This is a genomic window from Serratia sp. HNCC26DJ206 (assembly GCF_057180605.1).
Map to the genome: position 1 here is coordinate 1 of NZ_JBXUGP010000008.1, position 114,562 is coordinate 114,562.

108 protein-coding genes, 4 tRNA genes and 1 other RNA gene (1 of these 113 cut by a window edge) are annotated in these 114,562 nt (G+C 55.1%); 30 read left to right on the forward strand and 83 right to left on the reverse strand.

The window, feature by feature from the left end:
- Window positions 1-331: 331 nt before the first annotated feature.
- The 4 genes from hemG to pepQ are packed head-to-tail and all read right to left on the reverse strand — an operon-like array spanning window position 332 to window position 4,318.
- Entirely contained in the window at window positions 332-865 is a 534-nt protein-coding gene (gene hemG / locus AC2A1E_RS06860; protein WP_484383132.1) for a menaquinone-dependent protoporphyrinogen IX dehydrogenase, read from the reverse strand.
- 21 nt (window positions 866-886) lie between these two features.
- A complete protein-coding gene (gene trkH / locus AC2A1E_RS06865) occupies window positions 887-2,338 on the reverse strand; it encodes a Trk system potassium transporter TrkH (protein ID WP_459400916.1) in 1,452 nt (483 codons plus the stop codon).
- 37 nt (window positions 2,339-2,375) lie between these two features.
- Window positions 2,376-2,987 (reverse strand): IMPACT family protein, encoded by a 612-nt coding sequence (locus AC2A1E_RS06870; protein WP_484383133.1) that lies wholly within the window; start codon window positions 2,985-2,987, stop codon window positions 2,376-2,378.
- Window positions 2,987-4,318, reverse strand: coding sequence for a Xaa-Pro dipeptidase (gene pepQ / locus AC2A1E_RS06875; RefSeq protein ID WP_484383134.1), 1,332 nt, complete (start codon window positions 4,316-4,318; stop codon window positions 2,987-2,989). The genes AC2A1E_RS06870 and pepQ overlap by 1 nt, the downstream gene beginning before the upstream one ends.
- Before the next feature lie 331 nt (window positions 4,319-4,649).
- On the opposite strand from pepQ, the gene fadB reads away from it, so the two are divergent.
- Together fadB and fadA are read left to right on the forward strand one after the other, a co-directional pair.
- Complete coding sequence (fadB, locus tag AC2A1E_RS06880) at window positions 4,650-6,842, forward strand: fatty acid oxidation complex subunit alpha FadB (RefSeq protein ID WP_484383135.1); 2,193 nt, start codon at window positions 4,650-4,652, stop codon at window positions 6,840-6,842.
- Between the two features lie 10 nt (window positions 6,843-6,852).
- Window positions 6,853-8,016 (forward strand): acetyl-CoA C-acyltransferase FadA, encoded by a 1,164-nt coding sequence (fadA, locus tag AC2A1E_RS06885; RefSeq protein ID WP_484383136.1) that lies wholly within the window; start codon window positions 6,853-6,855, stop codon window positions 8,014-8,016.
- 159 nt (window positions 8,017-8,175) lie between these two features.
- Here the strand turns inward: fadA and fre are convergent, their stop codons facing one another.
- The 3 genes from fre to pepE are packed head-to-tail and all read right to left on the reverse strand — an operon-like array spanning window position 8,176 to window position 11,228.
- Complete coding sequence (gene fre / locus AC2A1E_RS06890; RefSeq protein ID WP_484383137.1) at window positions 8,176-8,877, reverse strand: NAD(P)H-flavin reductase; 702 nt, start codon at window positions 8,875-8,877, stop codon at window positions 8,176-8,178.
- 50 nt (window positions 8,878-8,927) lie between these two features.
- A complete protein-coding gene (gene ubiD, locus AC2A1E_RS06895; RefSeq protein WP_459400910.1) occupies window positions 8,928-10,448 on the reverse strand; it encodes a 4-hydroxy-3-polyprenylbenzoate decarboxylase in 1,521 nt (506 codons plus the stop codon).
- 54 nt (window positions 10,449-10,502) lie between these two features.
- Entirely contained in the window at window positions 10,503-11,228 is a 726-nt protein-coding gene (gene pepE, locus AC2A1E_RS06900) for a dipeptidase PepE (protein ID WP_484383138.1), read from the reverse strand.
- Window positions 11,229-11,473: 245 nt separating this feature from the next.
- Between pepE and rfaH the strand changes: the two genes are divergently transcribed.
- Window positions 11,474-11,962, forward strand: coding sequence for a transcription/translation regulatory transformer protein RfaH (gene rfaH, locus AC2A1E_RS06905; protein WP_484383139.1), 489 nt, complete (start codon window positions 11,474-11,476; stop codon window positions 11,960-11,962).
- Between the two features lie 41 nt (window positions 11,963-12,003).
- Here the strand turns inward: rfaH and hemB are convergent, their stop codons facing one another.
- The 14 genes from hemB to udp all read right to left on the reverse strand — a co-directional run bounded on the left by hemB (window position 12,004) and on the right by udp (window position 25,281).
- A complete protein-coding gene (gene hemB, locus AC2A1E_RS06910) occupies window positions 12,004-13,026 on the reverse strand; it encodes a porphobilinogen synthase (RefSeq protein ID WP_484383140.1) in 1,023 nt (340 codons plus the stop codon).
- 14 nt (window positions 13,027-13,040) lie between these two features.
- Window positions 13,041-13,823, reverse strand: a complete 783-nt coding sequence (tatD, locus tag AC2A1E_RS06915) for a 3'-5' ssDNA/RNA exonuclease TatD (RefSeq protein WP_484383141.1) — start codon at window positions 13,821-13,823, stop codon at window positions 13,041-13,043.
- 53 nt (window positions 13,824-13,876) lie between these two features.
- Entirely contained in the window at window positions 13,877-14,647 is a 771-nt protein-coding gene (tatC, locus tag AC2A1E_RS06920) for a Sec-independent protein translocase subunit TatC (protein WP_459400905.1), read from the reverse strand.
- Window positions 14,648-14,650: 3 nt separating this feature from the next.
- On the reverse strand, window positions 14,651-15,202 hold the full coding sequence (tatB, locus tag AC2A1E_RS06925) for a Sec-independent protein translocase protein TatB (RefSeq protein WP_484383142.1): 552 nt from the start codon (window positions 15,200-15,202) through the stop codon (window positions 14,651-14,653).
- A 3-nt stretch (window positions 15,203-15,205) separates the two neighbouring features.
- Window positions 15,206-15,472 (reverse strand): Sec-independent protein translocase subunit TatA, encoded by a 267-nt coding sequence (gene tatA, locus AC2A1E_RS06930; protein WP_484383143.1) that lies wholly within the window; start codon window positions 15,470-15,472, stop codon window positions 15,206-15,208.
- Window positions 15,473-15,575: 103 nt separating this feature from the next.
- The gene (gene ubiB / locus AC2A1E_RS06935) at window positions 15,576-17,207 is read right to left on the reverse strand and encodes a ubiquinone biosynthesis regulatory protein kinase UbiB (RefSeq protein WP_484383144.1); all 1,632 of its coding nucleotides are present in this window, start codon (window positions 17,205-17,207) and stop codon (window positions 15,576-15,578) included.
- Window positions 17,204-17,812, reverse strand: a complete 609-nt coding sequence (ubiJ, locus tag AC2A1E_RS06940; protein ID WP_484383145.1) for a ubiquinone biosynthesis protein UbiJ — start codon at window positions 17,810-17,812, stop codon at window positions 17,204-17,206. Before ubiJ ends, ubiB begins: the two co-directional genes overlap by 4 nt.
- 13 nt (window positions 17,813-17,825) lie before the next feature.
- A complete protein-coding gene (ubiE, locus tag AC2A1E_RS06945; protein WP_484383146.1) occupies window positions 17,826-18,581 on the reverse strand; it encodes a bifunctional demethylmenaquinone methyltransferase/2-methoxy-6-polyprenyl-1,4-benzoquinol methylase UbiE in 756 nt (251 codons plus the stop codon).
- 80 nt (window positions 18,582-18,661) lie between these two features.
- Window positions 18,662-20,197 carry a DNA recombination protein RmuC gene (gene rmuC, locus AC2A1E_RS06950; protein WP_484383147.1) on the reverse strand — a complete coding sequence of 512 codons (1,536 nt, stop codon included), beginning with the start codon at window positions 20,195-20,197 and terminating at the stop codon, window positions 18,662-18,664.
- Between the two features lie 127 nt (window positions 20,198-20,324).
- Window positions 20,325-21,638, reverse strand: coding sequence for an OprD family outer membrane porin (locus AC2A1E_RS06955; protein WP_484383148.1), 1,314 nt, complete (start codon window positions 21,636-21,638; stop codon window positions 20,325-20,327).
- 92 nt (window positions 21,639-21,730) lie between these two features.
- A complete protein-coding gene (locus AC2A1E_RS06960) occupies window positions 21,731-22,519 on the reverse strand; it encodes a histidine phosphatase family protein (protein ID WP_484383149.1) in 789 nt (262 codons plus the stop codon).
- Between the two features lie 446 nt (window positions 22,520-22,965).
- On the reverse strand, window positions 22,966-23,496 hold the full coding sequence (locus tag AC2A1E_RS06965; protein WP_484383150.1) for a DedA family protein: 531 nt from the start codon (window positions 23,494-23,496) through the stop codon (window positions 22,966-22,968).
- Window positions 23,497-23,586: 90 nt separating this feature from the next.
- On the reverse strand, window positions 23,587-24,369 hold the full coding sequence (locus AC2A1E_RS06970; RefSeq protein ID WP_484383151.1) for a tyrosine-protein phosphatase: 783 nt from the start codon (window positions 24,367-24,369) through the stop codon (window positions 23,587-23,589).
- Window positions 24,370-24,519: 150 nt separating this feature from the next.
- A complete protein-coding gene (gene udp / locus AC2A1E_RS06975; RefSeq protein ID WP_484383152.1) occupies window positions 24,520-25,281 on the reverse strand; it encodes a uridine phosphorylase in 762 nt (253 codons plus the stop codon).
- 444 nt (window positions 25,282-25,725) lie between these two features.
- Here udp and AC2A1E_RS06980 point away from each other — a divergent pair, with 444 nt between their 5' ends.
- The 3 genes from AC2A1E_RS06980 to AC2A1E_RS06990 all read left to right on the forward strand — a co-directional run bounded on the left by AC2A1E_RS06980 (window position 25,726) and on the right by AC2A1E_RS06990 (window position 28,169).
- A complete protein-coding gene (locus AC2A1E_RS06980; protein ID WP_484383153.1) occupies window positions 25,726-26,562 on the forward strand; it encodes a dienelactone hydrolase family protein in 837 nt (278 codons plus the stop codon).
- A 64-nt stretch (window positions 26,563-26,626) separates the two neighbouring features.
- The gene (locus tag AC2A1E_RS06985; RefSeq protein WP_484383154.1) at window positions 26,627-27,424 is read left to right on the forward strand and encodes an AraC family transcriptional regulator; all 798 of its coding nucleotides are present in this window, start codon (window positions 26,627-26,629) and stop codon (window positions 27,422-27,424) included.
- Window positions 27,425-27,506: 82 nt separating this feature from the next.
- Complete coding sequence (locus AC2A1E_RS06990; RefSeq protein WP_484383155.1) at window positions 27,507-28,169, forward strand: B3/B4 domain-containing protein; 663 nt, start codon at window positions 27,507-27,509, stop codon at window positions 28,167-28,169.
- A 57-nt stretch (window positions 28,170-28,226) separates the two neighbouring features.
- On the opposite strand, the gene metE is transcribed toward AC2A1E_RS06990, so the two are convergent.
- Entirely contained in the window at window positions 28,227-30,503 is a 2,277-nt protein-coding gene (gene metE / locus AC2A1E_RS06995; protein WP_484383245.1) for a 5-methyltetrahydropteroyltriglutamate--homocysteine S-methyltransferase, read from the reverse strand.
- Window positions 30,504-30,608: 105 nt separating this feature from the next.
- On the opposite strand from metE, the gene metR reads away from it, so the two are divergent.
- Complete coding sequence (gene metR / locus AC2A1E_RS07000) at window positions 30,609-31,559, forward strand: HTH-type transcriptional regulator MetR (protein WP_484383156.1); 951 nt, start codon at window positions 30,609-30,611, stop codon at window positions 31,557-31,559.
- A 4-nt stretch (window positions 31,560-31,563) separates the two neighbouring features.
- Here metR and AC2A1E_RS07005 read toward each other — a convergent pair whose 3' ends face one another.
- The 9 genes from AC2A1E_RS07005 to AC2A1E_RS07045 all read right to left on the reverse strand — a co-directional run bounded on the left by AC2A1E_RS07005 (window position 31,564) and on the right by AC2A1E_RS07045 (window position 40,981).
- Window positions 31,564-32,424: a carboxylate/amino acid/amine transporter gene (locus AC2A1E_RS07005; RefSeq protein WP_484383157.1), complete on the reverse strand. Its 861-nt coding sequence runs from the start codon at window positions 32,422-32,424 to the stop codon at window positions 31,564-31,566.
- 142 nt (window positions 32,425-32,566) lie between these two features.
- A complete protein-coding gene (locus AC2A1E_RS07010; protein ID WP_459400888.1) occupies window positions 32,567-33,523 on the reverse strand; it encodes an AEC family transporter in 957 nt (318 codons plus the stop codon).
- Window positions 33,524-33,626: 103 nt separating this feature from the next.
- Window positions 33,627-34,364 (reverse strand): glycerophosphodiester phosphodiesterase, encoded by a 738-nt coding sequence (ugpQ, locus tag AC2A1E_RS07015; protein ID WP_484383246.1) that lies wholly within the window; start codon window positions 34,362-34,364, stop codon window positions 33,627-33,629.
- A gap of 182 nt (window positions 34,365-34,546) precedes the next feature.
- A complete protein-coding gene (locus tag AC2A1E_RS07020; protein ID WP_484383158.1) occupies window positions 34,547-35,734 on the reverse strand; it encodes an aminotransferase-like domain-containing protein in 1,188 nt (395 codons plus the stop codon).
- Between the two features lie 216 nt (window positions 35,735-35,950).
- Window positions 35,951-36,652 carry a high-affinity branched-chain amino acid ABC transporter ATP-binding protein LivF gene (gene livF, locus AC2A1E_RS07025; protein WP_459400886.1) on the reverse strand — a complete coding sequence of 234 codons (702 nt, stop codon included), beginning with the start codon at window positions 36,650-36,652 and terminating at the stop codon, window positions 35,951-35,953.
- 4 nt (window positions 36,653-36,656) lie between these two features.
- Window positions 36,657-37,424 (reverse strand): high-affinity branched-chain amino acid ABC transporter ATP-binding protein LivG, encoded by a 768-nt coding sequence (livG, locus tag AC2A1E_RS07030; RefSeq protein WP_484383159.1) that lies wholly within the window; start codon window positions 37,422-37,424, stop codon window positions 36,657-36,659.
- Window positions 37,421-38,704, reverse strand: a complete 1,284-nt coding sequence (locus AC2A1E_RS07035) for a high-affinity branched-chain amino acid ABC transporter permease LivM (protein WP_459400884.1) — start codon at window positions 38,702-38,704, stop codon at window positions 37,421-37,423. Before AC2A1E_RS07035 ends, livG begins: the two co-directional genes overlap by 4 nt.
- On the reverse strand, window positions 38,701-39,627 hold the full coding sequence (livH, locus tag AC2A1E_RS07040; protein WP_459402695.1) for a high-affinity branched-chain amino acid ABC transporter permease LivH: 927 nt from the start codon (window positions 39,625-39,627) through the stop codon (window positions 38,701-38,703). Before livH ends, AC2A1E_RS07035 begins: the two co-directional genes overlap by 4 nt.
- Before the next feature lie 238 nt (window positions 39,628-39,865).
- Entirely contained in the window at window positions 39,866-40,981 is a 1,116-nt protein-coding gene (locus AC2A1E_RS07045; RefSeq protein ID WP_459400883.1) for a branched-chain amino acid ABC transporter substrate-binding protein, read from the reverse strand.
- Window positions 40,982-41,581: 600 nt separating this feature from the next.
- Here AC2A1E_RS07045 and panM point away from each other — a divergent pair.
- Genes panM through AC2A1E_RS07060 form a run of 3 tightly spaced genes read left to right on the forward strand, consistent with a single transcriptional unit; the run spans window position 41,582 to window position 45,208 of the window.
- A complete protein-coding gene (gene panM, locus AC2A1E_RS07050) occupies window positions 41,582-41,974 on the forward strand; it encodes an aspartate 1-decarboxylase autocleavage activator PanM (RefSeq protein ID WP_484383160.1) in 393 nt (130 codons plus the stop codon).
- The gene (locus AC2A1E_RS07055; protein ID WP_484383161.1) at window positions 41,971-43,182 is read left to right on the forward strand and encodes a DUF3142 domain-containing protein; all 1,212 of its coding nucleotides are present in this window, start codon (window positions 41,971-41,973) and stop codon (window positions 43,180-43,182) included. Before panM ends, AC2A1E_RS07055 begins: the two co-directional genes overlap by 4 nt.
- Complete coding sequence (locus AC2A1E_RS07060) at window positions 43,169-45,208, forward strand: hypothetical protein (RefSeq protein ID WP_484383162.1); 2,040 nt, start codon at window positions 43,169-43,171, stop codon at window positions 45,206-45,208. The genes AC2A1E_RS07055 and AC2A1E_RS07060 overlap by 14 nt, the downstream gene beginning before the upstream one ends.
- Window positions 45,209-45,436: 228 nt before the next feature.
- Here the strand turns inward: AC2A1E_RS07060 and rpoH are convergent, their stop codons facing one another.
- The 4 genes from rpoH to ftsY form a co-directional block, all read right to left on the reverse strand.
- Window positions 45,437-46,294 (reverse strand): RNA polymerase sigma factor RpoH, encoded by an 858-nt coding sequence (rpoH, locus tag AC2A1E_RS07065; protein ID WP_459400879.1) that lies wholly within the window; start codon window positions 46,292-46,294, stop codon window positions 45,437-45,439.
- A gap of 314 nt (window positions 46,295-46,608) precedes the next feature.
- Window positions 46,609-47,562, reverse strand: a complete 954-nt coding sequence (gene ftsX / locus AC2A1E_RS07070; RefSeq protein WP_459400878.1) for a permease-like cell division protein FtsX — start codon at window positions 47,560-47,562, stop codon at window positions 46,609-46,611.
- The gene (ftsE, locus tag AC2A1E_RS07075; protein WP_484383163.1) at window positions 47,552-48,223 is read right to left on the reverse strand and encodes a cell division ATP-binding protein FtsE; all 672 of its coding nucleotides are present in this window, start codon (window positions 48,221-48,223) and stop codon (window positions 47,552-47,554) included. Before ftsE ends, ftsX begins: the two co-directional genes overlap by 11 nt.
- Window positions 48,224-48,228: 5 nt before the next feature.
- Complete coding sequence (ftsY, locus tag AC2A1E_RS07080; protein ID WP_484383164.1) at window positions 48,229-49,581, reverse strand: signal recognition particle-docking protein FtsY; 1,353 nt, start codon at window positions 49,579-49,581, stop codon at window positions 48,229-48,231.
- Between the two features lie 182 nt (window positions 49,582-49,763).
- Here ftsY and rsmD point away from each other — a divergent pair, with 182 nt between their 5' ends.
- From rsmD to AC2A1E_RS07095, 3 genes are all read left to right on the forward strand, one after another.
- Window positions 49,764-50,387: a 16S rRNA (guanine(966)-N(2))-methyltransferase gene (gene rsmD / locus AC2A1E_RS07085; protein ID WP_459400875.1), complete on the forward strand. Its 624-nt coding sequence runs from the start codon at window positions 49,764-49,766 to the stop codon at window positions 50,385-50,387.
- Window positions 50,377-50,649 (forward strand): DUF1145 family protein, encoded by a 273-nt coding sequence (locus AC2A1E_RS07090; RefSeq protein ID WP_484383165.1) that lies wholly within the window; start codon window positions 50,377-50,379, stop codon window positions 50,647-50,649. The genes rsmD and AC2A1E_RS07090 overlap by 11 nt, the downstream gene beginning before the upstream one ends.
- A gap of 124 nt (window positions 50,650-50,773) precedes the next feature.
- Window positions 50,774-51,400 carry a lysoplasmalogenase gene (locus AC2A1E_RS07095; RefSeq protein ID WP_484383166.1) on the forward strand — a complete coding sequence of 209 codons (627 nt, stop codon included), beginning with the start codon at window positions 50,774-50,776 and terminating at the stop codon, window positions 51,398-51,400.
- Window positions 51,401-51,440: 40 nt separating this feature from the next.
- On the opposite strand, the gene AC2A1E_RS07100 is transcribed toward AC2A1E_RS07095, so the two are convergent.
- A complete protein-coding gene (locus tag AC2A1E_RS07100) occupies window positions 51,441-51,800 on the reverse strand; it encodes an AprI/Inh family metalloprotease inhibitor (RefSeq protein ID WP_484383167.1) in 360 nt (119 codons plus the stop codon).
- A 51-nt stretch (window positions 51,801-51,851) separates the two neighbouring features.
- Window positions 51,852-53,420, reverse strand: coding sequence for a serralysin family metalloprotease (locus tag AC2A1E_RS07105; protein WP_484383168.1), 1,569 nt, complete (start codon window positions 53,418-53,420; stop codon window positions 51,852-51,854).
- 575 nt (window positions 53,421-53,995) lie between these two features.
- Between AC2A1E_RS07105 and AC2A1E_RS07110 the strand changes: the two genes are divergently transcribed.
- A complete protein-coding gene (locus tag AC2A1E_RS07110; protein ID WP_484383169.1) occupies window positions 53,996-56,311 on the forward strand; it encodes a zinc/cadmium/mercury/lead-transporting ATPase in 2,316 nt (771 codons plus the stop codon).
- Window positions 56,312-56,344: 33 nt separating this feature from the next.
- On the opposite strand, the gene tusA is transcribed toward AC2A1E_RS07110, so the two are convergent.
- Window positions 56,345-56,596, reverse strand: coding sequence for a sulfurtransferase TusA (gene tusA / locus AC2A1E_RS07115; protein WP_459400869.1), 252 nt, complete (start codon window positions 56,594-56,596; stop codon window positions 56,345-56,347).
- Between the two features lie 345 nt (window positions 56,597-56,941).
- Between tusA and AC2A1E_RS07120 the strand changes: the two genes are divergently transcribed.
- A complete protein-coding gene (locus AC2A1E_RS07120; protein WP_484383170.1) occupies window positions 56,942-57,607 on the forward strand; it encodes a 7-cyano-7-deazaguanine/7-aminomethyl-7-deazaguanine transporter in 666 nt (221 codons plus the stop codon).
- Window positions 57,608-57,742: 135 nt separating this feature from the next.
- Complete coding sequence (locus AC2A1E_RS07125; protein WP_484383171.1) at window positions 57,743-58,300, forward strand: DcrB family lipoprotein; 558 nt, start codon at window positions 57,743-57,745, stop codon at window positions 58,298-58,300.
- Between the two features lie 39 nt (window positions 58,301-58,339).
- Here the strand turns inward: AC2A1E_RS07125 and mazF are convergent, their stop codons facing one another.
- The 5 genes from mazF to glpA all read right to left on the reverse strand — a co-directional run bounded on the left by mazF (window position 58,340) and on the right by glpA (window position 63,133).
- A complete protein-coding gene (gene mazF / locus AC2A1E_RS07130; RefSeq protein WP_484383172.1) occupies window positions 58,340-58,672 on the reverse strand; it encodes an endoribonuclease MazF in 333 nt (110 codons plus the stop codon).
- Complete coding sequence (locus tag AC2A1E_RS07135; RefSeq protein ID WP_484383173.1) at window positions 58,672-58,917, reverse strand: AbrB/MazE/SpoVT family DNA-binding domain-containing protein; 246 nt, start codon at window positions 58,915-58,917, stop codon at window positions 58,672-58,674. Before AC2A1E_RS07135 ends, mazF begins: the two co-directional genes overlap by 1 nt.
- Window positions 58,918-59,026: 109 nt before the next feature.
- Window positions 59,027-60,226 (reverse strand): anaerobic glycerol-3-phosphate dehydrogenase subunit GlpC, encoded by a 1,200-nt coding sequence (gene glpC, locus AC2A1E_RS07140; protein ID WP_484383174.1) that lies wholly within the window; start codon window positions 60,224-60,226, stop codon window positions 59,027-59,029.
- Window positions 60,223-61,494: a glycerol-3-phosphate dehydrogenase subunit GlpB gene (gene glpB / locus AC2A1E_RS07145; protein WP_484383247.1), complete on the reverse strand. Its 1,272-nt coding sequence runs from the start codon at window positions 61,492-61,494 to the stop codon at window positions 60,223-60,225. The genes glpC and glpB overlap by 4 nt, the downstream gene beginning before the upstream one ends.
- Window positions 61,484-63,133: an anaerobic glycerol-3-phosphate dehydrogenase subunit A gene (gene glpA, locus AC2A1E_RS07150; RefSeq protein ID WP_484383175.1), complete on the reverse strand. Its 1,650-nt coding sequence runs from the start codon at window positions 63,131-63,133 to the stop codon at window positions 61,484-61,486. The genes glpB and glpA overlap by 11 nt, the downstream gene beginning before the upstream one ends.
- Before the next feature lie 365 nt (window positions 63,134-63,498).
- On the opposite strand from glpA, the gene glpT reads away from it, so the two are divergent.
- The 3 genes from glpT to AC2A1E_RS07165 all read left to right on the forward strand — a co-directional run bounded on the left by glpT (window position 63,499) and on the right by AC2A1E_RS07165 (window position 66,861).
- Window positions 63,499-64,851 (forward strand): glycerol-3-phosphate transporter, encoded by a 1,353-nt coding sequence (gene glpT, locus AC2A1E_RS07155; RefSeq protein ID WP_484383176.1) that lies wholly within the window; start codon window positions 63,499-63,501, stop codon window positions 64,849-64,851.
- Window positions 64,852-64,940: 89 nt separating this feature from the next.
- On the forward strand, window positions 64,941-66,032 hold the full coding sequence (glpQ, locus tag AC2A1E_RS07160) for a glycerophosphodiester phosphodiesterase (RefSeq protein ID WP_484383248.1): 1,092 nt from the start codon (window positions 64,941-64,943) through the stop codon (window positions 66,030-66,032).
- A gap of 118 nt (window positions 66,033-66,150) precedes the next feature.
- Window positions 66,151-66,861, forward strand: a complete 711-nt coding sequence (locus tag AC2A1E_RS07165) for a hypothetical protein (RefSeq protein ID WP_484383177.1) — start codon at window positions 66,151-66,153, stop codon at window positions 66,859-66,861.
- Window positions 66,862-66,868: 7 nt separating this feature from the next.
- On the opposite strand, the gene AC2A1E_RS07170 is transcribed toward AC2A1E_RS07165, so the two are convergent.
- The 10 genes from AC2A1E_RS07170 to pldB form a co-directional block, all read right to left on the reverse strand.
- A complete protein-coding gene (locus AC2A1E_RS07170; protein ID WP_484383178.1) occupies window positions 66,869-67,777 on the reverse strand; it encodes a LysR substrate-binding domain-containing protein in 909 nt (302 codons plus the stop codon).
- A gap of 84 nt (window positions 67,778-67,861) precedes the next feature.
- Entirely contained in the window at window positions 67,862-69,085 is a 1,224-nt protein-coding gene (locus AC2A1E_RS07175; RefSeq protein WP_484383179.1) for a cytosine permease, read from the reverse strand.
- A gap of 87 nt (window positions 69,086-69,172) precedes the next feature.
- On the reverse strand, window positions 69,173-69,565 hold the full coding sequence (locus AC2A1E_RS07180) for an allophanate hydrolase-related protein (protein ID WP_484383180.1): 393 nt from the start codon (window positions 69,563-69,565) through the stop codon (window positions 69,173-69,175).
- 19 nt (window positions 69,566-69,584) lie between these two features.
- Entirely contained in the window at window positions 69,585-70,544 is a 960-nt protein-coding gene (gene arcC, locus AC2A1E_RS07185) for a carbamate kinase (RefSeq protein WP_484383181.1), read from the reverse strand.
- Window positions 70,541-71,962, reverse strand: a complete 1,422-nt coding sequence (locus AC2A1E_RS07190; protein ID WP_484383182.1) for a YlbE family protein — start codon at window positions 71,960-71,962, stop codon at window positions 70,541-70,543. The genes arcC and AC2A1E_RS07190 overlap by 4 nt, the downstream gene beginning before the upstream one ends.
- Window positions 71,959-73,518 carry an acyl-CoA synthetase FdrA gene (fdrA, locus tag AC2A1E_RS07195; RefSeq protein WP_484383183.1) on the reverse strand — a complete coding sequence of 520 codons (1,560 nt, stop codon included), beginning with the start codon at window positions 73,516-73,518 and terminating at the stop codon, window positions 71,959-71,961. The genes AC2A1E_RS07190 and fdrA overlap by 4 nt, the downstream gene beginning before the upstream one ends.
- Before the next feature lie 108 nt (window positions 73,519-73,626).
- Window positions 73,627-74,493, reverse strand: coding sequence for an oxamate carbamoyltransferase subunit AllH family protein (locus AC2A1E_RS07200; RefSeq protein ID WP_484383184.1), 867 nt, complete (start codon window positions 74,491-74,493; stop codon window positions 73,627-73,629).
- Window positions 74,494-74,510: 17 nt separating this feature from the next.
- A complete protein-coding gene (locus AC2A1E_RS07205) occupies window positions 74,511-75,179 on the reverse strand; it encodes a cysteine hydrolase family protein (protein ID WP_459400854.1) in 669 nt (222 codons plus the stop codon).
- A gap of 292 nt (window positions 75,180-75,471) precedes the next feature.
- Window positions 75,472-76,272, reverse strand: a complete 801-nt coding sequence (gene yigL / locus AC2A1E_RS07210) for a sugar/pyridoxal phosphate phosphatase YigL (RefSeq protein ID WP_484383185.1) — start codon at window positions 76,270-76,272, stop codon at window positions 75,472-75,474.
- A gap of 11 nt (window positions 76,273-76,283) precedes the next feature.
- Window positions 76,284-77,321 carry a lysophospholipase L2 gene (pldB, locus tag AC2A1E_RS07215; RefSeq protein ID WP_484383186.1) on the reverse strand — a complete coding sequence of 346 codons (1,038 nt, stop codon included), beginning with the start codon at window positions 77,319-77,321 and terminating at the stop codon, window positions 76,284-76,286.
- A gap of 220 nt (window positions 77,322-77,541) precedes the next feature.
- Between pldB and rhtB the strand changes: the two genes are divergently transcribed.
- Window positions 77,542-78,162, forward strand: a complete 621-nt coding sequence (gene rhtB / locus AC2A1E_RS07220; protein ID WP_484383187.1) for a homoserine/homoserine lactone efflux protein — start codon at window positions 77,542-77,544, stop codon at window positions 78,160-78,162.
- Between the two features lie 76 nt (window positions 78,163-78,238).
- Here rhtB and rhtC read toward each other — a convergent pair whose 3' ends face one another.
- From rhtC to pldA, 5 genes are all read right to left on the reverse strand, one after another.
- Window positions 78,239-78,865: a threonine export protein RhtC gene (gene rhtC, locus AC2A1E_RS07225; RefSeq protein ID WP_484383188.1), complete on the reverse strand. Its 627-nt coding sequence runs from the start codon at window positions 78,863-78,865 to the stop codon at window positions 78,239-78,241.
- Window positions 78,866-78,925: 60 nt separating this feature from the next.
- A complete protein-coding gene (locus tag AC2A1E_RS07230; RefSeq protein WP_484383189.1) occupies window positions 78,926-79,579 on the reverse strand; it encodes a DUF4276 family protein in 654 nt (217 codons plus the stop codon).
- On the reverse strand, window positions 79,576-80,706 hold the full coding sequence (locus AC2A1E_RS07235) for an AAA family ATPase (RefSeq protein WP_473189077.1): 1,131 nt from the start codon (window positions 80,704-80,706) through the stop codon (window positions 79,576-79,578). Before AC2A1E_RS07235 ends, AC2A1E_RS07230 begins: the two co-directional genes overlap by 4 nt.
- Before the next feature lie 72 nt (window positions 80,707-80,778).
- The gene (gene recQ / locus AC2A1E_RS07240; protein ID WP_484383190.1) at window positions 80,779-82,611 is read right to left on the reverse strand and encodes an ATP-dependent DNA helicase RecQ; all 1,833 of its coding nucleotides are present in this window, start codon (window positions 82,609-82,611) and stop codon (window positions 80,779-80,781) included.
- A 60-nt stretch (window positions 82,612-82,671) separates the two neighbouring features.
- Window positions 82,672-83,538, reverse strand: coding sequence for a phospholipase A (gene pldA / locus AC2A1E_RS07245; RefSeq protein ID WP_484383191.1), 867 nt, complete (start codon window positions 83,536-83,538; stop codon window positions 82,672-82,674).
- Window positions 83,539-83,737: 199 nt separating this feature from the next.
- On the opposite strand from pldA, the gene AC2A1E_RS07250 reads away from it, so the two are divergent.
- The gene (locus AC2A1E_RS07250) at window positions 83,738-84,208 is read left to right on the forward strand and encodes a thioesterase family protein (protein WP_459400845.1); all 471 of its coding nucleotides are present in this window, start codon (window positions 83,738-83,740) and stop codon (window positions 84,206-84,208) included.
- A 235-nt stretch (window positions 84,209-84,443) separates the two neighbouring features.
- Window positions 84,444-85,331 (forward strand): EamA family transporter RarD, encoded by an 888-nt coding sequence (gene rarD, locus AC2A1E_RS07255; protein ID WP_484383192.1) that lies wholly within the window; start codon window positions 84,444-84,446, stop codon window positions 85,329-85,331.
- A 1-nt stretch (window position 85,332) separates the two neighbouring features.
- Here the strand turns inward: rarD and AC2A1E_RS07260 are convergent, their stop codons facing one another.
- The gene (locus tag AC2A1E_RS07260; protein ID WP_484383193.1) at window positions 85,333-86,424 is read right to left on the reverse strand and encodes an AbrB family transcriptional regulator; all 1,092 of its coding nucleotides are present in this window, start codon (window positions 86,422-86,424) and stop codon (window positions 85,333-85,335) included.
- A gap of 174 nt (window positions 86,425-86,598) precedes the next feature.
- Between AC2A1E_RS07260 and AC2A1E_RS07265 the strand changes: the two genes are divergently transcribed.
- Both AC2A1E_RS07265 and AC2A1E_RS07270 read left to right on the forward strand, forming a co-directional pair.
- On the forward strand, window positions 86,599-87,348 hold the full coding sequence (locus tag AC2A1E_RS07265) for a zeta toxin family protein (protein WP_484383194.1): 750 nt from the start codon (window positions 86,599-86,601) through the stop codon (window positions 87,346-87,348).
- A gap of 22 nt (window positions 87,349-87,370) precedes the next feature.
- On the forward strand, window positions 87,371-87,796 hold the full coding sequence (locus AC2A1E_RS07270) for a hypothetical protein (RefSeq protein WP_484383195.1): 426 nt from the start codon (window positions 87,371-87,373) through the stop codon (window positions 87,794-87,796).
- A gap of 70 nt (window positions 87,797-87,866) precedes the next feature.
- Here the strand turns inward: AC2A1E_RS07270 and corA are convergent, their stop codons facing one another.
- Window positions 87,867-88,817: a magnesium/cobalt transporter CorA gene (corA, locus tag AC2A1E_RS07275; RefSeq protein WP_484383196.1), complete on the reverse strand. Its 951-nt coding sequence runs from the start codon at window positions 88,815-88,817 to the stop codon at window positions 87,867-87,869.
- Window positions 88,818-89,387: 570 nt separating this feature from the next.
- Between corA and AC2A1E_RS07280 the strand changes: the two genes are divergently transcribed.
- A complete protein-coding gene (locus AC2A1E_RS07280) occupies window positions 89,388-89,876 on the forward strand; it encodes a WbuC family cupin fold metalloprotein (RefSeq protein WP_484383197.1) in 489 nt (162 codons plus the stop codon).
- Between the two features lie 93 nt (window positions 89,877-89,969).
- On the opposite strand, the gene uvrD is transcribed toward AC2A1E_RS07280, so the two are convergent.
- The 6 genes from uvrD to lptM all read right to left on the reverse strand — a co-directional run bounded on the left by uvrD (window position 89,970) and on the right by lptM (window position 95,751).
- Complete coding sequence (gene uvrD / locus AC2A1E_RS07285) at window positions 89,970-92,132, reverse strand: DNA helicase II (protein ID WP_484383198.1); 2,163 nt, start codon at window positions 92,130-92,132, stop codon at window positions 89,970-89,972.
- Window positions 92,133-92,320: 188 nt separating this feature from the next.
- Complete coding sequence (gene yigB, locus AC2A1E_RS07290; protein WP_484383199.1) at window positions 92,321-93,052, reverse strand: 5-amino-6-(5-phospho-D-ribitylamino)uracil phosphatase YigB; 732 nt, start codon at window positions 93,050-93,052, stop codon at window positions 92,321-92,323.
- Window positions 93,052-93,963: a tyrosine recombinase XerC gene (xerC, locus tag AC2A1E_RS07295; protein WP_484383200.1), complete on the reverse strand. Its 912-nt coding sequence runs from the start codon at window positions 93,961-93,963 to the stop codon at window positions 93,052-93,054. Before xerC ends, yigB begins: the two co-directional genes overlap by 1 nt.
- Window positions 93,960-94,664 carry a DUF484 domain-containing protein gene (locus AC2A1E_RS07300; protein WP_484383201.1) on the reverse strand — a complete coding sequence of 235 codons (705 nt, stop codon included), beginning with the start codon at window positions 94,662-94,664 and terminating at the stop codon, window positions 93,960-93,962. The genes xerC and AC2A1E_RS07300 overlap by 4 nt, the downstream gene beginning before the upstream one ends.
- The gene (gene dapF, locus AC2A1E_RS07305) at window positions 94,661-95,485 is read right to left on the reverse strand and encodes a diaminopimelate epimerase (RefSeq protein ID WP_037400951.1); all 825 of its coding nucleotides are present in this window, start codon (window positions 95,483-95,485) and stop codon (window positions 94,661-94,663) included. The genes AC2A1E_RS07300 and dapF overlap by 4 nt, the downstream gene beginning before the upstream one ends.
- Before the next feature lie 92 nt (window positions 95,486-95,577).
- Window positions 95,578-95,751 carry an LPS translocon maturation chaperone LptM gene (gene lptM, locus AC2A1E_RS07310; protein ID WP_459400835.1) on the reverse strand — a complete coding sequence of 58 codons (174 nt, stop codon included), beginning with the start codon at window positions 95,749-95,751 and terminating at the stop codon, window positions 95,578-95,580.
- A 78-nt stretch (window positions 95,752-95,829) separates the two neighbouring features.
- On the opposite strand from lptM, the gene cyaY reads away from it, so the two are divergent.
- Window positions 95,830-96,150, forward strand: coding sequence for an iron donor protein CyaY (gene cyaY / locus AC2A1E_RS07315; protein ID WP_484383202.1), 321 nt, complete (start codon window positions 95,830-95,832; stop codon window positions 96,148-96,150).
- 21 nt (window positions 96,151-96,171) lie between these two features.
- Here cyaY and AC2A1E_RS07320 read toward each other — a convergent pair whose 3' ends face one another.
- Together AC2A1E_RS07320 and AC2A1E_RS07325 are read right to left on the reverse strand one after the other, a co-directional pair.
- A complete protein-coding gene (locus tag AC2A1E_RS07320; protein WP_484383203.1) occupies window positions 96,172-96,363 on the reverse strand; it encodes a hypothetical protein in 192 nt (63 codons plus the stop codon).
- 37 nt (window positions 96,364-96,400) lie between these two features.
- On the reverse strand, window positions 96,401-98,956 hold the full coding sequence (locus AC2A1E_RS07325; RefSeq protein ID WP_484383204.1) for a class I adenylate cyclase: 2,556 nt from the start codon (window positions 98,954-98,956) through the stop codon (window positions 96,401-96,403).
- A 302-nt stretch (window positions 98,957-99,258) separates the two neighbouring features.
- On the opposite strand from AC2A1E_RS07325, the gene hemC reads away from it, so the two are divergent.
- Genes hemC through hemY form a run of 4 tightly spaced genes read left to right on the forward strand, consistent with a single transcriptional unit; the run spans window position 99,259 to window position 103,281 of the window.
- Window positions 99,259-100,200, forward strand: coding sequence for a hydroxymethylbilane synthase (gene hemC, locus AC2A1E_RS07330; RefSeq protein WP_484383205.1), 942 nt, complete (start codon window positions 99,259-99,261; stop codon window positions 100,198-100,200).
- Entirely contained in the window at window positions 100,197-100,937 is a 741-nt protein-coding gene (gene hemD / locus AC2A1E_RS07335) for a uroporphyrinogen-III synthase (RefSeq protein ID WP_484383206.1), read from the forward strand. Before hemC ends, hemD begins: the two co-directional genes overlap by 4 nt.
- Before the next feature lie 22 nt (window positions 100,938-100,959).
- Entirely contained in the window at window positions 100,960-102,084 is a 1,125-nt protein-coding gene (hemX, locus tag AC2A1E_RS07340) for a uroporphyrinogen-III C-methyltransferase (protein WP_484383207.1), read from the forward strand.
- Window positions 102,085-102,087: 3 nt separating this feature from the next.
- Window positions 102,088-103,281: a protoheme IX biogenesis protein HemY gene (hemY, locus tag AC2A1E_RS07345; RefSeq protein WP_484383208.1), complete on the forward strand. Its 1,194-nt coding sequence runs from the start codon at window positions 102,088-102,090 to the stop codon at window positions 103,279-103,281.
- Window positions 103,282-104,097: 816 nt separating this feature from the next.
- Here hemY and AC2A1E_RS07350 read toward each other — a convergent pair.
- The 15 genes from AC2A1E_RS07350 to wecB form a co-directional block, all read right to left on the reverse strand.
- Window positions 104,098-104,227, reverse strand: a non-coding RNA gene (locus AC2A1E_RS07350) — RtT sRNA.
- Window positions 104,228-104,260: 33 nt separating this feature from the next.
- Window positions 104,261-104,337: transfer RNA gene (locus AC2A1E_RS07355), tRNA-Pro, on the reverse strand.
- 75 nt (window positions 104,338-104,412) lie between these two features.
- Window positions 104,413-104,499: transfer RNA gene (locus AC2A1E_RS07360), tRNA-Leu, on the reverse strand.
- Between the two features lie 46 nt (window positions 104,500-104,545).
- Window positions 104,546-104,621 (reverse strand) — tRNA-His (locus AC2A1E_RS07365).
- A gap of 65 nt (window positions 104,622-104,686) precedes the next feature.
- Window positions 104,687-104,763: transfer RNA gene (locus AC2A1E_RS07370), tRNA-Arg, on the reverse strand.
- Window positions 104,764-104,967: 204 nt separating this feature from the next.
- A complete protein-coding gene (gene wecG, locus AC2A1E_RS07375) occupies window positions 104,968-105,708 on the reverse strand; it encodes a lipopolysaccharide N-acetylmannosaminouronosyltransferase (RefSeq protein ID WP_484383209.1) in 741 nt (246 codons plus the stop codon).
- A gap of 11 nt (window positions 105,709-105,719) precedes the next feature.
- Entirely contained in the window at window positions 105,720-107,081 is a 1,362-nt protein-coding gene (gene wzyE / locus AC2A1E_RS07380; RefSeq protein WP_484383210.1) for an ECA oligosaccharide polymerase, read from the reverse strand.
- Complete coding sequence (locus AC2A1E_RS07385) at window positions 107,078-108,163, reverse strand: TDP-N-acetylfucosamine:lipid II N-acetylfucosaminyltransferase (protein WP_484383211.1); 1,086 nt, start codon at window positions 108,161-108,163, stop codon at window positions 107,078-107,080. The genes wzyE and AC2A1E_RS07385 overlap by 4 nt, the downstream gene beginning before the upstream one ends.
- Window positions 108,160-109,410: a lipid III flippase WzxE gene (wzxE, locus tag AC2A1E_RS07390; RefSeq protein WP_484383212.1), complete on the reverse strand. Its 1,251-nt coding sequence runs from the start codon at window positions 109,408-109,410 to the stop codon at window positions 108,160-108,162. Before wzxE ends, AC2A1E_RS07385 begins: the two co-directional genes overlap by 4 nt.
- 1 nt (window position 109,411) lies before the next feature.
- Window positions 109,412-110,542 (reverse strand): dTDP-4-amino-4,6-dideoxygalactose transaminase, encoded by a 1,131-nt coding sequence (rffA, locus tag AC2A1E_RS07395; RefSeq protein WP_484383213.1) that lies wholly within the window; start codon window positions 110,540-110,542, stop codon window positions 109,412-109,414.
- Window positions 110,529-111,245 carry a dTDP-4-amino-4,6-dideoxy-D-galactose acyltransferase gene (gene rffC, locus AC2A1E_RS07400; RefSeq protein WP_484383214.1) on the reverse strand — a complete coding sequence of 239 codons (717 nt, stop codon included), beginning with the start codon at window positions 111,243-111,245 and terminating at the stop codon, window positions 110,529-110,531. The genes rffA and rffC overlap by 14 nt, the downstream gene beginning before the upstream one ends.
- A complete protein-coding gene (gene rfbA / locus AC2A1E_RS07405; protein ID WP_459400822.1) occupies window positions 111,223-112,104 on the reverse strand; it encodes a glucose-1-phosphate thymidylyltransferase RfbA in 882 nt (293 codons plus the stop codon). Before rfbA ends, rffC begins: the two co-directional genes overlap by 23 nt.
- 66 nt (window positions 112,105-112,170) lie before the next feature.
- Window positions 112,171-113,235, reverse strand: coding sequence for a dTDP-glucose 4,6-dehydratase (gene rffG / locus AC2A1E_RS07410; protein WP_484383215.1), 1,065 nt, complete (start codon window positions 113,233-113,235; stop codon window positions 112,171-112,173).
- The gene (gene wecC / locus AC2A1E_RS07415; protein ID WP_484383216.1) at window positions 113,232-114,494 is read right to left on the reverse strand and encodes a UDP-N-acetyl-D-mannosamine dehydrogenase; all 1,263 of its coding nucleotides are present in this window, start codon (window positions 114,492-114,494) and stop codon (window positions 113,232-113,234) included. Before wecC ends, rffG begins: the two co-directional genes overlap by 4 nt.
- Window positions 114,491-114,562, reverse strand: the 3' portion of a protein-coding gene (gene wecB / locus AC2A1E_RS07420; RefSeq protein WP_484383217.1) for a non-hydrolyzing UDP-N-acetylglucosamine 2-epimerase. 1,059 nt of this gene lie beyond the right edge of the window; only the last 72 of its 1,131 coding nucleotides appear in the window; the start codon falls outside the window, past its right edge; it ends in the stop codon at window positions 114,491-114,493. The genes wecC and wecB overlap by 4 nt, the downstream gene beginning before the upstream one ends.

A 114,562-nucleotide genomic window follows, 5' to 3' on the forward strand; every position in this document is an offset into this window, starting at 1 on the left:
TGAAGTGGCTGGATATCGTCTTGTGAGTGCTCACACAGATTGTCTGATAAATTGTTAAAGAGCGTGGTTACCGGCATGTTTCTCGGTAACGCGGGAGGTGCATATTACGCTTTCCCGCTGAAGAGTCAACCTTTTTTCTCTATCGAGATGCGGTGTTTTCACCGGGTTGAAACTTCCTGGCTGGGCGACATTCTTTGCTATAAAGAGTTCGTTGTTCCCGGTCAGTGGAGGCGCATTATAGGGAGTTCTCCGAGCGCCGCAACCCCTAAATTCAAAAAACGTTTCAAGCGCGGATATTTTCAACAAAACGCTGCGCAAGGCAGCGTTTTTGTCACTTTTCGTACGGGATACGGCGGAATTCCTGGGTAAAACGCTCTACCTGCTGCCAATCTGTATACTCCACTTCTTTACTGGTATCCGTTTCTCCCCCTGTCATCTTCATGATTAAACGGATCATAACGCGATCGAACCAGCGATAACGCGGATAACGCAATGCACCGGCAAACACAGCACACTGTTTTGGCTGCCAAGGCGATGACAACAAGAACTTACGAGTATAGGCATTGGTTTGCGGTGCACGCTTCTCCGGTTTACGTGCAGTCAGATTCACCGCAAAGAAGGCACTTGGCATTTGGTTCAACTGCTCAGCATGGCGCTTAACAAACCTTTCCAGCACCGGATGGAAATGGCCGTAACGCACAGAGGCACCAATTAGTACCTGTTGGTACTGCTCCAACTCAATAGCATCCGCCTGCAGCAGGTCGATAACGTCACAGCTCAGGGTATCCTGCAATTTGCTTGCTATATAAGAAGCAATAGCGCGTGTTTGCCCATCGCGGCTCGAATAAAGAATCAGTGCCTTCATGGCATTACTCCTTTTATAGGATCACTCACGCCAGAAGGTCGGCGTGAAAAGAACCAACAGCGTAAAGACTTCCAAACGACCAAATAGCATGGTCAGCACCAATATCCATTTTGCCGGTGGTGGCATAGTAGTGAAGTTATCGGCAACCACACCGAGGCCTGGCCCCAAATTGTTCAGTGTGGCAGTTACCGCAGCAAAAGCAGAGAAATCATCCACGCCAGTCGCGATAATTGCCAGCATACTGATGATAAACACCAATGCATAGGCCGAGAAGAAACCCCATACCGCTTCGAGGATGCGTTCTGGCAACGCACGGTTACCCAATTTGATGGTATAAACCGCATTCGGGTGCACTAAACGTTTCAACTCTCGTGAACCCTGCAAATACAGCAACAGAATGCGGATCACCTTGAGCCCACCGCCCGTTGAACCGGCACAACCACCAATGAATGCCGAACAAAGTAACAACATCGGCAGGAACAGCGGCCATTTAGAAAAGCTGTCGGTAGTAAAACCCGCCGTTGTCGCCATCGAAACGACCTGGAAGAAAGCCTGGTTGATGGTTTCCATACCGCTTTTATAGATGCCGTGCCACCACAGTATCAGAGTACATACTGCCACTAGGGTAAACTGCACGGCGATGAACATGCGGAATTCTGGATCTCGCCAGTACACTTTCAAACTACGCCCACTCAACACGGCAAAATGCAGACCGAAATTACAGCCAGATATCAGCAGGAAAACAGCGACAATCGTGTTGATTGTCGGGCTGGCATAGTAACCGATACTGGCGTCATGGGTGGAAAACCCACCGATGGCGATGGTTGCGAAGCTGTGACCAATAGCATCAAACGCCGACATGCCAGCCCCCCACAACGCAAGCGCACAGGCAATCGTCAGTAACACATAAATCAGCCACAAGGTTTTGGCGGTTTCAGCAATACGCGGGCGCATCTTGTTGTCTTTCAACGGGCCCGGCATTTCTGCACGATACAACTGCATCCCCCCAACGCCAAGAATAGGCAGTATGGCTACCGCAAGAACAATGATCCCCATCCCACCCATCCATTGCAGCATTTGGCGGTAGAACAAGATCGCCTTCGGTAAAGAATCCAACCCCACCAGCGTAGTGGCACCGGTTGTGGTTAAGCCGGAAAAGGATTCGAAGAAGGCGTCGGTGAGAGAGAGATTTGGCCGTTCCGCAAACAGGAAAGGTAATGCCCCGACGCTACCCAATACTGTCCAGAACAACACCACAATCAGGAAACCTTCGCGGGGTTTTAATTCATTCTTCTGTTTACGGTTCGGCCACCACAGCATCAAGCCGATCGTCACCGCAACAAAGAAGGTCTGACTGAATGCCCGTCCTGCTCCATCGCGGTATATCAATGCCACCAGGCCGGGAATAAACATCGTCCCGGAAAATAGGATGACTAGCAGGCCCACGATGCGGGTTATGGCGCGAAAATGCATTTCAGCACGATCCTTAGCGATTCAGTTGGGGGAATTATTACGAAATAGGGGTTAATTGCAAATTACCGCGACTCAGATCACGTAATTTATTCCCAAATACCTCAACACCTGTTGCTGGTAAGGCCAGATGCAGCATCACTGCGGCACCATATTCCCCATGTACAATCCGCCCTTCACTTTGCTGCAGCAAATTCTCCACCAGCGCCAACTGCGCATAGTCACACTGCAAAGTATATTCGGCCTGTGGAACCTTGCTACTGACAACCAATTGTTTCAGTGCCTGCTGAACACCGCTACCATAAGCTTTCACTAACCCACCGGTTCCCAGTTTGATACCGCCGTAGTAACGCACTACCACAGCGGTTATCTCACCAATCCCACTGCCCATCAACTGGGCAAGGATCGGTTTACCCGCGGTCCCCGAAGGTTCACCGTCATCAGAGAAACCTAATTGCTGTGAATCATTAGGTGCCCCGGCAACAAACGCCCAGCAATGATGCCGAGCGGTGGGATGTTCCTCACGAACCTGCTGGATAAAGGCTTTGGCCGCATCGACTCCGCAAGTTGGTGCCAGCAGAGTGATAAAACGGCTCTTCTTTATCTCTTCACTCACGCTGATCACAGCGCTAGGGATCGGGTAAGGCTGCATCAGGCCAGATTCAGATCGCGCGTCATGTTCTCAATACGCTTCTCATGAATCACGATATTGTCCTCAATGCGGATACCACCGTAGGGTTTCAGCGCATCAATGCGATCCCAGGCAAAGTGTTTACTGAACTCACCACTACGCCATGGAGCCAACAGTGATTCAATAAAATACAATCCTGGCTCGATGGTCAGCACCATACCCGGTTGCAACACTCGGGTACAACGCAGGAAAGGATATTTTGCCGGTGCTGGCAGATGGGTACCGTGTTCATCCTGCATAAAGCCAGCAGTATCATGAACCTGCAAGCCAAGAGGATGGCCCAGGCCATGCGGCAGGAATGGGCAGGTAATGCCCTGCTCAACCATCGCCTCTTCGCTAATGCCACTCACCAACTTATGGTTTTTGAGCAGCTTGGCGATACGCTGATGCATTTGCACATGGTAATCGGTATAGCGCACCCCAGATTTTATGGTGCCAATCAATGCCAGTTGTTCGTCGTTAAGATCTTTCACCAGATGAGCGAATGCATTACCACTCTGGCCCGCATAAGTGCGCGTCAGATCGGCGGCATAGCCATTGTACTCAGCCCCGGCATCGAGCAAGAAACTCCGGGCTTCAGCAGGTGGTTGATGATCCAGCTTGGTATAATGCAGTACCGCCGCATGTTCATTCAGGGCGACAATGTTGTCGTAAGGGACATCGGTATCGCGGTGACCGGTTGCCGTCAAGTACGCGAGATTGATATCAAACTCGCTCATGCCAGACATAAAAGCCTCATGCGCGGCGCGATGGCCCATCACGGCAGTTTTCTGCGCTTCACGCATGCAAGCGAGTTCATAGCCGGTTTTGATTGAGCGATGGAAATCGAGGTAATTCAGTACCGCTTTCGGATTGATATTCTCAGAAACAATCCCGAGATCGCGTGCACGCTGCTGGGCGTAACCGATATAACCTACACGTTCGCGCTGTGGTGGCAGTTGACTGGCGATATCGTCAGCATTAACCAGCGGCTGCAGTTCGATAGATTTGGTCCAGAAACTGTCCGGCAGTGGCTCGACGCTGTGCCAGTAATCTACCGGGGAATAGAACCAGAGCTTCGGTTTGTTAACACCATCCACCCACAGCCAACAGTTCGGCACGGAAGTCACCGGCACCCAAGCTTTAAAGTTCGCATTCACTTTAAACGGATAGTGGTGATCATCCAAGAAAACCCGTTGCAGTTCCCCGGAGTGGATCAGCAACGCATCCAAGTTATTGCGTTCTAACACTTCACGCGCCCGCTTTTGCAGCGTTGCCAGGTGATCGTTATACAAAGAAGCCAGCGTTTCCATCACAGTACCCTTATACCCTCAAAACGGAATGCGCCATCTTAACACACTGCATCGGCGCTCCAACCCCATCTCCTCTGGCATGCGGAGAGCTTCGCAAACCTGCTGCAAATGCATTGCATCGCGCGTTCAGTCTTTTGGCAACGCGTTTTAACTTGCGTATTTATCGTTCTCAGCAGGAAAAATAACCTATAGTTATATCAATGGATTACTCATCTCCCATGTGATCAATCCTGCAAATACGCAATCTTTTATTTGCATATTATTAACATAAAAACCACACTCCTCATCATCTGGTCATACCAGATCATCTGCGCTGATTCAGGAGATAGACATGCTCTACCAAGGCGAAACATTACAAGTACACTGGCTCGAAAACGGTATCGCCGAGCTGGTGTTCAACGCACCTGGCTCGATCAACAAACTGGATACCAGCACCGTTGCCAGCCTAGGCGCGGCACTTGAGGTGCTGGAAAAGCAAACCGAGCTGAAAGGGTTGCTGCTGCGTTCTTCCAAAGCCGCCTTTATTGTCGGCGCTGATATCACCGAATTCCTTTCGCTATTTGCCGCACCGGCTGAAAAACTGCATGAATGGCTGATATTTGCCAACAGCGTTTTCAACCGCTTGGAAGATTTACCGGTACCAACCATTGCGGCCATCAACGGTTATGCACTCGGCGGGGGCTGTGAATGTATCCTGGCGACTGATTTCCGTGTTGCCTCTCCAGATGCCCGCATCGGCCTGCCTGAAACCAAGCTTGGCATCATGCCAGGTTTCGGCGGCTCGGTACGTTTGCCACGCCTGCTGGGGAATGACAGCGCGCTGGAAATCATTGCGGCTGGCAAAGACATTGGTGCCAAAGAGGCGCTGAAAGTCGGCCTGGTCGATGCCGTAGTGGCAACAGAAAAACTGGTGGAAGCCGCCCTGAAGATGCTGAAACAGGCGATCGATGGTCAGCTCGATTGGCGTGCTTACCGTCAACCGAAGTTAGAACCCTTGAAACTGAGCCCAATCGAAGCGGCGATGAGTTTCACCACTGCCAAAGGCATGGTGCTGCAAACTGCGGGTAAGCATTATCCGGCACCGATGGTCGCAATAAAAACCATTGAAGCCGCTGCAAAACTGGGCCGCGACGAAGCGCTGAAGCTCGAAACCGCCAGCTTTGTGCCTTTAGCGCGATCCAATGAAGCTCGCGCTTTGGTGGGCATTTTCCTCAACGATCAGTTTGTGAAGGTCCAAGCGAAGAAGCTGGCGAAAAATGCCGAAGCACCAAAACAGGCTGCAGTCTTAGGCGCCGGGATCATGGGCGGTGGAATTGCCTACCAATCAGCGCTGAAGGGCGTACCGGTCATCATGAAAGACATTAATGACAAATCCCTGACGCTCGGCATGAATGAAGCCGCCAAACTGCTGAATAAACAGCTGGAACGCGGTAAGTTGGATGGTTTGAAGATGGCGCAGGTGCTGTCCACCATTCAGCCCCGGCTGGATTATGCCGGTATTGAACGGGCCCAGTTGATTGTTGAAGCGGTGGTAGAAAACCCGAAAGTGAAGGCTGCCGTGCTAGCCGAAGTGGAAGGGTTGATCGGTGAAAATGTCGTGTTGGCCTCTAACACCTCAACCATCCCGATTACTCAACTGGCCAAATCGTTGAAGCGCCCGCAAAACTTCTGCGGTATGCACTTCTTCAACCCGGTCCATCGCATGCCGCTGGTCGAAATTATTCGCGGTGAGCAAACCAGCGACAGCGCCATTGCCGCCGTGGTGGCCTACGCTACCCGCATGGGTAAAACGCCAATTGTGGTCAACGATTGCCCTGGATTTTTTGTCAACCGCGTTCTGTTCCCCTACTTTGCCGGTTTCAGCCTGCTGCTGCGTGATGGCGCTGACTTCCGCCTGATCGACAAAGTGATGGAAAAACAGTTCGGCTGGCCGATGGGCCCGGCTTATCTGCTGGATGTCGTCGGTATTGATACCGCTCACCACGCTCAGGCCGTGATGGCCGCTGGCTTCCCTGAGCGGATGAGTAAAGATTACCGCGATGCAGTCGACGTGATGTTCGACAACCAGCGTTTTGGGCAGAAAAACCAGTTGGGCTTCTACCGTTACAGCCAAGACAGCAAAGGTAAGCCGCGTAAGGATAACGACGAGCAGAGCGATGCATTGCTGGCCGAAGTGAGCCAACCGGCACAAGCCATTAGCAGCGACGAGATCATCGCGCGCATGATGATCCCGATGATCAACGAAGTGGTGCGTTGCCTGGAAGAAGGTATTGTCGCCAGCCCGGCAGAAGCCGATATGGCGCTGGTGTATGGTCTTGGCTTCCCGCCGTTCCACGGTGGCGTGTTCCGTTATCTGGATACGCTTGGTACCACTCATTACGTCGAAATGGCGCAGCGTTATGCCCATCTTGGTGCGCTATATCAGGTGCCAGCAGGTCTGCGCGCCAAAGCAGAGCGCAATGAAAGCTACTATCCGGTGGTGGCAGCGGCGCTGTCTGATATCTCCACTGGCCAACCGGCATGAGGTCATAAAGATGGAAAATGTAGTTATTGTTGATGCCGTACGTACGCCGATGGGCCGCTCAAAAGGCGGCGCCTTCCGCCAAGTACGCGCTGAAGATCTCTCCGCTCACCTGATGCGTGCCGTGCTGAGCCGCAACCCGGCGCTGGATGCCGCCGAGATTGACGATATTTACTGGGGCTGTGTGCAACAAACGCTGGAGCAAGGTTTTAACATCGCTCGTAACGCTGCGCTGTTGGCAGAAATTCCTCACCGCGTACCGGCAGTAACCGTAAACCGTCTGTGCGGTTCATCCATGCAGGCGCTGCACGATGCCGCTCGCGCTATTATGGTGGGCGACGCACAGGTCAGCCTGATTGGTGGCGTTGAGCATATGGGCCACGTGCCAATGAGTCATGGTGTGGACTTCCACCCAGGCCTGAGCCGTACCGTGGCCAAAGCCGCCGGAATGATGGGCCTCACCGCAGAAATGCTGGCCAAGATACATGGCATCAGCCGTGAAATGCAGGATGAGTTCGCCGCACGTTCACATCAGCGCGCACATGCCGCCACTTTGGCCGGGTACTTCAAAAATGAAATTATCCCGACCAGCGGTCACGACGCCGATGGCGTGCTGACACGTTACAATTATGACGAAGTGATCCGCCCGGAAACTACCGTCGCCAGCCTAGCGGCGTTGCGCCCGGCATTTGACCCGGTGAACGGCACCGTGACGGCGGGCAGCTCTTCGGCATTGTCCGACGGCGCCTCTGCCATGTTGATTATGAGCGAATCGCGCGCTAAAGCGTTGGGTTTGAAAGCCCGCGCGCGTATCCGTTCGATGGCCGTCGTCGGGTGCGATCCTTCCATCATGGGTTACGGCCCGGTGCCTGCCAGTAAACTGGCGCTGAAACGCGCAGGTTTAAGCGTGCAGGATATCGGTCTGTTTGAACTGAATGAAGCTTTTGCTGCCCAGTCTCTGCCCTGTATCAAAGATCTTGGGTTGCTGGAAAGTATGGACGATAAAGTTAACCTGAACGGCGGCGCGATCGCGCTCGGTCACCCGCTGGGCTGTTCCGGTTCACGTATCTCCACCACCCTGCTGAATAACATGGAGCGCCGCGATGTGCAGTTCGGCCTGGCGACCATGTGCATCGGCCTGGGTCAGGGGATCGCAACGGTGTTTGAACGCGTTTAGCCGTATCTGATTGAACGCCCGCCAAGGCGGGCATTCCTAAGAGTTTAGTTGTCGTACTTCCCGCCTGTCAGGGGCGGGTTTTTTTATGCCTAAAATCCGCACCGGCACCAATAAAAACGGGGCGCGCTTGGCGACCCCATTTTACTGCTGCGTACTTGATTAGATAAACGAGAAAGCATCACCATACATATGCGCTTCTAAAGCGCCGCGCTCGGCACAGAAACGCTCGCGGGCAATCTTCGCCATCTCGAAACGGCCAGCAATATAGATGTCATGCTCTGCCAATGAACCGAAATCCTGCAATACCGCGCTTAATACGGTACCGCTGCGGCCACACCAATCACTCTCTGGCTGTTCCACCACCGGGATCACCTTTAGATTAGGGTACTGCATCGAAAGGTTCTTCAGTTCGCTGAGATCATAAAGGTGCTTCAGTTCACGCCCGCCCCAGTAAATGGAGATTTCACGATCTGGCTGCCGTTCCAGCGCGGCCAGCAGGATAGAGCGGGCATAAGAATACCCGGTCCCACCCGCAATCAGCACCAGCGGGCGGTTCCCCTCTTCACGCAACCAGGCGTCGCCGTGCGGGATATCCACGGTGATCGCCTGCTCTTTGAGGATTCGCTCCATCACCGCCATTGCGTACAGATTCAGTTCCGAAGCACCAATGTGCAATTCGATATAGTCCTGCTGTGCCGGTGTCGAAGCAAGAGAGAACGGGCGTTTATCACGCTCGTCCATCACTACCATCAAGTATTGCCCTGCCTGGAACGAAAACGATCCTTCAGGTACTAAACGTACCCGATAAACGGTATCGGTAATGGCCTCTACGGAGGTCACTTTACAGCTCAATATTGTCATGCGTTCCCTCTGTCGGGTCATCAATGCAAAGCTGAGTACAAAGCCTGACGCTACAACGTCGGTTCTCTGTCACTGAATATGGCGAGTTCGTCCCAGATCTCATCGATGCGCGCACACACCTTTTCATCCATCTTAATCGGACGGCCCCACTCACGCTGGGTTTCTCCCGGCCACTTATTGGTGGCATCCAGGCCCATTTTCGAGCCAAGACCAGAAACTGGCGAAGCGAAATCCAGATAATCAATCGGGGTATTCTCCACCAAGACGGTATCCCTTGCCGGATCCATGCGGGTGGTAATAGCCCAAATCACGTCATTCCAGTCGCGCGCATTCACGTCGTCATCGCATACGATAACAAACTTGGTATACATGAATTGGCGCAGGAAAGACCAGACCCCCATCATTACGCGTTTGGCATGCCCAGCATACTGTTTTTTGATGGTAACTACCGCCAAACGGTAGGAACACCCTTCCGGTGGCAGATAGAAATCCACAATTTCCGGGAACTGTTTTTGCAGGATCGGCACAAAGACTTCGTTGAGCGCCACGCCCAAAATCGCCGGTTCATCCGGCGGCCGGCCAGTATAGGTCGAGTGGTAAATCGCGTTCCGCCGCTGGGTAATGTGGGTAACGGTGAATACTGGGAAGTGGTCAATCTCGTTGTAGTAACCGGTGTGGTCGCCGTATGGGCCTTCGGGTGCCATCTCACCCGGATCGATATAGCCTTCCAGCACAATCTCGGCGCTGGCAGGAACTTCAAGATCGTTAGAGAGGCATTTGACCACTTCGGTCTTGTTGCCGCGCAGCAGCCCGGCGAACGCATATTCGGAAAGGTTATCCGGCACCGGCGTGACTGCGCCGAGAATGGTGGCGGGATCGGCTCCCAAGGCAACCGCGACCGGGAAACGCTCACCGGGATGGGTCTGACACCATTCCAGATAATCCAACGCGCCACCGCGATGCGACAGCCAACGCATAATCAGCTTGTTCTTGCCCAGCACCTGCTGGCGATAGATCCCGAGATTCTGGCGCTCTTTGTGCGGGCCACGCGTTACGGTCAGCCCCCAGGTCACCAGCGGTGCAGCATCTTCCGGCCAGCAATGCATAATCGGGATACGGCCCAGATCAACATCATCACCCTGCCAGACCTGTTCCTGACACGGCGCAGAACCCAACACCTTGGTCGGCATGTTGAGCACTTGCTTGAATTTGGGGATTTTATCGAACAGATCGCGGAAGCCTTTCGGCGGTTCCGGCTCTTTGAGGAACGCCAGCAGCTTGCCGACTTCACGCAGCGCGCTGACGTCTTCCTGGCCCATGCCCATCGCCACGCGCTGGGTGGTACCGAACAGATTGCACAGCACTGGCATGTCGTAACCTTTCGGATTTTCGAACAGCAGCGCCGGGCCGCCCGCACGCAGGGTACGATCGGCGATTTCTGTCATTTCCAGATAAGGATCAATCGGCTGGCTGATGCGTTTTAATTCCCCTCTCTTTTCCAGCAACGAGAGGAAATCGCGTAAGTCACGGTATTTCATGATGATCATTATAACGGCCAGTGAGGAGGGCATTATAAGCCCTCTTCACAGTTGTTGCTGCAATTTTGTTAAACAGCGCTCGGCGGTTCAATGGCAGGTAAAGGGCACTAACGGGCGCAATGCCTGCGTGTCATGATATTCCTGCGTTTCCACGCCATGGCGGAACACCTTGAAACCCTGCTGCCTGGCACTAAAGTAATGTAGATCATTACCGCTGACATACAGCAAGCTGCCTTCGCGCAGTGCTACCACCGACTCGCTTGGGTTAACCGCACAAAACTCAGCCAGCCGCTCATCACGGGTTTCCCCCATGTGGCCACTGAGATGAGCATCAATATAGTGCGGGTTAATCTGTAGCGGGAACAGACCCAGGGCGGGCAGTACGACGCTGTTACGCACCGGCATATCGTTGGTGGTACGGATACTCGGTGTCGCCACGTTGCAACCCGCGCTCCAACCTACGTAAGGCACGTTGCGCTCACGCACCGCGCGCTGGATCGGCACAATCAGGCTCTTTTCGTGCAGCATCTGGTTCAGCATCCAGGTATTGCCGCCGCTGATCAGAATGCATTCAGCCTGCGCAATCGCCACCGCCGGAGATTCGGCATGATGAATGCTGGTGACCTTGATCCCCAACGCCTGGGTTAGCTCTTGCGCTCGCTGATCGTAATCGCTGCGGATCAGGGCATAAGGGATTAATACCGCAGAGGCGATCTTACAGCGTTCAATCATCGCCAACAGTTGGTTTTTGGCATAACCGAGCAGTTCGGCTTCACCGGAAAGTTTGCCGTTACTCAGCAGAAATAGCTCCATATCTCTCCCTCAATTCAGAAATGATAATAACGTCACATTGGTCATCTGACACGCCAACCATACTGTGACAGTAACAAACTTAAAGCCTACTGTTATACCTGAGCAGGGTTGATAAGTGTGTGATATTCCCCTGACTGCCAATGATTCATACAGATAGAGATTGTCACAGACAGAAAAGCCGCGTTACTAGGTATCCGTTGCGGCTTTTGCTATGCTTACTGGCTGACAGAAAGGCATGTGAAATTATGGAATCTTGGTATTTACTTTATTGTAAGCGTGGCCAACTTTTACGGGCACAGGAACACTTGGTACGGCAAGAAGTGAACTGTCTAAGCCCGATTATCACGCTGGAAAAGATCGTACGTGGTAAGCGTATTACGGTCGATGAGCCGTTATTTCCCAACTATCTGTTCGTCGAGTTCGATCCAGAGCGCATTCATACCACCACGATCAGCGCAACGCGAGGTGTCAGCCACTTTGTGCGTTTTGGGGCTTTACCGGCACTTATTCCGCTACAGGTTATTGAAGAGCTTCAGGCACACAGTGATGAACATTATGTCGATCCGCAAACCCCACAGCCGGGCGATGCCGTGTTGATTACCAACGGGGTCTTCGAAGGCTTAAAGGCGATCTACACCGAACCGGACGGTGAAACCCGTTCCATGCTGTTGCTGAATCTGATCAACAAACAGGTCAGCCAAAGTATTGATAACCGGCAATTCCAGAAGCTGTAATGCAAACAGGCACCCTTGGGTGCCTGTTTGGTATTGACCGATTAACGCCGCATCGCATCCTCATGCAGCCACTGGGCAACACGCTTGGCGAAATAGGTCAGCACACCATCTGCCCCCGCACGCTTGAAGCACATCAGGGATTCCATCACCGCCGGTTGTTCCTGCAACCAGCCGTTCTGAATCGCAGCCATGTGCATCGCATATTCACCGGAAACCTGATAGGCGAAGGTCGGTACGCCGAAGGTATCTTTCACGCGGCGCACCACGTCCAGATACGGCATCCCTGGTTTCACCATCACCATGTCCGCCCCTTCCTGCAGATCCTGGGCAATTTCCTGTAACGCTTCATCGCTGTTGGCCGGATCCATCTGATAGGTCTTCTTGTTGCCGCCTTTCAGGTTACCGCTCGAACCCAGCGCATCACGGAACGGGCCGTAATAGCAGGAAGCATACTTGGCGGAATAGGCCATGATCTGGGTATTGACCAGGCCTTGCAGTTCCAGCCGATCGCGGATCGCCCCGATGCGGCCATCCATCATATCGCTGGGTGCCACGATCTCGGCACCGGCCTCAGCATGGGACAGCGCCTGACGCACCAGAATATCTTTGCTGATATCGTTGATCACATAACCCTGCTCGTCGATCACTCCGTCCTGCCCGTGAGTGGTGTACGGATCGAGCGCCACATCGGTCAGGATCCCCAACTCAGGCACGGCATCTTTCAGCGCACGCACGGTACGCTGCACCAGGCCATCCGGGTTATAGGCCTCTTCCGCATGCAATGACTTCAGAGCAGGTTCAATCACCGGGAACAGGGAGATCACCGGCACGCCCAATTTGGCGATGGTTTCCGCCTCTTTGATCAGCAGATCGATGGTCATACGCGAGACACCGGGCATCGATGCGACGGCTTCCTGACGATTGCTGCCTTCCATAACGAATACCGGGTAAATCAGATCATTCACCGTCACTTGATTTTCGGCCATCAGGCGGCGGCTGAAATCATGACGGCGTAGGCGGCGCATACGGCGGCCAGGGAAAGTGCCCGGAAATGCATAACTCATGGTTTTCTCCTTGCTCATACCAGCCGGAACAACCGGCGGGCGTTGTCATCGGTTTTCCTGCCCAGCCACTCAGGATCCTCCTGTCGCCAGGCAGCCACCTGCCGGACAATGTGGGACAGAAAACAGGGTTCGTTGCGGCGAGATGCTGGCTTTGGCTGCAAATCCCGTGGCAACAGATAGGGGGCGTCGGTTTCCAGCAGCAGACGATCGGCAGGGATGTGCGGCAACAGCGCCCGCAATTCCAAGCCACGGCGCTCATCGCACACCCAGCCGGTGATACCGATCGACAGGCCCAGAGCCAGACAACCTGCCAGTTCTTCCGCCGTGCCGGTAAAGCAGTGCACTACTGCGGCAGGCAGTTTATCCAACCAGGGTGTCAGCAGCGCGGCAAAACGTGCGTGTGCTTCGCGGCAATGCAGGAATACCGGCATATTGAGCTCTGCCGCCAACGCCAACTGGGCATCGAATGCCACTTCCTGCTCCGCCGGGGTGGAAAAATTGCGGTTAAAATCCAGCCCACATTCACCGATCGCCACCACCTCGGGCCGCAACGCAAGCTGGCGGATTTGCTGCGCCACCTCTGCGTTCCAACTGCTGGCATGATGCGGATGCACACCGGCAGTAGACCAGCAATAAGCGCGCTGTTGCTGAGCCAACGTACTGGCCGCCTCGCTTTCCTGCAGGTTGGTGCCGGTAATCAGCAGGCCGGTAACGCCCGCTGCGCGTGCGCGTTCAACCACCTGCGGAGCATCTTTGGCAAATTGTGAACTGGTCAGGTTAACGCCGATATCAAACATGGTTTTTCCAAAGCAAAAACCGCCCATCAGGGCGGCTCATTGAATAACAAAGATCAAACGGCAGGCGGCTCTTCTTCACCCTCATCTTCTTCTGCCGGCTTACGCCGTTTCCCTACGTAGAAACGGGCGCAAAATACCCCCACTTCAAACAATAGGTACATCGGGATCGCCAATAGGGTTTGCGAGAACACGTCCGGCGGCGTTAATAACATACCGACCACGAACGCGCCAACCAACACATACGGGCGTTTCTTGCGCAGATCGTCCGGCGTGGTCACACCGCTCCAACACAGCAGAACGATGGCAACCGGCACCTCAAACGCCACGCCAAATGCCATAAACAGCGCCATGACAAAGTTGAGATAGTTGTTGATATCGGTAGCGATCAGCACCCCTACCGGCGCAGTCTTGGCAAAGAAACCAAAAGCCAGCGGGAACACGATAAAATAGGCAAACGCCATGCCGAGATAAAACAACAGGCTGCTGGACACCAGCAAAGGCATCATCAGGCGGCGCTCGTGTTTGTACAGCGCGGGGGCGATAAAGGCCCAGACCTGATAGAGAATGACCGGTGCGGAGAGGATCACCGAAACCATCATCGTTAACTTAATCGGGGTAAAGAACGGTGAGGCCACATCGGTGGCAATCATGCTCGCCCCGGCGGGCAACTGTTTGATCAGCGGCGCAGACACCAACTGATAAATGTCATTGGCGAAAAACACCAACACGATAAAGATCACCAGCACGCTGATAATCGAATTCAACAGCCGCTTACGCAGTTCGATCAAATGACTGATAAGCGGTTGGGTATCTTCAACGGCCATGTTTTAACGTTCGCCACTAGGTTGTTGAGACGCAGGGATTTTATCCGCCACCGGCTCTTGAATGGCCTGCGTTGCAGGGGCTGGCGTCACGGGTGCCGTTGCAGCAACAGTTTCCACAGCGGGCACAGGTTCTGTCGAGTGCGGCACAGCGGCCGGTGCCGATGCAGTGGTTACCGCGTCCGCTGGCGTGACACCGTCGTGAATCGCTTCAGGGTCGGTCGCCACCGGGTTATGAATGGTGTGCGCTGGCTCGTTCGGATCGCTATGATAAGAACGTTTCAGTGACTCTGCCGCTTCTTTCAACTCATCCATGGATGCTTTAAGTTCCGGCGTCAGATTCTGCAAACCGGCACTCTCCACCTTCTTCAGGCTTTCCTGCAATTCCTGCAGTTTCAACTCCTGCGAAAGCTCATTTTGCACCGAAGCCGCCAGCGAGCGCAGCGCCCGGATCCAGCCCGCCACTGTTCTGACCGCCACCGGCAAACGTTCCGGCCCGAGCACAACCAGGCCGATTACCATCACCAGCAGCAGTTCACCAAACCCAATGTCAAACACGGTTTATACCTGCTCTTTGTTCTTCGACTCTTCGGTGGTTTTCACTTCCGGCTGCTTATCGGTGATAGGCTTGGCCGTAAAGTCAGCGTCATCCAGGCTGCTTTTCTCAGCCGTGTTAGCCGGTGGCGTAGTGTCGTCGCCGATCGCCTTTTTGAAGCCTTTGATTGATGCACCGAGATCGGATCCCAGCGTACGGAGCTTTTTGGTACCAAACAGCAGCACCACGATCACCGCGATGATCAACAATTGCGTAATACTAATACCGCCCATTCCAATAGCCTCTAGATTAAAGGGTTATTCCATGTTGCCGCATTATACCCTTTTCATCTTTCAATGGGATATGCAACAACGTATAACCAGATTTTGACTTCATTCAGGTGGTGCGCTTCCAACCCACGCACCAGGCGATCACGCCACCAGCAATCAACCATAAAGGAAACACTTCGACGTCTCCCAACAGCAAAATCGTACCACTGACTAACAGTGTAGCGCCAACCCCAAACAAATACCGTGATTGACCTTGGCGAATACGCTGCCCTTGCATCTGGCTGGTCAGCTTATCGACGCTTTGCTGCAACCGTTTATGCTGCTGCAAGCTATCGTAAAACAGTTCAGGTAACTCAGGCAGTTTCTCGGCCCAGAACGGGGCTTTTTCTTTCAGCGCCCGGATCACGGCGGGGATCCCCACCTGATCGCGCAACCAGCTTTCCAGGAACGGCTTCGCCGTAGTCCAGAGATCCAGTTGCGGATAAAGCTGGCGGCCCAAGCCTTCAACATACAACAAGGTTTTCTGTAATAACACCAGTTGCGGCTGCACTTCCATATTGAAGCGGCGCGCCGTGTTGAACAGGTTGAGCAGCACATTACCAAACGAAATTTCCGCCAGCGGCTTTTCAAAAATCGGCTCGCAGACGGTGCGGATGGCAAACTCAAAATCTTCTACGTTGGTATCGGGCGGCACCCAGCCGGAATCGACGTGCAACTCCGCCACCTTGCGGTAGTCGCGGTTGAAAAAGGCAATAAAGTTTTCCGCCAGATAGCGCTTATCATCCTTGTTCAACGAACCAACGATGCCACAGTCAATACCGATATAGCACGGATCATGCGGGTGCTCGTAGCTGACAAAAATATTGCCAGGGTGCATGTCGGCATGGAAGAAGCTGTCGCGGAACACCTGGGTAAAGAACACCTGTACGCCGCGCTCTGCCAGCAGCTTCATATTGGTCCCCTGCTGTTCCAAGGCTTCAATATCCGACACCGGGATGCCGTAAATCCGCTCCATCACCAGCACGCTTTCGCGGCAGTAATCGGAGTAAATTTCAGGCACGTAGAGCATCGGGCTGCCGTCGAAATTACGGCGTAGCTGGATGGCGTTGGCCGCTTCACGCAGCAGATTCAGTTCGTCCAGCAAAGTTTTCTCGTACTCGCGCACCACTTCACGCGGGCGAAGACGGCGGCCATCCGGCATCAGTTTCGGCACCCAGCCAGCCAGGCGATACATCAACCGCACATCGGCCTTGATAATCGGCCCAATGTCCGGGCGGATCACTTTTAGCACCACTTCCTGCCCGGTGCTTTTCAGCCGCGCGGTATGCACTTGGGCGATAGAAGCAGAAGCCAGCGCCTGCTGATCGAAATCATCAAACCAGGTTTCCAGCGGGCCACCCATCGCCAGTTCGATATGTTGGCGGGCCAACGCGCCATCAAACGGCGCAACGCGGTCCTGCAACAGCGTCAGTTGATCGGCAATGTGCGGAGGAAATAAGTCACGGCGGGTCGACATCATCTGGCCGAACTTGATCCACACCGGGCCCAGTTCCTGCAACGCCAAACGCAGACGTTCGCCCAGCGGCATGTCTTTATGGCGATTCGGCATCCAGAACAGCAGGCGGCGGCCAAAACGCAACGGCCATGTCAGACGCATTTTGGGGATCAGTTCATCCAAGCCGTAGCTGAGAAAAACACGGATAATCAAATACAGGCGGCATAGTTCGCCAGGGGTCATCGTTTACCCTCCAACTTGTCCATTCGGGCAATCAGTGCTTCCGCACTACGGGCAGCGGCATCAACCTCTTCGTTAAACCACACCACTTCAAGCGGCCCGGGGGCCACGCGCCATTCTTCCGTCAAGGTTTCCGCCACATAATGCTGCTGGCGTTGTAAACCTGATTTAAACAGACTGGCACCTTTGCCGACGATCTGGCTGATCCCTTGCGCAGCGATGTCACCGATATAGGGTGCCAACCATTCCGCCGGATCCCATTCCGCCAGATCGAGCAGCGCCACTAACTGCTGCACCACCTGAATATCGCCTTCGACGATCAGCTCACCGCTGCGCATCAGCGGCGAAAGCTGCTGGCGATCGCGCAATTTCAGCAGCACTGAAAGGCGGGTTTGTACCGTGCAATCCGCGCTGTCTTCAGACTGGCCGAGCACATCCACCCGTTGCTCGCTGAACACCAGCACCAGCGGCGCACTGAGCTCTTGCAATTCGATGCGCAACACTTTCCCCACCAGCCGCTGACGCGCGGCCTTCATGCTGCGATCGCGAAATAGCAGGCTATTGAGCGAAGCTTCCACTACGCCGGTCAGTAACGGGGTTAACAGCATTGGCATTTCCATATCAGAACTTGAAGCCTCGGTGCAGGGCAACAATGCCACCGGTCAGGTTGAAATAGCTGACGTTTTCGAAACCGGCGTTCGCCATCATCCCCTTAAGCGTATCCTGATCCGGATGCATGCGAATCGACTCCGCCAGATAGCGGTAACTGTCCGGATCTTTCACCACCAGCTCACCGATTTTTGGCAACACGTGGAAAGAGTAGGCATCGTAAGCTTTGCTCAGCGGTTCCAGCAGCGGTTTGGAGAATTCCAGCACCAGCAGGCGGCCGCCGGGCTTCAGCACGCGGAACATCGAGCGCAGCGCTTTGTCTTTATCGGTAACGTTGCGCAGGCCAAAGGAGATGGTGATGCAATCGAAATAGTTGTCTGGGAACGGCAGGGCTTCGGCGTTGGCTTGCACGTAATTGATGTTACCGACGATACCGAGATCGCGCAGTTTTTCGCGCCCCATTTTCAGCATGGAATCGTTGATATCCGCCAGCACCACCTGCCCTTGCTCACCCACCATGCGGGAAAACTTGGCCGCCAGATCGCCGGTTCCGCCCGCCAGATCTAGCACGCGCTGCCCACGGCGCACGCCGCTGCAATCAATGGTGAAACGCTTCCAGATACGGTGGATGCCAAACGACATCAGGTCGTTCATCACGTCATACTTTGCGGCTACCGAGTGAAAAACATTGGCCACCATGGCCTGTTTTTCCTCTCTTGCCACGGTGCGAAAACCGAAATCAGTGGTTTCCTGCGTTTGTTCTGCCATTGTCCTGCCTGCTATTCAGTCAATTTTGTGTGGTGGAGTGTACCAGAAAACCGGCGAAACACCCCACCTTGCAAAGGCTTTCACCCCTGCGATGCGGAGCGCGGTTCTTCGGTGCTATCGTCGTCTTCTATTTCGGGCAACGCGTCGATCTCGTCATCGGCATCGTCGTCATGTTGGGCGCTGGCCTGCTGCGCCAGCAACGGCTGGATAGGTCGTTTGACCTCAACCCCCAGCGTGCGGAAGCCTTCGATCCGGCCGATAAGATTACCACGACCTTCGCTCAGTTTACTCATGGCCTGACGATAGCTACCCTGGGCCTTGTCGAGGCTTTGCCCCAGCGCAGACATATCGTCAACGAACAGCCGCATCTTGTCATACAACCGCGCAGCACGATCGGCAATGCGCTGGGCGTTCTGGCTCTGGTGCTCGTAACGCCACAAATTGCTGATGGTACGCAGCGCCACCAGCAGTGTGGTGGGGCTCACCAGCATAATGTTGTGTTTCAATGCTTCGCTGATCAGTTCCGGTTCGCGATCTATCGCCAGCAGGAACGCAGGCTCCACCGGGATAAACATCAGCACATAATCCAGCGAACGCAGGCCAGGCAGTTGCTGATAGTCTTTGCGGCCCAACAAGCGAATATGACCACGCAGCGAAGCAATATGCTCACTCAACGCCGCTTCGCGCTCAAACTCATCTTCACTATTGAAGTAACGCTCGTAAGCCACCAGCGACATTTTGGCATCAATCACCACATCTTTGCCCTGCGGCAAGCGCACGACCACGTCGGGCTGCATACGGCTTTGATGATCCAGCCGCACGTTAACCTGAGTTTCATATTCATGCCCTTCACGCAGCCCGGAGGCCTCCAGCACCCGGCTCAACACCACTTCCCCCCAGTTGCCCTGGGTTTTGTTGTCGCCTTTCAGCGCTTTGGTGAGGTTGAGGGCTTCACGCGCCATCTGCGCATTCAATTGCTGGAGATTACGGATTTCGTGCGTCAGCGTATGCCGCTCGCGGGCTTCTTGGCCGAAGCTGTCTTGCACCTGACGGCGGAAACCGTCCAGTTGCTCGCGCAGCGGTAACAACAGGCGATCCAGGCTTTGCTGGTTCTGCTCATCTACCTTGCGGCCGCTGTGTTCAAAAATGCGATTCGCCAGATTTTCGAATTGAGTGGTCAGCCGTTGTTCACTGTTGATCAGCAACCGCTGTTTCTCTTCGGCCGCCATGCGGGTTTCTTCCAGGCGAATAGTAACTTCACGCAGTTCCGCTTCCTGGGCGCTGTTCACTTCACGCTGCGCCCGCAGTTCCTGGTTCAACTGCTCGCATTCGTTGCGCCAGTGATTGAGCTGTTGCATACGCTCCTGCCCGGCAGCCACCTGGCTATGTAACTGCCGCAATTCCAGCTCATTTTGCCGCAGTTGTTGCTCGTGGCGTTGCAGTGCTTCCTGACGGGTTGCGGTATCCTGCTGCGCCTGTTGCAGGGATTGTTCCAGCAAGCGCAGGTCAGTTTCATGCTGGGCACTGTGCTGTTGCAGCCGCAAGCTGGCGATCAGCCAACCCAGCAGCACACCGATCGCCACCCCGCCAATACCGTAAACTAAACTGGACTCCACCCTGCCCCCTATAACCTATGTCATTGCGTTGCCTGCCACGTTAAAGGGAGCCTGTATGGATGTCCAGCGTGTTTTTATTCGGGAAGGTGCGGTACCCGGTTGCAGCACCGCGCTGATTAAAGCGGAGTTAAAACAGTTTGAAGCGATACTCGGCGATAAACTCAGCGGCCAGCGAATGCGACGTGAGATAATCCCCTTGGGACAGTATCGGTGTTTTGTTCACGTTCTTGTAGGACCACCCTGGCCCAAACATGGCGAACACCGTCAGGTTCTTCAGCTTCGGATGGGATGGAACCCAACGGCCGAAGATATTCACCTCACCGGTACGTACCGTCGTCCCCTGGTAGTTGAACTGACCGTAAATCCCCCCCAATCCCGCGCTGAATTCAGGCGTAATATTGTATTCTGCAATAGACCCCAGCATGGTTTCACCATCCCGCATATAGTCTTCACCGGCATACGCCATCGAAGTAAAGGTACCGCGTGAGTTTCGCGCCATATGACGTGGATAAAACCCAAGCTCACCGTCGGCCTTCGGTGCCCGGGTGTGGGCAATACCGAGTTTGAGGCTCCAAAGTTTCTCCTGCCATTTGGAATCAAAGGCGTAGTGGTTGGCATTACGATCGAAATTACGCCTGCTCAACGCCATTTCTTTGTAATCATCCAACGCCTGAGTGGTGTAAATCTGGCTGCCCAAGCTGAGGTTGTTATTGGGTTTCAGCGCCACGCGCAGGATCTGGCGGCGCAGGTAATTTTGCGATTCACCGTAAGCCAGTTGGCCGTTGAACAGGCTATTTTCATAACCCAGTTCGCCGGTAGCCAGATGGTTAATCTCACGGCCATCGTTGGTTTGCAGGCGCAGGCTGTCTGGCGAGTTGCGTTCCATGGAACGATCGACATAGGCCCCGCGCAGTGATAACCCCTCCCTCGCCACCCCGCCGGACCAGCCCAGATAAGTGGTGGGTGAAAGCCGGGTTGAATTGGAGATCACGCCATAATTACGCAGCGTCTGCCAGCCGAACTGCGTATTCAGCGCCGCATCGCCAAACTCCCCCTTCAGTTTGAGATAGCGCTGGCCGAATTTGCTAAAGCCGGTCGCGTTATCTTTGCTGTTGCCGGGGCCGTTGTTGTACAGCACCCCGCGTGAATTGAAATAGTCACTGGCCCCCAGCTTTACCGCACTGTAGTAATCGACATTCACCCCGAGAGTATCGGCCAGATAACCAGACTGATACCCCAGCGCCACCCCTTGCCCCCAGGCGTTGTGCACCGTTGTCGGGTTGGCGGCGTCTTCTTTGAGGTATTTCCAGTAATTCTTCAGCGATAATTCAGCTTTGCTATCAGTGAAAAAAGGCGAAGAAAATACGCTTTCATCGGCGGCTTGAGCAACCGTTGAAAATAAAGCAATCGTAATCAAACACCATGAAGCAGAATTTTTCATTATTATTCCCTGGAGTTGGCATAGGAAAGCCCTACCAGGGCATTTGATATTATCACCCTGGCGTTTATTGGTTGTTTTATATACCTAAGGAATTAACGGCCTTTATTTAACGCTTCCTTTCCTTTGGCGACATAACTCATATCACCCAAATCGGCGATCGTATATTTTCCGTCTTTATACGTAACCTTAACTACCGCCGCATTAGCCAATGGCTTATTCTTATTCGGATTATCGGTCATATCTGAAACCATCATCAGCATCGATAACCCGGAAGAAACAGCCAACACATTCCTGTCCCCTTCCTTCAAAGCATCCTGCACAATGGTATGCAATGCACGCTGCATGCGTGTTTTTACCTGCAAGGCATTTTCTGCTTCCTTCTTCTCATCGCTTTGGCTAATGGCATTCACCATCGAAATAAGATCAAGCTTGCCTTCGCCCGCCTGTTGGAACATTGCTGCCCCAGAGGCCATCCCCATCTGCTTGGCAGCGGCGTTCGCCATATCAGGGTTTGGCAGGCCTTCAAAACCACCAAAGAACATTTCGCGTAAATCAGGCAGCTCCGTTACTTTAACGTCTGACTTACCCATTTCCTTAAGGATCACCTGCATGGTTTCACGCTGGCGGCCAGCATCGCTGGTGTAATAACGGTCGAACGGAATATCTTTTAAACCGGCACCGAGATAGCGGGCGGTTTCAAGCCCCGGAGCCGTCAGCGGGGAATCTGACCACCCTTGAACGCGATCGTAAGTATTGAGTATGGTTTTTCCATGACGGGCGAAGTAAATCGTCACGCTATCGTCCGCAGCCGCAAACACATTGGATGTCGTGGCAAAAGAAAGCGAAAGCAGAGAAGCAAATAACCATGTTTTTATTTTCATCTGATACTCCATGACTCATATAGGTTAATTTAATTAATCATTAGCGGAGTAATCCTAATAATCAGGGCAAAAAAAAACCCAAACCCCTGACATTGATGTCAAGAAGGTTTGGGTTTTGCCTGTTTATTAACAGTAACAATCCACTTGGTTAAAAATTAACATTTTCGAAAAATAAGGGAAGTGAAAAAGTCAAATTAAAGACAAATTCGTGATCGTATTCTCATTCTGTCTGCAATAATTAATAAGTAACTTAAAGTGAACTCATAATAAACGCGGGAATATTGTCACTCCCCTGCAACAACAGGGGAGTGACAATATATACCCTAAATAATTCGAGTTGCAGGAAGGAAGTGAGTGAGTCCCCAGGAGCATAGATAACTATGTGACTGGGGCGAACGAATGCAGCCAACGCACATGCAATTTGAAGTATGACGGGTATAAGGGATTTATCCCATCCATTGACTGAGCCATTTAATGCCATAGACGCCCGGAGCGAGAATACCGAATGCCCAAATCATCGCCGAGGTAATATTGGCAATCTGGAAAGAGGTTTGCGGCATCGCACAAATCCCCCCCACCAGCGGCACCACCGCGCGCAGCGGGCCAAAGAAGCGGCCAAAGAAGATGCCCAGCACGCCCCAGCGTTCAAAAAACGCATGACTACGCACCAGCAATTGCGGATTGCGCGACAGCGGCCACATATGGGCAACGCGATCCTGATAGTGATAACCCACCCAGTAGGAGAGCCAGTCACCAAAAAATGCGCCGGTAGCGGCAGCGGCCCAAATCGGCCAGAAAGCAATGCCGCTTTCACCGATCAACGCCCCCAACGCCAGCAAAATAACCGTGGCGGGCAATAACAGCGACAGAAAGGCCAGTGATTCGCCGAAGGCCAGAAAGAAGATAATCGGAATGGCCCAGCCTTCATGCTGCCGCACGATGTCGCTGACCCAATGGACAATATCATTGAGACTCAATAGCAGGCTCCTTTAAGCGAAAAATCCAGCCCCAAGGATACGCAATGCCAGCCCGCCTTGGTTAAACCCTGGCTAAACATGCCGCTATTGTTATTCCAGATAGACTGCCTGTAACTGCTCACGCTGGTTTTGCCCCAGCCCATATTCGCTTTCCAACCAGCGATCGGCAGTACCATATTGCTCGCGAATGCAGCCCAGCGCCGTCATCAGGAACTCTTCACGCGCACTCAACACATGGGCAAACTGCGCCAACGCGGCCGTATTCAAACGAACGGAGAGTTGCTCCAGCATATGCTCGCGGAAAGCCGCCAGCGTGGTTTCGGTCAGCAGATAGTCTTCAACCACCGTAGCCTCATTCGCCCCCAGCGCCAGCAGCACCAGCGCCGAACCGACCCCGGTGCGGTCTTTACCCACCGCACAATGTTGCACGATCGCCCCGGGTTCAGGCGTGGTCAGCAACTGTGCCAGTTGACGGTAGGCCGTATTGTTAAACGGCAGGCGGCGGTACAACTCCAACATAAACGCTTGGGCGTTGAACCCGGCCAAAGTTTCGTTGGTGAGCTTTTCCAGGTTGGCATTCACTTCGCTACTGAGCGGGTTCGCCGGAAAATGGTGATAATCGGCCCCTTGCCACAGCACATCCGGCTTGGCCTGCACTTCGTCAGCATCGCGGTAATCAAGCACCGAACGTACCGGCACGCCAGCCAGAAAAGCACAATCGCTTTCACTTAAGCGCTCGAGTGAGCCGGAACGGAACAGCAACCCACGTTTAATGCGGCGGCCATCGGCCACGCTGTTACCGCCGAGATCGCGGAAGTTGATGCCACCGTCAAGCGGTGCCAGTGAAGGATGAAGCAGGGTCTGAGCGGTCATAGACATCCTCATAGCGATTATCTTGGGGAAATGTCATCACAAATACCGGCCTGAAAAAGCAGCCGGGAGTATGACGCAAGTGGGCTCTACCGTAACAGATTACTGCGGGATGGAAAAACGGGCCGTTGAACGGCCCGAGATTGGCAAGGACTACAGCAGGTGACGGGCAGCCTCGACCACAATCTGCACGGCCTGGCTTTCGGTTTTCTGCATGGTTTCCGCGTCAGGGATCTCCTGCTGGGTGCGGTTGACGATCACCCCAGCCACCATCCCGGCGCGCAGACCCTGGCTGGCACACATGGTCAGCAGGGTCGCGGATTCCATTTCATAGTTCATCACGCCCATGGCTTGCCACTCGGCCATCGAACCTTGGAAACGGCTGACCACCCGGCCGGAATAGGTGTCGTAACGCTCTTGACCTGGGTAGAAGGTATCGGAAGAGGCAGTGACGCCAATATGGGTCGTCGCACCGCTGGCTTTGGCCGCTGCCACCAGCGCCGTGGTGCAGGCAAAGTCGGCCACTGCCGGGAACTCCAGTGGCGCAAAGTGCAGGCTGGCACCATCGAGCCGCACTGCCGCCGTGGTCACCAGCACATCACCCACATTAATATTGCTTTGGATCGCGCCGGTGGTGCCGATGCGCAAGAAAGTACGAATGCCCAGCTGTGCTAGCTCTTCAACCGCGATCGACGTCGATGGACCACCGATCCCGGTGGAACAAACGATGATCGCTTTGCCATCCAGCTCTGCACGCCATGAAGTGAATTCGCGATGTGATGCCAAGTGCACCGGGTTTTCCATCAGCTTGGCAATTTTCTCTACGCGCTGTGGATCGCCGGGGACGATGGCAAGCGTTGCTCCCTGCAAGTCGTTTTTAGTGAGGCCGAGATGGAAAACGTCAGATTGAGACATAGGAGACTCCTCTTGGATGCTGTTTATTGGGAGGAACAAAGAGGTACTCTACTGAAAATCGCCGGTTATTTTTGTGAATTAATTCACCATTATTTAAGAAACGAAATTTAAATTGCATTTATTTTGTGATTTTTATCACAAATTAATCGAGGTGCATTGAGTGACCAGACAAGTTTAGCGAATAACCCCTCGGCTGGCCTTGCAGCTGATCACCGATTCTGCCGCCGATAAAGCACCGCAACACGTCTAGCGTTTTGATGACCAAAACACAGGCGAAAATCCGACATAGCATGATAAAGAAACAGTAAAAATGTGATAACGCCGGATAATTTGCCGTTTTTCACCCGCTTGACTGAAAGTGCTCCACAAGGTGCCAATACGCGGTAATCTTTCCTATAGTTAACCCTTCCCGAGCTTTTCTCTATTAATTGCATGGAGACCGCAATGAAAACCGAACAAGAGATAACATTAAAGCAGGCTCAGGGGGGATTTGCCCCGGCAGTGACACCGCCAGCCGCATCGACGATGCAAACCGACGAACAGGGCATCCATACCGGGGAAACCACTATTCCTTCACAGGGCGACGAACTCCCGGCGTATATCGCCAAACCCGCCGATCACCCAGGGCCGCTCCCGGTGATATTGGTAGTGCAAGAGATTTTCGGCGTGCATGAACATATTCAGGATCTGTGTCGCCGCCTGGCGAAACAGGGCTATCTGGCAATTGCCCCGGAACTCTATTTCCGTCAGGGGGATGCCAGAGATTACAGCGAAATCGGCGATCTTCTGCAAAATCTGGTCAGCAAAGTGCCGGACAAACAGGTGCTGGCGGACCTGGACCATACCGCACACTGGGCAACGCGTCACGGTGGCGATGCCAACAAACTGGCGATCACCGGTTTCTGCTGGGGCGGGCGTATCACCTGGCTGTATGCCGCACATAACCCGCAGTTGAAGGCCGCCGTAGCCTGGTATGGCAAACTGGTGGGGGAGAAAACCCTGAACTCACCGAAGCACCCGGTTGATATCGCGACGCATCTCTCCGCGCCGGTGCTTGGCCTGTATGGCGGCCAGGATGGCAGCATTCCGCTGGAGACGGTGGAAAGCATGCGCCAAGCGATCCGCGCGGCCAACGCCGATGCCGAGATCGTGGTTTATCCCGAGGCGGGCCATGCGTTCCATGCCGATTACCGCCCAAGTTATCACGCCGAAGCCTCTGCCGATGGCTGGCAACGCATGCTCAGTTGGTTTATCCAGCACGGCGTGGTGGGTGTGAAATAATTGTCAGGGGCAGCCCTTGCCCCTGATTCACTTTCCCTGATACAAACCGCAAAGAGTGTTTCAGATGTCGGCGACTTTCAGCATGCAGCCTTGTTCCGTACCCGGAATCGAAGCCGTGATCGCTTCTACCCGTCACCGCTATCCTAAGCATTTTCACGCGCAGTTTGGCATCGGGCTGATGGAGCATGGGGCGCAGAAATCACTTAGTGGGCGCGGGCAGGTGGAAGCCGGGCCCGGCGATATCATCACCGTCAATCCTGGTGAGGTACATGATGGCCGCCCGATCGGTGAGCAGCCGCGTTCATGGCGTATGCTCTATCTGGAACCTGCCGTGATAGCCGCCGCCAGCGGCGATCTTGCCGCTGGCAACGCACACTACCGCGAGTTTTCATCCCCGGCGCTTACCGATACCAAGGCTGCTGGGAGTTTCCGTATTCTGTTCAATAGCATTACTGGCGCACCGCACAACAATCTCCAGCAGGAACAAGCATTGCTGATCCTGCTGGCGCGGTTGCTCCACGTCAGTGAGCCACAGGAAACCACACCACCCATTCGGCTCGCCAGGGAACGCCTTGACGATGACCCCGCCAGCCCGGTGACTCTGGCCGAACTGGCACAGCTTTGCGGCATAAACCGCTTTCAACTGTTACGCAGCTTCCAGCGCGTTACTGGCATCACACCGCACGCTTACCAAATCCAACGCCGCATCCAGCTGGCACGGCGATTGATTGCCGCGGGTACTCCGCTGGCAGAGAGCGCCGCTGCGGCAGGCTTTGCCGATCAAAGCCATATGACCCGGCAATTCAGCCGGACGCTAGGCGTTTCTCCCGGTATCTATGCCAGCCATAAACGCCGCCGTTAATCGGCTGCAATTTCGTTCAAGACACCGCAATTGATAAAGGCCACTGTCGTGCAACTGACCTCAATTTCATTTCCGGTGATTCATGAACTTTACCTACGCTAGCAGTATCAGATCGGCTTTTCCCACCTTGGCTTCTTGTTGCCTGCTGATTGACGGGGTCGATCAACAGACCGATGTCAGCCAAGCGGTGGCAGATTTCAACCGCCAGGCCGCAATCAGATTGCGCACCGGCACCGAAAGCGACTTGGTGGAGATCCAAGCCTGGCGGCGCGCCTTCGTCAACATGGGGCTGAAACCCACGCAGTACCGCTGTGCGGCAGAATCCCTGCTACGCCGCTGGCGCAAAGAGGGTTCACTGCCTGCCATTTTCCCATTAATTGATTTGTGCAATGCCCTGTCACTGGCATTTGCCATTCCGATTGCCGTTTTTGATCGGCAAAAAATCAGCGGGGATCTACAGGTCAGACAGGCTGTAGGACACGAGATTTACCACACTTTTTCTGGTACCACCGAAAGTCCGGCCCCCGGTGAAGTGATCTTTACAGACGCCGCCGATCGCGCTCATGCCCGGCGCTGGACTCATCGGCAAAGCGGTTACTCGGCGGTTTCCGTCAACACCACGCAGGCCCTGATTCTGATGGAAGCCATGCATGGCACAGCGGCAGAAGATATTGCCGTATTAAGCACGGCATTGACGCAGCAAATCCAACATATCTGGCCCGACAGTACGCTGACGTCACTTTGAACAGTAAAAGGGCGCCGAAACGCCCATGGAAAAAGATCTCTAGTACCGCATTGAGGATTAGGCTTGCAGTTCACGCAGCCGCTGGGCTGCCAGCACCATGTTGGCCAGCGCCTGCCGGGTTTCCGGCCAGCCACGGGTTTTCAGGCCGCAGTCCGGGTTAACCCACAGGCGCTCTGCCGGGATGTTCTGCGCCGCTTTGCGCAGCAGCGCTTCGATCCACTCCACGCTGGGCACGTTCGGCGAATGGATGTCGTACACGCCCGGCCCAATCTCATTCGGATATTCGAACTCTTTGAAGGCCTCCAGCAGATCCATATCGGAACGTGAGGTTTCGATAGTGATCACATCAGCATCCAGCGCTGCGATCGAATCCATGATGTCGTTGAACTCGCAGTAACACATGTGGGTGTGGATCTGGGTATCATCCTGCGCCACGGCGGCGTTCAGTTTAAAGGCATCCACCGCCCAGTTCAGATAGGCAGCCCAATCCGAGCGGCGCAGCGGCAGGCCTTCACGCAAGGCCGGTTCGTCGATCTGGATGATGCCGATACCGGCTTGTTCCAAATCGGCCACTTCGTCACGCAGTGCCAGTGCGATCTGTTTGGCAATCACTTCGCGAGTCACGTCTTCACGCGGGAACGACCAGCAAAGAATGGTTACCGGGCCGGTCAACATGCCTTTTACCGGTTTGCTGGTCAGCGACTGGGCAAACTTGGCCCACTCAACGGTAATCGCCTCCGGGCGGCTGATGTCGCCGATAATTACCGGCGGTTTCACACAGCGGGAACCGTAGCTCTGCACCCAGCCGTTTTGGGTGAATACAAAGCCGTCGAGGTTTTCGCCGAAGTATTCCACCATGTCATTACGCTCGGCTTCGCCGTGTACCAGTACATCCAAGCCTAAACGTTCCTGTTCAGCGATCGCCTGCTTGATGTGTTCACCAATGCTGGTGCGGTAATTTTTACTGTCCAGGCGGCCCTGTTTGAAATCGAGACGCAGGCCGCGGATCTCGGTGGTTTGTGGGAAGGAGCCGATAGTGGTGGTCGGCCAAGCTGGCAGGTTAAAACGATCGCGCTGGGCCTGAGCACGCTGCTGATACGGGCGCTGGCGCTCACTATCTTTGGCAGTGATGGCGGCAAGGCGCTGTTCCACCTGCGCATTATGCACGCGGCTGGACTGGCGACGGGCGCGGATAGGCGCGCTGTAAGCGTCCAGTTCGGCCTGCTTGTCGGCCCCTGGTGCATTCAAGGCCGTACTCAGCAACGCCAGTTCCGCACATTTCTGCAAAGCAAAGGCAAACCAGCTTTTCACTTCGTCATCCAGGCGAGTTTCCACGCTCAGATCGATCGGGCTGTGCAGCAGCGAACAAGAGCTGGCAATCCACAGCGGGCGGCTGTTCACCAGCGGTTGCAGGCGGGTAAACCAACTGCTCAGATCGGCACGCCACACGTTGCGGCCGTTGATCACTCCCAACGACAGCAGCCACTCTTTTGGCAACGCGTTGTGCAGTGCGGCAATATCATCATGGCCTGCCACCAGATCCACATGCAGCCCTTGCACTGGCAAAGCACGAATAGCGTCGAGGTTGTGGCCCACACTGTCAAAATAGGTGGTCAGCAACAGCTTAACCCGGCCTTGCAGCGCCGTGTAAGCCGGTTTGAAGGCATCCAGCCAGGCCTGCGGCAATTCCAGCACCAACGCGGGTTCGTCGATCTGCACCCACTCAATACCGCGCTTGGCCAGTTCCGCCAGCACTTGCTGATATACCGGCAGAATATCGTTCAGCAGCGAAAGGCGATCGAACGCTTCGCCTTTCACTTTGCCCAGCCACAGATAGGTTACCGGCCCCAGCAGCACCGGCTTGACCTGGTGGCCCAGTGCCAGCGCTTCATCAACTTCCTCCAGCAGTTGGGTCCAGCTCAGTGTGAACTGCTGGCCTTGAGTAAACTCAGGCACCATGTAGTGATAGTTGGTGTTAAACCATTTGGTCATTTCTGCCGCTGCCGCCGGTTCGCCGCTGGGTGCGCGGCCACGGCCGATGCGGAACAGCGTATCCAAGTCGATGGAGCCATCTTTATTCTGGTGACGCGCCGGGACGTTGCCCAGCAGCAGGCTGGTGGTCAGCACGTGATCGTACCAGGCGAAATCGCCAACCGGCACCAAATCCACCCCGGCTTGCTGTTGTTGTTGCCAGTGGCGAGCACGCAGCTCGCGGCCAACCGCCAGCAGTTCTTCCTGCGTTGAATTGCCTGCCCAGTAACTTTCTTGCGCTTTTTTCAGTTCACGACGCAGACCAACGCGTGGAAAACCCAGTGTGTGATTCAGAATTGTCATCGTCATATTTCCCATTTAGCCGTCCAGATGTTTACACATCTATAATCCGCAGGTACTGTATCAACCACAAGCGCAATATGTTCACTGTCACTGTGAAGGATTCTCATGATCGAACTGAAACACCTAAGGACGCTGCAGGCATTGCGTAATACCGGCTCGCTGGCCGCCGCCGCCGCGCAACTTCATCAGACACAATCTGCGCTTTCGCATCAGTTCAGCGATTTGGAACAGCGCCTGGGCTTTAAGCTGTTCGTTCGTAAAAGCCAGCCGCTGCGCTTTAGCGCACAGGGCGAGATCCTGTTGCAGTTGGCTGAACGAGTGTTGCCGCAGATCCAGCAGGCGCTACAGGCGTGCCACGAACCGCATCAGGCCACGCTGCGCATTGCCATCGAGTGCCACAGTTGCATCCAGTGGCTCACTCCGGCGCTGGACAGTTTCCACCAGAGCTGGCCGCAGGTGGTGATGGATTTCAAATCCGGTGTCACTTTCGATCCGCAACCTGCCTTGCAGCAGGGCGAACTGGATGTGGTGCTCACTTCCGATATCCTGCCGCGCAGCGGGCTGCACTATTCGCCGATGTTCGATTTTGAGGTGCGGCTGGTGCTGGCGCCCGATCATCCGCTGGCCAACAAACCGCGCATTGAACCGGAAGATTTGTGCGATGAAACGCTGATGATTTACCCGGTGCAGCGCCAGCGGCTGGATATCTGGCGGCATTTTCTGCAACCGGCAGGCGTCAGCCCAACGCTGAAAAGCGTCGACAACACGTTGCTGTTGATTCAGATGGTGTCGGCACGCATGGGGATCGCCGCGTTACCGCACTGGGTGGTGGAAAGTTTTGAACGCCAGGGCCTGGTGGTAACCAAAACCCTGGGCGATGGCCTGTGGAACCGGTTATACGCCGCCGTGCGCGACGGCGAACAGCGCCAGGCGGTGATCGAAGCCTTTATCCGCTCCGCCCGACAACACGCCTGCGATCATCTGCCGTTTGTGCGCGATGCCGCCCGGCCCGGCGCGGGTTTTATCAACGCCAAACCGCTGGCGCCCCAGGTTTAAGCCATCACTGGGTGGCCTGCGGAGACACCCAGCGGCGATGCACCCACAGCGAAGCTACAATCACCGCGCCGCCGATGATAAAGCTGGTCCAGTGCGGTTGCTGCTGCCAGATCGCCAGATTAACCAGCAGCCCGGCGGGCACATGCATGTTGTTCATAATGCCGAGTGTGCCAGCATCCACCTGCGTTGCGCCGTAGTTCCACATAAAGTAACCCAGCCCGGAAGCCACCACGCCCAGCCATACCAGAATGCCCCATTGCAGGCTAGTGGTCGGCAGTTGGTGCGGGTTGCCCCACAGGCACCAGGCGATCACCGCCACCGCCAGCGCCCCCAGATAGAACCAGGAAAACGCCGTATGCTGCGGCAACGGGTGCACCTCCATCAGCCGTTTATAGCCCACCATGCCGATGGCAAAGCTGATATTCGCCGCCTGCACCAGCAGCAGCCCGAACCAGAAATGCTCGCTCAACTGGTGATAACGGATGATCGCCGCGCCCAGCACCGCTAACAGCGCGCTGAACACATAGCCCCAACGCAGGCGGCGGCGGCTGATCAGGTCATAGATCAGCGTGATATACAGCGGCGTCAACACGGTGAACAGCAGGAATTCCTGCACCGTCAGGTACATAAAGGCGCGGAAACTGAGCAGGTACATAATGCCAAGCTGGCACGCCCCCACCAGCATATACAGCAGGATCACTTTCAGTGGGATATTGCGCCAGCGCAGGAATGGCAGAAACACCAGCGCTGCCAACCCGACGCGCATCAGCACCGAAAACCAGCTATCGACATGACCCGCCAGATACTCGCCTATCAGGCTGAAAGAAAATGCCCATAAAATGGTGGTAATAACCAGAAGCCACACGTCAAATTCACCCTAAAAGATCGGAAAAGGCGATTGTAACGGAAGGTGAGAAGCAACGTGACGGAAAGGTGGTTGACGTTTGTACAAAAAACAGCCCAACGTGCAACATCGTACCGCTGGGCTTTCCTATTGCAGCCACTGACTACACCCGCACACCCATAATGGTGAGAATCAACGGGGTGGTGATCGCCGCCAATGCGGTGGACATCACCAGGCTGGTGGCGGCTGGGCCGGTAAGCACGTTGAACTGGCGTGACATCAGATAAACGTTCACGCCCACTGCCATGGAACCCAGCAATACCACCACGTGAGTTTCCATCGGCGGTAAATCCATCGCCCAGGCCAGCAGCCAGATCACCATTGGCTGCACCAACAGTTTGAGGAAACAGATGGCGCTGCTCAGTTTCCAGCCTTCACTGATCGGATATTCCGCCAGGCCCATACCGAGCACCACCAGCGACAGCGGTGCCGCCACCTGGCCGAGCATACTGACCGGCTGATCGACAAACACCGGCAGCGGCAACCCGGTCAGACTGAACAGCGTGCCGGAGAGGATGCCGATAATCAGCGGGTTAGTCAGCACGCTGCGTGCCGTCTTGATAAAACCGTGCAGCGTGGGTGAACCGTTGCGCGCCCATTCGATAGAGATGGTCACCAGCGTCCACAGGATCAGACCGTTGAACACCAGCACCAAAGCCACCGACGGAATTGCCGCCTCCCCAAGCATCACGCTGGCGATCGGCAGACCAAGCATCACGTTATTGGAAAAAATGCCGCCCAGCGCGAACACCGAACCGGACACTCCGTCCAGCTTGAATACTCGCTTAGCCGTAATACGGCCGATGACAAAGACGATCAGGCAACTACCAAAGAAAGCGATCAGCAACCGGGCATCCACCGCTGGGCGTTGCGAGAAATCACACATCATGCGGAACAGCATGGCGGGCAGAGCGAGAGAAAACACGAAGCGGGTCAGGCCGTCGGTGATACTGGCTGGCCATTTACCCCAGCGGATCAGACCATATCCCAGCACGATCAGCACAAATAATGGCAAAGACAGCACTATCTGGTGCCACAGTGAAAAAATAAAAGCAGACATCGCATCCCTTCCGGTGGCGCGGCGGCAAAGGGGCTGACGTCGCAAGATTTAATGAGCGCCGACGGATTATTGCTGGGCACAACAAACGGTGCCCCATTAACCATTAAAAATCCGGGCCTATTAAATCTATCCGGTCGGTACAAATGCAGTCAACGCCCCAGTTCAACAATAAACGCGCGCGCTCAGGGCTGTTGACGGTATACACCAGAATACGCAACCCAGCGTCTTTCAGCATGTTTACCCGCTCGGCAGTCAGCACGTTGTGATTGAGATGTATCGAAACACAGGCAAGCCGTTCGGTCAGTTCGCGCCAATGGTCATCCCACTCATCCAGCAGCAGCCCGCGTGGCAGTTCCGGCACCGCGCGCTGCGCCGCTGCCAGTGCTTCAACAGAAAATGAAGACAGCAGCGGGTCGGTTTGCCCTTGCCACAGCAGACGCGCCGCCAAGGCTACCTCGCGGCCGGTTTCGTCTTCCACGCCGAGCGTCGGTTTGATTTCGATATTGGCCATCAGACCATGCTGTTTACAACGCTCGGCCACGTCCGCCAACAGCGGCAGGCGTTCACCCTTAAATGCCGCGCTATACCAGTTACCGGCGTCTAGCTGTTCCAGCTTTTCCCACGGCAGATCGCCCGCCACGCCCCAGCCGTTGCTGGTGCGATCGAGCGTATCGTCATGCAGCAGGAAGATCTGCCCGTCCTGCGCCAGTTTGGCGTCGAATTCGATCATCTTGTGGCCGTGACGTGCGCCGACATCGATCGCCGCCAGGGTATTTTCCGGTGCCAAAGAACCGCCACCGCGATGAGCAGCAATATGAGGGTAAGGCCAGGCCGTGGTCATCATTCCATCCTTAATCCGCTATGAGTATCAAAAAATGCAGTACCTACGCAGGCAACTGTAAATATAACCGGCTGCCCGCTGGCGGCAAGGTTTCGTTAAACAAGCAGGGATAATGGAAGAATGAAACACAGATGGCGATTTGATGTCGGCGGCATGGAATGCTCCACGCCGCCGCAAAGAGATTACAGCGCGCGGCGCAGGCGGGCGACGGCTTCCTGCATCTGCTGCTCGGTAGCAGTTGCGAACGACAGGCGGAACGTGGAGTGATCCGGCTTATCGGAGAAGAAATACTCGCCCGGCACAAACACCACGCCCTGATCCAGCGTGGTTTTCAGCCATTCGGTGGCGTTAAACGGCTGGCGGAAACGCGCCCACAGGAACATACCGCCTTTTGGCATATCAAAGCTGATTACATCACCCAGCTCTTTTTCCACCAACCCGGCCAAAATGCCGCATTTCTGCTTATAGGCCGCGCGGATCTTCTCGATCTGTGCCGGTAAACGGTTCAGGCCCAGATAGCACTCCGCAATACTCTGCGACAGCGAGCTGGCGTGCAGATCTGCCGCCTGCTTGATGATCGCGATCTTGTGCAGCAGGAACGGCGGCAGGATAACCCAACCCAAGCGCAGGCCCGGTGCCAGGATCTTGGAGAACGTCGAGGTGTAGATAATGTTATCGGCATGGCCCAGAAGCTGCTGTGAAACCTGATACAGCGTAGCATTGCGCTCGTCGGTAAAGCGCAGCTCGCCGTACGGGTCATCTTCCACAATCAGGAAATTATGCTCGGCAGCCAGCTTCACCAGTTGCTCACGGCGTGCGGCACTCAGGGTCAGGCCGGTCGGGTTGCCGAAGTTCGGCACCACGTATACCCCTTTGATTTTCTGGGTTTTCAGCAGTTCCGCCAGTTCTTCCACTACCATGCCATCGCTGTCGGAAGAGACCGACATAACGTTGGCTTCCGCCAGCTCCAGCGTCTGCAATGCCGCCAGATAGGTCGGGCGTTCTACCACAAACACATCGCCGGGGTTAACCACCGCGCGCATCACCAGATCCAACGCCTGTTGAGAACCGGCAGTGACCAGCACGTCTTCCGGTTTGGCGCTGACGCCGCGTTCGGTACACAGGGTGCAGATGCGTTCACGCAGCAGGTAGCTGCCTTCGGTCAAGCCATACTGAAAAGCACTTTTTGCCTGTTCGGTAATCGCCTGCTGTGTGGCAATACTCAGTCCTTCGAAATCAAACAGCGCATCAGAGGGAATGCCACCCGCCAGCGAAATGACATTTTCCATTTTACTGTGCTTGAGCAATTCACGGATTGCCGAGCTTTTTACCTTCACCATGCGCTGCGCGAGGAGTCCTTCTGTTTTCATTGGTTATTCTCGTAATCGTTAAAAGTATGAGCGCAATCTGTTGTTTGATACCACCGAGCCAAGACTGACCTTAACCCTCTCTTTCGCAGAGAGTGTTAAGGTGAGGGATATGACATTGTGCCAAGCCCCTCACCCCGGCCCTCTCCCTAAGGGAGAGGGAGCGTAATCACAATCTATTGCGCCACTATATGTGAAGTTCAACCTGTGTTTGGCGAATTAGCCGCCCAGATACGCCGATCTCACTGCTTCGTTTGCTAACAATGCGGCTCCTGTATCTTCCAACACCACGCGGCCGTTTTCCAGTACATAACCACGATCTGCCAGCTTTAACGCCTGATTGGCATTTTGCTCCACCAGGAAGATGGTCATCCCCTCTTCGCGCAGTTGCTGGATGATGTCGAAAATCTGCTGGATGATGATCGGTGCCAGCCCGAGCGAAGGCTCGTCGAGCAACAGCAGCTTCGGCTGGCTCATCAGCGCGCGGCCAATCGCCAACATCTGCTGTTCACCGCCGGACATGGTGCCGGAACGCTGGTTGCGGCGTTCCAGCAGGCGCGGGAACAGGCTGAACACTCGTTCAATGCGCTGCTGGTACTGATCGCGGGTGGCAAAGAAGCCGCCCATCGCCAGATTCTCTTCCACCGTCATGCGGGAAAACACCCGCCGCCCTTCGGGTACGATCGCCACTGCCTCACGCATAATGCGCGCGGTCTGCCACTGGGTAATGTCCTGATCCAGCAGTTGGATGGTGCCTTCGCTGGCACGCGGCTCACCGCATAGCGTGCCGAGCAGCGTGGTTTTACCGGCACCGTTGGCACCGATCAGAGTGACGATCTCACCCTGCTGAATATTCAGGCTGACCTGATGCAGCGCCTGGATTTTGCCGTAATGGGCGGAAACCTGATTAAATGACAACATATGTTTATTCGCCCAGATAGGCCCGGATCACATCCGGGTTATTGCGGATTTCTGCCGGAGTGCCGTGCGCCAACGGGGTTCCCTGATTGACCACATAGATGCGATCGGAAATCCCCATCACCAGCTTCATGTCGTGCTCAATCAACAGCACCGACACCTTATGCTGGTTGCGCAGTTCCACGATCAGGTGATCCAGCTCGTCGGTTTCTTTCGGGTTCAGGCCCGCCGCCGGTTCATCGAGCATCAGCAGTTCTGGGCGCGTCACCATGCAGCGGGCAATTTCCAGCCGCCGTTGCTGGCCATAGGCCAGGTTACCCGCCGAACGGTTGGCCATTTCCAACAGGCCGACGCGCTCCAACCATACCATCGCCCGTTCCAGCGCATCGGCTTCGGCACGGCGGAACGCCGGGGTTTTCAGCAAACCGGCAAACACGCCGCTTTTCAGGTGCTGATGCTGCGCCACCAGCAGGTTTTCCACCACTGTCATTTCGCGGAACAGCCGCACATGCTGGAAGGTACGCACCACGCCCATACGCGCAATCTTCTGGCCGGAAAGCCCTTCCAAGTGGCGATCGCGCAGTTTGATGGTGCCGCCGGTTGGGCGATAGAAGCCGGTCAGGCAGTTGAACACCGTGGTTTTCCCCGCGCCGTTCGGGCCGATCAGAGAAACGATCTCACCCTCATTCAGCTTCAGGGCCACGTTGTTGACCGCCAACAGACCGCCAAAACGCATCGACAGCCCTTCAACCGCCAGTAAAGGTTGAGTGCTCATGCCTGCTCCCCCTTCGCTGACTTGATCTCTGCCACTTTCAGCTTCAGCTGTGGCCGCTTCATCGGCAACAGGCCTTGTGGCCGCCAAATCATCATCAATACCATCAGTGCGCCCAGCAGCAACATACTGTATTCATTCAAATCACGCATCAGCTCACGGGAAACCACCAGCAGGATCGCCGCCAGGATCACCGCAAACTGCGAACCCATCCCACCCAGCACCACGATCGCCAACACAAAGGCCGATTCAACAAAGGTGAAGGATTCCGGGCTGACAAAACCTTGGCGCGCAGCGAACAGCGTTCCGGCAAAACCGGCAAACGCGGCGCTGATGATGAAAGCAGTCAGCTTAATCTTGGCCGGGCTAAGGCCGAGCGATCGGCAGGCGATCTCATCTTCGCGCAGCGCTTCCCAAGCGCGCCCCAGCGGCATGCGCAGCAGGCGGTTGATCACAAACAGCGTCAGGATCACCAACAGCAGCGCCACCAGATACAGGAACACGATGCGATCGCCGGGATCGTATTGCAGGCCAAAAAAGTTATGGAAGGTATCCCAGCCGCCGTCACGCACGCTGCGGCTAAACTCCAAGCCGAAGAAGGTCGGTTTCGGGATCTGGCTGATGCCGTTCGGGCCACCGGTAATCTCGGTGTTGTTCAGCAGCAGAATACGCACGATCTCGCCGAAACCGAGCGTGACGATCGCCAGATAGTCACCGCGCAGGCGCAACACCGGGAAGCCGAGAATAAAGCCAAAGACAGCCGTCACCATGCCTGCCAGCGGCAGGCTTTCCCAGAATCCCAGGCCGTAATAGTGGTTCAGCAACGCATAGGTATAAGCGCCGATGGCGTAAAAACCGCCGTAACCCAGCACCAGCAGGCCGGAAAGGCCGACCACCACGTTCAGGCCCAGGCCGAGCATCACGTAAATCAGCGTCAGGGTGGCGATATCCACCGTGCCACGCGAAACCAGAAACGGCCAGACCACCGCTGCGATGATGAGCACCGCCGCCAGCAGTTTCTGGCGCGTGGTGGTGCCGTCAAAGCTCGGTAAAACGAACGAAGGGCCGGAAACCTTTTTCAGCCCCTGCTGCATCAGCGGGCGCAGCAGTTGGAAGAAGAACACCACCACGCAGCCGATGCCAATCCACATCCAGCGCACTTCAGCAGCGCCGTGTACTACCAGCTTGGTGCCGTCGAGGCTCAGTTGCATCCCCATAAGGAAGGACGCCATGATAAACAGCACTACCGTGGCAATGATGGCGTTAAGCAGATCGAGTTTCATACTTTCTCAACCTCCGGACGCCCAAGAATGCCGGTCGGCATCACCAGCAACACCACGATCAGCAGTGCAAAAGACACCACGTCTTTGTATTCGGTACTTAAATAAGCCGAAGTGAGCGCTTCGGCCACGCCCAGCACCAGCCCGCCGATCATCGCCCCCGGAATGCTGCCGATCCCGCCCAGCACGGCGGCGGTGAAGGCTTTCATCCCGGCCATAAAGCCGATGTACGGGTTAATCACGCCGTAGAACTGCCCAAGCAGCACCCCGGCTACCGCCGCCATGATGGCACCGATAACGAAGGTCAGCGAAATCACCCGATCGGTGTTGATGCCCAGCAGGCTGGCCATCTTCAAATCCTCTGCACAGGCGCGGCAAGCACGGCCCATACGCGAATAACGGATAAACATCGTCAACGCCAGCATGGCGAGGAAGGTCACGATCCAAATGATGAGCTGCATAGTGCTGATGGTGGCAGCAAAGCCGTTGCTTTCGCCGAGCACCCACTGGCCGGTGACCAGGCTCGGCAGCGCCACATCGCGTGAGCCCTGCGTCAGGCTGACGTAGTTTTGCAGGAATATCGACATCCCGATGGCGGAAATCAGCGCGATCAGGCGCTTGGAGTTGCGCACCGGCTTATAGGCCACGCGCTCAATGCTCCAACCGTAGGCGCTGGCAATCACGATAGAGACCAAGAAGGCGCAGCCGATCAGCAGCCAGCCCACGTCGATCCCGATCATCATCAGGGCGGCGATAACGATAAATGAGACATAACTGCCGATCATATACACCTCGCCGTGGGCGAAGTTGATCATGCCGATAATGCCGTAAACCATGGTGTAACCGATGGCAATCAATGCATAGGTGCTGCCCAACGTGACACCGTTGAACATCTGTTGCAGAAAATAGAGAAACTGCTCTGACATACTCTGACCTTTTAAGGTGTTGTCGCGGCCGTAAATATCGGCCCAACGGCCTGCTAACACGGCAGGCACCGGGAGTGCCCGGCTTGTAGATATTTCAATTAAGGCTAACCCTCTCCTTTTAGAAAGAGAGGGTTAGGGCGAGGGGATCTTAGCGTAGCCATTGCCCCTCACCCTGGCCCTCTCCCACAGGGAGAGGGGGCGCCACCTTAAGCATTGGCATACTGAATATTATTATGGCTTATTTAATTGGCGTTGATGAACCATCAGCATGCCATTCGAACACGCCGAATTCGAAGCCTTTCAGATCGCCCTTCTCATCCCAGCTCAGTGGCCCCATGACGGTTTCCACCGGTTTGCCAGTTTTGAGATCTTTGACGATATCCGCAGGCTCCTGGCTGCCGCTGCGCTCCATCCCAGTCACCAGCGATTGCAACGCGGCGTAGGTGGTCCAGACGAACGGCCCGGTTGGATCCAGTTTCTTGCCCTTCAGCGCATCAACAATCGGCTGGTTGGCAGGAACCTGATCGTAGCGTTTCGGCAGGGTCACCAGCATGCCTTCAGACGCAGCACCGGCGATGTTAGACAGCGAAGAGTTACCCACGCCTTCCGGCCCCATAAAGCGGGTAGTCAGGCCAGCCTGCTTGGCCTGGCGCAGGATCTGCCCCATCTCTGGGTAGTAACCACCAAAGTAGACGAAATCAACGTTCTCTTTCTTCAGGCGCGCCACCAGAGTAGAGAAATCTTTGTCACCGGCGGTAACGCCTTCAAACATCACCACTTCAGTGCCCTGCTTTTTCAGGCTGTCACGCACCGAGCGCGCCAAGCCTTCACCGTACTGCTGCTTGTCGTGCACCACGGCAATGCGCTTCGGTTTAATATCGTTGAGGATGTATTTCGCTGCGGTTGGGCCCTGATCGGAATCCAGGCCGGTGGTGCGCATGATCATTTTGTAACCACGGGTGGTCAGATCGGCGTTGGTCGCCGCCGGGGTGATCATGATCAAACCTTCGTCTTCATAGATATCTGACGCAGGCTGGGTTGAAGAGGAGCACAGATGGCCGATCACGTAACGGATACCGTCGTTGATCACCTTGTTAGCCACCGCAACGGCCTGTTTCGGGTCACAAGCATCGTCGTATTCTACGCCAACCAGCTTATCCCCTTTGATGCCACCTTTAGCGTTGATGTCGGCAATCGCCTGACGTGCGCCGGTGAACTCCATATCACCGTACTGCGCCACCGGGCCAGACATCGCACCCACGATCGCCACTTTGATGTCTTTCGCCATCGCGACATGGCCCATGGCCATCGCGATACAACCAGCCAGCAGCGCTTTACCCTTTGTTAATTTCATCCGCATAATCCCCATCTATCGTTGTGAGTTTGCCCGTGGTGTTTGCCGTACCTAGTTCAATGTATACCCTTTATTGCCCGAAACTGCAGCCAGGCAGCAAATGCGTCAGCGGCTTAAGGTATGCAGGGTATACGGCTTTTATCTATAAGTAATAATGATTTAGGTGTATTCTCGACAATATTTTCTAATAAGACTTTACTTTTCATGCCATTAAACAGGAATTTTCTTCTGCAAATCAACTCTCATGCTCAGAAACAAGCGGTGTAAACAGAATAAAATCTGGATTAATTCTACGCTAGATTCGATATGGCGCAGCGCATTGTGCTGGTTAACAAGCCAGTAACTAATTTTTTACTCGGAAAATGCTGGCTGCAAAAAACATTTTACGCAGTCGTCGTACAGAAAAACTTACACAACGCTCTATACCCAAGTTACTTCGGGATACAGGTAGGCGGCAACTGAGCGAAGCCCCAGGAGCTTACAGAAGTCAAGTGACTGGGGTGAACGAAGGCAGCCAACACCCCTGCATCTTGAAGGGCGACGGGTATATGCAAGATCTATTACACTGTCCAAACTCTCTATATCGGGTGGAAATTTTGCATGAAACTGACCATTGAGCGACTGACCACGTTATCCGCGCAAGACCTGATTGACCTTGGCAAAATCTGGCCACACCAGCAACCGGCAGAGTGGCAAGCCTGGCTGCAAGATGGCAAAGCACTGTTCGCCGCACGGTTTAATGAGCGCCTGCTGGGGGCGGTAAAAATTGAGCTGTTGAACGATAGCGCGCAACTGCACGATCTGATGGTGCGCGAAGTGACACGCCGCCGTGGCGTTGGGTTGTATCTGGTACAGGATACCCAGCGTCAATTACCGCAGGCGTTACGCTGGCAGCTCTCCACCGCCGGATTAAGCCCGCGTGAACGCGGTGAAGTAGAGAACTTTATGCGTGCCTGTGGCTTCTCCGCACAGGGCGATCTCTGGCAGAAATGAAGCGTTGGGTCGCCTTGGCAGCCATATTGTTGCTGGCGCTAGCCGCAGGGCTGGCTGGCCGCTATCAGGCATTGCGGCTGCATCCTGCCTGGGATCAGCAGGTTTACCTGTGGCAAAGAGTCTGGACGCCACAACATGCCAGCGCGCTGGCCGCCAGCCGTGACCTGTTCTCTACCCTGCGCGTTCTGGGCCTACAGGTGCATCCGCGTGAAGGCTACCGCGAGATCCAGGTCAATATGCCACTGCTGAAGCAGGATGGCCGCCCGCTGTGGCTGGTGGTGCGCCTGGATGGGCAATTGAAGCAGCTGGATGAAGCGGCAATCCGCCAACGTCTGCTGCAACAGTTGCAACGCTGGCAGGCCGCCGGGTTGCCGGTCATCGGTGTGGAGATCGATCACGATGCCGCCACCGCGCGGCTGCCGGAATACCGGCATTTTCTACAGCAACTGCGCCAGCAGCTTCCTGCCTCATTGCAACTGGGGATCACCGCTCTGCCCGCCTGGATCGGCTCTCCGGCGTTACCCGATGTGTTACAGCAGGCCGACAGTTCGGTGCTACAAGTGCATGCGGTGTTATCCCCAGAGCAAGGCTTGTTCGATGGCTCGCTGGCCCTGCGCTGGGTCAACCAGTATGCCCGCATCAGCCGCAACCCCTTCCGCGTGGCGCTGCCCGCTTACGGTATGGGCCTGGTGGGTTTTGACGCGCAGGGCGCACAGGTGGAAAGCGAGGCTTCTGTACGCGTGGCGGGCAGCACGCAGGAACTCACCGTTGCGCCCCAGCAGGTGGCCGATTTTCTGCATCAGCTTGCCACGCTCAACCCACCACGATTGCGCGGTATCATCTGGTTCCGCCTGCCGCTGGAGGGCGATCGCCGCGCCTGGTCACTCGCCACGCTGCGAGCAGTGATCGGTAACCAACCGCTTACCGTCAGTTGGCAGGTAAAATTTCTGCCACAGCAAAATGGGTTGTATGATCTGCTTATTCAGAATGATGGGCCGGTAGATGCCCCGCTCCCCCGCGAGATCGTCATTAACGCCAGCCGTTGCCTGGCGGCCGATGCGGTGGCTAATTACCGGCTGGAAACCACGGCACAGCAACAACACTTTATCCGCATCAGCGGCGATCAGCTACGCGCCGGGCAATCACGCCCATTAGGCTGGCTACGCTGCCAACAGATCACGCCAGGAGGCACTTATGTCGTCCCATGATTTGCGTACTCTTCCACTCGCATCGCTGATTGCCGCTGCGTTAGTTATCCCTTTGAGCGGCCAAGCCTGCGGACCGGATTTCCCCAACCGTTTACTGCTCAATCGCAACAGCACCCTGCTGTATATGCCAGAAGGTAATTTCGCATTCGAAACCAGCAGGTTGGTCGCGGTAGACAAACAATTGCCGCGGTGGAAAGAACCGGCACCAGAAACCCCGCCAAAACCGATGCCGCAATCGCCTCAGGAGCAGGCAATCAACCAAATGCGCGCCAGCAAGACCGTTGAGCAAGCCAGTGCAGTTGACGCACAAGCGCTCTCCAACGCAGCGCGCCTGTACACCTTGGGCGCGGTGGCTTTTGCGGCGGAAGATCCCCGTGCAGCCGAATACTTCAAGCAGGTTCTGGCGCTGCCAGCGGCCGATCGGGGCGATTGGGGGTTACGGGCACAATACTCGCTCGGGCGGCTATGGATGAATGACCACGGCACGCCGGAAAACGTCGACGGCTCAGCCACTCCGGTGGTGAAACACCCAGAGAGAGCGCAGCTTGATAAGGCTATTGCAGCTTTCCAGCAGGTGATCGACCAAGTGAAAAACGGCGAGGCCGATCCCGATCAGCTGGCGTTAAGCAGCCTGGGCCAGCAGGCGCGAATTCACCTGTGGCAGGGTGAGATGACCGCTGCGGTGCAGTTATATGCACAACAGGCGGCACAGGGTGATAGCGATGGCGGTTTGTCATTGCAATATATCTCCAGCTATCTGGTCAACCCGAACCACTTGGAAGCGCTCAAGCAGGCGATTCACGATCCGCTGGTCCAGCAGTTGGTCACCATCGAACTGTTCGCCCGCAGCGCTAACGTGCAGCCATACGACAATACCAAGCAGGTCATTGATCCGATCCTGGCACTGCTCAATGAATCGGTACAACGCGGTTTTGCCGGTAGCGATCGATTGGCGGCATTGGCCTATCGTTCCGGGAACTACCCGATGGCCGCTAGCCTGCTGAAAAACGCCGGGGACAGCGGTTTGGCCTGGTGGTTGCGCGCCAAGATGGCGCTGCGTGACGGCAACGTCAAGGCCGCCACCGCCGCCTATGCCAAAGCCGCAGCGGCGTTCCCTTCTGACGAAAGCTGGGGGCCACAATATGATGGGGATTTCGCCAATGAGATGATCATCCCCGAGTGCCGGGTGGCCGGTGAACAGGCCATTCTGGCGCTGAACCGGGGTGATTACCTGCAAGCGATGGGGTTGATGTACCGTGGCAAAGAGAATTACTGGGCAGACGTCGCCGATATCGCCGAGCGGGTGCTGACCATTGATGAGTTGAAAGGCTTTGTCGATAAACATGCCCCTGCGCCCACCACGCCGCTGCAACCGGTTAAGCCTGATGAGTACAATGGCCAACAGCTCACGCCGGAAGTACAGTTGCGCGAACTGCTGGCACGGCGGATGATGCGTGCCGGGCGTTATCAGGAAGCGGTAAATTACTTTGCCATTCCGAACTATGGCCAAGCTGCGCAGGAATTTGCCGAACGTTTGAAAGTGGCGCAGGATAAGACCGGCGACAAAACCACTCGCGCCAAAGCCTACTATCAGGCGGCGGCGTTACTGCGCGAACAAGGGTTGGAATTCACTGGCTACGAAATGACGCCGGATTACGCCATTTACGGCGCGGGCTACTCCTATCTTGGGGATGCCTTTGATACCCGCGAGCTAAAACACAAGAGTTGGATCAGCGCCGCTGAGGCGGTACGTGCTGCCAAATCTCTGCCAGCGGCGGATAACCGTTTCCTGCACTATCGCTGGCAGGCCGTGGCGCTGGCACAGCTTGCGGCCGATCTCTTGCCACCAAAAAGCCAAGCCTATGCCGCCGTGCTGTGCAACGCCGCAAGCTGGGTGATAGCGCGCGATGCCAAAACCGGGCGAGCGCTCTATCAGCGTTACACCAAAACAGGGGCTCAATACGACTGGTCAAGCCGATTTGGCTATAACTGCCCGGCACCGGAGTTTGCCGCCGTAGCCAAATAAACGCCAGAAACAGAAAAGCCCGGCTGTTAACACAGACCGGGCTTTTCAGACGGCTGACAAAGCTGGTTATTAGGGGGAGCGTGCCGAAGGGGTCGTAACGGCGTAAGCCGTCGGAGTGCCCCTCGGTGCGCTAGACCCGGGTATCTCGGGCTAGAAGGCGACTTTGTCATCAACCTCAAAAGCCCGGCTGTTAACACAGACCGGGCTTTTGCAATGCGCGGAGCAGAATTACGCTTCGATCGCCATCTTCAGCTTCTTCATGGCGTTCTTTTCAAGCTGGCGCACACGTTCGGCGGAAACACCGTACTGATCGGCCAGCTCCTGCAACGTGGACTTGTTGTCATCGTCCAGCCAACGGGCGCGGATGATATGCTGGCTGCGCTCGTCCAGACCTTCCAGCGCGAAGGCCAGTTTGTCTGCGGCACTGCTTTCCCAGTTATCTTCCTCAATGCCTTCGGCAAAGTCTGAGCTTTTATCCTGCAAATACAGCACCGGCGCCATTGCCTGACCATCGCGCCCTTCGTCTTCCGGCGTTGGGTCAAAGGTCATATCCTGTGCGGCCATGCGGGATTCCATCTCGCGCACGTCTTTACTGGTTACACCCAGTTCACGCGCCACCAGCTCCACTTCATCCTGGTTAAACCAGCCCAGACGCTGTTTGTTTTTGCGCAGGTTAAAGAACAGCTTGCGCTGTGCCTTGGTGGTGGCCACTTTGACAATGCGCCAGTTACGCAGCACGTATTCGTGAATTTCTGCCTTGATCCAGTGCACGGCAAAGGACACCAGGCGCACACCCACTTCTGGATTGAAGCGGCGCACCGCCTTCATCAGGCCGATATTCCCTTCCTGGATCAGGTCTGCCTGCGGCAACCCATATCCTGAATAGTTACGGGCAATATGAGCAACAAAGCGCAGGTGGGACAGGATGAGCAACTTAGCTGCTTCCAGATCGCCCTGATAATGCAGCCGTTCAGCCAATTCCCGCTCTTCCTCTGCCGTCAGCATCGGATAGGTGTTGGCTGCCCGCAGATAGGCTTCCAAGCTGCCCTGTGGGACTAAGGCTAAAGTTTGCATTTCTTTGGTCATTCAAAACCCTCTCTTGATAAAACAGATCATGCAGATGATTTTACGGCGGGGGAGTTATTGATCTTATGGCTATTGCTGTTGCAAAAGCGGTTCCACACGCCGGGCACCTTAACATTTGCTGCCATTTTCGACCGTGCTCTACCCTATAAGTTCCATATTTTTCGCTCGCAACGCTAATGACAATACGTGACGAAAGCTCAGAATAATAGGAAATTTGTGCGTTATTGAAAAGAGGCTGGATAACTTGCTGTTTGAGTGCTCTTCTCCCGCAACACGGTGGGACGCAGCAGGAGAAGAGTATATCAAAAAATCATTTATTGTGGTGTAAATCGGCGTAAATGTTGCACTGTGGCCAACCAGGCGGCAACCCAGCCAATCATGGCGGCAATCAGCAGTAACAACAGGGCTTCGTCCCAGCCCAAGCCGTGCAGAGTAAAGGTAGTGCCGAACACTTTTGCCACGCTGGTGACCACCGATTCCAGCTTCCACACCAGCGCCCCAGACAGGATCAGCGAGAACAGGGCACCAAAGAAGCCGAGCATCGCACCGCCGTTCAGGAACGGGCGCAGAATAAAGCCATCGGTCGCGCCAATCAGCTTCATCACGTTGATGGTATCACGGCGGCTGAAGATGCTCAGACGCACGCTGTTACCAATCACCAGGAACACTGCCACGATCATCAGCACGCCGATCATCGCCGCTACCTGGCCCACCAAACCGGTCAGCGCCGCCAAGCGGGCAAACCAGCTGTCGTCCATCCGCACGTCGTCCACACCGTGCACCGCTGCGACGCGATCGCGCAGGGTATTGAGCGTATCGGAGCTCTGGAAACTCATCTTCGGCGTGATAATAGCGACCGCGGGCAGCGGGTTCTCTTCCAGCATATCCAGCGCACCGCCAAAACCGGACCAGTTGCGGAACTCACCGCGCGCTTCTTCACGCGACAGGTAATTCACCTTCTCCACGCCCGCTTCCGCCTTGATGGCGTCCAGCACTTTCACCGCCGCGTCATCGTCGAGGGATTTATCCAGATAGACCGTCAACTGCGGCGTCGGATACCACTGGGTGGCTGCCGTGCTGACGTTTTTCCATACGATGTAACAGACGCTGGGTAACGTCAGGGAGATAGCGATCACCATCACCGTCAGCAGCGTTGCCAAGGGTTGGCGCAGCATATCCGCGATAGCGTTCATCCAGGCGTAGCGCCACTGTTCACGCCAGCCGCCGCGCAGTGCCTTGCTCTTGGCCGTTTTTGCGTTATTCGCCATGATGCATCCCTCCGGCCATGCGGCCTTGGCTCAGCGTCAGGATGCGGTAGTTGCGGCGCGCAATCAGCCCGGTGTCGTGGGTAGCCATCAGCACCGTGACCCCAACGCGGTTAAATTCTTCAAACAGGCGCAAAATGCCTTCCGACAGCGCATCATCCAGGTTACCGGTCGGTTCATCCGCCAGCAGGACGGCGGGTTTGTTCACCACCGCGCGGGCAATGCCGACGCGCTGCTGCTCGCCGCCAGAAAGCTGGATCGGGAAGTTCTTCGCTTTATCCAGCAGCCCAACCTTATCCAGCGCAGCCGACACGCGGCGGCGAATGTCTTCGGTGCTGGCACCGGCGATCACCAGCGGCATCGCCACGTTGTCGTACACCGTGCGATCCAGCAGCAAATGGTGATCCTGAAAAATCATGCCGATCTGCCGGCGCAGGAAGGGTACTTCGCGGCTTTTCAAGCGGCTGATATCATGCCCGCCGAACCAGATATGCCCCGCGCTCGGCCGTTCGATACCACAAATCAGTTTCAGCAGGGTACTTTTCCCAGCGCCGGAATGGCCGGTCAGAAACGCCATCTCCGCCGGGCGCAGATGGAAATCTACCCCTTGCAGCGCCTGCCGTCCGCCCAGATAAGCTTTACTGACCTGTTCAAAGCGAATCATCCGTATTAATCCTCTCGGGCAAAAAGTGCCTCAATAAAATCGTCAGCCTTAAACGGCCGCAAATCTTCAATGCCTTCGCCAACGCCGATATAACGGATCGGGATACCGAACTGATCGGCGATGGAGAAAATCACCCCGCCTTTGGCGGTACCATCCAGTTTAGTCAGCGTAATACCGGTTAAACCTACGGCTTCATTAAATAATTTCGCCTGATTGACCGCGTTCTGCCCGGTGCTGGCATCCAGGGTCAGCATAACCTCATGAGGGGCCTGCTCGTCCAGTTTTTTCATGACGCGCACGATCTTCTTCAGCTCTTCCATCAGGTGCGCTTTGTTCTGCAAGCGGCCAGCGGTATCAGCGATCAGCACGTCGATATTGCGCGCTTTAGCAGCCTGTACGGCGTCGAAGATCACCGAGGCGGAATCGGCACCGGTATGCTGGGCCACTACCGCAATGCGGTTGCGCTCACCCCAGACCTGCAACTGCTCAACCGCGGCGGCACGGAAGGTATCGCCTGCTGCCAGCATCACCGACTTGCCTTCGGCCTGGAACTGACGCGCCATTTTGCCGATGGTGGTGGTTTTACCCACGCCGTTAACGCCAACCATCAGGATGACAAACGGCGTTTTACCGCCAACGTCCAACGGTTGATCCACCTTCGCCAGAATGTCTGACATCTCTTCTTTCAGCTTGCCGTACAGCGCCTCGGCGTCATTCAACTGCTTACGGCTGGCATGCTGGGTAAGAGATTCGATGATTTTACGCGTAGTTTCCACGCCGACGTCGGCAATCAGCAGTTGTTCTTCCAACTCTTCGAACAGTTCGTCGTCGATCTTTTTGCCACGGAACAGGCCGATAAAACCAGAACCCAGATTCTGTTTGGTTTTCAGCAGGCTGCGCTTCAGGCGGGCAAAAAAGCCCTCTTTGCTCGGGCGTTCCTGCTCCTGCGTCACCGCCGGGGCCAGTAATTCGGGGATTTCTGCCGGGGCTTCGATCTCTGCCATGATTGCAACCGGCTCTGGCTCAGGTTCAACCACCTCTGCCACCGGTTCAATAAGGGGCTCGATCGCTTGGGCTGGGGCGGGCTCTTCTACCGCAGCACTGTGTTCGATCAGCGCCGGGATATTTTCGGCAATCGGTTCGCCATTCTGGCCGGCATCCCACTCCCCAGGGGTATCGTTGAGATCGGCTGGCTCGGATTCCTGAGCGGGAAGCTTGTCGTCCAGTTTGGGGGCAACCGGAGTTTCTGCAACCTGATGCTCCTCTTGCTCTGCGGCTGGCTCAGGTTGTTGCTGCTTTTCTTCCTGTTGGCCGAAGCCCAGCCAGGAGAAAAACCCACGTTTCTTATCTTTTGCCATCTATTAACCCTACTCCGTACCAATAGCTTGCCAATGCAAAAATTAATCCGCCGAGTCTATCACTTTCCCTCGCACAGCAACACGCATCGGGCATGCTTTCCAAAGCAACAGCGTTTTACGTTTCCCCCGGCGCGCCACACCGGTAGAATGGCGGCAACTTTTTGTTAACTCCGAAACTCTCTATGGCAAAAATATCTTCACGCAGCCCGGCTAAAAAAGCGCCATCGGCGTCTGCTGGCCAGATCCGCATTATCGGCGGCCAGTGGCGCGGGCGTAAACTACCGGTTCCTCACAGTGAAGGGCTGCGGCCCACCACCGATCGCGTGCGTGAAACGCTGTTCAACTGGCTGGCTCCGGTGATCCGCGGCGCTCGCTGCCTGGACTGTTTCGCCGGTAGCGGTGCGCTGGGGTTGGAAGCGCTATCCCGCTATGCTGCCAGCGCCACGCTGCTGGAATATGAACGGCCGGTAGCCCAGCAGTTGGAGAAAAACCTGGCGTTGCTAAAGGGCGAGGGGCAGGTCATCCATACCAATACGCTTCATTGGCTGGCGGGCAACGGACAACCCTTTGACGTGGTATTTCTCGATCCGCCATTCCGCAAGGGGTTACTGGCCGAAACCGTTATACTGTTAGAACAACGGGGATGGCTGGCGGATGAGGCGTGGATTTATGTCGAGGCTGAAGCCGAAAGCGCCGCCGCTGACGTCCCAGCAACCTGGACGCTGCACCGCGAGAAAATCGCGGGTCAAGTGGCCTACCGTCTTTACATCCGTTCTATTGATGAGAAAACCGAACATGCTGATTAATCTGGGCCGCTTGCTGATGCTGTGCGTGTGGGGCTTTTTGCTCGCTAACCTGTTCTCGCCGTACCCCAAGCCGCTGAAATACTTCATCGACGTGGCGCTGTTCTTTATGGTGGTGATGCATGGGCTGCAACTGGTATTACTGAAATCCACCCAGCCGAAAGATCAGCCCATCAGCCGCGGGCAGCAAGCCAAAATTTTTATTTTTGGCGTCTTTGAAATGCTGGCCTGGCAGAAAAAACAGCCGCCGATCAAGAAGAAATAATCCGATACCCTGCATTTTGAAGAAAGCATTGTTTAACTTACGCACGCTGCCTAAACTGAAGAAGTGACACGAGTGACAATCTGGAGCGGGTGATACAGCTCCCATCATAAATAAGGAAGACAAAATGAGTTGGCCGTTCCTTGCCGTATTTTTTTCCGGTTGGCTGTTCGTCGATGCCTCCTACCGCGGTCCTCGTTGGCAACGCTGGGTGTTTAAACCGGTCACGCTGCTGCTGATGTTGCTGATGGCCTGGCAGGCACCGGTGCTGGGTGCGACCGGTTATCTGATCGTCCTGGGCCTGTTAGCCACGCTGGTGGGTGATGCCTTGCTACTGCTGCCACGCGAACGCGTGCTGTATGCCATCGGCGCGTTCTTCCTTTCACACTTACTCTATACCCTGAGCTTTGCCAGCCAGATGACGTTCAGCCTGTTCTGGCCATTGCCTGTGGCGCTACTCATCATTGGGGCAGCGCTGTTGGCAACCATCTGGAGCCGGTTGGAAGAGATGCGCTGGCCGATCGCCACCCTGGTGGCGATGACGCTGCTGATGGTGTGGCTGGCAGGTGAACAGTATTTCCTGCGCAGCACCGATTTCAGCTTCTCGCTGCTGGCGGGCGCGTCATTGCTGCTGCTGGCCAACGTGGTGTGGCTGCTGAACCGCTACCGCTTTGCTTTCCGTGCCGCAGATGCGGTTGTAGCTTTCTGCTACTTCGTCGGCCATTTCCTGATCGTCCGTTCGCTCTATCTGTAATAGATACCATGGGTTCGGTACGCCGAACCCATTTTGCCTGCTACAGCGCCTTTAACGTCAAGCCAGCCCCGGTATAAACCTCACCCGCGCGCGCGAAAAACACCCATGTGCTGCCATCCGCCTGTAATAACGCAATACCATCCGGCGCTGGCCGCCAGCCAACCACCTCTGCGGCAAAAAGGGTTTTCAAACAGTGCTCGCGATCCCGCAGTTGATAACCATTGGCACCCTGTTGCACGCTGGCGAGAAACTCCACCTGGCACTGCTGCTGGCGGTCGGTAATCTGCCACTGGCCTGCCAGTGAATGCGCGGTCGGAAGAACTAAACTGCTGGCCATCGCGGCTCCCGTCACTGTGATGCTCACCGCTACCATAGCGGCATGCGTTAATCTGCCTTTCATAGAGGCTCCTGCAAGTAGGGGCAGCCATGCTACCCCTACCATTGCATCCTGCTAAACGATAAAATCTGCCGTCAAATCGGCCTGACCGCCGATCCTCAACAAGAAATCAGGGGTCTGATATCCGCCAAGATTCAGTGCCAGATGACTCAGGTTACTGGCCGCATCATAAGTCAGCAATGCTTCACCGGCGGCCCCGCTCAAGTGATCGACAAAATGGATGAAATCTTTGCCCTGCGCGCCCTGATTAAAGAACGACAGGTCAATTTTATCGCTACCACTCTCAAAGTCGTAGATATAGTCGCTAAATTCGGGGGTGGAATCGCTGGCGGCAGTGAACACAAAGGTGTCCTTGCCTTCACCACCAAACAGCTGATCGGCACCGGCGCCACCGTGCAGAATGTCATCCCCTGCACCACCGAGCAGTTGGTCATGGCCGTTGCCACCAAACAAGATGTCGTTACCCTCATCCCCCCACAAGCGATCGTTACCATCGCCACCGGCCAGTATGTCGTTGCCCGCACCGCCGAACAGCACGTTACTGGCAGCATTGCCCACGATCACATCGTTGCCTGAACCCCCAATCGCGTTTTCGATGGTGACACCGGCGGCAATCGCCACGTTGCCTTTAAGCCCACCCACATCTGAAAAAGATTTCTCATTCAGGTTGATGCGTTGATCAGCGGTATAGCCTGAGAAATCAAAGGTATCGTTGCCACCCGCATCCCAGGCGGCAAAGATCACTTTCTGTGTATTGCTGCTGGTGCTGAGGAAATCACGATCGGTGTTGGAATTGAAACCATACACGGTATCTCCGCTGCGGGTGGTCATATTGGCTCCATACAGATGCTGGATCGCGGAAATATCGTCGATCAGCGGTGCCGCCGCATAATGGCCGCCGTTATCGCCACCCGTGTTGGTTTCACTCCAGTAACTCATCAGGCTAAATTCACGGGTATCTTCGGCATAGCTGGCGTTTTGATAGGTTGGGTTGCCCTCGCCAGCGTTATAGTCACCCGGATGGCTCAAACCCAGCGCGTGGCCGATTTCATGGGTGAACGTCTGGCGGCCGTAATCTTCGCTGGCCGGGTGTTTCACATTGAACTGGTTGATGTTGTACCAAGTCTGGCCGGAGAGATCCTGCCCCTGATAAACCGAGCCCGGTAAAAAGGCATAGGCCTGAGTCCCGTAATCATTATGACCAGGGTAATCCTGGCTGTAGTTACCAAAGGTGATATTAGCCTTATGGCTGGCTGCCACTTCGGTAAAGGTAATATTGGCCACATCAGCCCAGGATTGCAGCGATAGCTTCGCCTGCTGTTGCTGCTCAACGCTGAACTTGCTGAGCCCGGTATCACCCGCGACGTTGGTGGTGGAAAATTTATAATCTGGGAATGAGAAGGTTAATTTAACCGACTGGTCAAAAACCCCTTTGCCATTCCAGGTTTGATTAGTACGTGTAATGAATAGCCCAGCTTGCTCGGTAGAAAATGAATCCTTGCCATTAATCTGAATCCCGTTACCTCGCTCATGATAATGCAGTAAAGCATCGACTGCGTCATAACCGGTGGTCGCCGACAAATTGGATCCAGTGACTTCAACTGCTTTTTTCGTCGATTGCATTGGTTCGATTCCACTCATTATCTGATTGCCTATTAATCAGACAGATAGACATAACCGACCCACCAATCAGGTGCACGCACCATGAACTGGTGAGAGGGCGTTTATGCGCCATTGCTGGCAGTGATTCAGGTAGAATTAATGCAGGTAGATCGGTAAATAAGATCACCATCTCAAATGGCAATCGTTTCCAAGTATAGGCAGGGACTCAGCGTGTCGTTAAAAACGATCAACTATTTATCATTAAAAAATAAGTTAATAACGCTGACTTTATCAGCAAATGACAAAGTTAAGGCAGGATAATGATGGAATATTGGCTACAAACTTCAGCCATGCTGCGGCATGCAGATACCAGAGAGTTATGCTGGCATTTCACTCAAAAATCATAAATTTTATTGAATATATTTATATTATTATGTTTTAAAATTAATTAATTTGTATTTTATATTTCACAACAGGGCATCGACATATCGCCCGCTTCAGTTAGTAATAATTCTCATATAGGGCTTGACTCTGGAGTCAGCTCCAAGGTGTAGAGTCAATCCTGAGAACACCGTTAATTGCCTGAAGGGGGAGTTATGCATACTCATAAAGAACATCATCATCAGGAACATAGCCATAAAGAGAACGGCTGCGGCTGCAACCATAGCCACGCGCAAACCCAGCACGGTTGCAGCAGTGAAAAAACCACCGGGGCGGAAAATCACGCCCATTCCCACGAACATGCCCATGAGCACAGTGCCAGCTGTTGCAGCAGCGGCCACGACGATCCGGATGAGGAAAGCGACAGGCTGGCTGCCGTTCCCCCTTCCGGCAGCCAGCGTTTCAGTTGGAAAGTCACCGGCATGGATTGCCCAAGCTGTGCCAAAAAAATTGAAAATGCCGTCACGTCCATTCCCGGCGTCGACAGCGCACGCGTGCTGTTTGCCACAGAAAAACTGGTGGTGGATGCCCAGAGCGATATCAGCCTGCGCGTGCAAGATGCGGTAAAACAGGCTGGTTTTACCCTGCTGAATACGGCAGTCAAAACCGATGAGCCGAAAACCTCCCGCCTAGGAGAGTTCGGCCCATTGCTACTGCTCTCGCTACTGATGGCAAGCAGTTGGATCTTGGATCTCATCAACCCGCAATTCGGCCAGATTGCTTTTATCATTACCACGCTGGTCGGCTTGGCACCTATCGGCCGTAAAGCCCTGCGTCTGATCCGCTCAGGCACCCCGTTTGCTATTGAAACTCTGATGAGCGTCGCCGCCATTGGCGCACTGTTCATCGGTGCCACGGCCGAAGCCGCCATGGTGTTGCTGCTGTTTATGGTGGGGGAACTGCTGGAATCCTATGCCGCCAACCGCGCCCGCAAAGGCGTGAAAGCCCTGATGGCGCTGGTGCCGGAGGATGCCCTGCTGATCCAGGGTAACGCGCGCAAAAAGGTGCCGGTCGCCAGCCTGCGCCCCGGCGATGTGATTGAAATCGCACCGGGTGGCCGTCTGCCTGCCGATGCTGAGTTGCTCAATCCTTTCGCCAGCTTTGACGAAAGCGCATTAACCGGTGAATCCGTGCCGGTTGAACGCCAACAAGGGGAGAAAGTGGCGGCAGGCAGCCTGTCGGTCGATCAGGCGGCGCAGATGAAAGTGACCTCTGAACCGGGCAAAAATGCTATCGACCGTATTTTGCAGTTGATTGAAGAAGCCGAAGAGCGCCGTGCGCCGATCGAACGCTTCCTCGATCGCTTTAGCCGTTACTACACCCCAGCGATTATGCTGCTGGCGGTTGCTGTGATCCTGGTGCCACCGCTGCTGTTCGCCGAACCTTGGCAAATGTGGATCTATCGTGGCCTGACCCTGCTGCTGATCGGTTGCCCTTGCGCGCTGGTGATCTCGACTCCGGCGGCGATCACTTCCGGCCTGGCAGCCGCTACCCGCCGTGGTGCGCTGATTAAAGGCGGCGCGGCGCTGGAACAGTTGGGCCGAGTACAAACCATCGCATTCGATAAAACCGGCACGCTGACCGAGGGTAAACCCACCGTCACCGACGTGTTGCCAGCTAGCGGTATCAGCGAACAGCAATTGCTGGCTCTGGCGGCAGCGGTGGAAGCCGGTTCGCATCACCCACTGGCGCAGGCCATCATCAACCGCGCCGGGGAAAACGGCGAGGCACTGCCGCTGGCTGAAAGCCGCCGGGCGCTGGCAGGGATTGGCGTGGAAGGCATGGTTAACGGTAAAACCATTCTGATCAGCGCACCGGGCAAACTGGCAGAAAGCCAGCTTAGCCACGCATGGCGCAGCCAGGTTGAAACTCTGGAAACGGCAGGGAAAACCGCCGTGGTGGTGCTGGAAGAGGGTGTTCCCGTTGGCCTGCTGGCACTGCGTGATACTTTGCGCAACGACGCCAAACAGGCCATTGCCGAGTTGGCAGAATTAGGCATCCGCGGCGTCATGCTGACCGGTGATAACCCGCGCGCAGCGGCAGCTATTGCCAACGAGCTAGGGATTGATTACCGCGCAGGGTTGATGCCGGAAGACAAGGTGCAAGCCATCACGGCGCTGAATCAGCAGCAGCAGACGGCAATGATTGGCGATGGCATCAACGATGCCCCAGCAATGAAAGCCGCCAGTATCGGCATCGCCATGGGCAGCGGCACCGACGTGGCGCTGGAAACGGCTGATGCCGCATTAACGCACAACCGCCTGGTTGGGGTAGCCGAGATGATTCGTATCGCGCGCGCCACGCACGCCAACATTCGCCAGAACATTGCCATCGCGCTCGGGTTGAAAGGGATTTTCCTGGTCACCACCCTGCTGGGGATGACCGGTTTATGGCTGGCGGTGCTGGCGGATTCCGGCGCTACCGCGCTGGTGACCGCCAACGCGCTGCGTCTATTGAAGAAACGCCCATAGCGACAATCCGTCAGGCCCCACGCGGGCCTGACGTTACTCCACCAGCCCTTTGCGCAACAGATAGCGATAAGGGGCCGTTTCGGTTTCCTGCGCCACCAGCGTGTGTTCCATAAAGCGGCAAAAACCCGGAATATCGCGGGTGGTGGCCGGATCGTCGGCAATAATCAGCAACGTTTTACCGTTGTCCATATGGCGCACGGTTTTACGCACCATCATTACCGGTTCCGGGCAGCGCAAGCCCAGCGCATCAAGCGTTTGGTCTGCCTGGGTAAAGATATCAGTCATGCATTGTTCTCGATCAAAAACGATCGGCGAAGGCTCGCCGGATCTCATCAAGGTATATACCCAAAATAATTCGAGTTGCTTGTAGGCGGCAACTGAGCGAAGCCCCAGGAGCTTACTCAAGTAAGTGACTGGGGTGAGTGAAGGCAGCCAACACCCAAGCAACTCGAAGTCTGACGGGTATAGTTTACGCCAGTGGTTTTTCTGTGCAACATGCGTTAACGTTTGCGTGAAATTTAACCACAACTTAAGTTGCATTGGTTGCGCAAACGCGTAATATGCGCCGCGCAGGTAAAATCTCTACCGTTAAATATGGGTTCCCTCACCCCAACTTAAAAAGGCAACATCATGTATTCGTTTACCACTCAACAGCGCGTTACCGCGTTGGTTTGGCTATCGTTGTTCCATATCGCCATCATTACCTCCAGTAACTATCTGGTGCAGTTGCCGATCAGCATTTTCGGTTTTCACACCACCTGGGGGGCATTTACTTTCCCGTTCATCTTCCTGGCGACCGATCTGACGGTCAGGATCTTCGGTGCCCCGCTGGCGCGCAGAATTATCCTCGCAGTGATGGTCCCCGCGCTGTTTATCTCCTATGTGATCTCTACCGTCACGTTTCAGGGGGAATGGCAGGGCCTGGGTGCGCTGACCAGCTTTAACCTGTTTGTGGCACGTATCGCCGTCGCCAGCTTTATGGCCTACGTGCTGGGCCAGATCCTGGACGTGTACGTCTTCAACCGCCTGCGCCAACGCCGCACTTGGTGGCTCGCCCCGGCAGCGGCGATGTTCCTCGGCAATATCAGCGATACGCTGGCGTTCTTCTTCATCGCTTTCTATAGAAGCAGCGACCCCTTTATGGCCGCCAACTGGGTGGAGATTGCGCTGGTCGATTACGGCTTCAAAGTGCTGATCTGCATGCTGTTCTTCCTGCCGATGTACGGCGTGCTGCTAAACATGCTGCTCAAACGCCTGGCATCGCGCCAGCAAGACGGCCAGTTACAGCCGAGTTAATCCGCTGATCAGGGGTGGCTCGGCTGCCCCGCTACTGCGCAAACAAGCCTTGTGACAACATCCGCCTTGCATTTCAGCCTGGAATACGGTGCCATACGCTACAACCCCCTACCTGTGAAGGAATAAGGAAGCCCCATGCGTAAAGTAGCAAAATTGATGGGTATCAGCCTGTTAGTGCTTGGCCTTGCGGCCTGTGACGGTGCCAAAGACAATAAAGAGCCGGTCAACGGCAGCGCGAGTACCGCAGCCAACCAGACGGTAAGCTTACTGGATGGCAAACTGACCTTTACCCTGCCAAACGGCATGGCGGATCAGAGCAGCAAGCTGAGCCAGCAATCTAATAACCGCCACGTCTTCGCCGACAGCACCGGCCAGCGCGCGTTGATCATCATCCTCGGTGATAAACCAGCAGACAGCCTAGAAACTCTGGCCCAGAACATGGAACAGCAGCAGCGTTCACGCGATGCCAACCTGCAGGTGATCACCAACAAAGTTATCGATATCAACGGGGTGTCATTGCGCCAACTGGATAGCATCATTACCAGCAGCGGCCAAAAGGCTTACTCGTCGATCTTGCTCGGTGAATTGGGTAACCAGTTGCTGACCATTCAGGTCACGCTGCCAGCGGATAACCAGCAGCAGGAGCAAAGCGAAGCCGAAGGCATTATCAGTTCGTTGAAGTTACAGCCTTAATCTTGCCAGGGCCGGTGCTTGTACCGGCCCCTTTAATTTCTACCCTATTAATGCTTTAGCTTTTGCTCTGACGTCCGCCAGTACAGAACTCGGCACCTTGCCTTTTTTGGTCGCGTTGCGCTCTCGCCAGTCGAGGCTCTTGACTTGGTCGGCAAGAACGGCGCTCTCAGGCTCACCGGGAACAATGACTTCAAAAGGATACCCTTTTATCCTGGTGGTCATCGGGCAACACAACATCAGCCCAATCCGACCGTTGTAAATTGCAGGGCTTAATACCAGCGCAGGGCGATGGCCAGCCTGTTCATGACCGGCCTGTGGATCAAACTCCAGCCAGACAATATCGCCAGCTTCAGGGACATAGCCTTTAACCATCAGGACACCTCTTTACCGACAGCCTTGCCGAAAGAGACCTCCTGGTGAATATTCTCGTCAGTCACCCCTGACAACAGTCCCTCGATCGAATACTCTTTCGCACGCACCGGTACAATCACAATGCGGCCCTCTTCGACCGTCACTTCTACGGTATCATTAACATTGAGTGACGCGGCTTTCATGATGGCTACCGGCAACCTGACTGATGGACTATTTCCCCATTTTTTAACCACTACCTGCGACATGATCGTCTTCTCCGAATTCAGTGGAATGTCTCTACAATGTAGAAACATTAATCGACAATCGATGACGTGTCAACAATGTTGAAACTTTAAAAAGCTGAACGGGAAATGCCTACCCCAGCGCCTGCGCCAGCAGAGTGATCGGATGTTCGCAGCGCTTGCTGGTCGACATCTCGATCTGCCATTTGCAGGTTTCGCAGTCGGTAATCACCATGTCCACGCCGCTCTCTTCAATCTGGCGGAACAGCGAAGCACCAATACCTTGCGAAGTTTCATAGTTCTCTGACTTGAAGCCGTAAGTCCCGGCGATCCCGCAACATTGCGACTCCAGCACCACCAGCTCCAACCCTGGAATTTGCCGTAACAGCTCCAACGTGTAAGCAGTCCAGCCCATTTTTTCCATATGGCACGGCGTATGGTAAGCCACACGCAGCGGCGTGTGCTTGAGCGGTAAACTGCGCCCCTGGCTCAGCAGGCGATAAAGGTAGCGCGTTGCCAGTTCCACCCGCTCGCGCACCGCCGAGGTATCGATCTCCAACAGATGCGGATATTCATCGCGCAGGGTAAAGGTACAGCTCGAAGAGGTGGCGACTACCGGAATACCGCGCTCCAGCACCGCATCGTGCAAGGATTCGGCGTTAACCTTGGCCTGTTTTTTAGCCTGTTCCATAAAGCCGTTGGCAATCAGCGGCACACCGCAGCATTTCTCACGTTTCAGCAGTTGCACGCCGATATCCATGGCGTTGAACACCTTGATCAAATCTTTACCGAGCTGCGGATGGTTGTAATTGACAAAGCAACCGTGGAAAAACGCCACCTGTTCGCTATAACGCTGTTGCTGCTGCGCCTGTTGGCGATACCAGCGGCGGAAGGTGCCGAAAGAGTATTTTGGCAGTTCACGCCGGTGATCGATCTTCAGCGCTTTATCCAGCAGCATACGCACCGGTTTCAGCCCGGTGGTAGCATTGACGATCGGCGCAAACGGCGTTGAAAGCGAGCCCATGATATCGGTATGGCTGAGAATGGCATCGCGCAGCGTCGGCTTTTTCTGGCTGAAATTGGCGCGCGCACGCTGGATAATGTCACCGATTTTCACCTCGGATGGGCACGCCACTTCGCAGCGTTTGCAGTTGGTGCAGTATTTCAGCGCCTCATCATACAGCGCCGGATCTTTCAGCCGCAGACGCTCGCCATCCGGCCCGGCCTGCTTCGGCCCCGGATAGAGCGGGTTGACCTTGGCCACCGGGCAATAGGTAGTACACACCGTGCATTTAATGCAGCTCTCAAAACTGTTGTCTTTTAACAGGCTCATGCCGAAACCTCCTGCATAGCAATCTGTTGTGCCACATGCAGCGCACCTATCAGCGATACCCCGGCTCCACAGCCTTGCTGTAACGGATCGTAGCCCGCTGTGACGGCCCCGATAGCGTACAGATTCGCGATCGCCTGCCCTTGCTTGAGCGCACGTAAACCGGCATCGGTCTGCACGCCAAATTGCAGATAGGGTTGCGGCGCGAACAAATCGCTGCGGCTCCACTCTTCACGCTGGGGCTTGCTGTAAACGTCGAGGCCGAACACTGGTTCACGAATGCCGTCAAACTCCGCCACCAGCCCATTGCTGAAGAAACTGCCGCTGGCCAACACTACCTGCTGCGCACGCAGCGGGATATCGGTGTGGTTGCGGGTATACAGGCCGCTAATACGTTGCCCGTCAAAATCCGCCCGCAGCACGGTATCCCCCGGCATAAATACGCCACCCAGTTGCTGCAAACGCTGGCGCAATGCCTGGTGTAGCCGCATGCCGAGCACCGAAGGGGGCAGCGTCGGCAACAGGAATACCGGTTTGCCGAGCGCCTCGCGCAGCACCGCCAGTGGCCGATCGCTTTCCAGCCCCAAGCAAGCGGGCAGGAAGATGGCTTCCGCCTCACCCGCCTGGCGTTTGATCTCTTCCGTCAACACGGCCAGATTCTCTGGCACATCCAGCACGCGGGCGATATTCACCGCGCGGAATTCACTGGGGTTATTGCGCAGCCGATCCAGCAGCGGTAAATGCAGCGAAGCAACCTCGGCTTTCACACCCTGTTCCTCGGCCAGCGAGCTGGCCACCATCTGCGGTTGAAAATCCAGGAAGCCTTCGATGCCAAGCACCGCGATCTTGCGCCATGGCAAAACGCCGCCAAGCACAGTGATCGGAATCGCCTGCGGGCTGAGCCAGGTGGCGCGGCGCGTACCGAGCGGCGTGACGCGTAAATGGTTACGCTCGCTGCTGCCCTGCATCTGCACGCCACAACGCTCCAACAACTGCACCGCTTCTGTGGCCAATGTGGCGACGCAGGTTGCACCCATCAGGCTATAAGGGTGTTGCGGAGCCTGCTGCGCCAGCGCCGGTAAGGCCGCCAACGGTGATTCCACCGCCGTGCCATCGGGCAGTTGCGCCAGCAGATCGAGCGAGCCGGAAGAAAAATAGAGCGCACTCTGGCCTGAGCTGACCACTGCGCAACGCTTGCCCTGCTCGGCCAAACGGATGGCGCAGCTCAGCCCTGCCAGCCCGCCGCCAATCACTACCACGTCAAATTGCATCATCGGCCTCCTGCTGCTGGTCACCGCGCGCCTCAAGCCCGCACAACCCCTGGTAAACCCAACTGGTGAACTCACTGGCCCGCAACGCATCGCCCCAGGCGATAGGCCGCACGCCTTTCCAGCGCTCATTGAGGAAGTGAGAAAGCTGCGCGATGGATTGCTGCGGCGTGGTGACATTAAAGTGCGTGAGTAACCCAGCAGCACGGCAGGCGCACAGTTCCCCTTGGCAGGTGCCCATGCCAACGCGGGTGCGACGGCGCAGATCGACCAAGTTATTAACGGTGAGGGAGTTCACCGCATAGCGGACTTCACCGGCGGTCACGGCCTCGCATTCGCACACCAGGCTGTTATCCAGCCGATCGCCCGAAGGAATCTGGCTTGCGCGATCGCCGTGGCGATAAACCGCCGAACCCCGGATGCTCGCCGGCAGCGACACCACGCTGCGCACTGTTTCTTCCGCCGACTGACGGGAACCCGGCAACGCCACTTGCGCCGTGGTGCACGGGCTATTAATGCCCAGCTTGGCACACACTTTATCGGTCGCCCATTCTGCCATCAGCCGGTAAGTCATCAGCTTGCCGCCGGTTATGGTGATAAAACCCTCCAGGCCGTCACGTTCCGCGTGATCGAGCAGCACAATGCCGCGGCTGACGTTACGCCCGGAGGGATCGTCATCGCGCGCCACCAGCGGCCGTACGCCAGCATAGGCACGCAGAATGCGGGTTTGCGCCAGTATTGGTGACAATAGCGAGCCTTCGCGGATCAGCACGTCCACTTCCTGCGGGGTAACTACCATGTTGTCGATCTGGTCGTAATCAATGCGGGTAGAGGTGGTGCCGATCAACGAGATAGTATCTCCCGGCACCAGAATGTCGGCGTCTGCCGGTTTGCGGCAGCGGTTAATCACCATGTTATTAATGCGATGGCCGAGGATTAACAGCGCCCCTTTGGCCGGGAACATACGCACCCGCAGATCGGCATATTCTGCTATCTGTTGGCCCCAAATGCCGGCGGCATTCACCACCACCTGCGCATGAATGTCGTATTGACGCGCATTTTTATGGTCGAAAACGCGCACGCCGGTCACACGATCGCTCGTGCGCAGTAAACCTATTACCTGATGATAGGTGAGCACCTGCGCACCATGTTCACGCGCATCCAGCATATTGGCGGCGGTCAGCCGGAAAGGATCGACGGTACCATCCGGCACCCGCACGGCGCCGATCAACGCCGGGTTAGCCGCAGGCTCCAGACGCAGCGCCTGCTGGGGTTCGATCGCTTCGGCATTAATCCCGGCATTCAGGCAGGCGGTAATAAACTGCTGTTGATACGTCAGCGAATCCTGCGGCAGGGTAATAAACAGGCCATCGCTAGGTTCGATGCAATGGTGGGCAATGCGTTTCAGTATGCGGTTTTCTTCAATGCACTCGCGGGCCGATTCACCGTCGGTCACCGCATAGCGCGCTCCGCTGTGCAACAGCCCATGGTTACGGCCGGTCGCCCCGGTGGCGATGTCATGCCGCTCCAGCAAAACGCAGCGCAGCCCGCGCCGCGCACAGTCACGGGCAATACCTGCACCGGTCGCCCCGCCGCCAATAATGATCACATCCGTTTCGGTCACTGGTGAGTCGTTATTCATTACGCCCCCTGGGCCTATGGTTATCATCCTATTGGTACACATTTATTAAGGATTTTGTTTGATAAGGAACAATAACGAACAAAAAACGAAAGTAAAATGACCTTAAAAAATCACAAATGTGATCAAAATCACAAGTTTTTGCTGTTTACTCATTTCAAAATGTTAACCAATCGCGCAGAATCCGCCGATGTTTCATAAAAGTGTAACAATTGCGCCATCCATCACAATGGGACTTGCGGGTTTTGACTAGGATGGCGCTCGTTATGGAACAATTTGACAACACTTAACTCTGGTATCCGCTCGATCATCTTCAGGACATCCGTTTCCTGCTGATGTAATAACTGATAAAGCCATCGGAGGCGCTCATGTTGAGTATTTTTAAGCCAGCCGCACACATTTCCCGTGTGCCAGTCGATAAGGTAGATCCGCTCTACCGTAAGCTGCGCTGGCAAATTTTTATGGGGATTTTCTTCGGTTACGCCGCCTACTATCTGGTGCGTAAAAACTTCACCCTGGCAATGCCGTATCTGATCGAGCAAGGTTTCAGCCGTGGGGACCTGGGCTTTGCGCTATCAGGGATCTCCATCGCTTATGGCTTCTCCAAGTTCATCATGGGGTCGGTTTCCGACCGTTCTAACCCACGCGTATTCCTGCCCGCAGGCCTGATCCTGTCAGCCGCAGTCATGCTGTTTATGGGCTTTGTGCCTTGGGCCACCTCCAGCATTGCGGTGATGTTTGTGCTGCTGTTCCTGTGTGGCTGGTTCCAGGGCATGGGTTGGCCACCGTGTGGCCGCACTATGGTGCACTGGTGGTCGCAGAAAGAGCGCGGCAGTATCGTTTCGGTGTGGAACTGTGCCCATAACGTGGGTGGTGGCCTGCCGCCGCTGCTGTTCCTGCTGGGGATGGCGTGGTTCAACGACTGGAAAGCGGCGCTGTATATGCCAGCCTTCGGTGCGATCCTGGTGGCGATGATCGCCTTTGCTCTGATGCGTGATACCCCGCAATCCTGCGGTTTACCGCCGATCGAAGAGTACAAAAACGACTACCCGGATGACTACAGCGATAAAGCAGAAGAAGAACTGACTGCCAAGCAGATCTTCATGCAGTACGTCCTGCCGAACAAGCTGTTGTGGTATATCGCCATCGCCAACGTTTTTGTCTACCTGTTGCGTTACGGCATCCTCGACTGGTCGCCGACCTACCTGAAAGAAGTCAAACACTTCGCGCTGGATAAATCATCCTGGGCCTATTTCCTGTACGAATACGCCGGTATTCCAGGCACGCTGCTGTGCGGTTGGATGTCGGATAAGGTATTCAAAGGTAACCGTGGTGCCACCGGGGTGTTCTTCATGGTACTGGTCACCATCGCCACCATCATTTACTGGCTGAACCCGGTGGGTAATCCAGGCATCGATATGGCCTGTATGATCACCATCGGCTTCCTGATTTACGGCCCGGTCATGCTGATCGGCCTGCATGCGCTGGAGTTGGCACCGAAAAAAGCAGCGGGTACCGCGGCGGGCTTTACCGGTCTGTTCGGCTATCTGGGTGGCTCCGTTGCCGCCAGCGCCATCGTCGGTTACACCGTAGACTATTTCGGTTGGGACGGCGGCTTTATGGTGATGATCGGCGGCAGCATCGGCGCAGTCATCCTGCTGTTGTTAACCATGATCAGCGAGAAGAAGCATCACGCTGATATCGCAGCAAAACGCGGTTAACTGTCACAATACTTTTGCATAATTTAAAGGTCGCTCTCTGCGGCCTTTTTACTTACCTCTGCCTATAAAATGGAGATTATAGAATGCGAATGAGAACTCAAACCAAAGCCCTGCTAATAGGGATCATTCTCGCCACTTCAATGCTCAGCGTTGCGCAGGCTGCGGATAAGCTGGTCATCGCCCACCGTGGTGCCAGCGGTTACCTGCCTGAGCACACGCTGCCTGCCAAGGCGATGGCCTACGCCCAAGGCGCGGACTATCTGGAGCAGGACGTGGTCATGACCAAGGACGACAAACTGATCGTCCTGCACGATCACTTCCTTGACCGCGTGACCGATGTGGCGCAGAAGTTCCCAGACCGCAAGCGTAAAGATGGCCGCTATTACGCCATCGACTTCACCCTGGCCGAGATCCAGTCGCTGAAGTTCACCGAGGAGTTTTTGGTGAAAGACGGCGTGCAGCAGCAGAAATTCCCTAACCGCTTCCCAATGTGGAAATCGGATTTCCGCATCCACACGCTGCAAGATGAGATTGAGATGATTCAGGGGATGAATCACTCAACCGGCAAGGATATTGGCATCTACGTGGAAACCAAGGCGCCTTGGTTCCACAAAATCGAAGGCAAAGATATCTCCAAAGCCGTGCTGGAAGTGCTGAAATCCTACGGTTACACCAAAAAAGACGACAAAGCTTACCTGCAAAGCTTTGATGCGCCGGATTTAGAGCGGGTGAAAAAAGAGCTGTTACCGGCGATGAACATGGACATCAAACTGGTACAGCTGATCACCAATACCGGCGATCAGAAGGTGAGCGAAACGATGGTGATCCACCCGGACGGCAGCCTGACGCCGTACAGCTACGACTGGATGTATGAACCCGGCGCTGCCGCCAAGCTGGCTAAATATGCCGATGGCATTGGCCCATGGTATCCAATGATTGTGAAAAGCACCTCAACCCCTGGTCACATTGAGCTGACCACCTTGGCGAAAGAGGCTAAGCAGCAGGGCTTGCAGATCCACCCTTACACCTTCCGTGCCGATCCGGGCCAGGTTCCTGCCTACGCCAAGGATTTCAACGATATGCTGAAAATTTTCTACATTGATGCAGGCGTTGATGGCCTGTTCACCGACTTCCCAGACAAAGGCGTACAGTTCCTGCAACAGCACAAGTTACACAAGTAACCTCAACCAGCCCCGCCCATTCGGGTGGGGCTTCTCAAGTAGCCAATCCCCAGAACCTTGAAAGCCGACCGGTATAATGGAAGGATACGGATCATGGTTATTAACGAGGGGATAGTTTATGGATCGCTCGGTCTTATTGCAGCATCTTAAAACGTCATGTTATGCCCTATCGGCCATTGTGCTGACCGGCTGGGTCACCGACGCGCTGAATGAAGGGCTGATCTTCAAAATGGTATTACGCTTTTTCCGCCCAGACGACGTTGAGCGTTACTCCCATCCGTTTAGTGACCTCGTCAGTTTCCTGATTTGGTTTATCCCATTACTCTTTACGACGCTGTTACTGTTATTTGCCTCGGTAATGACCTTGCATCACGTCAAAAAACCGCACCTTTACCAGATCGCTAAAAGAAAACCGCTGCTCTACTGCCCGCAGGTGGTGGGTTCCCCGCTGCTGGAGCATTTACCCTCATTCTTGCAAACTTACCGGGCAGCCGAGAAATTATCACTGCTGATTCCGGAATCCTTGCAGCAGGAATATAGAGCTACGCTGGCAAGTATGGCGGGGAGCAGAAATTATGAAATCCACCCGCTCAAAGAGCACGACGATCTGCAAAAAATAACCTTAGAGATGGAGCAGTGGATCAAAAAAGCAGTGAAAAACCAGCAGCACGAAAATCATACGCCGCTGTTGTTTGATATTACCTACGCCTCAGCGGCCCACAGCAGCGCCGCTTTATTTTGCAGTTTGGATCAGGATATGGAGCTCATTCAAGCCGCTCCTGATGGAACACTCTATTCGTACGATTTAGTCTGCAAAATTCAGGAATAAACCGCTTTCACAATTGGCCATGCAACCGGGCGCGGAACGAAGGTGCCAGCAGGTAATCCATACACCAGCGGCTGACCTTGCCCATGCCATCGGAACGAGCGGCTAAAAAGATCTGCGTGGCATGCTTATGTTCCTGCATTGACTTTTTGACTAACGAACCGCAGTTCAACAGCGGCAAAGCCAGATGGTGCGGCACATAGCCAATGCCCACATTACGCTGGATAAGCTCAATGGCGGTGGCAAAATCAGGCACAAACATCGGTTTTTGCCCCTCCAGCAGCCACGCCTGCTGCGGCACAAAATTGACTGCGGTGTCGCGGATGCACAGCGCCGGATAGTGCCGCAGTTCATTGTTCTGTAAGGGCAGCACCTGGGTGGCCAGCGGATGCTCTGGCCCGACGACGAAATCCCATTCCAGGTGGCCTATCGACTCACTGATAATCCCCTCGGTGCTGGGCACCACATGCGGCGCGCCAATCACCAGGTTGGCCCGTTTGCCATACAGCGCATCCCAGCAGCCGTTATACACTTCGGTATCAATGGTCAGCCGGGTAGAGGGGAACATCGCTTCAAAGTCACAGACAAGCTCCACGATCGCCGAACGGGGGATAATATTGTTCACCGCGATTGTCAGTTCCTGCTCCACACCGCCGTGAATCAGGGCGGTATTGCGCTGTAGCGCGTCCAAATCATTGAGAATGGTTTTGCTGTGTTCGACAAAGTACTCACCCGCCGGGGTGAGTTCGATATAACGGCCTTTGCGCAGGAAGAGTTCAACGCCAAAGCTCTCCTCTAGCTTTTTCACCGTATAGCTGATCGCGGAAGGGACTTTATTCAGGTGCTCAGCGGCGGTAGTAATGCTCTGGTATTTGGCAACCAGATGGATGACCCGCAATGTTTCGTCGGAGATAAACATAATGATTCCCTGAAGCAGCCTAGAGAGGAAACTGCCAGCTTACGTGCTGGCAGCATATTCACTATGTTCGATTATACCTGAGTATTATTTTTGCGTACCGATCCGGCTTAACAGCGCATAACCCACGCAGGCCACCAGGATCGAGTCCACCGAAGGAATGGTGGTCAGGGTAAACATCCCTTTCACCGTCATAAAACCCACTGCCGAGCCCGCAGCCCAGGCCACAAACGTCAGCAGCTTGATCTGCGGTTCTGCCGCCAGCACCGCTTCCTGATAGCCCTGACGGCGATAGAGGAAGAAGTCGGCAATATAGATACCGGCCACCGGCGGGGTAGCGATCCCCAGGAACAGCAGGAACGGAATAAACCAGCTCATGATATCCATACTGCCAACAATCGCCGACAGCACGCCCAGCGCCAGGGTGATCTGCCATTTCGGGAAACGGGTCAGTAACGTTGAAACCACCAAGGTGCCCTGGAACATATTACCCGCGTTGCCGGTGATACAGGCAAACACCAGCAACAACGCCGCCGGTAATACCGAACCAAATACCGCCATCGCCGCCAGCAGCGACCCTTGCCCGCTCAATGCGCTCGGGGTGGCTCCCACCCAATACAGCAGAGGGTAAGCAATGAGAAAGGTGATCAACGCGCCGATCAGCGCATGCTTGCGGTTATGCACGAAGCTGCCAAAGTCCGGCAAGGTTGCCACCAGCACAATGATCGTCCCCACCACGGTAGACACCGCCACGCCAATGTCCATACTGCCAGCGCGTTGTGCCAGCTCCGCCTCGCCGTGCGTCGCCACATACAGGATGTAGCACAGTACCAGTGCGATAATCGGCACCGCGATCTGCGCCACTTTGCCGAGTACGGCAAAACCGAAGGCGGTGGACGCCACGAAAATACAGCAGCCTATAGCCACCAGCAGCGGCGTTGGCAGATCCATACCACGCTGCGCCAGCAGATCGTGCACCGAATGACCGAACATATTGGCGGTCACCGCAATCCAGCCAAACAGGCTGATCGCCATCAGAATGTTGATAGCCACCGCGCCGCGTTCGCCGAAGGGATACTTCACAATGCCGTAGGTCGGCAAACGGGCTTTTTCACCCACGCTGATGGTGATGGCGGCCAACACGGCCAGAATAATCCCCCCTAAGCCCACCACGGTGGTCAGCTCTGAACGGGATAGCTGGTTGCCGAGGCTGGAAGAAGAGAGCAACACCGGGGTAACCGCAATCCCCAGTAAGATCATCGCAATATGAAAGCCGGATGCGGTACTGACGCTTTCATCCGTTTTACGCATAAATTACTCCTATGGAGTCTTGTATCAGGAGGTCCCGCCAGCGCACATCAGTGCCACTGGTGGGGCATAGCCTGAAGAGCTAGAAACTCATTCTGTGAAGGTTTCGCCGGTATACTGTCGCCAGCCGCCGCACTCGGTAATTTCCTTTTGCCCGGCCACCAGCCAAGGTTCTGCCAGCACACCCAGCACTTCGCTGCCGTCGAGTAGCTTCACCTTGCCGATCGACAGCCCAGCCGGTTCACTCAGCAGCAGGGTAGCGAACGACGCCATCGGCAGCTCCCAGATTTCCAGCGCTACCGAAACGCCGCCTTCCATCACCCGGATCATGCCGGGGTGACGATCGTTAATACTCCACAGCCGATAGTGGGCATCGGTCTGATCTTCACGAACAAAAACCCCGCCTGCTGCGGTCATGTTGCCGTTCAGTTCCAGGCCGCGCATCAAGGTGCCATTCACGGCCACCAAAGTAGTCTGACTCATCGTGTTAATTCCTTAATTGTTATGACGTAATCCAAGTACCGGTCTGGTGATTCAGGGCCGCCTTAATGGCTTGCGGGCTGGTGATTAGCCCTTGGCCGTTCTTGCCCTGCTGCTGACTGCGGGTGACAAAACCCAAGATGGCTTCGACTTTCGGCTGCATGCTGCCAGCACCAAACTGCCCCTGTTGCAGTAATTCCTGCGCCTGTTCAATGCTCAGCGTATCCAGCCATTGCTGCTGCGGAGTGCCGAAATTGATAGCAACCTGTTCAACACCGGTTGGGATCATCAGCAGGTCCGCACCGAGCTGTTCTGCCAGCAATGCCGAGGCGAGATCTTTGTCGATCACCGCTTCCACACCTTGCAGTTGTTGGTGTTCATCGCGGATCACCGGGATCCCGCCGCCGCCGCAGGCGATCACGATGCAGCCCTGGGCCAGCAGTTGGCCGATCACCTCACGCTCGATGATCTCCAGCGGCTCAGGGGAAGGCACCGTGCGGCGCCAGCCGCGGCCCGCGTCTTCCATCACCGTCCAGCCCAGCTTCTGCTGGCGATCCAGCGCTGTTTGCCGATCGAAGAATGCCCCCACCGGCTTGCTGGGGTGCTGAAATGCGGCATCATCAATGCTGACCAGGGTTTGTGTTACCAGCGCCACTACCGGCCGCTGGATCCCCCGGCGTTGCAGTTCGTTATGCAGGGCTTTCTGGAACATGTAGCCAATCGCGCCCTGGGTATCGCCCACCGCATAGTCCAGCGGTACCGGTGCCACTTCTTCCGCCGCCAGCTCGGAACGACGCAGGATAAACCCGACCTGCGGCCCGTTGCCGTGGGTCAGCACCAGATCCCAACCGGCTTCGATCATCTCGACAACGTGCCCAACGGTTTCCATCACCGCCTGATACTGATCGGGAATGCTGTTTTGCCGATCGTTCTGAATCAACGCATTACCGCCTACGGCAACCACGGCTAAAGGCTTGCTCATGCTGTTTCTCCCGCAGGCAGTGACTGAGCCAACGCCTGAATAGCATCGACGAAACAAGGCATCGGCGCGGTGGTAATGCCTGCGCCAATCTGCCCAACCCCTGCCTGTTTGTGGGCGATACCGGTATTGATCACCGGCAGGATCTGGCGATCGGCCACTTTACGTGCATCGATCCCCGCCGCCGTCGGCGCAAAATTGAGCGCAGGCAAGGTAAAGGCCGGGTTAGCACCGACGGTAATCGCTTGCATACGGCGGCTGTTATTGGTGGCATCGGCCGGTGTACCGCCGACAAACTTGACGATGGCCGGTGATGACGCCATGGCAAAGCCACCCACGCCTGCGGTTTCCGTAATCGCGCTGTCGCCGAGATCGGCCGCCGCATCCTCTACGCCGTAACCGGGGAAGAACAACCCTTCCACCGCGTTGGCCGGAGCCTGGAACCAGCGATCGCCGGTGCCGGAAAGGCGGATGCCGAAATTAACGCCGTTACGCGCCATCACGGTGACCATCGAGCTGTATGGCACGCCGGTCGCGGCATCCATCATCGCTTTACAGGCGGCCATCGACAGGTTGAGGAAGAAGTGATCGTTGCCGGTAATAAACGCCACTACGTTTTGCAGCGTGATCAGCGGCAGGTTGCAGGCCAACAATGCAGGCACCAGGCGCTTGATCAGCAATCCGGTCGCCGCAGCGTTACGGTTGTGAACCTCGTCGCCCATGTGCAGCGCCTGCGCCATCAGCGGTTTCAGTTCCAACTCGCCAATCTGACGCACGGCGGCTTTCAGCGCCGGTGCCAGTTCTTGCTGCATCCAGCGCAGCCGTTGCAGCACTTCCTCATTGTTGGCACCAAAGCGCAGCACTTTGCCCAGGCCTTCGTTGAAGTTGCTGAACGCGCGCTGGCCGTTGGTTTTGTTTTCAATTACCCACAGCGGCATCGATGGGCTGATAATCCCCGCCATTGGCCCAACCGCCTGATGATGGTGGCAAGGCTCCAGTTCCACAGCGCCTTCGGCGATCAGGCGCTCGGCGGCCTGATGGTCGGCAGCCCAGCCTTCAAACAGGACCGCGCCCACGATCGCGCCTTTTACCGGGCCACACATATCCTGCCAGGCGATCGGCGGGCCGGAGTGCAGGATCAGCTTACGCTGGGCCATGGCTGTGATGGCTTCTGCGGCACTCATCACGTCGATCAGTACCGGTTGGGCACTCAGATAGCGTTCGAAAGCAATCTGGTTAGCCTGCTCCACCAACGGGTGGCGAATCAGCGCCGCCAGATCCAGCCCGGCCTGCACGTCGCCCAGAGCGGGCGGTTGCCAGTTCAGCGCAACCACGTCGCCGTTGGCCTGTTTCAGGTTATCGGCAAAACCGGCCAGCCCGGCATTCACTACTTTCAGTGGCTGCTGGAATAATGGATTCATGCTTTTTCTCCGTTTTTCTCTGCCTGAATGCGGGCAATCAGGCTGGCCCACATGGCCGCTTCAGCGTTGCAACCTGCAACCAGTACGCCAGCCTGACGCAGGGCAGTAATCTGGCGTGAACGTTGTTGTGGATCGGCCTCGGTGCCGCAAACATGGGCAATCAGCAACGGCCTGGATTCGTTATAGCTTTGGCTCAACAGGGCGAGCAGTTCGGTCGCTGGCTCAGCCGCTGCGCCATAGCCCAGCACTAGATCAAACAGCACCACGGCGGTATCGGCATCGTTCAGTTCCGCCACCACGCGCTGGTTGCGCAGGGTAGGATCGATCATCGGATGCGGCCTGCCGCGGGTGAAATCGTCGTCGCCCATGTCGATCAGCGTATGGCCTTGGCTGCACCAGATATCCGCCAGCTTGGTATTGCCTTTTACCGGCGTATTGGATGCCGCGCTAAATCCTTGTTGCTGGCACAGTAACTGGCTTTCATAGCAGAAGGTGCCACCGGCAAATACGCCGCGAATGGCGTGGCGGGTGGCGGGCAAGCAGGCGCTGGCGTTTTGCAGCATCTCGCGATCTTCAGTTGATATGGCGGTGACCGAGGCCGGTGATGGTGTGCCGTTAGCCAGCGCTACCGCAAGCCCGGCGGCGTCTGCCAGCGTAGCCGCAGCGGTGATCCCCGGGCGGGTAACCTCTTCCGGCACAGCACCCAGGAAGTTGACCACCACCGGTTTGCCGCAGGCTTGTGCCTGTTCCAGAATACGTTCGGCCACCGGGCGTGCCGGTGGCTTGGAGATCAAAACAATCACCTGCGTTGCCGGATCGGCCGCCAGCGCCTGCAAGCCGTGCAGCATCGAGATGCCGCCGATCTCTTCATGCAAATCGTGGCCACCGGTGCCAATCGCCTGAGAAATGCCTGCGCCCAGTTGGTCGATGCGGCAGGTCACTTCCTGTACGCCCGTGCCTGACGCACCAACGATGCCGATCGTTCCGGGTTTTACTACGTTGGCAAATCCCAGCGGCAGGCCGTTGATGATCGCAGTGCCGCAGTCCGGGCCCATCACCAAACGGTTCTTGCTCTGGGCCAGCAGTTTGATCTGCTTTTCCTGCTCTAGGCTGACGTTATCGCTGAACAGCATCACGTTCATATCCAGGTGCAGGGCTTTAATCGCCTCGGCTGCCGCGTAATCACCGGGTACGGAGATCAGCGCCAGATTGATATCAGGCTGTTGCTCGGCGGCCATTTCCAGGCTTACCAACTGTGGCGCGCGCACGCCTTCGCCGCTGCTTTCTGCGGGTTTACTGTTCAGGCGCTGATGCGCCAGTTCCAGCGCGGCAACGCAGGCCGCCTCTTCCCCGCGCACGGCAATGATCAGATCGTTCGGCCCGGCCTGACAGCCGTTATCCAAACCGGCATCGCGCAGTTGGGCCAGATTGGTGGCGGTTCCCATCACCACCGAGGCTTGCTCAATACCGGGGAGTTGGCTGATTTGCGCCGAAATCTGCATCAGCGATACGGAATCCTGATAGAGATTGGCAAAAACTTTATGCATTACACTCATAGCGGTTACCTGTACGAGATCTGCCCACCGGTTAACAGCAGGCAAAAGGGTTCCCTGCTGAAAAGGGCTTTTCAGCATGTTGAAATTAATCGGTTCATCTTGCAGGGCTTAGAGCGCGCTTCTTAACGTCCTCAAACCGTGTAACAACCCGGCCAAACAATCCACGCCAGAAGAGGCGCCAAACTGCATCACCTGCTGCGCTGCCACCTGGATTTGGGTGGCAGCCGCCTCGGTGCCCAACAACAGCATCAAATCACAGATCGGCTGCGAAACGTGGCCTTCTAACGCGCGTGCCAGATAATGGCGGCTGATGTCGTTGGTGCGTGATAGCTGGCTGCCAATAATGCTGCGCAGCGTAGCGTCGTGCGTAGCGATGGCAGGGTGCTGCCGCCACGGCCACAGTGCCGTCAGATATCCCAATAAATAGTCATCACCGTCCGGCGTCAGCCCGCGCCCAAAGCCAATCAGCGCAGTGACTTCTGCCGTCAGTTGCGCGGGGCTATCGGTAATCTCCAGCTTTACCGCCCGTGCGCATGGCTCCATATCGGGTAACAGTTGCAGATCGCTTTCAATCTGCTGCTGTTGGCAATATTGGCTCAGTTGGCTGGCAAGCTGGGCGTAATAACGCAATACGCTCGAAAGCAAAGGGGCAAACTCACCCGACAACCAGCGCTGTGGATGCCAGCAGATACTCCCGCTCAGTACGATGCCCCAGCGTTCATTCTGCAAGGTCCCGCGATCGAACCGGACGCTTTGCCCTGCCTGCATGTGGTAACGCCAGTCCCAATTGCCAGGAAGCGCAATACGGATCGCATCCGGCAGATTCTGGTTATCGCGGCTCAGGATCGAGAGCAAATAACCGTCGGGGTGGCGCAGGTTCAATGAGCGTTGAAAGCCGCTATGCACCTGGAGTTGATCCCCTTCTACCAACCTGCTGGCAGCCAGATAGCCCACAGAAAGCACCGGGAAAATCATTGGCTGCCCCATGCCGCTTAGCTCTGCAAGCCATCCACAATGGCAGAAGCATCGCTGACCCAGCCGAAGATAGCGCCCTGCGCTTTGATCATCTCTAAAGCGTATTTCTGGAATTCCGGGAAGTAAGAGCCGACGCAGTCCTGCGGAATAATGCACTCGTAGCCACGGTCATTGGCTTCGCGCACGGTAGTATTCACGCAAACCTCGGTGGTGACACCGCACACGATCAGCGTCTTGATGCCGTGATTTTGCAGGATCAGATGCAGATCGGTCTGGTAAAACGCGCCTTTCCCCGGTTTGTCGATCACCGGTTCACCGGCCTGCGGATAGAGTTCAGGAATGATGTCGTGGCCCGCTTCACCGCGCACCAGAATGCGCCCCATTGGCCCATGAGTGCCGATAAAGGTTTGCCCACCGCGTGTCAGTTTGGCTGGAGGGCAATCGCTCAGATCGGCACGGTGGCCTTCGCGGGTATGAATCACCAATAGCCCCTGACGGCGCGCGGCGTCCAGCACTCGCTTGCAAGGCTCGATAGCGCTACGGACGAAAGAGACATCATTACCCAGCGCTTCACCAAAGCCGCCCGGTTCAACAAAGTCTTTTTGCATGTCGATCATTACCAGCGCGGTGCTGCCAATCTCAAACGGCAGGGCAAAAGGTTCTGCGTGAAAAGTTTTCTGTGTCATGAGCATCTCCTGATTCGTTATGTTTCGGCCTGAAGGCCGATAATCTTGAGGATCTGCCTTGAGTATAAGGAGCGCGGGGAGACATAACAGATAAACGATTTCGCGGGCAGCGACGAAAATTTTGCAGCGGGATAAATACCCATACAATAAATGTGAGATAACCAGAGGGCTGGCTTTCAGCTGCAATTAGATTGATGCAGCAATGAGGTTTGTATCAAAAAAATCGTTGATGGAATGTGAGCTGAGTCGCTGAGGCAGCGAGAGTGGGCGCAGCAGGCTGCGCCCCAACAAGTTACGACAGGAACATTTTGCGCAGGTAATGTGGCACCGCATCATCGGCGTTAGAGCCGATCACTTCCAGCTCCGGCAAGGTATCTTTCAGCCGCTGGTGAGCACCACGCATGATGCAACCTTTGCCTGCCATCGCCAGCATTTCCAGATCGTTCATGCCGTCGCCGAAGGCAATACACTCTTTCAACGAATAGCCGATGATCTTGGCCACCTCTTCCAGCGCATGGCCTTTCGACACTCCGCCCGCCATCACTTCCAGGCAGGTCGGCAACGAGAAGCTGACGTTGACCCGATCGCCCCAGCGCGCGTTGATGGCATCTTCCAATGGCTGTAATTTATCGTGATCGTCACAGGTGAAATACACCTTGCACACCCCGTCGGTTTCCAGCAGGCCCGGCTCAAACAGCTGATATTTAAACACGGATTCGCGGAAAAACTCTTCCTGCTCTGGACTTTCACGGTTCATGAACCAGTCGTCGTTGCGGTAGACGTTGGTCAGGATTTCCTGATTGTCATGCATCATGGTGTAGAGATCGTGGGCGATATCTTCGTCCAGATTATGGCTGAAGATCAGTTCACCTGCGGTGTTGTGCACCCGCGCACCGTTGGAGGTGATCATAAAAGCGCTGATCCCGAGATTATCGCGGATCTGAGAAACGTCGATATGGTGGCGGCCGGTGGCGAAAACAAAGTGTACGCCGCGCTGTGTCAGCAGCTTCAGCGTCTCTTTGGCATAGGGCGTCAGGGTATGGTCAGGAGACAGCAGTGTGCCATCTAAATCGGAAGCGACAACGTGATACATAGCGATATGTTCTAACCTCTAGTGGTGTTTTCGGCAGCAGCAGTGCCGCCTAAGTGCTGGGCAAAGAAGTGCAGGATTGCGTTCAGTGCCTCGGCGCGCATCGCGTCCCGTTCAAACAGGATCTCATGGCGTGCGCCTTTGATAACCCACGGTTTACCCCCTTCACAAGGATGCCCCGCGTCTGACATTGCCTGACAAAAAGCCGAATGGGAACGGTTGTCGACCACCCGATCCTCACCAGCCTGCAATAATAAAATCGGTGTGGTTATTTTAGCTGCCTGAGCAATGATTTGCCGCCCGGCATGAATACTTTCTCGTACCCAGTGATAAGTTGGCCCACCCACCTGGAGTTCAGGGTAATCGGCATAATAGCGCAAACTGCGGCGATAACGCTCGCGGCTATGGGTCAAGGCATTCACCACATAGGGCAACGGCCGCCATTGGCCGGTGCCGACGGCATAATAGTCACGCAGCGTCGGGCGCTTTTCCGCCCAATTCAAAATACGATTCGCCATCCAGCGCGGCATCGGCAGGTAAATACCGAACATCGGCGCGCATAATGCTGCGGCGGCAAAAGCCTGGGGTTCACGCGCCAGAAACTGCGCCATGATTGCGCCGCCCATCGAGTGCGCCAAAGCCAGATGCTGTTGATAACCGTGCGGCAGCACTTGTTGCTGGTAAAAACGGGCAAAATCGTCAACGTAATCGGCAAAGTTTACCACATGACCACGGTGTGAATCTGCCAGCATGCGCCCGGAGCGCCCTTGTCCACGATGATCGATAATCATCACGTCATAACCGCTGTGGAACAGATCGTAGGCCACTTCCGGGTACTTAATGTAGCTCTCGATACGCCCAGGGCTGACTACCACCACGCGCTGGTGCTGCGGCGAACTGAAGCGCACAAAACGGATCGGCACGTCGCCCACGCCGAGGAACTCGCCCTCTTCGCGCCGCCGCCAAAAATCCAGCAATGGCCCGGTAGCAAAAGCAGAAAACTGTTTTTCGCGGCTTAACCATTCAGTGGAACTGAAAGTGGATGACGTCATCGAATGCCTTTTCACGGGGTATTTTGCGGTATCAACATACAAGGAATAGTACTATACCCTATGGATTTCGAGTTGCAGCTAGGCGGCAAGCGTAGGAATCCCTAGGAGCTTACTCGAGTAAGTGACCGGGGTGACTACGTGAAGCCAACAACGCTGCGGCTTGAAAGACGACGGGTATAGCGTATTGTGGCACACATTGGCGTATTCAGGGAGCATCGCAATGACCTTAGACTGGTGGTTAACCTATCTGCTGACAACCATTATCCTCAGCCTCTCCCCCGGTTCAGGGGCGATTAACACCATGAGCACCGGTATCAGCCACGGCTACCGTGGTGCAGTGGCGTCGATCGCCGGATTGCAGGTCGGGCTCAGCCTGCATATCGTGCTGGTGGGGATTGGCCTTGGTGCAGTGGTTTCCCAGTCATTGCTGGCATTTGAACTGCTGAAATGGTTTGGTGCGGCCTATCTGGTGTGGTTAGGCATTCAGCAGTGGCGCGCCGCCGGTGCACTGGATTTGCATACCTTGGCGGGTACCCTGCCACGCCGCCGCCTGTTTCGCCGCGCGGTACTGGTGAATCTGACCAATCCAAAAAGCATTGTGTTCCTGGCCGCGCTATTCCCGCAGTTTATCGTGCCCAATCAGCCGCAGGCCGAGCAATACGTGATACTGGGCGTTACCACAGTGGTGGTGGATATCTTTGTGATGATTGGCTACGCCACGCTGGCGACGCGGATTGCCAACTGGCTGAAGACCCCGCGCCAAATGCGCTTGCTGAACCGTATTTTTGGCTCACTGTTTATTCTGGTGGCTGGATTGCTAGCAACGGCCAGAAAAGCCTGACAATTCAATACTAGGCGTTATGCAGACCAGCGGGGGTGATACCGCATCCCCCGCTTCTACACTATTAGGTCGCTATTTAGCGGGTAAAAATCAGATGCAGGCCAAAACCGGTGAACAACACGCCCGCCACGCCATCGATCCACTTGGCTAAACGCTGATAGCCACGACGCATGGCCGGCAGCGCAAACACCACCGCCACCAGGCTGAACCAGACAAAGGTTTCGCCGGTGATCAGCATGAATAACCCCCAGCGCGCACCGGCACCGACGTCTTCACCGACAAACAGCGAGAACACGCTACCGAAGTAAATCACCGCTTTCGGGTTGGAAAGATTGGTCAATAAACCGCGAATAAAGCTGCGGCCCGCCTTCGGCAACACCACGGCGACCTCTTCCGTTGGCGCAGTTTGCGCATTCTGTGCGCGGGCAGAACGCAGCAGTTGCCAGCCCATCCAGCACAGATACAGGCCACCGCCCACCATAATAATCTGATGCAGCCAGGCCATTTTTTGCAGGATCAGATTCAGCCCCAGCAGCGCTACCCCGGCCCAAACCATAACGCCCAGCGAGATCCCGACCACGCCCATCATCGCCTCACGGCGCGAGCGGCTGACGGCGGTCTGCGAAACAAAAAAGAAATCCGGCCCCGGGCTCATCAGCGCAATTAAATGCACCATCGCCACGGTCAAAAATAATATCAGCATGATTGATCGTCCTTATTCATCGTCATAAACGGCGCACCGAACGCTGTTTTATTTGATGTTCTACGCAATGTTTCCCCACTCCTCGATCTTATTCAACCAGCGATTAAAACCTGGGCAGACCTGGCGTATCTTTGTAATGCCAATCGCCTCAGCAATTAATGGACCATGCTCTGTTTTGTTATAGGTACCCGGCGAAAAAGCGGTGAAAATGCGTTTAGAAGGCGCGGTATTGGGATGGTTGTTAATATCTTCTGGAGTAGCGAACTGTTGCCGGATTTCTATCAATTCGTTTCTCACCCTATCATCCCAGCCGTCCAGAACGCAGCTGAACTGCTCAACGTCAGAAAACAGCAGAGCCTCAAATTCATGTAGCTGGACGTAAGGCAGAATGAAACTCGCGTTAAATCCCTTCGTCATTTTTTTCTGCACCCCGGCCAGGATATTCTGCTCTAACTGCGTGGCAGTTAGGCCAGCCGCGTCCTGAAAACCGTAGAAATCAACCAGAGTGGTAATGCGATCGGCCTCATAATACTGATGAGAGAGAAAATCGACCAACCTTTCCACGGTCACTCTACCACCGCGATGCCTTCCCGATGGAGCCTGCAAAATAGCCGGATAGACACTAACATTGCTGGCGAACAGATAAGGGGAAAGACACGTTTTGATAAACTCTACCTCTGTTTGCCCTTCACAAACAACGCAGACTCTGATCATAGAGAGCCTCCTATTGGAGACTTCAGCCAAATCTCCGATAGCAGGTAGTCATCGTCCAACCATTGCTGATATTGCTCTTTTGGCAGATTACGTAATGTAGTCGCTCCATCCTTGGCATCAGCAACAATGATATTCTCCAGACCAAAGCAATCCACCATATAAGGCGATTGGGTAGCAATGAACAATTGTCTTCTCTCGGAAACCCGCTTCATCATCTCTGATACCAGAGTGATCGCGTGTGGGTGCAGCCCCAATTCGGGTTCGTCAAAGAACAAAACATCTGGCAGGCGTTCGTCTGGTAAACTTAACAGGGTTAAAAGACAAAACAGACGCAGCGAACCATCGGAAGTCAGATGAGAACCGAACACTTTATCGCTATACCTGCTTTTCCATCGTAACAGCACCTTACCTGCCACAGGCTCCAAAACGAAGTCATCCAACGTTGGGAAAACCCGTTGGATCTGCCGGATCAACTGCTCATATCGAGAGTGCGCATTTTCTTTTAAATCAAGCAATACTGCGGCTAAATTACCGCCGTCAGAGCGCAAACGAACCGCATCAGAAACATCCCAGCGCTGGTGAATCGCAGCGTTAGCGGAAGTATCATGAAACTGATAGGTGGAGCACTGCTTGAGTAATTGATAGATTGTCTTCGCCGTATTGTTGTTTTGACTGGGTAAAGCCGACTCTCTTCCGATGCTCCCCAAGCTGCTCCAACGTGCCTCTGTCGGCTTGCGGTTATCAGAATAGCGGTATGCCTCTTTGGTCAGCATTACCGTATCGCCCGCTGAGAGATGAGCCATTTCGAAGGAGTAATCGTTAAACCCACTCTTGGTGCTGATGCGGATTTCTGCCGTAATCTGTGGCGTGGTACGGGAACCCATAAAAAACTGATCATCCCCGCCGCCTTGCCGGAGAACAAACTCCTGCAGTCTCTGTGCCCGCAACATCCATCCCAGCATCTCAAAAAAACGGATAAAACTGGATTTACCAACGCCATTGGCACCGATGAGCACGGTCAACTGGGGAAGTTGCAGTTTCTCGATGTTTGCCAAGCTGCGAAACCCCTTTATTGAAACTTCGGCAACCCTTCCCTGCAAGCGCTTTGTCGCATCTTGTGCACTCATTAACCGGCCCTCTGCTTATTTATTGATAGTGGACGCCACGGTCAAAAATAATATCAGCATGATTGATCGTCCTTATTCATCGTCATCGTCGAGATGATCGCGGATCATCGCCATAAATGGCGCACCAAAACGTTCCAGCTTACGCTGGCCGACGCCGTTCACGCTCAGCAGGTCGCTGGCCTTGATCGGCATCTGTTCTGCCATCTCCAGCAGCGTGGCATCGTTGAAGACCACGTAGGGGGGGATGTTCTCTTCGTCGGCAATCGATTTACGCAGCTTGCGCAGTTTGGCAAACAGCTTGCGATCGTAATTGCCACCGTAGGATTTCTGATTGGCACTGCTGCGCACCTTCAGGCTCTGAATACGCGGCACCGCCAAAGGAAGTTCGACTTCACCGCGCAGCACCGGGCGCGCGGCCTCGGTCAGTTGCAGTGCCGAATACATTGCAATGTTCTGGCTGATAAAGCCCAGGTGAATCAACTGGCGCAGCACGCTGGTCCAGTGTTCGGTGGTTTTATCGCGGCCAATGCCGTACACCGGCAGCTTTTCATGGCCAAATTCGCGGATGCGCTGGTTATTGGCACCGCGCAGCACTTCCACCACATAACCGATACCAAAGCGTTGCCCGACACGGCCAATCGCCGACAGCGCCTTGCGCGCATCTTCCAGCCCATCGTAACGCTTGGGGGGATCGAGGCAGATATCGCAGTTGCCACAGGATTGCTGCTTGCCTTCGCCGAAGTAGTTCAGCAGCACCAGGCGGCGGCAGGTTTGCGCTTCGGCAAACGCGCCCATGGCATTCAGTTTGTGGCGTTCGATATCCAGTTGCTGGCCCGCCGGTTTCTCTTCCAGGCAGCGGCGCAGCCAGGCCATATCGGCCGGGTCATACAGCAGGATCGCTTCCGCAGGCAGGCCATCACGCCCGGCGCGGCCGGTTTCCTGATAGTAGGACTCGATGTTACGTGGAATATCAAAATGCACCACAAAGCGCACGTTGGGTTTGTTGATGCCCATACCAAAGGCGACGGTGGCGACGACCACCTGCAAATCGTCACGCTGGAACGCTTCCTGCACCTGAGAACGGCGTTCGTTTTCCAGCCCGGCGTGATAGGCCGCCACGCTCAGCCCACGGCTTTGCAAACGGGCGGTGGTGTCTTCTACCTTGGCGCGGCTGTTGCAGTAAATAATGCCGCTCTTACCGCGCTGATCCTGCACAAAACGCCACAGTTGATCGAGCGGTTTGAATTTCTCTACCAGCGTGTAACGGATGTTCGGGCGGTCAAAGCTGCTGATCTGGATCAGCGGATCCTGCAACGCCAGCAGGCGCACAATGTCACTGCGCGTGGCGTCATCGGCCGTGGCCGTCAACGCCAGCACCGGCATCGCCGGGAAGCGTTGTTTCAACTGGCCCAGGGCGCGGTATTCCGGGCGGAAATCATGGCCCCACTGGGAAATACAGTGCGCTTCATCCACCGCCAGCAGCGCGGGCGGGCAGTGTTGCAGCAGTTCGAAGAAGCTGTCCATCATCAAGCGCTCGGGGGCGATGTACAGCAGCTTGATCTTGCCGCTGCGGCAACCGGCCATCACCTCCAGTTGCTGCTCGCGCGTTTGCGTCGAGTTATAGCAGGCGGCAGAAACGCCATAAGCGAGAAGCTGATCGACCTGATCTTTCATCAGCGAGATCAGCGGGGAGACCACCAGCGTCAGCCCGTCCATCACCAGCGCCGGGATTTGGTAGCACAACGATTTACCGCCGCCGGTCGGCATCACCACCAGGCAATCCTGCCCGCCGATGGCAGCGTTGATAATCGTTTGTTGGCCCGGACGGAACTGCTGGTAGCCAAAGGTATCGCGCAATACCTGCTCTGCCAGCAATTCTCTGTTTATCACTGCTGCGGTTGACACATACTTCCCCATTTTTACACTACGGCGATGCCCACGGGCACCGCTATTTGAACGGCAAAATTACATAATATCGTTAAGCATGACACCAACGCCAAACCGTGTCTGCTGGAAGTTGTAATCAATCATTGATTCACCGTAACCGCTGAACAACTGGGTGTAGAAACGCACATGGCTGGTGATCGGATAGCTCCAACCCAGTTTTGCGCCGCCGTACCCGGTGTTCCAGTTATAGTGGCTATCAACGCTGAACACGCTTTCACGCCAGGCATAGCCCACTTTCAGGCGGTAATAACCCATGTATTTGGTGATATCCGGGTTGTCGTCATTGCTGTCGCTTTCTGAAAAACGGAACCAGGGTTTGACTTCTACCTGCCAGTCACCGCTTTGCGCCATCAGACGCGCATAGCCACGGTTCCAACTGCGGGAAGTGGGATCTTCGCGCCCGTTGGATTCATGGTTGATACCCACTTCGATATCACGCAGCGTCCAGCCGGCAAATTGGTAATCCGTTGCCCAGCCGAGGAAAATCTGCGGTTCATAGTTGGTTTCACGGAACGGGGCCGATTCTTCATGGTTGGAGAGCTGCCACCAGGAACGTTGGGTGTAGGAAGCCCCCAGCAGCGAGTTCTCACCGGCAATCCCCTTCCAGATCGGGAAAGCCAGGCTGAGTTGGAATTTCACCTCATCCTTGTTGGCATTCTTAGCCCAGCTATAGGATTCAATGGCTTCCTTATTGAGATCGCTGGTTTCGGTATAGATCAAATAGTTGGGTTCATACGCATAAAAGGTGAATGGCCCGTCATAATTCTGCAGCATGCCGGAAATAATGCTGCCACGCACCAAACCTGCTTGCTTCTTGGCCTCATCAGCCTGCACCACCGTTGGCGCTAACAGCATCGCCATAACAACCCCAGACAGAACACGCATGATTTTCATCACTCCAGAAAGATTAGGAAAAGACCTGAAATAAAAGCAGGCCATTTTACACACAAAGAATCATTTACCGCACTAGGAATACGTCAACGGGATAAACCTGGAAAGCAACAAAAAATAAGCATAAAATCCACAAATGATTAACCTGGACTGACCAGTTAGCCCAGTCACAACAGTTAAGAAGAAAGGAACTATGTCGCATACACTACTCACCCTAGAAGCCGCACGCCAGAAAATAGGCGAGATCTTTGTCTACCACATGCCGTTTAACCGTGAGCTGGGGCTAGAACTACGCCGCTTCGACGACGACATTGTCGAACTCACCTTCACCAATCAGCCTAAACTGGTGGGCAATGCCGCGCAGAATATCCTGCATGGCGGCGTGATCGCCTCGGTTCTGGATGTGGCCGCCGGATTGGTCTGCGTCGGCAGCGTGCTGATGCGCCAGGATCCGCTGATCGAAGAAGAGTTGGCTTCACGCCTCTCGCGCATGGGCACCATCGATTTACGCGTCGACTATCTGCGCCCTGGCCGTGGTGAGCATTTTACTGCCTCCGCCAGCGTGCTGCGCAGCGGCAACAAAGTCGCCGTCGCCCGCGTTGAGCTGCACAACCACGATGGTTTACATATCGCCAGTGCTACCGCCACGTATCTGGTGGGATAAGCTAATAACCTACCCCATTAGGGCTATTTCACTTGCCATTTTGGCCCTGGGCAGTGCTCAAAATCTTCACGTACTACGTGTACGCTCCGGTTTCTGCGCGCTGTCCGTGTCCAAACTGGCTGCGCCAATTACGCCTACTGGGATAGGTTCTAAATTGTGTCCCGTAATGACGGGACACAACCTGCCCTCTTCAAGTAAAATCGCCGCATCTTCTTTTCCCCACCCGGTAACTGTCATGGATGTGAAACAAACGCGGCAGGGCATTCTTTTTGCTCTGGCCGCTTACTTTATTTGGGGTATTGCCCCGGCCTATTTCAAGCTGATCCAGCAGGTGCCTGCCGACGAGATCCTCACCCATCGGGTGATCTGGTCATTCTTCTTTATGCTGTTATTGGTGTCATTGGGGCATCACTGGCCGCAGGTGCGCGCCGCTTGCAAGAACCGCAAACGACTGCTGTTGCTGGCGGTGACCGCACTGCTGGTAGGCGGCAACTGGCTGCTGTTTATCTGGGCGGTGAATAACCATCATATGCTGGAAGCCAGCCTGGGCTATTTTATCAATCCGCTGGTCAACGTTCTGCTGGGGATGCTGTTTCTCGGCGAGCGTTTCCGCCGCATGCAGTGGGTGGCCGTCACGCTGGCGTTTACCGGGGTGCTGCTACAGCTGTGGCAATTCGGCTCGCTGCCAATCATCGCGCTGGGTTTGGCCTTCAGCTTTGCTTTCTACGGCCTGCTGCGCAAGAAAATTGCTATTGATGCACAAACCGGCATGCTGATCGAAACCCTGTGGCTGTTGCCAGTGGCCGCGACCTACCTGTTCCTGATCGCCGACAGCCCAACCAGCCACCTGAGCGCCAACCCTTGGTCGCTGAACCTGCTGCTGGCCGCCGCCGGAGTGGTGACGACGGTGCCGCTGTTGTTCTTTACCGCAGCGGCCACCCGCCTGCGCCTCTCCACCCTCGGGTTCTTCCAATATCTGGGGCCAACGCTGATGTTCCTGCTGGCCGTCACCTTCTATGATGAAACCATTGGCCGTGACAAACTGGTCACCTTTGGCTTTATCTGGGCTGCGCTGCTGCTGTTCACTTTGGATGCGCTCTACCACCAACGCAAGCGGCGTTAACTCAGCGCTGCCGGGCTTGCTGCGGTTTTTTGGGATTCTGTTCAAGAGTGGGCGAGAGCCGGGTAATCAGCCGCGCCATCGCCGGGCCGGTGAGCAGGATGGTGAACAAACGCAGCGTCTGCATTGCCATCACAAATGACATATCCACCCGGCTGCCAGCGGCAATAATGGCCACGGTATCCAGCCCACCCGGGCTGGTTGCCAGATAGGCCGTCAGCAGATCGACCGACAGAAACTGCGTCAACAGCCAGGCCAGCCCGCCGCAAAACAGCATCAGCCCGATGATTGACACCATCATCTGCGGCAAGGTACGCAACGCCAGCAAAAATATCGGCCGGGTAAAACGCAAGCCAACGCTCCAGCCAATCAGCGTGTAAGCCAGCGCCAGCAACCACTCCGGTACCTGCAGCGTCATGGTGCCAGTAGCGTGAAACGCCGCACCGATAATCATCGGTAGCATCAGCGAACCGGAAGGAATGCGCAGGCGTGGGCCCAGCCAGCAACCTGCGGCAGCAATCGCCAAGGTGCCGAGAAAGCGCCAGTCAAGCGGTGGGAACCACACCAGATCGACACTGCCGTGCCCAGCCTCATCACCCAAGCCGATGCGTGCCACCATCGCCGCCGCGGTGGCGACAAACAGCACGCGCAGATACTGCATAAACGCCACCAGCCGAACATCCGCCCCGTAATCCCCTGCCATCGCCACCATGGCAGACGCGCCGCCGGGGGAAGATCCCCATGCGCCGGTCGAACCGGGTAAATCACTGAAGCGCACCAAGCACCAGCCCGAGAGACCGCTGGCCATCAGCGTTGCGATCAACACCAGCAGCACCAGCGGCCAGTCAGCCAGCAGAGGGGTAATAATGGCAGGGGAAATGCTTTGGGCAATCATGCAGCCCAACACCGCCTGCGAGGCAATAAAAAAGGGTTCGGGAATGCGTACTGAAGCACCGAGCAACCCCATAGCGACACCGACAATCATCGGTCCCAGCAGCAATGCGGCGGGAATGTGGAAGACCTGCAAGCCAAAACCCAACACCAGCGAAGCCAGTAACAGGATCAACCATTGAACTAAAGGGGGGAAACGCTCCATCAAAACCCATGCCTTACGGACTGCTAAATAAGGGCAGTATTCTACTCTTATTTAGCAGGCTAAGGAGTACAGATTTTGTCACTATGACTACACCTGCTCTTAACGGGTACTGCAACCTTGAGGAATAAATGGCGTCTGTCTATGATGCTCAGTTAATGAACAGGGAGAGTCAAATTGGCTGAACAACCATTAACGCCATTGGGCGAGGCTGCCTTAAGAAAGGCAAAACAAATCAAGGAAGATAAATACAGAGAGTTTACTGCACATGTTGAGCCATCAAGGGCAATGGTTAACTTCACTGCTGGCGCACCAGGAGCAGGTAAAAGTGAGTACGTTAAAACCTTGGTGGCTAAGTCAAAGAGGAATCTTGTCCTTGATCCTGATGAATATAGAGCCTTTTTTGCTGGATACAACGGACATAATTCAGAGGAGTTTAATTCCGCGGCAACACATCTTCTCACGCACTTTATCGAAAAAGCGATGAAGGATAGGTATCACCTGATTATCGATACCAACTTTGCACATTTCGAACCCGCGAGAAAAAACATAGAGAATGCGCTTAAATATAATTATCGTATTTTCATCACTTATGTTTATTCAGACCCTCAAATTGCCTGGGCTTTTGTCAAAACTCGGCAAAGAAGGATCAGGCCCGAGACGTTCAAGAAAAACTTGATAGCATGCCGGGAAACATTGCGAAAAATTATGGGAAAAGAGGAATTTAAAAACCGTATTATTCTCAATGTCATTGTCAATATTCCACAATCTGGTATCCAACCAAAACAAGTTGTTAATGAAATCATCCAACATCAACCTCCATCCGTAATACAGAGGTTTTATCGTAATGTAGACATCATACATTTGGACGACATTGCACCAATGGCTTACACGAGTGCAGAACTGGATGCCGTTGTAGTATACTAATTGCTCAGTCTCAGGAGGTTTTATGCCAAAACACTACATTGCCGAGCGCGACTACTCGCTGGAAGAGCTTCTTGGTGAAGTTGTGGACGAAGAAGCAGAACATGTGATGCAACAGATTGTCACCGACATGTTTGCGATTCAAGCTGAGGCGATAGCGTCCCACTATAACAGCAGCATCCAAGCTGCTGTAGAAGGCGTTCAGCCGATAAAAACTGTTGTCACTGCTGTCAAAAAACCCATTCCTTGCGCTGAAATGGGGATTGAATCGTGGGCGCGGGTTGCGGCATCTCACACCCGCCAGCTTGCATCTCCAAACGCGAGGATACGTTCTATCCGGAACTCTTCTGGGGCTTCCAGCTTGGCAAACAGCGTCCTAAGCCAGGCCAGGAACCAAACCTCGCCTAAAGATAACTCCAGTCGTTTGAAAAAAAAGATGCACAAAGGCTAAATCCAAACCAATAACAGGTTGTAACGTGAAAATAAGAAAAAATGCCCCTTCCTTAGCGGACATTTTCAGTTTACAGCCAATTCTTACGCTTGAAATACAGGTAAGGCGCCAGCCCCGCCAACAGCATCAGGAGAATGGCCCCTGGATAACCAAATGACCACTTCAGCTCCGGCATAAAGTCGAAGTTCATCCCGTAACTGGAGGCCACCAGCGTTGGCGGCAGGAACACCACCGACACCACCGAGAAGATCTTGATGATGCGGCTCTGCTCGATGTTGATAAAACCCATCGCCGCCTGCATCAGGAAGTTCACCTTCTGGAACAGCGATTCGTTGTGCGGCAGCAGGGATTCGATGTCGCGCAGCACCTCACGCGCCTGCTCCAACTGGCCGGTTGGTAAACGCGCCTTGCGCACCAGGAAATTCAGCGCACGCTGGGTATCCATCAGACACAGCCGCACCTTCCAGCCAATATCTTCCAGTTCCGCTAACGTTGATAGCGCTGCGTCATATTCATCCCCTGGATGGCCTTCCATAATTACCCGGCTGAGTTTTTCCAGATCGCTATAGACGTTTTCGATCTCATCAGCCAGTTGTTCGATCTTGGTTTCAAACAGATCCAACAACAGCTCGTAAGCGTTACCCTCCATCATTCTCTGGTTGCGGGCACGCATACGATAAAGCCGGAACGCAGGCAGTTCGCGCTCACGCAGGGTATACAGGCGGCCATCACGGATGGTGAAGGCCACCGTGGAGTTACCCGCGTGATCTTCGGCATCCTCAAAGTAGAAAAAGGAGTGGATATGCAGGCCGTCTTCATCTTCAAAGAAACGGGCGGAGGCTTCGATGTCGTCCAGTTCCGGGCGTGTTGCCAGGCTTTGGCCTAACTCGGTTTGCACGCGCTCACGCTCGCCCTCCTCTGGCTCAACCAGGTCAACCCACAGCGACATGGTCAAATCGTCTGAGTCATCCAACTCCAGACGGGATAAGCGGCCGTTATCTAATTGAAAAGCGCTTAGCATGTGCCAAAACTCCCCTATGGTGACGGGTATGCCCTTCATACTTCAAGTTGCTTGGGTGTTGGCTGCGCTCACCCCAGTCACATAGTTAGCTATGCTCCTGGGGATTTGCTCGTTTGCCGCCGACAAGCAACTCGAATTATTTTGGGTATAGAGACAACGCGTTGAAGCACAGAAATCGAGGGAGGAATTGATTACCAGCTCGTTCCAGACCATGAAGAGATCTGACTCAGAGCGACACTAAAGAAGGTCGCCGACAACCACGAAGGGTATCAGCGCGATGGGATAGCCTTAGAAGTTGTACCTGTTGTTGTCCAGGTCATTGAGCCAGTATCTACTGGGTGTGTCCAAGGCATGTGTCCTCATTGATAATAGTGCGCGCATGTTACGCCGAGAAGAAAAAGCCTGTCAACACGTAGACAGGATAATTGCGCAACAATTCATCACGCTGGCTGTGGAGCTGTAACAATTTGCCAACGGGGACCCGGCGCTGTCGAAAAACACGCGGCGATCTCTGACTGCACCCCGGAAAATTGCTAAGATTAGGGCACAAAACCCTTGCGGAATAACCTTATGAAACAGATTACCGCCCACGACCTGACAACCATGAGCGAGCAGGCCGCCACAGTAGCACGTCTGCGCGCGCACCGCACTTTGCATGAGGAGTTAAGCGATCCGGTGCAACGCTTGGCGATCGCTATGGAGCCGGGTACCTATATCCGCCCGCATCGCCATCCGCAAACCTGGGAATTACTGACTCCGCTGCGCGGCCGTTTTGTGGTGTTGCAGTTCAATGACGACGGCGTCGTTACCCAACGCACCCTGCTGGGCGAAGAAACCAAAGTGCTGGAGATGCCCGCATCGACCTGGCATGCCGTGCTGTCCGTCGATCCGGGTGGTGTGGTGTTTGAAGTGAAACAAGGCCCTTATCGCGCGCTGGCAGAAGAGGATTGTATGGCTTGGGCTCCACCGGAGGGGGGTGAGGGGACTGCCGCCGTGATGCGCTGGTATGCCACCGCCAAAATCGGCGATCGCTTTTCCCCGTCGTCTTTCAAATCGTAGCGTTGTTGGCTGCACTCGTTATCCCCTGTCACTGACCATAAGCTCCAGGGGATAACGAGCAGACCGCCTGGCTGGCAGTGTTCACCCCGTATATTAAGCGGTTTCCAGCTTGGCGTATGCCGCCACCAGCCACTTGATGCCTTCCCCCTGAAACGCAATCTGCAACCGGCTGTGTTCGCCGCTGCCTTCCAGGTTAACGATCGTGCCTTCACCAAATTTCGGATGGCGCACGCGCTGGCCCAGTTTGTAACCGGTATCGTTCTCACTGATTGGCGTCCCCATGCGGCGGTGGCTCACCGGGCGCGAAACGCTGGCGCGCAGGCGCACTTCTTCCACGCACTCTTCCGGGATTTCACCAATAAAGCGTGATGGGCGGTGATACACCTCTTTGCCGTACAGGCGGCGGGTTTCCGCGTAGGTCAGCGTCAGTTTCTGCATCGCGCGGGTTACGCCGACGTACGCCAAGCGGCGTTCTTCTTCCAGGCGGCCACCTTCATCCAGCGACATCTGGCTCGGGAACATGCCCTCTTCCATGCCGACGATAAACACCTGGCGGAATTCCAACCCTTTGGCCGAGTGCAGGGTCATCAGTTGCACCGCGTCCTGATAAGCATCCGCCTGACCTTCGCCCGCCTCCAACGCGGCATGGGAGAGAAACGCCTGCAATGGCATCAGATCCTGATCTTCATCCTGATAGCTGTATTGGCGGGTGGCCGTCACCAGTTCTTCCAGGTTTTCGATGCGCGCCTGACCTTTCTCACCTTTTTCCTGCTCATACATGATGAACAAGCCGGAATCGCGGATCACCCGATCAGTTTGCACATGCAGCGGCATCTCTGCGGTTTCATGCGCCAATGAATCCACCAGTTCAAGAAAGCGTTGCAACGCAGAGGCCGCACGGCCCGCCAGCACCTTATCCTGCAACAGCGCGCGCGTCGCCTGCCACAGCGTCAGTTGCCGATCGCGCGCCGTTTGGCGCACTACATCGAGCGTGCGATCGCCAATGCCGCGCGTTGGGGTATTCACCACGCGCTCAAAAGCGGCATCGTCGTTACGGTTAGCGATCAGGCGCAGATAGGCCAGCGCGTCTTTGATTTCCTGGCGTTCGAAGAAGCGCATGCCGCCATAAATGCGATACGGCATCGCAGTTTGCAGCAACGCCTCTTCCAGTACGCGCGATTGGGCGTTACTGCGGTACAGAATGGCGCAATCATTCAGCGCACCGCCGTTGTCCTGCCAGGACTTGATACGGTTGACCACAAAGCGCGCTTCGTCCAACTCATTGAAGGCGCAATAGATCGAGATCGGTTCACCTTCGGCCCCTTCGGTCCACAGGTTTTTGCCCAGTCGCCCGTCGTTATTGGCGATCAGGGTGTTAGCCGCTTTGAGGATATTGCTGGTGGAGCGATAGTTCTGCTCCAGCCGGACGGTTTGCGCCCCTGGGAAATCTTTCAGGAAACGTTGAATGTTTTCCACCTGCGCACCACGCCAGCCGTAGATTGACTGATCGTCATCACCCACGATCATCACGTTGGCTTTATCCCCCGCCAGCATGTGGATCCAGGCGTACTGAATCCGGTTGGTATCCTGAAATTCGTCCACCAGAATATTGGTGAAACGTTCACGGTAATGATTGAGGATATGTGGCTTGTTCAGCCACAGTTCATGAGCGCGCAGCAGCAACTCGGCGAAATCCACCAGCCCCGCCCGATCGCAGGCTTCCTGATAGGCCTGATAAATCTTCAGCCAGGTGGCCTCTACCGGATTGCCGTAGCTTTCGATGTGTTGCGGGCGCAGACCATCGTCTTTTTTGCCGTTGATGTACCACATCGCCTGACGCGGTGCCCATTGCTTCTCGTCGATGTTCAGCGCACGCACGATACGTTTGATCAGGCGCAGTTGATCTTCGCTGTCGAGGATCTGGAAATCCTGCGGCAGGTTGGCGTCCATATGGTGGGCACGCAGCAGGCGATGTGCCAGCCCGTGGAAGGTGCCGATCCACATGCCGCCTTGGCTGGTACCAATCAGGTGTTCAATGCGGTGGCGCATCTCCGCCGCCGCCTTGTTGGTGAAGGTCACCGCCATGATCGAATACGGCGAGCAGTTCTCCACCGCCAGCAGCCAGGCGATGCGATGCACCAGCACCCGGGTCTTTCCGCTGCCCGCGCCCGCCAGCACCAACAGGTTGCTGCGTGGCGCAGCCACGGCTTCACGTTGTTTATCATTCATGCTGTCGAGCAGATCGGAAACGTCCATAGGCACCATTAATTGGTAAAGGGAAAGTGTGCATTTTGCGTACTTTCCACTGGAGATTTATACAGATTCAAACTGGGATTATACCCGAAATAATTGAAGTTGCAGCAAGGCGGCAAGTGCGTGAATCCTCAGGAGCTTACTCAAGTAAGTGACTGAGGTGAGCGCACGTAGCCAACACAGCTGCGGCTTCAAGTATGAAGGGGAGATAACAATGCTGTCAGCGATGCCAACTGCGAAATCTCAATATGTGGCAGCAAACGGCTGTCATCCGCCTGCATCAGGCTGCGTTGCCGATCGTTGATCCAGCAGGCTTGCAGGCCCGAACGCAGTGCGCCAGCCACATCGGTGGTCAGATCGTCGCCAACGTGCAGGATCTGCGCTGGCGCTACGCCCAGCCTTGCGGCGGCCAACTGGTACATATCCTGATACGGTTTGGCGCGGCCATCTGGCCCCGATCGCAACACAAACTGGAAGTAACCCTCTAACCCACACAGCGCCGGATCGGCGTTGCCGTTGGTGATCGCCACCAGCGGATAGCGCTGCCCCAGCGCCTTTAACGTGGCATGGGTGGCCTCTGGTATTTCAATACGGCTGCGCCACAGGGCAAAATTCTGCATTGCCGCGTCCGCACCTATCGCAGCTTCAGCGTCGCGCAGCCCCTGACGGCTCAGCGCCAAATGGACCGCACGCCAGCGCCATTGCGTGACATCGTGGTAAATCTCCGGATCCTGTTCACGCAGCTCCTGCCGCAGGCGGTGAAAATCCGCCGACTGGAAACTGCTCAACCCCGGATGATAACTCTGCAAAAAAGCCACCGACTGCTGCTCGGTCTGTTTGATCACCGGGCGATTGTCATACAGCGTATCGTCTAGATCGAAGGTCAACGCCGCCAGCGGGCGCAGTGGACGGTAAAAATGCATCAGGATTTCCCCCGTTTGGCGCGTGGATGCGCAGCATCATACACTTTCGCCAGATGTTGAAAGTCGAGGTGGGTATAAATTTGCGTGGTGGTCAGGTTGGCATGGCCCAATAACTCCTGCACCGCGCGCAGATCGCCGCTGGATTCCAGCATATGAGTGGCAAAAGAGTGGCGCAGCTTGTGCGGGTGAATATGGCTGTTAACCCCCTGCTTGACGCCCCATTCGGCAAAACGCTTCTGCACGTTGCGCGCCGAAATACGTTTACCTTGGTTGGAGAGGAACATCGCATCGTCGCTTGGTGCAAACAGATCGCGCAGCGCCAGCCAATGTTGCAGCCAAGTGATCGCCATGCGGCCGAGCGGCAGTTTGCGCTCTTTGCTGCCTTTGCCCATCACCCAGATTTCACCGGCGACCAGGTCAACATAACGGCAATCCAGCCCTACCAGTTCGGCAAGACGCAGCCCGGCACCGTACATCACCTCCAGCATGGCGCGATCGCGTACCGCCAGCGGATCGTTGAGATCAATGTTCAGCAATTGATTCATTTCATCAACGTCGATATTTTTCGGCAGATGGCGACCACTGCGCGGCGTGCGGATCCCTTTCGCCGGGTTGGCGCTCAGCACGCCTTGGCTGACCAGCCAATCTAAGAAGCTGCGCAGCGCCGAAAGACGTAACGCCAAACTGGAAGACTGCAACCCGGCCCGTTTGCTACGTGCCGCCAGTTGGCGCACGCGGGCGGCATCCAGCATCGGCCATGCGCTGACGCCGAGATCGGTCGCCAGCGCAATCAGCGCCTGTAGTTGGCGCGAATAGCTGATTTGGGTCAGTGGGCTGAGCTGGCGCTCTACCTTCAGATAGCGCAGGAAAGCGTCCACCGGCGGTTGCAGGCTGGCCGCTGAGAGCGTCATGCGCGTTCGATCCAGCGCTCTATCAGTTCCGGCAACATGCGCGCCAGTTGGTCGAGCATCACGGTGCCCATCCCCTGCTGATAATGTTGCGTATCACGGCTGCTGAAAATCACCATGCCCAGTTCGCCATGTTCCCCGAGCAATGACAGAGCCACCGAACCCACCTGCTTGGCCTGCGGTAACAGCAGCAACAGTTCAGGGCCATTGAGGCTGCCGAGATAATGCGCTTGACTGCCCAAGCGCTGAATACGCAAGGGTTCAAACGCCGAACGCGCCAGGCCAAGATGGGTAAAATCAGATGGCGCACCGATGTTCCAGCGATCGTTAAACAGACGGATATTAGCCCCCGCCAGACCAAAACCGCGCGCCCAACGCTGCAAGCGGTTAAGCATATCCTGCAGGCTGCTGGCGGTAGCCAGATCGGCCTGCAAATGCAGCAAACGGGCAAACAGCGTTTCGTTGCCGCTGGCCTGTTCCATCAGCAAGGTGATCTCTTCTTCCAACTGGGTGATGTGGTTGCGCTGCCGCGCCAGATGCCACTCCACCAGCGACACCGTGCCACGCACCGGGTGCGGCACGCGCATTTGCTCAACCTGACGCGCATTGCGAATAAAGAAATCGGGATTCTGTAGCAGATACTGCATGACGGTATCGTCATCAAGCTCAATATCCGTCACTGCCTGGTTCTCTACGCTCTTCATAGATGAATAAATCCGTCATAGACATGGGTCGCAGGGCCGGTCATAAACAAGGGGTTGCCCGGCCCTTTCCAGCGGATATGCAGGCTGCCACCCGGCAGTTCTACATGTACCTCTTCTGAAAGCAATTCTTGTTGGATGCCGACCGCTACCGCCGCACAAGCACCGCTGCCGCAGGCCTGCGTTTCGCCTGCGCCACGCTCGTAAACACGCAGCTTGATATGTTCGCGGCTCACCACCTGCATAAAACCAATGTTGGCGCGTTCAGGGAAACGTTCGTGCCCTTCCAACACCGGGCCGAGAAACTCGACCTTGGCGGTTTTGACATCGTCCACCTGTAAAACACAGTGCGGGTTGCCCATCGAGACGACACCACATAACACAGTATGCTCCGCTGCGCGCATGATGTAGGTTTTTTCTGCCTTGGTGGCGCGGAATGGCACGATCTGCGGATCGAAGTTCGGCTCACCCATGTTGACGCAAACCAGATCGTCGTCGGTCACGCTCAATACCATACGCCCAGTCTGGGTGCTGACGCGGATATCACGCTTGTTGGTCAGCCCTTTCAGCCGCACAAAACGGGCAAAACAGCGGGCTCCGTTGCCACACTGCGCCACTTCGCTGCCGTCAGCATTGAAAATACGGTAATGGAAATCGAGTTCTGGATCGTAAGGCGGTTCTACGATCAGCATCTGATCAAAGCCAACGCCCAAATGCCGATCGGCCAAGCGGCGGATCAGTTCAGGTGAAAAGTAGACATTCTGTGTTACGGCATCGACCACCATAAAGTCGTTACCCAGACCGTGCATTTTGGAGAACTGCATATCATACTCCGCTATCTGGACGCGCTATCCGTCTGACATCCACGGTGACCTCGGCCACCGTAAGTAGGTTGTGACGGGTTGCTCATCGACGGTTATTGCTGAGTGCCAGCGGCTTGTTGTTGATTTTTGCCTACATTATCAGCATTTGTCGTCGGTTGTGCTGCTGGTTTGTCATTAGGTGGGAAATACAGCGGGCCTTTCAGACCACAACCAGAAAGCCCGGCCAGCAGAACGGCCATCAGCGCATAGCGTAGTTGTTTTTTCATTTGCATTAATGCCTGTAATTCATGCGTCCAAGCTCACTATAATCGCAGGTGGATCATGAAAAGCAATAGGAATCGAATATGAACGACAGCGAGTTTCACCAGTTAGCCGACCAACTGATGCTTGATATTGAACAGACACTGGATGATTTTGACGGCGATGCGGACATCGATTACGAAACTAACGGCGGCGTCATGACGCTGAGCTTCGAAAACGGTACCAAGATTGTCATCAACCGCCAGGAGCCGTTGCATCAGGTGTGGCTGGCCACCAAAACCGGGGGTTATCACTTTAACCACCGTGAAGGTGCCTGGTTCTGCGATCGCAGCGATCGTGAATTCTATGCATTGCTTAGCGAAGCCGCCAGCGCTCAAGCAGGGGAAGCGGTCAGTTTTGGTTGAGATCTTGCCAAGGGGCGCGGATCATCGCGCCCCAGACAACGAGTTGGCAATATTTAAAGCGTGGCCAGCTCTACAAGAGTTTGGGGGTATCTGTCGATCATTTTGATCAACAATACCGCTTGTTTTGCCAGAATCGGCCTTCAAACACTCGTTATACAATCCCCAAGCCTCCATTCCCTCTTGAAGCTCTGCAAAAATATTGCGTTCGCTCATTACATTCTCCTCTTTTGCTTATTCAAAGACCCAAAGGCTAATTCAGTTGGAATTGCTGTTTTAGAGGCTGGGCGGGATTACCGTCAGAAAGCGTGACACACAGGCTCGATAACGTATTACTGCGGAATGGGATCACCTGGGTACGGTCATCGATTTGCACAATCTGATAGAACTGCGGCAGGTTGAAGTTGATGAAACTGGAACCGTAGGTAAAACGATCGTGCGATGAAGAGTAGAAGCGGCTGACGTCGCGCACCAGCTCTTCTTTGCTGCCTTCACAGTGGTGATAGACCTCAATCCGGTTCGACTCATCCAGAATATAGATGTTAAAACCTTTCTGATCCTTGGTGTCTTCGAAGAAGAACTGGATGATCCCTTCGCTGGCAAAGCCATCCACCACCGCTGGCAGATGCACCTGATCGGCTTCCACCTTGATCGACAGGCCATGCAGTTTGTTGTGAGAAATGGCACCGTAAAACTCCACCGCGTTCTCCAGCTTTTGCACCGACACGCTCAGGCGCTCAAAGAACAGCCCCCAGGTTTGCCCGGCGACACGCACCGCTTTAAAACGGCCCGGTTCGAGGCGAGTACTGGAAAGACGCAACTCAATGCACTCAGAAACCAACTGCTGAATGCGGGTACGGATCAGGCCACGCAGATGCTGGCTGTAGCAGAACACCTCTACCGACTCTGGCGGCGCGGCATCCTGATGCATTTTGCCCAGAATGGTTTTCAACGCTTCAAGCACCGACTGTTCACCGCTGAAATGCAGGGTACGCACTTCGTTCCACGAGTTGCGGTACAGCAGATCGATACTGCCAACCAGGCATTGCTGTTGCTGGCCGAAGCTGAACACGTCCAGTTTGCGGAAATCAAAATGCACCACCTGATTGCGGAAGGCGGCTGTCGGATCGTTTTCCAAATTGACGATAATCGCCAGATGGCGAATTTCACAAGGGCTATACAGCGCTTTCGGCGTTGGAGCGGGTAAACGCAGCGGGAAATGATGCGATACATCAGCAACCAGCTCCTGCAATTTGGCAGGATCGCAGATATCACCACTCTTGATATGCAAACGAGTCTGCGGCGTCAGCAGGCCGTTAAAATACGCCCAGGCGACCAGCTTGTTCAGGTAGCGGTTATATTCCAGCGGCTGATGGCTGACGATTGCACTCATGGCCGGAGCCTGGTTATACAGATACCAGCCGGTGCGGTTAGCGCGGCCCGCCGGTACGTGAATAAAGGTTAAATCGTTTTCCGAAAGATCCGGCGAAATCTGCGGGTTCACCAGCGTCACTTTACCCGGCAGCGCTTCAAATGCGGCGTACAGCTTGCGGGTCAAAACCCCGATATCCTGCGGGCTGGCGCTGACGCTGAGGTTGTTACGGCGGGCAAAGCGGATCAGATTGCGATAGCTTTGCATCATCGCGTCCAGCAGTTCGTTATGGGCTTCGCGGACGCGCTCGATCTTCCAGTTGGCACGATTATCCAGGATCGCCAGGCGCTCTTCGCTCCAGCCCCAATCGCTGACCAACTGACCCAGAATTTCTCGCCGCCAGCCGACGCAGGCTTTGGACAGCGACAGTTTTTCGCAAACTTTCAGGTAGAAACAGCGGCGGACCAGATCGAGGCGGGTAGTATCGTTGATTTGTGTCAGATAATGGGTAACGCGTTCCAGCATCATGCAATAGGCATCGAGGCCAAAGCAGACAATCTCCCCTTGATGCAGACGCTGTTTGATATCCATCGCCAACAGTTGCGTATTGGGGTATTCCCACGAATAGGCTTCAAGCAACAGCGTTTTCAACACCGCTTTGTAAGGCGAATCGATACTCTTGTACAACTGCCATAGGCTGGCACCGAAGTATTCTTCGGCTGACAGCGTGCTCAACCCGCCGAGATCCAGCCATTCATTCGGCGTTAATACCCCCTGCGCATACAGCGACAGGACATATTCATCGTAATGCGCTTCTTCTTCACCCGGCACCATATTCCACAGGATGCGTTTCCCTGCCAGACGAACCGCAGAACGGTAGAACTCATCCAGCAACAGAATATGTTGGGTAGAACCGCAGTCCTCGCCCCCCAAACTGCCGCTTTCGTTATGGCGGAAACGGTTTTCGTCAATCAGGAAGAAGCTGACTTCCACTCCCATCGAGGCCGCCCACTTTTCCAGCAGGCTGCATTTCTGCTGTAGGCGGTTACGCTCTTCGTTATCGAGCCAGGATTGGTGACACACCCAGATATCCAGATCCGAGGTACAGCTCTGGCCGATCGACGAGGTGCTGCCCATGGTGTAAACGCCGGTGATCGGCAGTTCACCGCAGGCCATTTGCTCAAACGGGCTGCCCCATTTGTCTTCTAAATCAGCAATATAATCTTTTTGGGTTTCATCAGGGGCGTAGAGACATACACCGTGGGGAACGTTACCCGTGAGGTAACCCGGCATCAGTGGATGGTGATGGTGCAGTAAGGTAGGCAGCAGACTATACACCCGTTGGAACGCGGGCTTCATGGCCGCCAGGGCACGATCAACACGTAATTGGTTAATCGCATCCAGTCTCTGTTTCAGTGTCTCGATGTAGAGGTACAAGACGTCTCGCCTGATTATCCTGGTACTTGAAAAAAACCCGTATTCCATCCGCGTCTTTAGTTTAGAAGAATATTTGACGACTTATTGCTGGAAACGTGATCAATCTAACACCTTGCCGATTGACCGTAAAGGAGGTAAAGCGACACACTTATTCTCGCGCCTCTTTAAACGATTTGCCTGGCCCCAACACTCCCTCACGTCTCATTGATTCCGTTGTCCTTTCTCCGCCTGTGGCTTCTGACACTGACAGTTTTCGTGCTCAGTGGTAGGATGGACGGCGAATTATAAAAACGGTAACCAGCATGTTAGACAAAATTATTCGAATTGCCACCCGACAAAGCCCACTGGCACTGTGGCAGGCGCATTATGTGCAACAGCGTCTGATGGTAAGCCACCCTGGCCTGCAGGTAGAACTGGTGCCGATGGTGACTCGCGGCGACATTATTCTGGATACGCCGCTGGCCAAAGTCGGCGGTAAAGGCCTGTTCGTGAAAGAACTTGAGCTGGCTCTGCTGGAGGGCCGAGCGGATATCGCCGTCCATTCCATGAAGGATGTGCCAGTCGCTTTCCCTGACGGCTTGGGGCTGGTGACCATTTGCGAGCGCGACGATCCGCGCGATGCCTTTGTTTCCAACCGTTTTGCTTCTCTCGACCAACTGCCGCTGGGCAGCGTGGTGGGCACTTCCAGCCTGCGCCGCCAGTGCCAGCTGCGTGAACGTCGCCCGGATCTGATCGTGCGCGATCTGCGCGGCAACGTGGGCACTCGCTTGGCTAAGCTGGATAACGGCGATTACGACGCCATTATTCTGGCCGTCGCCGGGTTGAAGCGCTTGGGGTTGGAGCAACGCATCCGTTGCCCGCTAAGAGCAGAAGAATCCCTGCCCGCCGTCGGCCAAGGTGCAGTGGGTATTGAATGCCGCCTTGACGACGACGTTACTCGCACCCTGCTCGCACCGCTCAACCATCGCGCCACAGAAATCCGCGTTCGTGCTGAACGGGCGATGAATACCCGGCTGGAAGGCGGCTGTCAGGTGCCGATCGGCAGCTACGCTGAACTGGAAGGCGATCAGCTGTGGTTGCGTGCGTTGGTCGGCGCGCCAGACGGCAGCCAGATGGTGCGCGGTGAACGCCGCGGCCCGGCCGCTCTGGCCGAGCAGATGGGCGTTGAACTGGCAGAAGAGCTGCTGGCCGCCGGTGCCCGTGAAATCCTGCATGACGTTTATCAGGGAAATCCCCCGGCATGACCATTCTGGTAACCCGCCCTTCTCCGGCAGGAGAACAGCTGGTGGGCCGCCTGCGCGCACTCGGCCGGGTTGCCTACCATGCGCCGCTGATCGATTTTGCCCCAGGAGCGGACCTGATTAAGCTACCCGATGCGCTGGCCCAGTTGAGCGCAGGCGATCTGGTGTTTGTGCTGTCGCAGCACGCCGTCAGCTATGCCAATTCCGTGATCAACCGTGCCGGACTTCAATGGCCTACCCACTTATCTTATTATGCGATAGGCCGCACCACCGCGCTGGCGATGCATCGTATCAGCAGCCTGCCGGTAGAGTATCCACGCGAACGTGAAATCAGTGAAACGCTGCTGCTGCTGCCGGCCTTGCAGAAACTGGCAGGCAAACAGGCATTGATCATGCGTGGCAACGGTGGCCGCGAGCTGCTGGGTGACACGCTGACTGAGCGCGGTGCTGCTGTCCGCTATTATGAATGCTACCAGCGCAGCCCGGTTCACTATGATGGCACAGAACAGAGTGCCCACTGGCAGCGTGCCGGTGTCAATACGCTGGTAGTGACCAGCGGTGAAATGTTACAACAGCTCTATACTTTAGTTCCTGATTACTATCGTTCTTCATGGCTGTTACGCTGCCACCTGATAGTCGTCAGTGAACGTTTGGCGACCCTCGCGCAAGAATTGGGCTGGAGCTCGATTCGGGTAGCTGATAATGCTGATAATGACGCGCTGATGCGCGCGCTACAATAACCAGACTATGGGATGTGCCACTATGACGGAACAAAACACTCCATCCGCCCCGGTTGAAGAGCCAACCCTTGCGGTCAAGAGCCCCCAACAGCCAGACGCTGACCACCGTAAAGGTAAAAGTACCGGCCCGGTACTGGGTGCGATCGCTATCGTACTGGTCATCGCACTGGGTGTTGGCGGCTATTACCACACGCACAAACAGGCGCAGGCGCTGATCGCAGCCAACCAGGCCTTGGTGCAGCAGTTGACCGAGCTAAGACAAAACCAGTTGCAGGGGAAAAATGCGCTGGAAGCGTTAATGCAGCAGCAGGCTAAAACGCTGGATGCTACCGATCACGAGCAAACCACCCTGGCCCGCCAGTTGAATGAATTGCAGGAGAAAGTCACCACCATTTCCGGCAGCGATGCCAAAACCTGGCTGCTGGCCCAGGCCGACTTCCTGGTGAAAATGGCTGGCCGTAAGCTGTGGAGCGATCAGGATGTCACCACCGCGGCCACGCTGCTCAAAAGTGCCGACGCCAGCTTGGCAGAGATGAACGATCCCAGCCTGATCGACATTCGCCGCGCCATCACTGAAGATATCGGCTCACTCTCCGCCGTTGCCCAAGTGGATTTTGACGGCATTATTCTAAAGGTAAATCAGCTTTCCAATCAGGTAGATAATCTGCGCCTGGCGGATAACAACAAAGACGAAACGCCGATGGACCAAGACAGCAGTGAGCTTTCCAGTTCATTAAGCGAATGGCGCCAGAACCTGACTAAGAGCTGGCACAACTTTATGGCTGACTTCGTCACCATCCGCCGCCGTGATACCAATGCGGAACCGCTGCTGGCACCGAACCAGGATATCTATCTGCGTGAAAATATCCGTTCGCGCCTACTGGTAGCGGCACAGGCGATCCCTCGTCATCAGAACGAAGTGTATAAACAGTCGCTGGAAACCGTTTCTACCTGGGTACGCGCCTACTTCGATACTACCGATCCGGCCACCAAAGCCTTCCTGGATGAGTTGGACAATCTTAGCCAACAGTCGATTTCCATGGATGTGCCACAACAGCTGAAGAGCCAGCCGCTGTTGGAAAAACTGATGCAGACCCGGGTACGCAATCTGTTAGCCCAGGCGCCTGCCACTCACCAGGAGGGATAAGCCATGTTACGCGTGTTATTCCTGTTCCTGGTGCTGATCGCCAGCGTGGTGGTGGGGCCAATGCTGGCCGGCCATCAAGGTTATGTGCTGATCCAGACCGACAACTACAACGTTGAAACCAGCGTCACCGGCCTGGTGATCATGGTGATCCTGCTGTTCCTGGTGCTGTTTGTGATCGAATGGATCCTGCGCCGTATTTTCCGCACCGGTGCCCGTACCCGTGGCTGGTTCCTTGGCCGCAAACGCAGCCGTGCGCACAAACAGACCAAAGCCGCATTCATCAAGCTGGCAGAAGGTGATTACAAACAGGTCGAAAAACTGCTGACACGTAATGCCGATCATGCAGAACAACCGGTGGTGAACTATCTGCTGGCGGCCGAAGCGGCACAGCAGCGCGGTGATGATTTCAGAACCAACCAATATCTGGAACGTGCGGCCGAAGTGGCCGACACCGATCAGTTGCCGGTAGACATCACCCGTGTACGTATCCAATTGGCTCAGGGTGAAGCACATGCAGCACGCCACGGCGTCGATCTCCTGCTGAATCAGGCGCCTCGTCACCCGGAAGTGCTGCGGTTGGCTGAGCAAGCTTATCTGCAAACCGGAGCTTACGCGTCATTGCTGGAAATCCTGCCTTCGATGAGCAAAATCAACCTGCACACCGAAGACGAACTTCAGGCATTACAGCAGCAAGCCTATATCGGCCTGATGAATCAGGCGATGGCGGATGAAGGGAGTGATGGCCTGAAACTCTGGTGGAAAGATCAGAGCCGCAAAACACGCCATGAAGTCCCGCTGCAGGTGGCGATGGTGGAACACCTTATTGAATGTGATGACCATGAACTGGCGCAGGATATCGTGCTCAACAGTCTGAAACGCCAATATGATGAACGCCTGGTCTTACTGATCCCACGCATCAAGTCTGGTAACCCGGAACAGTTGGAAAAAGCGTTGCGCCAGCAGATCAAGCAACACGGTGCGACCCCGTTGCTGAGCAGTACGCTGGGTCAGTTGCTGATGAAGCATGGCGAATGGCAGCAGGCCAGTGATGCCTTCAATGAAGCGCTGAAGCAACGCCCTGATGCCTATGACTTCGCCTGGCTGGCCGATGCGTTGGAAAAACTCCACCGCCCTGATGAGGCTGCGCAGATGCGCCGCGAAGGGCTGATGCTAACGTTGAAACAAAACGGCGAGTAAGCCTTCTCTTTCATACCATCAGAACGCGGCCACTGCATTGGGTCGCGTTTTTTTTCGGCTTAATTTTTACCCTCTCTCTAATACATGTCGTTAACTCAGAAGGTATATCCAAAATAATCCGAGTTGCTTGTAGGCGGCAAGCACTGGAGCAGGGGCATAGCTCACTATGTGACTGGGGCAACAGAGTGCGGCCAACACCCAAGCAACTTGAAGTATGAAGGGTATAAAGGCAAAAAAAAACACTTGCCGTATAGGCAAGTGTATAAGAAGCAATCAGGTCTAGAACAACAGGGGTGGTGCCTCACTCAACGTTATGCCCGGAGTGTGATGAAGCAGTTGCTTTCATCGTTCTGGTGGACAATAGGCACCCTAAAATTGGCTCTGCATCATTCCTGGGTTTATGAAGCCAGAGGCGAACATAAGAGATGGAATGAGCATCTACGAGATAGATATTGCACTTCGCGTGCCAACTTACAAAAAATCATAGAAAATAAATTATCTGATTGAATTTAAAGAATTTTAATTTCACGCATTGATCACCTCATTCTCACCTGTCCATTGGGTATTTTTACTCTCACCCCAATCTGTCGCCTTAACACGACGCCATAAAGAAAATCAGTTTTTATTCATTAAAATCAATAAATTAAATGTCTCAAACTGACGACAAAGGTAGGTGCCATTGTCGTCGAAAAACAACATGGTGAGAAACGACGCCGTAATAGAGGGAAAGCAGAAAGCGAAGTAGCGGCCAAAGGACGAAAATATAATCGCAAAAAGCAAAAAGCCCATTCATTGCTGAACGGGTTTTTCTGAAATTGCTCGGCGAGAGAGGATGACTCGCATCTTCGATACGCGCACTGCGGGCCGTTGCTAAAGCAACGTTGTCTCGCGTCGCTCGGCTCAAACCTCCTTCGGAGGTACTCATCCTCTTAAACTTCAGACGTAAAAAAACCTGCTTACAAAGCAGGTTTCTTAAAATTGGTCGGCGAGAGAGGATTCGAACCTCCGACCCACTGGTCCCAAACCAGTTGCGCTACCAAGCTGCGCTACTCGCCGATTTCTTGTTGCTGATACTACTGAATCTTCAAGCTTATGTCTATGTAAATATTAAAATTTATCAGACATTTTGTGTGGTGCGAAGAGAGGGACTTGAACCCTCACGTCCGTAAGAACACTAACACCTGAAGCTAGCGCGTCTACCAATTCCGCCACCTTCGCACGGTCACAAAACAGCTTTTAACTCTTTACTTTACCCTAGGTAAAGTGGGGTGGCTAATGGGGCTCGAACCCACGACAACTGGAATCACAATCCAGGGCTCTACCAACTGAGCTATAGCCACCATTACTTCATCACTACTATTTCACGCGGTAATCATACCACCGCAGCTCCTGCGCACAAACTTAATGGCGCGCCCGACAGGATTCGAACCTGAGACCTCTGCCTCCGGAGGGCAGCGCTCTATCCAGCTGAGCTACGGGCGCGTAGCGCCGTTGCGGGTGGGGATACTACGGTTTTAAACCAATCCTGTCTAGTGCTTTTTCGCAGAAATGTTGTGTTTGATTACGCTTTGCTCACTCCTCCGCAGGAAAAGGGCTTCTGTCGCCCCTTTTCAACGGTTAACGCCGACTTTTCATACGCTTTTCAGGCTGATGCCATGTTTTGCCTCTTGGCAAAAGCACTGAGGATTACATCTTGCCGGTATAGTAGTAGCCAACGAATTTGAGCAATTTGAGCTGACGGCCAATGCGACTCGGCTGGCTGAGCAAGCGATAGAGCCATTCTAAACCAAGATTCTGCCAAATCTTGGGCGCACGCTTCACGTGGCCGGTAAACACATCATAGGTGCCGCCTACGCCCATATACAGCGCTTGTGGATGCACTTTGCGGCAATCCCGCATAAAGATTTCCTGCTTTGGCGATCCCATGGCTACCGTCACGATCGCGGCCCCGCTGGCACCAATGCGTTCAAACAACGCTTCACGCTGTTCAGGTGTGAAGTAACCATCCTGGCTGCCCACCAGGTTCACATTCCATTGACTACGCAGTTTCTGCTCGGTCTCTGCCAGTATCGTAGGCTTGCCACCAATCAGAAACACCGGTGTGCCTTCCTGCCCGGCACGTTGCATCAGGGCTTCCCACAGATCGGCCCCAGCCACGCGGGAAACCTCTGCGCCAGGATATTTACGGCGGATCGAACGCACCATGCTGATACCATCGGCATACTTATACTCTGCCTCATCCAGCAAGGCATGCAGCGCAGGATCGGTTTCCGCCTTAAGGATTTTCTCTGCGTTCATCGCGACCAGCGTGCCTTGTTTTACCCGGCCACCGTCAAACAGAAAATCCATGCACTGCGCCATGTCACGGAACCCCCACAGGCTGAAGCCACGTAACACATACTTGGGAACCGAAATGTTTGCTTCCATTGTTATTACCTTTATAGAAGGCTGCCAGCAGAGGGCACCATTGTGCGTTTGCGTATTATCCGTACCTTTATCAGCCCAGCGATATCAAACAGCCAGTACAGCAATTTGGCCAGAATCAGGCAGACACCAAAAATGATGCAGAAGAACACGACGCGTGAAACAAAGGAATCCACCCCTTCACGCGCCAATACGATGATATTGAACACCGCACCAAAGCAAAAACCCTGCAAAATAGCCGCTTTAAAGCGGTTCTGCTCGCTTTTGCCCATTTCATACAACCAGTCAAACCACTTGATGATCAAACCCACCACGATGGCACCCAGCGGGATAAATAGCACCCCGCCCATCACCACCAGCGAACCAATCAGCGTGGGGGAGATCGCCAGACCAGAATGGTTGTCCAACACTTCCCAAGTAAAGTAGTTAGCGGTATTCAGCACCAGATCGGGCCGCCCTGGCCATAGCCATGTAGGGATAAACACATAGAAATCACGCACGATCGGCGCCAGCCCCTGGAAATCGATCTTGTCGTAATTCTGTAGCAATAACCCCAGATTTTCCCACGGCGAGAAAGTATCGCGCGTCAGATACAGGAAAGTGTAGAACGCTTCAGGGCCGCTGACATCCAGGCTGTAGCGTTTCAACGCCAGCCAGAACATGCCGACAATACCGAACACTCCAGCGGCCACCAGCATCCACAGGGAAATCCAGCCACGCACAATGCCGATAAACAGGAACAGCGAGAAAGCAATGATGATATTGGCACGGGTGCCGCCCACGATCACATAGGTCAAGATCCCAAAGGCCACCGTCGCTGCCAGGAAGAAGAACCAGGCGCGCACATCCTGCTTGAGAAAATAAACCACCAGCATCGCCGGGATAAAGAAGTAGAAGAAGCGTTTGAGCGCCACTCCTGACACATCGCTGGAGAAGATCTGGCTGTAGGAGTTCAGTTTGAACAGCAGGAAACCGTTCTGCATAAAGAAAATGCCAACGGTACCAATAGCCACCAGCGCCAGCAACATCCAGGTGAGGTGGGTTTCCACCCGGTTCATGGTAAATATCGGCCTATGCTGTTGGCTGCTGCGCTTGCGCAACCGGGTTTTATAGCTGACGTAATAGATCGCGTAGAAACAGGTCGCAGAAAGAATGGCGTACAGCAGGAATTCGACAGGCACCACCTGAACATCAAACTGGAATACCAGCAGACAAGTCAGCGGGAAACCAAAGTAAAACGTCAACAGATAGAGCAGGGAAAAGAACACGTTAAAATTAAAACGAACGCGTCGGAACTCCTGATAGGTCAGCGTCAGCACAAACAGTGCCCCAATCAGATAGACGACAAACAACCCGCCAAATTGAGCCAGCGTCATGGGTTTTCTCCCGCCACTTGCGCCAATGCCTGTTGCCAGCCATCGACGTAGTTCGGATTAAAGAAGGCTATCGAATGCTTGTCCACCAACGCCAACTGACGCTGTGACTCGCGGACGATAGCTTCATCCAGCGAATCGCCATAAAACAGTACCGGCAGATGCTGCTCCGCCAAATCCTGCCAGAACGGGTTTTTACGGCTGAGCACAAACGGCACGCCAAACTGTATCAACAGGCACAGAGTGCCAATGCCCTGCTGCCGATCAAAGATAAAGTAGCCAAGGTCGCATGCGCGCAAAATATTCAGGTAATCATCGAACGCCACTTGTTGCGTCAACAGTTGCAGATTCTTTTCGCTGAACAACGCCAGCCCGGCGGCACGCACCTGCTCAATATAAGCCTCGTTATTGGCAGGATAGCCCATCGGCACAATTACCCGTACATCGCTACCAAACTGCTGATGAATCGCCTTCAGCGCCTCTATATGGCGATTAGTACGATCACCCGAGTTCCCCAGCAGAATGGTCAACGGCCCAGCGCTGTTTTTTTGCACTTCGATGCCGGTGAGCTGAGGATCCATGCGCGTCGGAAAGTACAGCAATGAAGCCGGAACGCGCGCATGGCGCTGCTGGTAGTGGATCAGATCGCCACGCGTAGCAAACACATGGCTGACCCGCCCCTGCGCAATGCGGCGCAGGATGTAGAACAGCCGGAACTTCCAACTGGTCGCATTCTCATATAGATCGGCCCCCCAGATATGCCAACTCACCTGATGGGCTTTGATTTTACCGCTCAGCAACGCCAGCCACAGCGCCGCATTAAACTGGCCGTGCAGGAAAAAACGAGTCTGGCGGTCGGCCTGAGCGCGAGCAATCACCGCCTCCGCCAGGCTTTTCTTACCCGGAAAGGTTTCCACCTTCAGTGCGGGAAACGAGCCCAACGCCGCAGCATCCTTGGCGGCCACCATAAAATGGCCGACCTGTTCAGAGGGTAAGCGCTCAGCCAGCACGTCATTAAAGAAGCGCAGCACCGTATGATTATGATGCGGGATATCAGATCCCAGTACGTGAATCAGTGTGATCATACTCGTCTACGATAGAGGATAAATACGCAGCTACAGAGCGCGAAATACACGATGTAGGTTGCCATATAGGCCTGTGCCGCACCCAGCGCTCCATGCTGCGGGATAAGCCAGTGCGAGAACAGCGTCAGCAAGGCAAACTGGCTGACTTCCGTCAGAATATAAAAACGCAGAGATGCTTTGGCGATCACCAGATAACCGAAAACGTAAGAGCCGACTTTCAGCACATCACCGACCAGTTGCCAGGCAAACAGATCGCGCATCGCAACAAATTTTTCGGAGAACAGCAGCCAGATTGCGAAATCACGCAGCAACCACACGGCCAAGCTGGCGGTGGCCACCGCGGGTAAGACAAATTTCAGCGACCGCACAATTTCTTGCGCAATGGCACTTTTTTCCTTCAGGCGCGATAGCGTTGGCAGCAGGTAAACGGTAAACGATGCGGTAATAAACTGCAGATAAGCATCGGAGATACTGCTTACCCCTTGCCAGATACCCACTTCGTCCCAGCTGTAATGCGCTGCCAGCAGGTTACGCATCATCACATAGGCGACCGGCAGAGTCACAGAGGTGATCAGGGCCATGATGGTGAACTTGCCAAGATGGCTAGCCAGCGCCTTATCCCACGCCAGCGCCAGATAGCGTAACGGCAGCGTCTTGCGCCGCCACAGCAGGAAACCGGCAGGCAGCACCACCAGCGCAGGAACCAGAGCCAAACCGGCCAACGCGCCTTCATAGCCGCCCAGCTTAAAGCACAAGGTAAAAGCCACCACACCGATCAGGCTACCGGCGATCACCGCCACCGCGTTGCCCATGGCATCGCGGTAGCCTTTCAGAATGGCCAAAAACAGGTTGGCGTAAGCAATACCCATTTGGATAAACGCTAATGCTCGTACTACGTTCACATAGTCGGCATGGCCGAACAGCCCACGGCTAATCGGCTCGGCGGCAAACAGGAATACCAACGCCAATAGGGTCGAAAAACCCAGCACAATGCTGGAGGCGGTACCCACCGCCATGCGCAGCCGCTGTGGATCCTGATGATATTCCGCCACATATTTGGTGATGCCGTTAAAAATCCCGGCACCGGACAGCACGCCCAGCACGGTAATCAATTGGCGGAAATTACCCGCTTGCCCGACACCGCTGGGGCCAAAAGCCACCGCCAGCATTTTGACTACCAACAGCCCCACGCCAATTTTTATCAGCGTGGAACCGGCGGTCCAAATCGATGCTTTTGCCAGCGACATATCAGGCCAAGAAGCTCAAGATAGTCGTGATCACCGTACGCTGATTGACATCGGACATGTTGTAGAACAGCGGCAGGCGCACCAGACGCTCACTTTCCTTGCTGGTAAAACGGTCTTCACCGGCAAAACGGCCAAACTTCTCACCCGCCGGGCAGGCGTGCAGTGGGATGTAATGGAATACCGTCATGATCTCGGCTTCCTTCAGGTAATCGATAAACGCCGTGCGATCCTGAACGTCCTTGAGTTTGACGTAGAACATATGAGCATTGTGTACACAACCCTCAGGGATCACCGGTAAATCGATACGGCCCGCATCCGCCAGCGGCTTGAACGCATCGTAATAGTTCTGCCACAGTTTCAGACGACGCTGATTAATCTCTTCTGCGGCTTCCAATTGCGCCCACAGATAAGCCGCCTGTAGGTCAGACATCAGATAGCTGGAGCCAATATCGCGCCAGGTGTATTTATCAACCTGACCGCGGAAGAACTGGCTGCGGTTGGTGCCCTTCTCGCGAATCACTTCCGCACGGTCGATCAGCGTAGGATCGTTAATCAGCGTTGCGCCGCCCTCACCGCCAGCGGTGTAGTTTTTGGTTTCATGGAAACTGAAGCAACCGATGTGGCCGATAGTCCCCAACGCTTTGCCTTTGTAAGTCGACATAACGCCCTGCGCGGCATCTTCAACCACGAACAGGTTGTGTTTCTTTGCCAGCGCCATGATGGTGTCCATCTCGCAGGCCACGCCGGCATAGTGCACTGGCACGATAGCGCGGGTTTTCTCGGTAATCGCGGCTTCGATTTTGGTTTCATCGATATTCATGGTGTCTGGACGCACGTCAACAAACACCACCACCGCGCCACGCAGCACAAAGGCGTTCGCAGTAGAAACGAAGGTGAAGCTCGGCATGATCACTTCATCACCCGGCTGGATATCCAGCAGGATGGCGGCCATTTCCAGTGAAGCGGTGCAAGAAGGCGTCAGCAGCACTTTCGGGCTGCCGAAATGCTGCTCCATCCATTGCTGGCAGCGGCGCGTAAAGCCGCCGTCACCACAGAGTTTACCGCTGCTCATTGCAGCCTGCATATAATCGAGCTCGGTGCCAACAACCGGTGGTGCGTTAAATGGAATCATGTAAACCTCTGTAGAACCAATACGCGGTGCTTTCTATGATGGCACCGTGCCGTTGATAGAGCCGTAACGCGGCAATATTACTCATCTGGGTCGCAACCCACAGGCGTTGCAGCTCGCGCTGCTGACACCAGGCGATCGCGGCAGCCATCAGCCGTGAACCGGCACCCTTTCCTTGCGCACCTGGGAAAATGGCCAGCAGACCAATTCGGGCTTCTTGCTGGCCGATATCACGCAGGCTGACAAAACCTTCTGGCTGCCCATCGCTTCCCAGCACTAATAAACACTGATGATCGAAGGTCCCCAGTACCGCTTTTTCAATCCAGGTGGCGTAAAATCGCCCGCTGTCCTGCTGCCCATACCAAGGAGCGCGAAAACGACTGGCGGCAAATACGCTGGCCGCTGCCGCCCGCAATACCGGGATATCCTCAGGAACAGCCGTGCGCACCGCCGATAATGAAGCATTTTCCGTGCCAACCACCAGTGCTAAATCAACTTCGCCTTCTACCAGCCGAAAACCATGCTCAGTCAATGCATCTGCTAAATCAAGGCGTTGTGCCGGTATTTTGGCCTGCACCAGCGCAAAAGCATCTAATTCCGCATCACTGAGCCGTGGTGCGGCATCGTCAAAATGCAGCTTGGCGCTGGAAATATGGAAAAATTCGCTTTCCCAGCCCAAAGGCTCAATATTGGCGCGGGCGGACATGCAATAAATCCAGTAAATATTTGCCGTAGCCAGTTTTAGCCAGCGCCAGAGCGGCACGTCTTACGCCTTCATCGTCCAGCCAACCGTTACGCCAGGCGATTTCTTCCAAACAGGCAATCTTGAACCCTTGGCGTTTTTCCACCGTCTGCACAAAGGTACTGGCCTCAATCAGGCTGTCGTGAGTACCGGTATCAAGCCAGGCAAAGCCACGGCCCAGCAACTCAACGCTCAATTCGCCGCGTTCCAGATACATCTGGTTGATACTGGTGATTTCCAGCTCACCACGTGGCGATGGTTTCACCTGCTTGGCAAAATCCACTACCTGGTTGTCGTAAAAATAGAGCCCCGTAACCGCCCAATTGGACTTCGGCTTGGCTGGCTTTTCTTCGATCGACAACGCACGGAAGTTATCGTCGAACTCCACAACGCCGAAACGCTCTGGATCCATTACCTGATAACCGAATACTGTCGCGCCCTGCAAGCCCGCTACCACATTTTTCAGTTTCGGGCTAAAGCTCTGACCGAAATAGATATTATCGCCCAGCACCAGGCAGGTCGGCTCACCGGCAATAAATTCTTCACCGATCAGAAATGCCTGCGCCAGGCCGTCTGGACTCGGCTGTTCCGCATAGCTGAGGTTGATCCCAAACTCTTCACCGCTGCCGAGCAAACGGCGGAACGATGGCAGATCTTCCGGCGTAGAGATAATCAAAACGTCGCGGATCCCGGCCAACATCAGCACCGAGAGCGGGTAGTAGATCATCGGCTTATCATAGATAGGGAGCAGTTGCTTAGAAACACCACGAGTAATCGGGTGCAAACGCGTCCCTGAACCACCGGCAAGAATAATGCCTTTCATAATAACTCCTGAACTTACAGTAACAACGCGGCGCCTATTCAACACCGCGCGTTCATCTAGAGGGTATTAACTTAACCCTAAACGTTCACCCGCATAGGAACCATCTTGGACACGGCGCCACCAGGTTTCATTGTTCAGGTACCAGGAAACTGTTTTGCGGATGCCGCTTTCAAAGGTTTCCTGCGGGAGCCAACCCAGTTCACGCTCGATTTTCCCCGCATCGATGGCATAACGCATATCGTGGCCGGGACGATCTTTAACATAGGTGATCAGGTCGCGGTAGTTCGCTACACCTTGCGGCTTGTTCGGTGCCAGTTCTTCCAGCAGTTCGCAAATGGTATGCACTACTTCAATATTCTTGCGCTCGTTGTGCCCACCGATGTTATAGGTTTCGCCCACCACACCTTCGGTCACCACCTGATACAACGCGCGTGCATGATCTTCCACATACAGCCAGTCACGCACCTGTGCGCCATTGCCGTAAACCGGTAACGGTTTGCCAGAAATCGCGTTCAGGATCACCAATGGGATCAGTTTCTCTGGGAAGTGATAAGGGCCGTAATTGTTAGAGCAGTTGGTCACCACGGTTGGGAACCCGTAGGTGCGCAACCAGGCACGCACCAGATGATCGCTCGATGCCTTGGAGGCTGAATACGGGCTGCTGGGTGCGTAAGGCGTAGTTTCGGTAAACAGGTCGTCAGTACCGTGCAGATCGCCGTACACTTCATCGGTAGAGATATGGTGGAAGCGGAAGCCCTGCTTTTTATCTTCTGCCAGTGCCTGCCAGTAATGGCGAGCCGCTTCCAGCATGGTATAGGTTCCCACCACGTTGGTTTCAATAAACGCCGCCGGACCGTCAATGGAGCGATCAACGTGGCTTTCTGCCGCCAGATGCATCACAAAATCAGGCTGATACTGGGCAAATACCCGATCCAGCGCGGCGCGATCGCAGATGTCGACCTGTTCGAAAGCATAACGCGCGTTATCAGCCACCCCAGCCAACGACTCCAGATTGCCCGCATAGGTCAGCTTATCCACCACTACCACGCTATCGGCAGTGCTGCTGATGATGTGCCGCACCACGGCAGAACCGATAAAACCGGCACCGCCGGTGACTAAAATACGTTTCAACGCCAGACCCCTTTGGTGTCAACAATCCAGGATTGCTTAATCTCTTCCGGCTTAATCGCCTTGAACTCTTTGTGATCGACCAGCATCACGATCACGTCAGCCTGTTGCAGCGCACTGGCAACATCTTTCAACGTCACGTGGCCAGCCAAGGACTTCGGTAATTGCTCAACGTTCGGTTCCACTGCCAGAGTTTCACCTACGTGCCAATCCGCAATCAGGTGTGCCACTTCCACCGCCGGGCTTTCACGCAGATCGTCAATATTGGGCTTGAACGCTAGGCCAAAACAGGCAATTTTCACCTCGGAAGCACGCTTGTTGGTTGCTGCGAGACAGTCGGCCACTGCCGCTTTAACGCGTTCAACCACCCATAGCGGTTTGCCATCGTTAACCAGACGCGCGGTGTGGATCAGGCGTGCCTGCTGCGGGTTTTGCGCCACAATGAACCATGGGTCAACGGCGATACAGTGCCCACCGACGCCAGGGCCCGGCTGCAAGATATTGACGCGCGGATGGCGATTAGCCAGGCGGATCAGTTCCCACACATTGATTCCTTGATCGGCACAAATCAGCGACAGCTCGTTAGCAAACGCGATGTTGACATCACGGAAGCTGTTTTCCGTCAATTTGCACATCTCGGCGGTGCGCGAGTTGGTGATAACGCATTCACCTTCAAGGAAAATCTTATACAGTGCGCTGGCGCGCGCGGAACATTTAGGTGTCATACCACCGATAACACGGTCGTTCTGGATCAGTTCAACCATCACCTGGCCCGGTAATACACGCTCAGGGCAATAGGCGATATTAACGTCAGCCTGCTCACCAGCATCCTGTGGGAAGCTGAGATCGCTGCGCGCTTCGGCCAACCACTGCGCCATTTGTTCAGTCGCACCCACCGGTGAGGTAGACTCCAGAATCACCAGATCGCCTTTTTTCAGTACCGGTGCCAATGACTTGGCCGCCGCTTCAACATAGGCCAGATCGGGCTCGTGATCCCCTTTGAACGGAGTGGGTACCGCAATCAGGAAAGCGTCTGCCGCCAGCGGTTTGGTCACCGCCTGCAGGAATCCCCCGTCAACCGCTTCCTTCACTACTCGGTCCAGATCGGGTTCCACAATATGAATCGCACCACGATTGATGGTGTCCACCGCATGCTGATTAACATCTACACCAACCACTTTTTTCTTGCGGGAAGCAAACGCCGCCGCCGTTGGCAGACCGATGTAACCCAGGCCAATAACTGAAATAGTGTTAAAACTCATAGTGTCACCTGATGATTCTTTAAAGCTTCGAGGATACGCTGGCAGGCATGCCCGTCACCGTAGGGGTT

Excerpts from the sequence above, each read along its gene's own strand:
- hemY (WP_484383208.1), top strand. The coding sequence starts at position 102,088 with ATGTTACGCGTGTTATTCCTGTTCCTGGTGCTGATCGCCAGCGTGGTG.
- AC2A1E_RS07260 (WP_484383193.1), bottom strand. The coding sequence starts at position 86,424 with ATGGAGCGTTTCCCCCCTTTAGTTCAATGGTTGATCCTGTTACTGGCT.
- AC2A1E_RS07100 (WP_484383167.1), bottom strand. The coding sequence starts at position 51,800 with ATGAAAGGCAGATTAACGCATGCCGCTATGGTAGCGGTGAGCATCACA.
- corA (WP_484383196.1), bottom strand. The coding sequence starts at position 88,817 with ATGCTAAGCGCTTTTCAATTAGATAACGGCCGCTTATCCCGTCTGGAG.
- fdrA (WP_484383183.1), bottom strand. The coding sequence starts at position 73,518 with ATGAGTGTAATGCATAAAGTTTTTGCCAATCTCTATCAGGATTCCGTA.
- AC2A1E_RS07060 (WP_484383162.1), top strand. The coding sequence starts at position 43,169 with ATGTCGTCCCATGATTTGCGTACTCTTCCACTCGCATCGCTGATTGCC.
- pldA (WP_484383191.1), bottom strand. The coding sequence starts at position 83,538 with ATGCGTGTTCTGTCTGGGGTTGTTATGGCGATGCTGTTAGCGCCAACG.
- livG (WP_484383159.1), bottom strand. The coding sequence starts at position 37,424 with ATGAGCACTCAACCTTTACTGGCGGTTGAAGGGCTGTCGATGCGTTTT.
- AC2A1E_RS07120 (WP_484383170.1), top strand. The coding sequence starts at position 56,942 with ATGTATTCGTTTACCACTCAACAGCGCGTTACCGCGTTGGTTTGGCTA.
- mazF (WP_484383172.1), bottom strand. The coding sequence starts at position 58,672 with ATGGTTAAAGGCTATGTCCCTGAAGCTGGCGATATTGTCTGGCTGGAG.
- rffA (WP_484383213.1), bottom strand. The coding sequence starts at position 110,542 with ATGATTCCATTTAACGCACCACCGGTTGTTGGCACCGAGCTCGATTAT.
- metR (WP_484383156.1), top strand. The coding sequence starts at position 30,609 with ATGATCGAACTGAAACACCTAAGGACGCTGCAGGCATTGCGTAATACC.
- arcC (WP_484383181.1), bottom strand. The coding sequence starts at position 70,544 with ATGAGCAAGCCTTTAGCCGTGGTTGCCGTAGGCGGTAATGCGTTGATT.
- wecG (WP_484383209.1), bottom strand. The coding sequence starts at position 105,708 with ATGGAAGCAAACATTTCGGTTCCCAAGTATGTGTTACGTGGCTTCAGC.
- AC2A1E_RS07055 (WP_484383161.1), top strand. The coding sequence starts at position 41,971 with ATGAAGCGTTGGGTCGCCTTGGCAGCCATATTGTTGCTGGCGCTAGCC.
- uvrD (WP_484383198.1), bottom strand. The coding sequence starts at position 92,132 with ATGGACGTTTCCGATCTGCTCGACAGCATGAATGATAAACAACGTGAA.
- AC2A1E_RS07190 (WP_484383182.1), bottom strand. The coding sequence starts at position 71,962 with ATGAATCCATTATTCCAGCAGCCACTGAAAGTAGTGAATGCCGGGCTG.
- ubiE (WP_484383146.1), bottom strand. The coding sequence starts at position 18,581 with ATGGCAGAACAAACGCAGGAAACCACTGATTTCGGTTTTCGCACCGTG.
- ftsE (WP_484383163.1), bottom strand. The coding sequence starts at position 48,223 with ATGATTCGCTTTGAACAGGTCAGTAAAGCTTATCTGGGCGGACGGCAG.
- ubiJ (WP_484383145.1), bottom strand. The coding sequence starts at position 17,812 with ATGCTGTTAACCCCGTTACTGACCGGCGTAGTGGAAGCTTCGCTCAAT.
- AC2A1E_RS07105 (WP_484383168.1), bottom strand. The coding sequence starts at position 53,420 with ATGCAATCGACGAAAAAAGCAGTTGAAGTCACTGGATCCAATTTGTCG.
- ubiD (WP_459400910.1), bottom strand. The coding sequence starts at position 10,448 with ATGCCCTCCTCACTGGCCGTTATAATGATCATCATGAAATACCGTGAC.
- glpC (WP_484383174.1), bottom strand. The coding sequence starts at position 60,226 with ATGAGCCTGTTAAAAGACAACAGTTTTGAGAGCTGCATTAAATGCACG.
- AC2A1E_RS07110 (WP_484383169.1), top strand. The coding sequence starts at position 53,996 with ATGCATACTCATAAAGAACATCATCATCAGGAACATAGCCATAAAGAG.
- glpQ (WP_484383248.1), top strand. The coding sequence starts at position 64,941 with ATGAGAACTCAAACCAAAGCCCTGCTAATAGGGATCATTCTCGCCACT.
- trkH (WP_459400916.1), bottom strand. The coding sequence starts at position 2,338 with ATGCATTTTCGCGCCATAACCCGCATCGTGGGCCTGCTAGTCATCCTA.
- AC2A1E_RS07170 (WP_484383178.1), bottom strand. The coding sequence starts at position 67,777 with ATGTTTATCTCCGACGAAACATTGCGGGTCATCCATCTGGTTGCCAAA.
- AC2A1E_RS07250 (WP_459400845.1), top strand. The coding sequence starts at position 83,738 with ATGTCGCATACACTACTCACCCTAGAAGCCGCACGCCAGAAAATAGGC.
- wzyE (WP_484383210.1), bottom strand. The coding sequence starts at position 107,081 with ATGACGCTGGCTCAATTTGGCGGGTTGTTTGTCGTCTATCTGATTGGG.
- fadA (WP_484383136.1), top strand. The coding sequence starts at position 6,853 with ATGGAAAATGTAGTTATTGTTGATGCCGTACGTACGCCGATGGGCCGC.
- rhtB (WP_484383187.1), top strand. The coding sequence starts at position 77,542 with ATGACCTTAGACTGGTGGTTAACCTATCTGCTGACAACCATTATCCTC.
- hemD (WP_484383206.1), top strand. The coding sequence starts at position 100,197 with ATGACCATTCTGGTAACCCGCCCTTCTCCGGCAGGAGAACAGCTGGTG.
- glpA (WP_484383175.1), bottom strand. The coding sequence starts at position 63,133 with ATGAATAACGACTCACCAGTGACCGAAACGGATGTGATCATTATTGGC.
- AC2A1E_RS07165 (WP_484383177.1), top strand. The coding sequence starts at position 66,151 with ATGGATCGCTCGGTCTTATTGCAGCATCTTAAAACGTCATGTTATGCC.
- metE (WP_484383245.1), bottom strand. The coding sequence starts at position 30,503 with ATGACAATTCTGAATCACACACTGGGTTTTCCACGCGTTGGTCTGCGT.
- hemC (WP_484383205.1), top strand. The coding sequence starts at position 99,259 with ATGTTAGACAAAATTATTCGAATTGCCACCCGACAAAGCCCACTGGCA.
- ugpQ (WP_484383246.1), bottom strand. The coding sequence starts at position 34,364 with ATGACCACGGCCTGGCCTTACCCTCATATTGCTGCTCATCGCGGTGGC.
- AC2A1E_RS07270 (WP_484383195.1), top strand. The coding sequence starts at position 87,371 with ATGCCAAAACACTACATTGCCGAGCGCGACTACTCGCTGGAAGAGCTT.
- tusA (WP_459400869.1), bottom strand. The coding sequence starts at position 56,596 with ATGACTGATATCTTTACCCAGGCAGACCAAACGCTTGATGCGCTGGGC.
- rarD (WP_484383192.1), top strand. The coding sequence starts at position 84,444 with ATGGATGTGAAACAAACGCGGCAGGGCATTCTTTTTGCTCTGGCCGCT.
- pepQ (WP_484383134.1), bottom strand. The coding sequence starts at position 4,318 with ATGGAAACGCTGGCTTCTTTGTATAACGATCACCTGGCAACGCTGCAA.
- ftsX (WP_459400878.1), bottom strand. The coding sequence starts at position 47,562 with ATGGCGAATAACGCAAAAACGGCCAAGAGCAAGGCACTGCGCGGCGGC.
- AC2A1E_RS07205 (WP_459400854.1), bottom strand. The coding sequence starts at position 75,179 with ATGACACAGAAAACTTTTCACGCAGAACCTTTTGCCCTGCCGTTTGAG.
- AC2A1E_RS06870 (WP_484383133.1), bottom strand. The coding sequence starts at position 2,987 with ATGCAGCCTTACCCGATCCCTAGCGCTGTGATCAGCGTGAGTGAAGAG.
- rsmD (WP_459400875.1), top strand. The coding sequence starts at position 49,764 with ATGGCAAAAATATCTTCACGCAGCCCGGCTAAAAAAGCGCCATCGGCG.
- pepE (WP_484383138.1), bottom strand. The coding sequence starts at position 11,228 with ATGGAGCTATTTCTGCTGAGTAACGGCAAACTTTCCGGTGAAGCCGAA.
- lptM (WP_459400835.1), bottom strand. The coding sequence starts at position 95,751 with ATGAAAAAACAACTACGCTATGCGCTGATGGCCGTTCTGCTGGCCGGG.
- AC2A1E_RS07300 (WP_484383201.1), bottom strand. The coding sequence starts at position 94,664 with ATGAAGAGCGTAGAGAACCAGGCAGTGACGGATATTGAGCTTGATGAC.
- fadB (WP_484383135.1), top strand. The coding sequence starts at position 4,650 with ATGCTCTACCAAGGCGAAACATTACAAGTACACTGGCTCGAAAACGGT.
- AC2A1E_RS06980 (WP_484383153.1), top strand. The coding sequence starts at position 25,726 with ATGAAAACCGAACAAGAGATAACATTAAAGCAGGCTCAGGGGGGATTT.
- fre (WP_484383137.1), bottom strand. The coding sequence starts at position 8,877 with ATGACAATATTGAGCTGTAAAGTGACCTCCGTAGAGGCCATTACCGAT.
- AC2A1E_RS07095 (WP_484383166.1), top strand. The coding sequence starts at position 50,774 with ATGAGTTGGCCGTTCCTTGCCGTATTTTTTTCCGGTTGGCTGTTCGTC.
- rhtC (WP_484383188.1), bottom strand. The coding sequence starts at position 78,865 with ATGCTGATATTATTTTTGACCGTGGCGATGGTGCATTTAATTGCGCTG.
- cyaY (WP_484383202.1), top strand. The coding sequence starts at position 95,830 with ATGAACGACAGCGAGTTTCACCAGTTAGCCGACCAACTGATGCTTGAT.
- rfaH (WP_484383139.1), top strand. The coding sequence starts at position 11,474 with ATGGAATCTTGGTATTTACTTTATTGTAAGCGTGGCCAACTTTTACGG.
- yigL (WP_484383185.1), bottom strand. The coding sequence starts at position 76,272 with ATGTATCACGTTGTCGCTTCCGATTTAGATGGCACACTGCTGTCTCCT.
- wecC (WP_484383216.1), bottom strand. The coding sequence starts at position 114,494 with ATGAGTTTTAACACTATTTCAGTTATTGGCCTGGGTTACATCGGTCTG.
- rffC (WP_484383214.1), bottom strand. The coding sequence starts at position 111,245 with ATGTCCGCCCGCGCCAATATTGAGCCTTTGGGCTGGGAAAGCGAATTT.
- AC2A1E_RS07320 (WP_484383203.1), bottom strand. The coding sequence starts at position 96,363 with ATGAGCGAACGCAATATTTTTGCAGAGCTTCAAGAGGGAATGGAGGCT.
- AC2A1E_RS07175 (WP_484383179.1), bottom strand. The coding sequence starts at position 69,085 with ATGCGTAAAACGGATGAAAGCGTCAGTACCGCATCCGGCTTTCATATT.
- AC2A1E_RS07135 (WP_484383173.1), bottom strand. The coding sequence starts at position 58,917 with ATGTCGCAGGTAGTGGTTAAAAAATGGGGAAATAGTCCATCAGTCAGG.
- xerC (WP_484383200.1), bottom strand. The coding sequence starts at position 93,963 with ATGACGCTCTCAGCGGCCAGCCTGCAACCGCCGGTGGACGCTTTCCTG.
- AC2A1E_RS07230 (WP_484383189.1), bottom strand. The coding sequence starts at position 79,579 with ATGATCAGAGTCTGCGTTGTTTGTGAAGGGCAAACAGAGGTAGAGTTT.
- AC2A1E_RS07280 (WP_484383197.1), top strand. The coding sequence starts at position 89,388 with ATGAAACAGATTACCGCCCACGACCTGACAACCATGAGCGAGCAGGCC.
- AC2A1E_RS07200 (WP_484383184.1), bottom strand. The coding sequence starts at position 74,493 with ATGATTTTCCCGGTGCTTTCTGTGGGCTATCTGGCTGCCAGCAGGTTG.
- hemG (WP_484383132.1), bottom strand. The coding sequence starts at position 865 with ATGAAGGCACTGATTCTTTATTCGAGCCGCGATGGGCAAACACGCGCT.
- wzxE (WP_484383212.1), bottom strand. The coding sequence starts at position 109,410 with ATGTCGCTGGCAAAAGCATCGATTTGGACCGCCGGTTCCACGCTGATA.
- pldB (WP_484383186.1), bottom strand. The coding sequence starts at position 77,321 with ATGACGTCATCCACTTTCAGTTCCACTGAATGGTTAAGCCGCGAAAAA.
- tatD (WP_484383141.1), bottom strand. The coding sequence starts at position 13,823 with ATGTTTGATATCGGCGTTAACCTGACCAGTTCACAATTTGCCAAAGAT.
- livH (WP_459402695.1), bottom strand. The coding sequence starts at position 39,627 with ATGTCAGAGCAGTTTCTCTATTTTCTGCAACAGATGTTCAACGGTGTC.
- AC2A1E_RS07045 (WP_459400883.1), bottom strand. The coding sequence starts at position 40,981 with ATGAAATTAACAAAGGGTAAAGCGCTGCTGGCTGGTTGTATCGCGATG.
- hemB (WP_484383140.1), bottom strand. The coding sequence starts at position 13,026 with ATGAGTTATGCATTTCCGGGCACTTTCCCTGGCCGCCGTATGCGCCGC.
- tatA (WP_484383143.1), bottom strand. The coding sequence starts at position 15,472 with ATGGGCGGTATTAGTATTACGCAATTGTTGATCATCGCGGTGATCGTG.
- yigB (WP_484383199.1), bottom strand. The coding sequence starts at position 93,052 with ATGCATTTTTACCGTCCACTGCGCCCGCTGGCGGCGTTGACCTTCGAT.
- AC2A1E_RS07385 (WP_484383211.1), bottom strand. The coding sequence starts at position 108,163 with ATGATCACACTGATTCACGTACTGGGATCTGATATCCCGCATCATAAT.
- AC2A1E_RS07180 (WP_484383180.1), bottom strand. The coding sequence starts at position 69,565 with ATGAGTCAGACTACTTTGGTGGCCGTGAATGGCACCTTGATGCGCGGC.
- ftsY (WP_484383164.1), bottom strand. The coding sequence starts at position 49,581 with ATGGCAAAAGATAAGAAACGTGGGTTTTTCTCCTGGCTGGGCTTCGGC.
- tatC (WP_459400905.1), bottom strand. The coding sequence starts at position 14,647 with ATGGCCGTTGAAGATACCCAACCGCTTATCAGTCATTTGATCGAACTG.
- rfbA (WP_459400822.1), bottom strand. The coding sequence starts at position 112,104 with ATGAAAGGCATTATTCTTGCCGGTGGTTCAGGGACGCGTTTGCACCCG.
- livF (WP_459400886.1), bottom strand. The coding sequence starts at position 36,652 with ATGTTGTCATTTAATCAGGTTTCCGCCCATTACGGCAAAATCCAGGCG.
- dapF (WP_037400951.1), bottom strand. The coding sequence starts at position 95,485 with ATGCAGTTCTCCAAAATGCACGGTCTGGGTAACGACTTTATGGTGGTC.
- hemX (WP_484383207.1), top strand. The coding sequence starts at position 100,960 with ATGACGGAACAAAACACTCCATCCGCCCCGGTTGAAGAGCCAACCCTT.
- udp (WP_484383152.1), bottom strand. The coding sequence starts at position 25,281 with ATGTCTCAATCTGACGTTTTCCATCTCGGCCTCACTAAAAACGACTTG.
- AC2A1E_RS06970 (WP_484383151.1), bottom strand. The coding sequence starts at position 24,369 with ATGACCGCTCAGACCCTGCTTCATCCTTCACTGGCACCGCTTGACGGT.
- AC2A1E_RS07235 (WP_473189077.1), bottom strand. The coding sequence starts at position 80,706 with ATGAGTGCACAAGATGCGACAAAGCGCTTGCAGGGAAGGGTTGCCGAA.
- AC2A1E_RS06985 (WP_484383154.1), top strand. The coding sequence starts at position 26,627 with ATGTCGGCGACTTTCAGCATGCAGCCTTGTTCCGTACCCGGAATCGAA.
- ubiB (WP_484383144.1), bottom strand. The coding sequence starts at position 17,207 with ATGACCCCTGGCGAACTATGCCGCCTGTATTTGATTATCCGTGTTTTT.
- rpoH (WP_459400879.1), bottom strand. The coding sequence starts at position 46,294 with ATGACCAAAGAAATGCAAACTTTAGCCTTAGTCCCACAGGGCAGCTTG.
- glpT (WP_484383176.1), top strand. The coding sequence starts at position 63,499 with ATGTTGAGTATTTTTAAGCCAGCCGCACACATTTCCCGTGTGCCAGTC.
- AC2A1E_RS07010 (WP_459400888.1), bottom strand. The coding sequence starts at position 33,523 with ATGTCTGCTTTTATTTTTTCACTGTGGCACCAGATAGTGCTGTCTTTG.
- AC2A1E_RS07020 (WP_484383158.1), bottom strand. The coding sequence starts at position 35,734 with ATGAAAACAGAAGGACTCCTCGCGCAGCGCATGGTGAAGGTAAAAAGC.
- AC2A1E_RS07125 (WP_484383171.1), top strand. The coding sequence starts at position 57,743 with ATGCGTAAAGTAGCAAAATTGATGGGTATCAGCCTGTTAGTGCTTGGC.
- AC2A1E_RS06955 (WP_484383148.1), bottom strand. The coding sequence starts at position 21,638 with ATGAAAAATTCTGCTTCATGGTGTTTGATTACGATTGCTTTATTTTCA.
- AC2A1E_RS07035 (WP_459400884.1), bottom strand. The coding sequence starts at position 38,704 with ATGAAACTCGATCTGCTTAACGCCATCATTGCCACGGTAGTGCTGTTT.
- AC2A1E_RS07090 (WP_484383165.1), top strand. The coding sequence starts at position 50,377 with ATGCTGATTAATCTGGGCCGCTTGCTGATGCTGTGCGTGTGGGGCTTT.
- AC2A1E_RS06960 (WP_484383149.1), bottom strand. The coding sequence starts at position 22,519 with ATGAAAATAAAAACATGGTTATTTGCTTCTCTGCTTTCGCTTTCTTTT.
- AC2A1E_RS06990 (WP_484383155.1), top strand. The coding sequence starts at position 27,507 with ATGAACTTTACCTACGCTAGCAGTATCAGATCGGCTTTTCCCACCTTG.
- glpB (WP_484383247.1), bottom strand. The coding sequence starts at position 61,494 with ATGCAATTTGACGTGGTAGTGATTGGCGGCGGGCTGGCAGGGCTGAGC.
- panM (WP_484383160.1), top strand. The coding sequence starts at position 41,582 with ATGAAACTGACCATTGAGCGACTGACCACGTTATCCGCGCAAGACCTG.